A 110,716-nucleotide genomic window follows, 5' to 3' on the forward strand; every position below is an offset into this window, starting at 1 on the left:
TCGGAAACGGCGTATGTGTCGCGGCAACCCGGCCCAAGGAAGAGGGGCGTATCGCGATCGTCACGAACGCGGGCCGGGCGGCGGTGGACGCAAGTTGCATCGGCGCGAAAAGCTTCGCAGGGCGGGTAACCGTGAGCGAAGACCTCGCGCCAACGACAGGTGCGGTTCGCGTACGGCCAAATCGTGTCGTCCTGGCGCCCGGGGTCTGTGCGCCAAGTCTTGCGGTGATGTGTGTCGTCCAACCGGACGCGTGCATCAGCCATCCGCAACGGCGACGGGGGCAATAGTGCAACGCTCCCCGGGGAGAGCACGACATACGCCGTTCCAACCACTGCGCAGGGAAGGCCGGGATGCTCCGGTTGCCCTGTTACCCGCTGTGCATGAAGCATGCGCAAGCTGCTCTTGGCATGGCGGTCGATGGGAGCCAACCGGCTCCTGGTCTTCCCTGCACCCTCTTCCATTTGAGGGGCAAGGCGACGAAGCAAAGCTCGGGCGAAATGCGCCGCGAGGATGCGAAGGCGTGTCTATTGAGGCTCTCGTGCCCGGACGCAGCGCAGCGCTCCTTCAGCGGTGCGCTGCAGAGCCGGGGCCCATGCAGCAGCGGGTGCCGCGGCCTGCTGGGTCCCGGCTCTGCGGAGCGTCACTACGTGCCGCACCGCGTCCGGGACACGAGAGGGACGGACGCTGCCAGCCACACACTCCGTCATTGCGAGCGCAGCGAAGCAATCCAGAGTCTTTCCGCGGTGGCAGTCTGGATTGCTTCGCTGCGCTCGCAATGACGGTGTTGATGCAGGTGCGCGCGAATACTCCGCTCTCGTGCCCCGGACGCAGCGCAGCAGCGTAAGAACGCTGCAGCGCGTCCGGGACACGAGACCCCAATTAAACCGGCTTGCCCGTATACGGCATCGAGGCCGTGAGACCACCGTCCACCGGGAAAGCCTGGCCGTTGACATACGAGGCTTCGTCGCTCGCCAGAAACAGTCCCATCGCCGCGAGCTCGTGCGGCTGACCGGGGCGCTTGAGGGGATTGAGCTGGCCGATCTTGTCCTGGGTGCCGCGCTCCTTGGCGCGGTCGAAGATCGGCTTGGTCATGCCGGTTTCGATCAGGCCGGGGCACACCGCGTTGATGCGCACGCCGGTGCCGGTGAGCGAGTAGGCGGTGGTCTGCACCAGAGAGATGACGCCGGCCTTGCTCGCGGCATAGGGATGGCCGCTGGCGCCGGCCTTGAGGCCTGCGACGGACGCCGTGAGCACGATCGCGCCCGACTGCTGCTTCACCATGTGCGGCATCGCATGCTTCACCGCGAGGAACGGACCGATCAGATTGACGCGCAGCACCTCTTGCCAGTGCTCCACGGTTTGCTCGCCGAGCGGCACGAGCCCGCCGCTGACGCCGGCATTGGCCCAGATCACGTCGAGCTTTCCGTGCGTCTTCACCGCCTTGTCGATGACGGCGATCACGTCCTTCTCGGAACCCGCGTCAGCCACCATCGCTTCCGCGATGCCGCCGGCCTTCTTCACCTCGTCGACGGTCTCCTTCACCGCCTCGGTGCGGTCGACCGCGATCAGCTTCGCGCCCTCCCTGGTGAACAGCAGCGCAGCCGCGCGGCCGATGCCGCTGCCGGCGCCGGTGATGATGACGGATTTGCCTTGCAGGCGGCCCATGCGTTTCTCCCTTTGGCTCGTGCGCGGCGCTTGCCGCGCGACGGAATTTCAAACAAGATTTCAAACGGTAAAGTGTCTTGAGACACGTTCACACCTGACGTACAGCGACATCACACGGGATGGAAGGGTTTCGATGGCAGGCGCAGACAAGCCGAATGTGGTCACGACACGGTGGTGGTGGGTCCGTCACGCCCCGGTGCGCAATGACGGCGGCAACATCTACGGGCAGAGCGATATCGCCTGCGACACCAGCGACACCTATGTGTTCAATGCTGTTGCCAAGGTGCTGCCACGCAAGGCGGTCTGGTATTCGAGCAATCTGATGCGGACGCATCAAACCGCCGAAGCGATCTGGGCAGCCGGCTTCCCGCGGCCCGCATCCATGACATGGGAAGCGGACCTTGCCGAGCAGAATCTCGGACGCTGGCAGGGCATGAACCGCGCCCAGTTCATCGCCAGCCGTCCCGTCGGCACGAGCTGGTTCGCCGACATCAACGAGCCCGCGCCCGGCGGCGAGAGTTTTATGGATCTCTACAACCGCGCGCGCAGCGTCATCGATCGGATCAATGTCGAGGCGGCGGGGCGGGACGTGATCGCGGTCGCGCATGGCGGCACCATCAAGGCGGCGCTCGGGCTCGCGCTCGACGGCCAGGTGGAGAAGGCGCTGTCGTTCGACATCGACAATTGCTCGATCACGCGGCTCGATCATTTTGCAAGCCCCGAGCGCACGGTCTGGCGCCTGCCGATGGTCAATCAGCAGCCGTGGATCGCGGATGATGCGCACGCGGCGATGCATCAGCTGGCGGGACCCGAAGTCAAGAAGCTCGCCTGAGCAATCGTCGGGTCGCGCGGACTCGGCATAAGCTTCAGGTCAATTCAAATCATAGTCTGGGAGAGAAACATGACCTTGTTCGACATGAAGGGGAAAGTCGCCGTCATCACCGGCTCGACGCGCGGCATCGGGCTTGCGATCGCCGAGCGCATGGCCGAGCACGGCGCCAAGGTCGTGATCTCCTCGCGCAAGGCCGACGTCTGCGACCAGGTGGCCAAGGGCATCAACGACAAGTTCGGCAAGGGGACTGCGGTCGCGATCGCCGCCAACATCTCTTCGAAGGAAAATCTGCAAAACCTGATCGACGAGAGCAATCGCGCATTCGGCAAGATCGACGTGCTGGTGTGCAACGCCGCATCGAACCCGTATTACGGTCCGCTCGCCGGCATCTCCGACGATCAGTTCCGCAAGATTCTCGACAACAACATCGTCGCCAACAACTGGCTGATCTCGATGGTGGTGCCGCAGATGATCGAGCGCAAGGACGGCTCGATCATCATTGTGTCCTCGATCGGCGGCCTCAAAGGCTCGACCATCCTCGGTGCCTACGCGATCTCGAAAGCCGCCGACATGCAGCTCGCGCGCAATCTCGCCTGCGAATACGGCAAGCACAACATCCGCGTGAACTGCATCGCGCCCGGCCTGATCAAGACCGACTTTGCGAAAGCGCTGTGGGACAATCCGGAGAACCTGAAGGCCTCGACCTCCCGCTCGCCGCTCTTGCGCATCGGCATCCCCGACGAGATCGCGGGCGCGGCGGTGTTCCTGGGATCGAAGGCCGGCGACTTCATGACCGGCCAGACCATGGTGATCGACGGCGGCGCGACGATCAGCTGAGGCGTTGCTGTTGTGTCCCGGACGCGGTGCAGCGTGTAACGCTGCTCCGCAGAGCCGGGACCCAGAACGCCAAGAGCGAGATTGGGGAGGCATGGGCCCCGGCTCTGCGCGGCAACGCGAAGAGCGTTGCAGCGCGTCCGGGGCACGCGACCTCACTCCACCGCCGCGTAAACCAAGTTCCGCACCAAGGTTCGCGTAAAATCGCGCTGTCCCGGGCCCTGGCTCATGAACACGACGAACAGGTCCTCCTTCGGGTCGATCCAGAAGAACGTCCCTGCAATGCCGCTCCAGAAATACTGGCCGACACTGCCGGGGAAGGGCGCGATGCCGGCTTGCGTGCGCACCGCGAAGCCGAGACCGAAGCCATGGCCGGGCGAGAGCAGGGTGCCGTTGGTCTTCACCTCGGGCCCGAGGTGGTCGGAGGCCATCAGCTCCAGCGTCTTGCGGCCGATGATCCTGTTGCCGTCGAGCGTGCCGCCATTGCGCAGCATCAGCGCGAAGCGCGCATAGTCCATCGTGGTGGAGACGAGGCCGCCGCCGCCGGATTCCATCACCGGCTGTTCCAGCATGTTGAAGAGAGCGACCTTGTCGCCGGTCCAGGGATCGGCCGCGAACGGCTCGGCCAGCCTGATGGCATTGGCCTCGGCGGTCGCAAAGCCGGTCTCGGCCATCTGGAGCGGGGCCAGGACGCGCTCGGCGAGGTACGCTCCGAGCGACTTGCCGCTGACGATTTCGATGATGCGGCCGAGGATGTCGGTGGAGCGGCTGTAGTTGAACTCCTCGCCGGGATGGCAGACGAGGGGGAAGCTCGCCACCAGCGCCGCGTGCTCGGCATTGCTGATCTTGCGGCTGCGCACCCGCGAGTCCTGGTAGATCTTGTGCACGGGGCCGTCGCCCTGGTGCTCGTAGGTCAGGCCGGAGGTGTGGCGGAGCAGGTCCTGCACCGTCATCGGCCGCCTCGGTGGAACCAGCTCCAGCCTGCCGCCGCTGACGATCCCGACCTTCTGGTCGGCAAACTCCGGAATGAACTTGGCGACGGGATCGCCGAGCAGGAGGTGGCCGTCCTCGACCAGCGCCATGACCGCGACCGAGACGATCGGCTTGGTCATCGAGAAGATCCGGAAGATCGAATCAAGCGCCATCGGGGCAGATCCGGCCGGGCTCTGGCGGCCCAGTGCCTCGAACCAGCCGACCTGGCCACGGCGGGCCACCAGCACGGTCACCCCGGGCACTGTTCCCTTGTCGATCTCGCGCCTGAAGGCGTCCGACATCGCCTGGAGGCGCGGCCGCGACAGGCCCAGCGTCTCCGGGCGGGTTTCCGGCAAAGGTGGCGTCTGCGGCGCGGAGGCGGCCGTTGGGGCGGCTTGGGCGTTCATGAGGGCTCCCGGGTTGTTCTTGTCGTTCGGGACGAACTGTGGCCCAGAAGTCGCGCTGTGAACAAGCCGCCCCTGTGCGCTTCTCCCTTGCAATCCGGCCGTCCCCTGTGCTTGAAAGCGCCCGTGATCCTAAGGCGACGCAGGGTCCGTAGGAGTGTAGCTCAATTGGTAGAGCACCGGTCTCCAAAACCGGGGGTCGCAGGTTCGAGCCCTGCCACTCCTGCCAGCGAAATCAATCACTTAGACTGAATATTGGCCGGGGTGGGAGACAACAATGTGTCCGCCAGACACCCGCGGTCGGCCGGCTCGCTTGAAGCCTCGGCTAGGACTAGCGTGCCGAGGTCCGTCCGGCGTCAGCCGGAACCTGATCGAGATCGACATCCCGGATGGGAACGCGGCGGAGGAGCGAGACGATGGTCCCGACGAGCTCGAAATAGGTGCGGGTCCGCAGCGCACGCGATGACCCCTTCAGCTCCGCGTTCAGGCTCACGGGGACCTGGACGTGGCTGAGGCCGAGCTGGAGCAGCGAGATCAACGCACAGATCTGGTAGCCGTAGCCGTCGGCCTTGACCGCGATCTGGCGCAGCCATTTCACGGGGTAGACGATCATGCTGTGGTAGTCGGACAGCCAGAACCCGAACAGGCAGTTCAGGATGAAACGCAGCGAATGCGACTGGATCGAGCGGTTGACGGAGCGGTCCGACTGGTTGTCGCGATAGGTGATGACGAGGTCGGCGGCGCCCGCCGCCTTGAACATCCTGGCGATGCCCTCGTTCTGGAAGGCGTGATCGCCGGGAATGAGGGTGATGGCATCGAATTTCGCGCGCGCGAGGGCGTATTCGAAGCCGGCGCCGACGCCCCGCCGCTCGGCGTTGTGATGCACGATGATCCGCGGCTCCCTGGCCGCGAACTCGTCCATGATCGCGCCGGTGGCATCGGTGCTGCCGTCGTCGATCAGGAAAATCTCGAAATCGTCCAGCAATTCGCGCGCGAGCGGCAGCACGCCGTCGATGGTATCGGCGATCTTGTCCTGCTCGTTCAGCGCAGGGATGACGATCGTAAGCCTTTTTGCCGCCTTGGAAGGTGTCATCGCATACCGCCGTGTCGGCCACTCTGTACTGTTGGAACCCCAGCCACAACTCTAGGTGATCAGGGTGCGGCCAACAATATCCGTCCCACAGGTCAGGTCAACGCAACTGCGTTGCATTCGGGCAACTAGTCACCAAAATCGTAGAGCCCGGTATCGCCAATCCCGAAGGCATGGCGCAGCCGGCCGATCCGTTTTGCCATGATTCGTCCTGCCGCCGTCGGGGCAAAGCGCGAGTCGCGTTGTTCCACGAGGTCGCCGTCGATCAAGATCTTGATCCGTCCCTGGAATAGATCTGGAACCTGCCGTTCGACGACATCCGACAGTGGAGCCTTCCCGTCGGGCCGGTCGACAAGACCAAGCAGAACCTCCAGCGAGACCGATTTGTAGACTGCGCCGAACGCGAAAACGTAAGCCATGACGCCGAAGCCGAAGATCGATGCGGCGTCCCAATAGCGGAATTGCGGGAGGGTCAACACGCCGAGCAGCACGCCAAGAATATGCGAAACGACCGCGGCGATTGCGAGCAGGATCACCGGCGCAAGCGACCAGGTCCGAGCACGCGCGATGAACTGCATGGCAGGCGCCAGCAGGGCAAATACGACGGCAGCGATGAGACCGACAGCGAATGACATCGTGGCCGTTATCCAAGACCCGTCGAGAAACGAATGAGTTTGACGAGGTGCGCCACCGCGCGCCCCTTGGTCGTGGGAGCCAATTTACCGTCGGCCGTCATCACCATTCCCGAACCGATCAGGAGCTTCAATCGATTGTGCGCGAAGGTACCGAGATCTCCGCCCTGCATGTAGGCGGCAGCCCATTGCTCAGAGGTGAGGGGACGTCCGGCCTGGACGAGCGCCGTGAGCAGCGTCAGCGTGAAACCCCAGGCCAGCAGGCTGTACAGGACGTAGCAAAGCATCATCGCCGTCGTCAGCAGCACGAGGCCGCTGACCAAATCGTCGAGATGACGTGGACCCGGAATTGCTATGCAGGTGATCGCGAAAAGTACGGTCACGCTGAGACAGCCCAGCCGAAAGCGCCGGCCGGCTCCGCGAATGGCTGCGATACGTGCATAGCACAGCAACAGCAGCGGAAGCGCGACACTGAGACAAATCGCAGTGGTCTGCGCCGGGCCCGGTAGGAAGTTCATCGCGGAAAATCGCCTTGGACGCCTCGGTACCGCCCAGTCTGTGGGGGTGTCTATAGGAGGTCGCATTTTGGGGGTCAATGACCAATTGGGAGCCCGTCGTCCGGCTCTTGCGGCGGCCAGGTAGGCATGCGAATTCTTGCCGTCGATGCCATCTCCTTCCCGTCTCAGTACGTCCGCAATGCTGCGCGCGACAGTCGTTCTGTTGGCGCTGCTGCTGTTTGCGCATGCGCCGATGCTCCTGAACGACGGCCTCTTCATGGACGACTGGCTGGTGCTCAAGCCACGTCCAGACTTCATGATCGACATCGATTTTCTCCTGAGCGGTGCAGGCCATCCGATCTTTTTCAGCTACGACACCTTCGCCAACTGGACTGGCGCGCCGGTCGCCGTGATGATCTTGCTGGCGTTCGCCGGAATTTTCTTCGGCGCGATGTGCCTGGCGCTGACAGCAACGCGTCTCGGTCTGCTCGACCGTGCGGAGGCGGTCGGCTTCGTACTGATCGTCTGGACCTATCCCGGCTATCAGCTGTGGGCGGGCAAGGCGAACGCGGTCTACGTGTTCAGCTTCGGACTGCTGTTCATCGGTGCGTGGCTGTTGACGCTCGCCTTCAGTGCTCGCGGCCTGCGACGTGTTCTGCTTCGTGTCGCCGGCGCGTTCGTGTTCCTTCTGAGCTTCGCACTCAACTCGACGATCGTGCTCTATGCCTTCGTGCTGCTCGGCCTCTTCGTCGCGGTATGGCTGTGCGGGGATGCGGCGCACGGCTTCGTTCGCCGCACGTGGCTAGCGGCCTGCCGCTGCATCCTCGGCTATCCGGAATTAATGGTGCTTCCTCTGGTCTATTGGGGCACGCTCAATATTTGGTTCAAGCGGATCGGCGTGTACGCGCAGCACTATGGCGCTCATTTTCCGACGCTCGGCGAACTGGCGGACGGATGGCGGGCATTCCTCATCACCAGCTACAGGGACGTCATTGCCCACGCAATCCGGGCGGCGATCGACGTTCCCGCACTCTTCGTCGTGGCCGCGATCCTCGTCGGCATCGTCTTGCTGCTCCTGCGTCCCGACACGGAGCCGACTGCGTCCAGAAGAGCGAACGCCGTGCCGCTCGTTCTCGCCGTGGTCTTGTTCCTCGGATTGTCGGCTCCCTATCTGATCGCCGGCTTGCGGCCTTCCTCCACGCATTTCTACGAGAGCCGTCATCTCCTGATGTTCGGCCTGCCGCCGGCGCTGATGCTTCTCGCATTCAAGCGACAGGCCGAACGTTTGATCGGTCCCGGTGCCGCCTTTGCGGTCGTGTTCGGATTGGGGACGATCGTGTCGATCGGCACGCTGTGGAACGACTACGTCTTCATGCAGGCGAGAACGCTGAAGCAGGAGGCCTTGACGCGCGACCTCGCCGGCCGCGTCCAGCCCGCGGCGACGGTTTACGCGCTCGATGACGGCTTCGTCGATTACCCGTCACGGCACGTTCCATTCGGCCTGGCCGAGGTCACCGGCATGCTCCGCCTTGCCTGGGGCAATCAGCCCTTCTTCGGATTTGCTCTGCGTGCCGAGCGGCCGACCATCCTTCAGGAAATGGAAGTGGCGCGGACGGCGCCGGGAAGTGCGTTCCATCATCTCGATCCGTCGGGGCCGCAGGCGACGATCTCATTCCAGCCGGGCCCTGGGGCCGCGACGAACTACGTCTTGGCGCGGAAGTACTACGCATGCCGCCTGTTGGCGCGCTGCGATGTTGCAGAGTTTCTGGCTCAACTTGGGCAGGTCACGATCAAGGTGGGCCCGATCGCCGGCGTCACGCCGCTCGACAGCGCGAGGAAGGCTGCCGCGCCTAGCCGCTAGCCCACTGTTTCCACACCGTCTCCGCAAGCGCGATGTCGGTTACTGAGTCCTCGCCGGAGGCCAGGGGCCTCCTTCGTTCGATGATGTCGGAGACGAAGCCGTCGGCCTGGCGACGAAATGCCCAGCTCTTTTCACCTGCCAGCCGCGTGCTCTGACCATCGTGATCGAGAATGACCTGCGCCTCCTGCTCGGCAAAGGGCGGGGGCAGTTCGATGGTCAATGCGCCCCGCTCGAATTCGATCGTCAGTCCCTCGTGCCACGCTCCTTCGGACCCGTTCGCGAGTTGCAGCGCGCAGGCAACGCCATCGAAGTCGAGCGTCACCGTCGCAGCACCAGAGGTCTCGACGGAGCTTTCGGTGACTGCCGGCGACGGTCCGAGCACATAGCGCGCGAGATTGATGATATGGCTGAACACGTTCAGAAAATTGTCGTAGCCGGGCCGCATCGCGCCCGGCATCCAGTCGGGGCCATCCTGCCAGAGCTCGAGCCCGTCCGGCCGGTTTTCGCCGGTCATGACGAAATTGTCGTGCGATCGGCCGGTGTCGCCGCCGAAACACCAGCCTCTTGCCACGACAGCGCGTCCGAGCGAACCGTCTGTGCGCAAGCGCGCCAGCTCGGCCAGTGCGCGCGCCACGCCGGCGTCGTGACGCTTCATGTAGCCGATGCTGTAGACGAGGTGCTGTCGACGCGCAGCTTCGGCCAGTGATGCGGCCTGAACTGTCGTGTAGGCCATCGGCTTCTCCGACAGCACGTGCCGGCCGCTGTTCAACGCATCCAGCACGATCGGGCCGGTGGCGCGACGCTTCGTCACGACGACGACGGCGGATACGTCACTGTCCGCGAGCAGCTCCCGGTGCGTGCCGTAGACCCGCGGGACGTCGAACTTCTGCGCCACGGCGGTCGCCAGGTCAGGCCGGAGATCGGCGATCGCAACGACGCGGCAGGCGGGATTGGCGGCGAAATTGGCGAGGTGGCACATCTGGCCGACCATGCCCGTTCCGATGATGCCAATGCCTGGCCTCACTTGCTACGACCCCTCGAAGCGCTTCCGGACGACGAGGAAATGCGCCGGCTGCCCCCAGGTGCCGATGAATGCCGGATCCGACTGGGTGAGGGCGGTGACCGCGGACGCATCCCGTCGCCCGATCGCGCCGAAGATGCGATGGAAACTGTCGAGCGTTGCAGTGATGGCTTCGATGTTGGAAGCATCGTCGGCGAGAATGTTCGCCGTCAGGATCGTCTCGCGTAACGAGGCGAGGCTTGCGATCACGCGGGGCAGGCTGTCGCCCAAGGGCTGGTCGATCATTCTGTCCACATCGAGCACCAGCGCTTCGATCGAAGCCGAGATGGCGCTCACCGCGTCGGCCTTGCCGACCAGATAAAGCTTCCGCCCCCCGAGGAAGCTCAGGCGGCTGCGGTCCAGATGGCGTGTGGCGCGACGCAACCTCTCGTCCGCCGACAGGACCTTCTTGTGCCAGTAGACGTCCAGGCTGTCGCGATAGGCGGGCCATGCCGAATGGATGTCGAATCCCTGCTCGTGCGCCGCCGTACAGAGGGCCTCCGCATCGAGGAAGTAGCGGTACCGGACGAACGGATTCTCGAGCACGTCCATCAGCCAGGATTCGAAGCTGCGGGTGTGTGGAATGCTGTTCCACTTCGGCTCGAACAGCAGCTTTGCCGTCTCCAGCGCGGGGCGGCCTGTCAGGGCCTTGCCGGCGGCATGGATCGCCTTCAGCGCAAGCTCGAAGAAGCCGCCATAACGTTCGTAGTAGGAAACGACGGCGTAACCGTCCGGATTGAGCAGCCGGTGGAAGATGCCGAGCCATTTTTCGCTCGGCTGCACCGTGTAGATGAATCCTTCGGCATCGATGATGTCGAAACGGCGATCGCTGCGAAATCCTTCGACATCGGCCAATGCGAGTTCGCGAAGACGTTCCGCCCGGCCGAAATGCGCGAAGTAGGCCTCAATTTTCGGATGCGCATGCCGGTTCGGTTCGGCGAGGGTCATGTTCGCGCCCCAGCCGGCAAACACCAGGGCGTTTTCGCCGGAATCAGGACCGAATTCGACGACCTCGGCATCGCGGAACAGCCGCGGAGGCAGCACGAGCTTGTCCGAAAAAAGCTCGCGCCGCTGGTCGGCGTAGGCAGCGAGTTCGGCGGAGGATTTGAAATTTCCGAACGTCGGCAGGACGTCCTGACGTTCGTAGTAGTTGAAGAGCTTGTCCTCAGCCATGCGGCGACCCTGCGGCCGCCTCGAGGCGATCGAGCTCGCTCCAGATATCGGACGGCGCGAAAATGGAGACGATGTGCAGCGGGCGTTTCACGTTCTCGCGCAACCGGCTGCTGACCTTGGCTTCGTTCTCCTCATTCACGGCAAGAAGGCAGACGAGCGCATTCGACTTGCCGGCGAGTTCCTCCGGCGAACGGATCGGGATCCCCGTGCCAGGCAGGAACAGCCCCTGGCGCTCCTTCTGGTCGTCGACCGAGAGGTCGATGAGATCCGCCAGTTCGTGGGCATTGGTGAAGGTGCAAGCGCGGCAGCCTGCGCCGTAGATGGCGATCTCGGTGCCGTTGGCGCGGGCCTTGGCGAGGATCGGGCGTAGGCGTGCGCCATACTCCCTGGCGCGCTGACCGAATCTCTCGCCGACACCGGCCGGCGCGGGCGGCACCGTCACGGGGCCTGCGGCACGGCGGGCGGCGATGGCTAGGCTGCCGCCGCTGAAATTGTATTTCTTCACGGACACCGTTTCGAAGCCGTGGCGCGCGAGCAGCGCGATCAGCGTCGGCTCGGTGAAGTAACTGACGTGCTCCTCCCAGAGGACGGAGAGGTCGCCCGCGGTCGAGCCGGGCGCGAAATCAGGTACGTCGATGAACAGCAACCCGTCCTCCTTCAGCGCGATCTTCACGCAGGCGAAGAAGTTCTCGAAGTCGACGATGTGCTCGAGCACCTGGCGCGATATGACGAGGTCGAATTTGCCGGACTGAGCGACCGCGTCATGGGCCATCTCCGGGCTGAGCATGTCGGCATAGACCTTGATGCCACGCTCACGGGCGATCTTGCCCGACACCGGATTGGGCTCGACGCCGACCATGACCTTGGTGCCGCGCTCGCGCAGCTTGTCCATGAACAGGCCGTCGTTGCAGCCGATCTCGAACACGGATTGATGCTTCGAGAATTTCGCGATGGTGTCGAGCTCGTCGACCTGGTGCGGCTCGGGCTTCCAGCTGCTGAAGTTGTAATTGAACTGGCGATACAGGATGTCGGGATCGATCGGCTTGACGATCTGCGGCAGACCACAATCGCCGCAGGCGAGCACCTCGAACGGGTATCGCTCCTCCTGCTCGTCTCGGCTGTGCCGAAGCCGATGTGCAATCGGCATCTGTCCGAGGTCGATGACCGGTCGCAGGTTGGTCGAATGGCAGAGGCGGCAATGATCGGTCACGGTGAGACTCTTATCCAGGGAATGCGAGGGAACTCTTGCGACCAGGCAAACGCGCCGCAGTTAGGGCTATATAATGCCAGAGACCGCGCTACAATTCTTTAGTTGCTGGCCGGGGCGGGTGTCCATGTGTGTGCTCTTACTGAACTCCTGGTGGCGATTCGTCGCAAGCCGGTGAAGGCAGAGCCAGCAGCCAAGCCGCTCCCCGGACGCCAGCTCGCCGGCATGGGGGCCGATACTCGGCTCTCGCCAAGGGGATCGGCTCGCCGTCATTCAACTGCATAAGCTCACCGCGGCCTTCGCTAGCCGAAGGGGAGTCCTTGAGGACTGCCTTCAGGAGTTCGAATAGGCCGATGTCACCGAGCGACGGAAATCCCGGCACAGCACGATAACGCCAAGTCTCCAGGCGTGGCGGGCAGGGAAAGGACTCGAGATAGGAAATCGAACAACTTCCCCTCGAGACCGCGCCAGGGGTAGTGAAATCCCCACAATAGTCGGTGTAGACGAACGATCGCGCTCGATTTGCGTCACGCAGCGTCGCTTGTGCGACATTCATGTCGTTGGCTCCAAGGCACCGCGCGCGGAACGTGATGATGTGACTGTCCGGAACCTGAAGCTTTACGACCTTGGGTTCGGGATCCGCGAGCAGGGCCGCACGAACTTGTCGCTCCATGTCGCCGGTAACCAGCCCGTCATACAGCAGCCATTTGGAATCATGCACCATTGAGAGCGCGAAGATTGTGATCACGCCACCAGCGGCCGCTGCACGTAGAGGCCGTGTCGGAACCAGATGAACGAAGGCAGCCATGAGTATCAGGATGCCGAATTGCGATGGAAAGAGCAGCCTAGATTCACCCCGCGTCACATCCCCATAGGTCCCGGCAAGCGCGTAAGGCACGGCGCCAAGAACGGCCATCGCGGATCCCAACAGGAACAATAGCGCAAGGCTGCTGATCGACGCGTGGCTTTTGAGCGTCCAAGCCGTTGACGATGTGCCCAAAGAGAGAAGAGCCAACACAGCCATGACGGCCAATATCAGCGCGCGCGAAAGGAAAGGGCCAAGAAGCGCAAGGCCGTGAGAGTAAGCGTAGTCGAAGCCGTACGGGAAGGCCATCAGATGAGCGGCCAATGCAGTCTTTATGACGGCAATGTTAGGTGTGAAATCATACTGTCCGGCGTAGTGACCGCTCTTTCCCAGAATCGTCAGCCGCAACACGACGGCGGTCGCGACGGCTAGCCAGAACGGCACAAGCCGCGCGAGCGTCCGCGTCCAACGTTCGCCGGCAGATCGCGCCAGCACTACGCGAAGTGGCTCGAGGGCGATCAATGTCTCCAGCGACAACGAGAAAAGCAGACAGATCGGTGCGGCCCATCGAAGCGCGCGCACCTTTGAGTGGGTCAACGCGTAGGACAACAAATAGAAAAGCAAGAAGAAGTCATAGACGGCATTCTGCGTCAGGCGAATTGCATAGAACGGGCTGAGCAAGAAGAGAGCCGTAAAGAGTGCGGCGATCCGTCTCGTTTGCGATGATGTGAGAAGGATGGAGTAGAGCAATATGCCGTTCATAAGGTGGCAAGCCAGCGCCGCCAACCGTGCGGCGACATCGGGCATATCGGGTAACAGGGCGACGAACAGCGTCATGGGAATCGCGAAACCGGCATGGGCTGATTCCCACAGCACGCGGGCAAGGCCGGCTGCGCCTTCAGTCCAGTAAATGTAGTAAACTGTCCAGTCGTCGCCGAAGACCTGGCGCGCCAACAGTGCGGGCAGACTCGCAACAAGAGCGAGAACAGCACCCACCCAGACATATCCAATGCCCAATCGGGCCAGCCACGGGGAATTCGCGGCGTTCAGGCCGGGCTTCAAACGAGGATGATCGGAACTGAAAGAGTCGTTCACAGCCCTAATCCATGCTTCGCCCGGCCAGATGCTCCGCGGCGAGAGCGGCAGTCTTTGTGACATAGTCCTGGACCGCGGCGGCATCGCTGCCGTCCGGTGCCCAGTCGGGAAATGCCGTACGGGAGGGGTCGAACGGGCCGGCGGTGGTTTCGTGAAACACCAGCCATTCCGAGGTGATCAGGATCGAGTGGTAGACCTGTTCGGGCATCCGGTAGTAGCAGCGCTTGCCCTGGCCGTAGGGGGCCATCTCGAGCACGTCGCGAAAACTGCCGTCGTCCTCGAAGATCACGACCTGCGCCGTGCCCTCGATCACGTGAAACGATTCTGGTTTGCCAAAATGCTTGTGGGGCCGCACATAGGCCTCGCGATGGTGCACGATCAGCATCTCGTGCAGGCCGGACGAGGGATCGGGATGCGTGCACAGCCGGCTGCGCAGGCGCGGATTGCCGGCGGCGATGCGCTTCAGCTCCGCGATCGTGGCATCGTCCGCCGTGACGATGGCATCGTCCGAATAATACACTTCCGGATTCTGCGCACGCAGCGAAATCGGCCGGCTGAGGCCGGCCGTCTCATTCGAAGAAGATGAACCCATGGTCGCCCCGGTACCCGCATTTGTCGTAGATCCAGGCCCATGTGTGCGGACCGTGGAAGCTGAGGCAAGTGAGTTGCCAGTAGAGGAGGTTGGCCTTCTCGCGCTCGTTGCGAAACGATTCCACCATCAGGTATTTCGAAGCGCCGCGTCCGACGCGCTCGATCTCCGACACTGCGCGGAAGACGTCCTCGAGTGGAAGGTTGTGCAGCACGCCGAGCGACACCACGAGATCGAAGCTGTGATCAGGGTAGGGCAGCGCGACGGCGCTGCCGACCTCCAGGTGTGGCCGCACCTCATCCTTGGCGTTGGCGATGCCATAGTCGGAGATGTCGATGCCGGCGATCGTGAGGCCGGGCACGAGCTGGGTGAATTCGTAGAGCAGATAGCCCTTGCCGCAGCCCACATCGAGCACGCTCATGCCGGGCTTGATGCCGTAGCGGTCGATCAGGGTCTGGGCGAGCGGGCGCCACCGTCCGTCATAGCGATAGCCGCCATAGCCGTAACGTCGGTCGCCGTCCCAGTAGTCGCGCCCCCATTGCCGCGCCACGGTAGCGGACTCGGCCTTGTCGTGCTCGACCACGCGCTGAACGTAGTTCCGCTTGGTTGATGCGTGCATCGGCTGGAGCAGGTTGATCTCGGTCATGATCGTCAGCCGGTCCGCGGCATCGTCACAGGATCGTCGCGAATTTATTGACTAGCAGGATGTCCTCGACGGCCTGGATGTCTTTCTGCGACGACAGCGTGATCTCCTCGACGGCTGCATGGAGGTCGCAGCCCTCGCGCAGCACGCGGTCGTAGATCTGTCGCCGCCGTGCCTCGTCGGGCGGCAGCATGAAGATGCTGTAGAGGATCAGGCCATTCAGGCGGGGCAACTCGTCCAGGATGTCCTCGAGCACCATGTAGCTGCCGGGCATGATGTGCTCGACGGCGCTGAGCAGAAATTGCAGGTTCTTGCGCCGCGCGTAGTCGCGGATCACGATGTTCTGGACGTGTTGCGGGGTGCGGCTGCCGTTCAGCGGCCGCGCGCCAATATAGCCGCGATGGCCGGCTCGTTCAGCCATGGAAGCCTCCCGGCAGCTTGTATTGCATGCCGACCCGCGTCGCCGGACGCAGCAGGATCGGCTCGAAGAACTCGCCGAAACGCTTGTCCGCGTAGGGCGACATGATGCTCTTGAAGCGGCAGTTCATGCTCCAGCGCGTGCCGGGTTCCTCGTTGACGCGATTGCCGTGCATCAGGGTCTGGTTGAACAGCATCACGTGACCGTAGGGGATCTCGATGAAGGTCGCGTGCGGCTTGATCGTCTTGTACAGTTCCTCGGCGCTGCGCAGGCTCGCCATCCGGTCCTGCATGTCGCCGTTCAGGGACGGCGGCAGCAGATACATCGCCTTGGTATGGTGGACGTCCACCAGCGGCACCCACACCACGACCTCGAACGGCGAGTCGCCCGACCAGACGTCGGAATGGGTGGCGAGCAGCGAGGAATCGTCGCCCGGCATCTGGATGCTGAGATTGACGCGGCGCTGCATGCAGAGCTCGTTGCCGACGATGGTCTCGATCGTCGAGCGCGCCAGACGGAAATAGGTCGGCCGGAACCAGGGCTCGGCGTTGAGGCCGTTGAAGACGTGCAGCCGCAGGCCGTTGAGATCGTCCACGCTCACCCGGGTGTGGATGCTGTCGAGCATCGCATAGGGATCGTTGCTGTGCGGCAGCTTGAGATAATCGGCAGCCAGCTCCGCGGCGCGCCGCTGGATCCGGTCGAGGCCTGCACGATCGTCGGCCGGTGTGGTGACGAAACCGTTGTCGATGAAACGCTGCGCCAGCGCCTGCTCATCGGCCTGAAGGAAGTCGGTATCCGTCATGCAAAATACTCCCGGGCGGTCGCGCAAATATAGCTGATATCGGCGGCCGAGAGGAACTGGTTGATGGGAAGCGTGAGGATCTGGTCCGCCTGCCGTTCCGTCACCGGGAACGCGCCGCGGCCTTGACCCAGATGCGCCGCCGCCGGCTGCAGGTGGATCGGCACCGGATAGTGGATCGCGGTCTCGATGCCCTTGTCCGCCAGATATTTCTGGAAGTCGTTGCGGCGGTCGGTCTGCACCACGAAGGTGTGGAACGTATTGAACTCGATGTTGCGGCAGGGCGGAATGAACAAGGGCAGGCCTGCGAGCTCGGCGCGGTATTGCGCGGCGTTGCGCCGCCGGCGTTCGATCACCGACGGCAAATGGCGCAGGCGGATTCGCAGCACTTCCGCCTGGAGCGTGTCCAGCCGCGATACGATGCCCCACTCCTGAACGTCGCTGCGGTTGATCAGGCCGTGATTGCGCAGGCGACGAATGCGTGCGGCGAGCTCGGCATCGGCGGTGACGAGGAAGCCGGCATCGCCCGCGGCATTGAGATTCTTCAGCGGATGGGCAGAGAAGCAGCCGAACGTTCCGATGGTGCCGCTCATGCGCCCGTCGTAGGTCGAGCCCACCGCCTGGGCACTGTCCTCGATCACCGCGAGGCTGTGCTTGCTCGCGATCGCCATCAGCGGGTTCATGTCGGCCATGCGCCCGGTCAGGTGGACCGGCATGATCGCCTTGGTCCGCGGCGTGACGGCGGCCTCGACCGCGGCCGGATCGATGTTCTGGTCCGGCAGCACATCCGCAAAGACCGGCGTGGCGCCGACCGCGACGATCGCGGCGGTCGATGCCACGAACGAATTCGGCGGGGTGATGACCTCGTCGCCGGGGCCGATGTCGAGCGCCCTCATCGCGAGGATCAGCGCATCGGTGCCGGAGTTCAGCGTCACGACATGCGGCGAGCCGAGATAGGCGGACAATTCCTCCTCTAACTTTCCGACCGCCGCCCCGCCGATGAAATCGCCACGCTGGAATACGCCTTCGACCGCCTGCATGATGTCGGTGCGCTCTTCCTCGAATTGTGCGGGAAGATTGACGTAACCGATGCGGCGGCGGCCGGTGTCAGCGTCCATGGCAGAACTTCCCGACAGTCTCGATGACGCGATCCTGCTGTGCGCGCGTCAGGTGCTGGTCCACGGGGAAGCTGATGACTTCCTTGGCATGGCGGTCGGTGACCGGGAACGTTCCCGGGGCGTAACCGAGATGCTTGAGGCCTTCCTGTTGATACAGCGGGATCGGGTAGTGGATCTTGGCTTCGATGCCGTTGTCCAGGCAGTACTGATAGAGCTCGTCGCGACGCTCGGCGAACACCATGTAGAGGTGATAGACGTGCTTCACGTTGGGCCGGCGCGGCGGGACGCGCAGGCCGGGCAGGCCGGCAAGTCCCGCGTCATAATAGGCCGCGTTCTCGATCCGTCGCCGCGTGATCTCGCCGGTCTGGCCGATCAGCCAGTTGCCGACCACCGCCTGGAGGGAATCGAGCCGCGAATTGCAGCCGAGGATCGCGATCTCGTCGCGGTTCTTCATGCCGTGGTTGCGGATGAGCCGGAGCCGTTCGTTCATCCCGTCGTCATTGGTGACGACGACGCCGGCGTCGCCCCAGACGTTCAGGTTCTTGAGCGGGTGCAGGGAAAAGCCGGCCGCGATGCCGTGGGTGCCGGAGCGCTTTCCCGCGAACTCGGAGAGGATGCCCTGGCAGGCGTCCTCGACGACGGGCAGGTTGTGGCGCTGGGCGATCGCCATCAGCCTGCCCATGTCGGTGACTTCGCCGGTCAGCTGAACCGGCATGATCGCCTTGGTCTTCTTGGTAATGGCTGCTTCGACGTAGTCGACGTTCATGCAGAATGAATCGTCGCAGTCGACCAGCACGGGCGTCGCCCCGGTCTCGGCGATGGCGCCGACGGTAGCGATGAACGTATTGGCGGCGGTGATGACTTCATCGCCATGGCCAATACCGAGCGCCTTGAGCGGCAGCTTGAGCGCGTCGGTGCCCGATCCCACGCCGATGGCGTGGCGCACGCCGATCAGCTCGGCAAAGCGCTTCTCGAATTCGGCAACCGGCTTGCCGAGGGTGAAGTCACCGGTCGCAACCAGCCGGCCGATCTCGGCCAGGATGGGGGCTGGATCTGAGAATTGCTCGAGCAGATAGGAATATCGAACGTCGTACATGTGGCCCGTCAGGTGGAATGGAGTTGAGGGGAGGAGGTGTGCGAGGCGGCAAGCGCGTGCTCGATCGAGGTGGCAATGGCGCCGGCGGAAAGCCCGTGCTTCTTCAGCAGCGAGTCCTGCGAGCCGTAATTGTGCATGAAGCGGTCCGGCAGCGACAGCCGCAGCATCGCGGGCAGGCCGGAGCCGAGCTTGTCGATCAGCGCCTCGGCGACTGCGCTGCCGAGGCCGCCGGAGGGCACGTGCTCCTCGAGCGTCACCAGCAGGCGGGTCGCACGCGCCGCCTGCAGCAGCGCCTCGGTGTCGAGCGGCTTGACCGTATGCATGTGGAGGATGCCGGCGCGAATGCCTTGCGCGGCCAGCAGGTCGGCCGCAGCAAGTGCCCGCTGGAGCATGATGCCGGTGGTGACCATGACGACGTCACCGGGCGGCCGCATCACGATGGCCTTGCCGATCTCGAAGCCGTGCTCCGCCTTGGAGACGATCGCGTCGCCACCCTTGCCCAGCCGGACGTAGATCGGGCCCTGCCAGTCCAGCGTCTGCTCCATCATGCGTGTCGCCTCGTCGGCATCGCACGGGCAAATCACCGTCATGTTAGGCAGCGCCCGCATGATGGCGATGTCCTCGATCGCCTGGTGGGTGGGGCCGAGCGGCGCATAGACGAGCCCGCCGCCATTGGCGATCAGCCGCACCGGCAGATTGTGCAGGCAGAGGTCGACAGCCACCTGCTCGTAGCAGCGGCGGGTGAGGAATGTCGCGATGGTGTTGACGTAGGGCACGAAGCCCTCCATCGCGAGGCCGGCCGACATGCCGATGATGTGCGCTTCCGAGATGCCTTCGATCAGATGGCGCTTCGGAAACTCCTTGCTCATCGCACGCAAGGTGCCCGCGCCGGGATCGGAGCCGATGTAGAGCACACGCTCGTCGCGCGTGGCGAGCTTGTGGACCATGTTCATGGCGGTGTTGCGCATGGGGTGCCGATCAAAAATCGCCGACGGCGACGCGAATGGCGTCGAGCTCGCTGTCGGTCAGCTTGTTCTTGTGATGCCAATCGGCGTTGGATTCTGCGGCCGGCAGACCCTTGCCCTTGACGGTATGGCAGATGATCGCGGTGGGTTTCCCCGCAACGGGTGGGACCTGCTTCAGGACAGTGCGCAGGGTGCCGACGTCGTGGCCGTTGAGCTCCTGCACGGCAAAGCCGAAGCTGCGCCACTTGTCCGCAAGCGGCTCCAGCGGCAGGACGTAGTCGGTGGGCCCGTAGCTCTGGAGCTTGTTGTAGTCGATCAGCGCAACCAGATTGTCGAGCCCGTGCTTGGCCGCGCCCATGGCGGCCTCCCACACCGATCCCTCGTTGATCTCGCCGTCGCCGAGCAGGACGAAGGTACGGTAGCTGCGCTCGCGCATGCGTGCGGCGAGCGCAAGGCCGACACCGATCGACAGGCCGTGTCCGAGCGCGCCGGTCGAGGCCTCGACCCCCGGCACCATTCCGTATTCGGGATGTCCGCCCAGAATACTGTCCGGGCCGCAAAAGCCGTCCAGCTCCGAGAGGGGGAAGAATCCGCGGTCGGCCAACAGCGCATAGAGCGCCAGACAACCGTGTCCCTTGCTGAGGATCGCGCGGTCGCGGTCCGGATCGCGCGGGTTGTTCGGATCGATCCGCAGCACATCGTCGTAGAGCACGCGGACCATCTCGATCAGCGACAGGGCCGGACCGACATGTCCGCGTCCCGCCGAGCGGACAGAACCGAGCACCAGGCGGCGCAAGTAAAGGCTGCGCTCGTCGAGCGTGCAGGTGAGGGCGGCTTCAGCGTGGGGTGAGATCTGGATCACGTTGGCAAATCGTTTGATGGAGCCGGCGGGCTTTGTCGAGCTGACCGGCGAGGCGGACCGTCAGGTCGCCACCTTGCGCAGCCAAGGCGCGCCGGGAGCGGCTTTCCGGCAAATAGGCATTCAGGACAATCAGGCACCAAATCGCCCCAAACACAGGATACAGTACGTCAAGGCGGATCGCAAACGCGTCATCCCTAGCCGCGAAAGCTTGCGTGAGGCGTTCGATCAACCGATTTGCTTTGGCTTCGGGCAGATCGCTACCGGGGTGGATCGCGGTGTCGGAGACCAGCTTGACCGGATCGTCCCAGCCGAAATATTCGAAGTCGATGAAGCGCAGCCGGCCGTCCGCGGCGCGCAGTGCGTTGTGCAGTCCGAAATCGGAGGGACTCAACGCGCGATGCACCGGCGCGATGTCCGCTGCGGGATCCCAGCCGAGTTCCGCATAGCGCCGGCGGAGCTGCCGGATCGCGATGGTCGTGCTGGGAACCAGGCTGTCGTCCATGAAGGCGCGCAGGTCCGGATGATCATCCGAGGCGCGCCTCAGTCCATCCAGGCGCTGCTCGTACTGGGCAATGGCTTCCTCGGGCGAAAAGATACTGGCTGACGCGTTCCGCAGAGTCCGGGAGCCCTCGGCGTCTCGCAGCTTTTGCAGCGCGATCAGGAAATCGGCCAGTTGATCGGCATCGTCGCCTCGGGGGCGCAGGACCGCCGCCTCGCCGTCGAACCATTCATACAGTGCGCAGAACGCATCCGCGTCCTTCGCGATCGGCCGCGGCGTCGACGTGATGCCGTGGCGCGACAGAAACGAGAGCGCCTCATATTCCTGGCCCAGGCGATCGCGCCCGTCGGACGGATAATGCTTGAGGGCGAGCGGCGGTCCCACCGCCATCTCCAGCCGAAACACCCTGTTGTTGCCGCTGGCCCGCGCCGGCAGGGCGGCCGCGACCTGCGCCCCGGCCAGACGGCTGCCGATCGCCATTGCATCCGGCGCGCTGATGTCGGGCTCGCTCATTCCGCAAACACCTCGTGGCGGATGCCGGCCCATGTCGCGATAGGCTTGCAGTGTTCGGGGTGGGGAGGCTGCGAACGCGTGAACAGGATCGATCGCGTCGCCTTCGGAAAATGCGGTTGCTCGAAGACCTCGACGAGATCGTCGATGAAGACGTCGAGCTCCAGGCTGGCAAGTCTTTCGACCTTAGCGGCCAGCGTGTCCTCGAAATAGACGTCGCCGACGGCCAGCGCCGCATCCGCAGCGTCGATCAGGCCAGCCCCCCGCAGCCAGTTGCGTGCGGCATCACGCAGATCGGTGTGGTCGGGGTCCTGGTGACCGAACCGGGTCTTGTGGCTGACGATGCAGACCTTCGCGCCGGCCCGCCTGCACGCCGCCAGGAATTCCCGCACCCCCGGATAGATTTCGGCGCCGCCAATGCCCTTGCCGTAGACGAAGCCCTGCAGCCCCTGCCAGGCCAGCTCGCCGCCGGCGCGGGACCGCAGATGATCCCGCACTTCGGTCTTCAGCCCCTCCCAGCCCTCGGGCACCAGCCCACGCTGACGCGCGACGGCGGCAAAGACCTTGTCGTAACAGATGATCGTGTTGTCGAAATCGATGCCGATCCGCACGCCGCTCACTTCAGGCTGATGTTCTGCATCATCTTGATGTTGAAGTACCTGGGGTCGTTGAGCGAGTTCGGCAGGCGGCCGGCCTTGAAGGCGTCGACGAGGCCAGACACGGCCTGCTCGATGGTGTGCGTCGGCGCAAAGCCGAGTTCGCGACGGATCTTCTCCGAAGAGACGTGGTACGAGCGCAGATCGTCGGTCGGCTCGACGACCACGTCGACATTGCTGCCGACCACCGACTTGACGATGTCGGCGATCTTCATCAGCGAATGGTTTTCGTAGCCGATATTGTAGGTCTTTCCGTCGATCTTCGCGTCGTCCTGTTGAAGCAGGAACAGATAGGCCGCGGACATGTCCTCGATGTGCAGGTTGGGCCGGCGCTGCGTTCCACCGAACACGCGGATGCGGCCGGTGTTGACCGCAAGATTGGTCAGGATGTTGACGACGACGTCGAGCCGCTGCCGCGGTGCGTAGCCGCAGACGGTCGCGGGACGAACGGTGCAGGCGACGAAACCGGGCGCAGCCTCTTCGGCGAGGTCGGTCTCGCACATCGCCTTGAACTTCGAGTAGTCCGTGAGCGGCTCGCAGGACAGCTCCTCGGTCACTTCGGCCTCGTCCTTGATGCCGTAGACGCTCGAGGAGGAGGCATAGATGAAGCGCTTGATGCCGGCCTTCTTCGCGGCGCGCACCATCGGCCGGAAGCAGTCATAGTTGATGGATTTTCCGAGCGTCGGATCCAGCTCGAACGAGGGGTCGTTGGAGATGCAGGCGAGGTGGATCACCGCGTTGTTGCCGCGCAGCGCCTCGTTGATCGCGGCCTCATCGCGGATGTCGCCCTTGATCAGGCGAAGGTTCGGATTGTTCCGAACCGCGTCGAAGACGGATTCGCCATACATGAACAGGTCGAGCACGGTGACCTTGTGGCCTGCGGCCAGCAATTGGGGAACCAGTACGCTGCCGACATAGCCGGCGCCACCGGTGACCATCACATTCCATTTCTGATCAATCACTGTCGTTCTCCAGAATTCTTCCTGTGCGCTATTTCAGCAACGCGGTGACAAACTTGACCAGGGGGGCCTTTTCGACCGAGTTGCGGTGACCGACGATGCCGACCTTGATCGCGCCGGCGGCGTTGCCGATGAAGGCGACGTCCTCGATATTGCCGCCTGCGGCAACCAGCGGCGCCGTGATCGTCAGGAAGGCATCGCCTGCGCCGACGGTGTCGACGACGGTCTTGGTGAAAGCGGGGACGCGCGCGACGCCGGTCTTCGACGAAAAGGGGTAGCAGCCGAACGAACCGTGCGTGATGATCATGTTGTCGCAGTCGATCTTGCCGTGCAGGCCGTTCTCGATCACCGATGCGATGTCGCTGAACTTGTCCGTGGCCGCCAGGCGCGCTTCCGGCGCGTCGATGCAGACGTAGTCGGCGCGCGGATACTTCGTGATCAGATTGTAGCCGTGGTTTCCGCTGTTGCTCTGGGCGTTGACCGCCAGGAACTTGGAGTTCGCGATCAGCGTGTCGATCGTGCTGGATGCGATCATGCCGTGACCGAAATCGGTGACGATCACCACATCCCCGCCGCGAACGCGATCGGCGGTGATGCGGTCGATCTCCTTGCGCTCGGCCTCGTCGAGCGGCGTGTCGTCCATGGTGTAGACTTCGAAGAGCTTGTGCAGATAGCCCAGCTCGACGTACCGCAATTTGCGAGTCGTCGGGCGACCCTGAATGCGGATCGGCGTGAGCGTGACATTCGGGCGGACATGCGCGCGGATGAACTCTTCAGGGTAGTCGTTGCCACCGAGCGTCGTGACGATCTCCACCGACTTGCAGAAGCTCGCCACATGATTGGCCGCGGCAATGACGCCGCCGGCAAATTGCTCGCCATTCTTGAGCAGGGTGGCGACGATGTTCTCCTTCGAGGCCTTTCCGAGCGCCGTGACGTACTGGTATTCGTCGATGATGGTGTCGCCGACCAGCACGACATGCATGTCCTGGATCTTGTCGATCAGCTTCAGCAGGCGTTCGGCGCCACCGCTTTCGCGCACCTTCTGGAGGTAGTCGCGCAGAGGAGGGTCGTAGATGTCGAAGTAGCGGTTCATCAGCGACGACGAGCTGAAGGTCACGTCGCGCGTGAAGACGATGCGGCCGCCATGGCGTTCGACGGCCTCTCGCTCGGTGGCGATCTTGCCGGTGACGTCATCCTCGGGATTTTCGTAGTCCGAGCCCTTCACGTAGATGTCGGGGCGCACGGTATCGAGGACCGGCTCGGCGCTCGAGGTCTGGTTGATGCCGACCCAGTCGACCGTGCCGAGCGCGGCCAGCATCTCGGCGCGCATGTTCTCCGGGAAGATCGGCCGTCCCGGCCCCTTGTTGACGAAACGGTCGGCCGTGACGGTCACGATGACCACGTCGGCCTCGTTGCGCGCCGCCAGGATATGCCGGACGTGGCCAAGATGCACCAGATCGAACACGCCGTGGCAGAGCGCAACCGTGCGGCCCTCGGCCTGCGCGGCCCGCGCGATCGCACCGAGTTCCTCGACCGTCTTGATCTTCTCGTGCGGTGCCGGATGGACGGTCGGCTTGTCAGTTGAAGTATTACCCATGTGTATAACCCAAAGCGCCGGCCGGCCTCAGCTGGCCGGTCCGGAATTGATCGACTCGCGGCAACGATATCTGGCGAACCTGTTCAGTGGCTTGCCTTCTGCGGCGCGCCGGACGCCGCGTCGTCCTCGTCACCGAGATATTTGAACCAGCCCTTGGTGGCGTCGGCGATCTTGTCCACCGTCCACAGGGGCGCGTCCTTGTACTGGTCCATCGACTTCAGCATCGTCGCGACGCCGTCCTCGAATTTCACCTTGGGCGCCCATTTCAGGACCCGCTTGATCTTGGTGATGTCGGCGTAGGTGCAGTCGGGCTCGCCGGGACGCTTGGGAATGTGGACCTTGTCGCCGCCGAGAAGCTCGACCAGCCTGTTGACGCTGTAGGTGTTGTCGGAGCCAACGTTGAATATTTCGTGCGAGACGTCGGAGCGCGCGGCGGTCACGAAGGCATCGGCGACATCGCTGACGAAGGTAAAATCGCGGGTCTGTTCACCGTCGCCGACCACCGTGAAGGGCTTGCCGGCGAGCTTCTGCGCCATGAAGACGCCGAACACGGCGCCGTAGGTGCCCGTGGTGCGATGGCGCGGTCCGAACACGTTGAACAGGCGGAGCGCCACGGCCGGAAGCTTGTAGACCTGGCACCAGTGCATGACGCACTGCTCGCCGAGATTCTTGGTGAGGGCGTAGGGATACATCGGCCGGATCTCGGCACTCTCCGGCGTCGGGTAGACGTCGGGAATGCCGTAGCACGACGATGACGCCGCATACACGAAGCGGCTGACCCCCGCCTGCCGCGCAGCCTCGAGCACGTTGACCGTGCCGTCGACATTGGCGCGATGATACGGGATCGGGGACTCGATCGAGGGGACGATGTCGGCCAGCGCCGCGAGATGGAAAACCCAGTCGATGCCGTCGAAATGCGGCCTGATCGAATCAAGCTCGGTGACGTCGGCCCGCACGATCTTCAGCCGACCGGAACCAGCGTGCGACGACAGGTTTTCGGAACGTCCAATGACGAAATTGTCGAGCGCAATCACCTCATGACCGTCGTCAAGGAGGCGATCGACGAGGTGACTGCCGATGAAACCGGCGCCGCCAGTAACGATGCATTTCATAGGGAACATCCGTAACGCGAATGCCCTGCGGGCGTCGCCAATGTTGAGTGAAACCCTGAAGGCGACTAACAGCCGCTCGCAAACTTTGCAAGTATTATACCTTTGCAATCCCTAGTAATAGTCGGTATCACGGCGGCATGTTGCAATCGAGCCGCCAGCATATGCCAGCCGAGTCCGTCGATCCCGATCCCAAGGCCTTCCTCGACGATTACGTGGGGCGCCTCCATCGCGCGACGGCGGTCGACGACGATGTTGTTGCCAAGATCTCTGCCACCCGGGCGATCTGGTTGCGCGCGCGCGAGCAGGGCGGTCGCGTCATCTTCATCGGCAATGGCGGCTCGGCCGGCATCGCCTCGCATCTGGCGATCGATCTGGCGAAGAACGCATCGGTGCCTGCGCTGTGCTTCAGCGATGCAAGCATGATGTCGTGCCTCGCCAACGACTACGGTTTCGAGGACTGGATCGCGCACGCCGTGCGGCTGAGCGCCCGCGCCGGCGACTGCCTCGTCGCGATCAGCTCGTCGGGGCGCTCGAAGAACATTCTCAATGCGGTCGCGCAGGCGCGGGCGATGAAGCTCGACGTGATCACGCTGTCGGGGATGAATGCGGAGAATCCCCTGCGCAATCTCGGCGACGTCAATTTCTGGGTGGACAGCCGCAGCTACAACATTGTCGAGACCACGCACCAGTTCTGGATGATGGCCGCGATCGACCTCGTCATTGGTCGCGCGGAATACCCGGCATCCTGAGGCGGGCATCGGATGCAGTCGCGGTTTAAACAGGCGGCCCTGTTTTCGGTGAAGCTGCTGCTGTCGATCGCCGTGCTGATCTACATCGCGCGCGGTCTCGATCTGGGACGCTTGCGGGATCATCTCGTTTCCGTCGATCCCCTCCTGTTCGTTCTCGCGCTGGCGCTGATCTTCTTTCAGACCTTCGTGCTCAACGGTCGGTGGGAACTGATCATGCGCGCGCTTGGCGTGTCGCTGGATTGGCTGGCCGGCTGGCGGATTCTCATGATCAGCCTCTGGTTCAACCAGGTGCTGCCGTCGTCGGTCGGCGGCGATGCGGTGCGGATGTGGCTGCTCCGGCAGCGTGGCGTGCAGTGGCCGGAGGCGGTCAAGGGGGTTGCGGCAGACCGGTTTACGGCGTTGATCGGGCTGATCGTGCTGATGGTGGCCGGATTGCCGTTCCTGATGTTGCGGGTGTCGAATCAGGCCGCGATTCTGGCCATCGGCGGGCTGACGCTGGCGGGCGTCGCCGGTACGCTGGTCCTGTTGACCCTCGATCGTCTGCCGAAGCGCCTCATCGCGCTTCCCGCGATCGCGAGCTTCGTTCGATTCGGAACGCTCGTCAGGTTCCTTCTCCTGCAGTCGGAGCGCCGCGGTCTGCTGTTCGGATCGGCGCTCCTCATCCATCTCGTGACGGCGGCAGCCTGCTATGCTCTGGCGCGCGGCGTCGGAGCGCAGCTCTCCGTGCTGGACGCAGGCATCCTGATTCCGCCGGTGGTGCTGTTGACGGCTGTTCCGATCTCCATCAGCGGCTGGGGCGTTCGCGAGGGGGCCATGGTCGCCTGCCTTGGCCTTGCCGGTGTTCCGTCCGAGGAGGCGCTGTCGGTGTCGCTCCTGCTGGGTGCCGTCAGTGTGATCATCGGTCTGGCAGGCGGCGTGATCTGGCTGGCAAGCCCGGAACGCGGCTCGTATGCCGCTGACAAGGCGGAGAAGGCTACGGAAGAGTCGGGCTATGGGCTGGCAACGGCCGAGGAGGTATCGAGCCACCCTTGACCCGCTTGAATCATTGCTGTCGATCTGATCTTCACAGGGTGGGATTGCCTCACCCGCGCGCATGTCTCCGTTTTCCGGTTCCACGATGAAAAATCTGTTCTACGTCCGCCACACCTGCCGCCTCTGCCATTCGGACAAGCAAGAGCTGGTCGTCCCGATGGCAGGCATGCCCATCGGCACACCGAACTTCCAGGTGCCGGACGCCAGCGTGGATGATCCGGTCTTCCGCGCTGCGGTGCCGATGGCGTTGCATCTGTGCAGGGATTGCGGCCACCTCCAGATTCTCCATGTCGGCAATCCGGAGATCCAGTACCGCAACTACGTCTACACCACCTCGCTCTCGCTCGGCCTGCGGGAGCATTTCGCAGGCTATGCCAACGACGTCGTCAGCCGGTTCGGAATCGCGCCGGGCTCGCTGGTCGTCGAGCTCGGCAGCAACGACGGATCGCTGCTCGGCTTCTTCAAGGAGCGTGGCATGCGGGTGCTGGGTGTTGATCCCGCCGTCGACATTGCGCGGCGCGCGACCGAGTCAGGCATCGAAACCATCGGCGATTTCTTTACCGACGCTGTCGGGCACCGCATCCTCGAGAGCCACGGTGCGGCGAGCGTCGTGATCGCCAACAACATGATCGCGAATGTCGACAATCTCGATCCGCTGGTGATCGGGGTTCGCGACGTGCTTGCGGCGGACGGGCTGTTCGTCTTCGAGACGCAATACGGCGTCGACGTCACCGAGAAGAACCTGCTCGACACCGTCTATCACGAGCATCTGTCGTATTTTAACATCAAGCCGCTGACGCGCTTCTTCGCCAGGCTCGGGATGGAAGTGATCGACGTCCAGCACATCTCGACCAAGGGCGGCTCGATCCGCGTGACCGTGCAGCGTGCGGGCGGCGCGAAGAAGCCGTCGGTGGAGGTCGCCCGGTTCATCGCCGAGGAGGACCGGCTCGGCGTCGACCAGCCGGCCTATTACGCGCCCTATGTAAAGAGGATCGCCGCCATTCGCGACGAGCTGGTCGCGATGGCCGATGCCGCCCACGCGCGCGGTCAACTCGTCGCCGGCTATGGCGTCTCCGTCGGAACCACGACCCTCCTGCCGCAGTTCGGCCTGGAGAACAAGATCGACTTCCTGGTGGATGACGACCCCAAAAAGGGGAACGTGATGGCCGGCCCGGGTTACGACATCCCGATCCTGCCGCCCGCCGCCCTTTACGAGCGCAAGCCGGCGTTCGTCGTCGTGTTCGCGTGGCGCTACGTCGACCCGATCCGGGCCAAGCATGCCCGTTATTTCGCTGACGGCGGAAAGTTCGTGGTGCCGTTGCCGGGCATTTCCATGGTCGAGCGGGCCGACTGACGGTCGTCCGGGGCGTCCGTCAGCGCGAGGAGGGCGGTCAGGCCGGTTCGAGCGCCAGAAGGCGGTGTGACCTGGCCCCGTAAACCGTTGATTCGCATGGGCTCTGCCATGGGCCTCCCGGGGGAGAAGGGGTGCTTGGCGAGCGTGCCGCTACCTTGACCTTTGGCCGTATCCGCAGTATCTACCCCGCACTCGCAGCCGGCCCGTTAGACGCGGATCTCCGGCGCGGCTTTGAAATCCCCGAACAATCGAGCCCGGTTTCCGGCTCATCCTTCGAGACAGAGGGCTGGGCCAACGGCGGCTGTTCGGATCCCTGAAATTCATTCGCGTCTGTCGACGGACGTTGGACATCAAACGATGGCAGTCAGCCCGTTCAAGTTCTTGCAGGAAGTGCGCTCGGAGACCGCCAAGGTCACCTGGCCGACCCGTCGCGAGACCACGATCACCACCATCATGGTGTTCGTGATGGTCGCCGTGGCGTCGATCTTCTTCTTCGCCGCCGACCAGATCATCCGCTACCTCATCACCTTCCTCTTGGGCATTCACTGATGGCTACAGCAACCGCTCAATTGTCCGACAAGCGCTGGTACATCGTCCACGCCTATTCGAACTTCGAGAAGAAGGTCGCCGAATCGATCCGCGAGCAGGCCAAGCAGCGCGGGCTCGAGGAATTGTTCGAGCTGGTGCTGGTTCCGACCGAGAAGGTCACGGAAGTGCGCCGCGGCCGCAAGATCGACGCCGAGCGCAAGTTCTTCCCGGGCTACGTGCTGGTGAAGATGAAGCTGACCGACGAGGCGTTTCATCTGATCAAGAACACGCCGAAGGTCACGGGCTTCCTCGGTGCCGAAAACAAGCCGATGCCGATCTCGGAGGCCGAGGCCATGCGCATCCTGCACCAGGTGCAGGAGGGCGTGGAGCGGCCGAAGGCGTCGGTGTCGTTCGAGATCGGCGAGAACGTGCGCGTGGCCGACGGCCCGTTCGCCTCGTTCTCGGGTGTGGTCGAGGAAATCGACGAGGCGCGCTCGCGCGTGAAGGTCGCGGTCTCGATCTTCGGCCGCGCCACGCCGGTCGAACTGGAATTCGGTCAGGTCGAGAAGGTCTGATCGGACCAGGCGTGAGGCTTCGGTCTCGCGCCAGCAAGAGGCCGTGGGAGGAAGAGGGCGGTTGCCAGCCGCGCTCGATCCCAACCACGGAACCTGAAACCGCCGGCACAGCCGGCACAACAGGAGTGATACATGGCAAAGAAAGTGACCGGATACCTGAAGCTTCAGGTCCCGGCCGGTGCGGCGAATCCCTCGCCCCCGATCGGTCCCGCGCTCGGTCAGCGCGGTCTCAACATCATGGAGTTCTGCAAGGCGTTCAACGCCCAGACCCAGAAGGAAGAGAAGAACACCCCGATTCCCGTCGTGATCACGATCTACGCCGATCGTTCGTTCACGTTCGAGATGAAGACCCCTCCGATGTCGTTCTTCCTCAAGCAGGCTGCCAAGATCCAGTCCGGCTCGAAGGCGCCGGGCCGCGACAAGGCCGGCAAGGTGACCAAGGCGCAGGTGCGCGAGATCGCCGAGAAGAAGATGAAGGATCTCAATTGCGACACCATCGAATCGGCCATGAAGATGGTCGAGGGCTCTGCCCGCTCGATGGGTCTGGAAGTGGCGGGGTAAGGGCTCATGGCAATCGGAAAGCGTTTGAACAAAGCCCGCGAAGGTGTTGACCGCGAAAAGCTTTACCCGCTCGCGGACGCCATCAAGATGGTCAAGGAACGCGCGAAAGCGAAGTTCGACGAGACCATCGAGGTCGCGATCAATCTCGGCGTCGATCCGCGTCACGCCGACCAGATGGTTCGCGGCGTCGTGACCCTGCCGAACGGCACCGGCCGTACGCTCCGCGTCGGCGTGTTCGCCCGCGGCGCCAAGGCTGACGAGGCCAAGGCTGCGGGTGCCGACGTCGTCGGCGCCGAAGACCTGGTCGAGAAGGTGCAGAACGGCACGATCGATTTCGATCGTTGTATTGCGACCCCCGACATGATGCCGCTGGTCGGCCGTCTCGGTAAGGTGCTGGGCCCGCGCGGCCTGATGCCGAACCCGAAGATCGGCACCGTGACCATGGACGTCACCGGTGCGGTGAAGGGTGCCAAGGGCGGCTCGGTCGAGTTCCGCGTCGAGAAGGCCGGCATCCTGCAGGCCGGCGTCGGCAAGGCCTCGTTCTCCGAGGAGAAGCTGGTCGAGAACATCAAGGCTTTGGCTGACGCGGTCTCCAAGGCGAAGCCGGCCGGTTCCAAGGGCACCTACATCCAGCGCGTTGCGGTGTCCTCGACGATGGGCCCGGGCGTGAAGGTCGAGCCGGGCACCATTCTCGGCTAAGGTTCAAGAATTGCATGAGGCGAGGGGCGGAATTGGGCAACCGATTCCGCCCCTTTCGTTTGTCTGCGGCATTCATCGGAAACAAGAACAATGGCTGACAAGGTCCTGATCTATTCGCGCTTTCCCAAGACGATGATGGCGCGCTTCGCCGAGCGGTTCGATCTGCTCGACACCGGCGGCAAGCCCGCGAGCGAGGTGTTTCCGGCGGAGGAGCTCGGCGGCATTCGCGCGATGCTCGCCCAGGGCGGCAGCCCCCTGGGCGCGGAGGCGATGGATCTGTTTCCGAAGCTTGGCGCCATCGTCTGCTATGGCACCGGCTATGACGGCGTTGACCTGAAGGCGGCGGCCGCCCGCAACATCGCAGTCGGCCACAGCCCGGGCGCCAATGCCGCCTCCGTCGCCGACATCGCGATGACCCTGATGCTTGCGACGACGCGGCGGATCCTGGTCGCCGACCAGTATGTCCGCAGCGGCGATTGGGCCGCCTCAAAGCAATCGCCGATGATGCGGCCGCAGGCGGGCATGCCCGGCCGCCGCATCGGCGTCTACGGCATGGGCGAGATTGGCCGCAAGATCGCCGCCCGCTGCGCCGCCTTCGAGAGCGAGATCGGCTATTTCAGCCGCACCAGATACGATCTGCCCTATCAATATTTTCCGACCCTGGAGGCGCTGGCCGACTGGTGCAGCGTGCTGATGATCGCGGTCCGGGCAGGGGCCGAGACCCAGCACATGGTCAACGCCGACATCCTCAAGCGCCTCGGCGCGGACGGCTATGTCGTCAACATCTCCCGCGGCTCGGTCATCGACGAGAAGGCCCTGGTCGCGGCGCTCACCGACAAGACCATCGCCGGCGCCGGCCTCGACGTGTTCGACAAGGAACCGCACGCCCCCGACGCGCTGACCGCGCTCCCCAACGTCGTGGTCGCCCCCCATATCGGCGGCCACACCCTCGAATCGCACGTGGCCATGCAGAACTGCGTGCTGGCGAACCTGACCGCGTTTTTCGAGGGCAAGCTGCTGCCTTACGGGGTCAAACCCTAACTGGCGCGATCGAGGCGGAATTTGTCCTGCAACTCGCGCCGGAGCTTGTCGTCTTTCACCAAGCCAATGCGCGCAGCCGCGCGTTCGCGGAGCATCCGGGTCATGGGCGTCAGGGCCGGAGAGGGACTGCTCCAGCCGGCCGCCTGCAGGAAGCGCTCGAGCCGTGCATCGGGGACGCGATCGAGCTGCGACGCAAGAAATTCACGCTCCTCGTCATTGCGGATGAGGTAGACCCGTTTGAACGCCAGCACGCGGCTGACGAATGCATCGCTGGCGTCATCCCGTATCAAACGAAATCGCTGGCGCTGCTCGTCCATATATTGATCCGATTGGTAGGCAGTCTTATTGGCGAGCCGCAGCGCCAGCTCGTATTCCCAAGTCTTGAGGTCGCGCCGTTCCGCGAAGACGCGCAGAGCCTGATCCGCAATGCCGGGGAATTTCTCGGCATCCCAGTGAAACGGGAACGTTGCCTCATTGTAATCGAAGCCAATGCTCGGGTCCTGCATGCGCATCACGATCAGGTCGATGAACTTGCGCTGCCGGTCGGGATCGAGCTTGAACCAGAATTTCTGGATCGAATCGCGAGTGTTGCTGGAGAAGCTCGACAGTTCGATGAAGGAGGCCATCACGCCGAGCAGGTCGTCATCGACGACGCCCTTGGCCTGGATCGTCAGAGCGATGTCGAGCGCGGCAGTGCGGGTCGGGCCCTTGGAAATCTCGACCGCGCGGCGGATCAACTCGGGAATGCTGACATCAGGCGCCTTCGGTGGTGCGGTCCAGTCGACGCCGTAGGCTGCGGCCGCGATGTTCACCGGTGAAGGTGGGGCCTCCGATCCAGACCATCTGCGATGGGCCGCCGGAGAATCCCGCCCACAGTGACAGTGTCGGGTCCGGCGCGTTGGGCATTCCGAACAGCGGCGCGTAGCTGAGCACGACCCGTCGCCCGGAGTTCCAGGTCGCCGCGACGCGTTCCTCGCCATTCTGCCGGACATTGAGCGTGCCGACTGTGCAGCAGCCGACCATGGGGTAGTAGGGGCTGACCTTCATTCGGACCACGAGGCCGTCGGGGATGCTGTCGATTGTCGTCGTCTTCAGGCATTCGTCGAGACGCCCTGCGCGCAGCAATAGCTCCGAGTTGCGCAGCTCGTCCGCGGTGCAGTCCTTGGCCGCCGCAAGCTCGGTCATCCGGATCGGTCCGATCTGGCCTTTCTCGTCCTCGGCGGCGTGGACGTAGCGGTCGATCAGGCCGTTGGCGAGCAGCGAGACCTGGCCGCAGCAACCCCGGACTCCGTTGGTCACCAGGGTGACGGTCCGGATGGACTTCAACTCGGCCGGGATCGCGCGGACGGCGAGGGAGGGATCGGTTGTTGCCTCGACCTGGTGGCGGCTCCAGACCGAGGCGCCGAACCAGATTGCGAAGAACAGCGGTGGTGCGGCGATTAGGCCGGGGTGTTTCCGGATCGCGCCGAACAGCATCATGCCAATGACGACCGTCATCCAGACGACGTTGAAGCCGCCCGCGATGATGTGCATGAGAAAGGCGAGGGCCGGCACCGGGAACGACCTGGTTCCCAGCAAGCAATAGACTGCGGCCAGGATCGCCAGACCGAGGACCAGGGTGACGATATGCCGGATCATGTGTCGATCCCTGTCGACTCGCCGCCGGGGAGGTAGGCGGGCGCGACTCAACCCATAGCTGAGAAATCTTGCCCGATCCGTAAGGTGTGCATTTCGATGGGCCGTGGTGCAAAAAGGGTTCGCTAACCTTCGGTGGGATCGCTGCTTTCGCCCAAGGTCAAGCCCCGCCGCCAATCGATTGGAACTGGTGTGAATTTTGCTCTTGGCAAGCAGGCAGAGAGCGGTTAAAGAACCGCCTCCGGACGTGCCGGCCTCGGCTGGCGCGTTCGTGCACGCATTCCGAAAACCCGACAAGACAGGAGATCATTCCTTTTCAGGACGTCCGTGAGGATTTGCCGGAAAAGGAAGGAAAACCCGTCGGTTGGTGGGGTGCGGGCAGAGGTCGGGCGGTTCGCCGGCTGACCTTGTCCTGTCCAAGACTGCAGGCGCTCGCGGGAAGTTTCGATTTCCCAACGGCTTAATCGCATGGCCTGCATAGACGGGTGAAGACCGGATTTCACTTCGCCTGCCACCTTAACGGTGGTTGCGAAACGGGTCTGGTTCGGACCTCGACACACCGTGGGCCTTAGCGGGCTCCCGGAGGGCAGGCTTTGAATTGTCGTCTCGCCCGGCGCGTGTCCTGGGGGCTTTGGCCCCGAGGTTCAGGTTTTGGGTGGGACGATGGGTGCAACCCGGCGGTCCCGCTTTTGCGATGACCGCCAACCGGAAAGAGCTTGCTGTGGAACGAGCGGCAAAAAAGGAAGCGGTCGAACAGCTCAATGGGGTCTTCAAGACCACGAGCGTCGCGGTCGTTGCCCAATATTCCGGCCTGACCGTTGCCCAGATGCAGAAGCTGCGTACGCAGATGAAGCAGGCTGGCGCCTCGGTGAAGGTCTCGAAGAACCGTCTCGCCAAAATTGCTCTTGAAGGCACTGACGTCGTTGCCATCGGTCCCATGCTGAAGGGACCGACCGTGATCGCCACTTCGAACGATCCGGTAGCGGCGCCGAAGGTCGCCATCGAATTCGCCAAGGCGAACGAAAAGTTCGTCATCATCGGCGGCTCGATGGGGAAGACCGTCCTGAATGTCGACGGCGTGAAGGCGCTTGCCTCGCTGCCGTCGCTTGACGAACTGCGCGCAAAGATCGTCGGCCTGCTTGTGGCCCCGGCGACCAAGATCGCTCAGCTCGCCAACGCGCCCGCGGGCAAGCTCGCGCGCGTCATCCAGGCTCATGCCTCAAAGGGCGAAGCGGCCTGACGCCCTTCGCAAAACTCAAACCCGAACCAGACATATACGTAAGGAAACTGAACAATGGCTGACCTGCAGAAGATCGTTGACGACCTCTCGAGCCTCACCGTGCTCGAAGCTGCCGAACTCGCGAAGCTCCTCGAAGAGAAGTGGGGCGTTTCGGCTGCCGCGGCTGTCGCCGTGGCCGGCCCGGCTGGTGGTGGCGCTGCTGCCGCTCCGGCTGAAGAGAAGACCGAGTTCACGGTCGTTCTCGCCGCCGCCGGCGACAAGAAGATCGAAGTCATCAAGGAAGTCCGCGCCATCACCGGCCTGGGCCTGAAGGAAGCAAAGGACCTCGTCGAGGGCGCGCCGAAGCCTGTCAAGGAAGGCGTGAACAAGGACGAAGCCGAGAAGATCAAGGTCCAGCTCGAGAAGGCTGGCGCGAAGGTCGAACTCAAGTAAGCGCAAGCTTGCTGGTACGAGGTCCCGGGTGCGCATCAAGCGGCGCCCGGGATCTTGGCTCCCCTCAAGAGGGCGGGCCAGATGCAAAAGGCGTGCGACGGAACGTCCCGACGCGAGCCGAACACGAAAAAGTGTGGGGATTAGAGGGTTTACCCCTCGAATCTGCACTATTGTCGCCCCATATCGGTTCGACAGCACGAAAGCGCGGTGGGCAGGGGTGATTTCCCTGTAAGCCGTTGGGAGAGCAGGCTATTTCGGGCTTTTGCAGTCCGTGAAGACGATCGTTGTGACGGGCGGGCGTGCCTATGCGCCCCGCGCGTCGTTTTGCGTTTTGAAGGTCTGAAGAACAGATTCAGGACATGACGGCCTGAAACTGGATTTTCGGTTCCTCAAGACGGGTTCGAAAAATTCAACCCGGGGAGCGGCGGCAGCTGCGTCCTGGACGGCGCGCCCAGTGCGGGCGACGAAATGAGAGGCCACGATGGCGCAGCAGACATTCACCGGTCGCAAACGCGTTCGCAAGTTCTTCGGACACATCAAGGAAGTCGCCGAGATGCCGAACCTCATCGAGGTTCAGAAGGCGTCCTATGACCAGTTCCTGATGGTCGACGAACCCCAGGGTGGTCGTCTCGACGAGGGTCTGCAGGCGGTGTTCCGCTCGGTGTTCCCGATCTCCGACTTCTCGGGTACCTCGATGCTGGAATTCGTCCGCTACGAGTTCGAGCAGCCGAAATATGACGTCGACGAGTGCCGCCAGCGCGGCATGACCTTCGCGGCACCCCTCAAGGTGACGCTGCGCCTCATCGTGTTCGATATCGACGAGGAAACCGGTGCGAAATCGGTCAAGGACATCAAGGAGCAGGACGTCTACATGGGCGACATCCCGCTCATGACGATGAACGGCACCTTCATCGTTAACGGCACCGAGCGCGTCATCGTCTCGCAGATGCATCGGTCGCCCGGCGTGTTCTTCGATCACGACAAGGGCAAGACCCATTCCTCGGGCAAGCTGCTGTTCGCCGCCCGCGTGATCCCGTATCGCGGCTCCTGGCTCGACATCGAGTTCGACGCCAAGGACATCGTTTATGCGCGTATCGACCGTCGCCGCAAGATTCCGGTGACGTCGCTGATGTTCGCGCTCGGCCTCGATGGCGAAGCGATCCTGTCCACGTTCTACAAGAAGATCCTCTACAAGCGGACCAAGGAAGGCTGGCGCGTTCCGTTCGACGCCAACCGTTTCCGCGGCTACTCGACCGTCAACGACCTGATCGACGCCGACACCGGCAAGGTCGTGCTCGAGGCCGGCAAGAAGCTCACCGTCCGTGCCGCCCGCCAGCTCCAGGAGAAGGGGCTGAAAGCGCTGCGCCTGTCGGATGAGGAGCTCGTCGGCAACTACCTCGCCGAGGACCTCGTCAATCCCAAGACCGGCGAGATCCATGCCGAAGCCGGTGAAGAGATCACCGACAAGTCCATGAAGGCCCTCAACGAGCACGGCTACAAGGAGCTGCCGCTGCTCGACATCGACCACGTCAATGTCGGCCCCTACATCCGCAACACGCTCTCGGCCGACAAGAACATGACGCGCGAGGACGCGCTGTTCGACATCTACCGCGTGATGCGTCCGGGCGAGCCGCCGACGCTGGATTCGGCGCAGGCGATGTTCCAGTCGCTGTTCTTCGACGCCGAGCGCTACGACCTCTCCGCGGTCGGCCGCGTCAAGATGAACATGCGCCTCGACCTCGATGCGCCCGACACCCAGCGCACGCTGCGCAAGGAAGACATCCTCTGCGTCATCAAGACGCTGGTGGACCTTCGCGACGGCAAGGGCGACATCGACGACATCGACCATCTCGGCAACCGCCGGGTGCGTTCGGTCGGCGAGCTCATGGAGAACCAGTACCGCATCGGTCTGCTCCGCATGGAGCGCGCGATCAAGGAGCGCATGTCCTCGGTCGACATCGACACGGTCATGCCGCAGGACCTGATCAACGCCAAGCCGGCGGCTGCCGCGGTGCGCGAGTTCTTCGGCTCCTCGCAGCTCTCGCAGTTCATGGACCAGACCAACCCGCTGTCGGAGATCACCCACAAGCGCCGCCTGTCGGCGCTTGGACCGGGCGGTTTGACCCGCGAGCGCGCCGGCTTCGAGGTGCGCGACGTGCATCCGACGCATTACGGCCGCATCTGCCCGATCGAGACGCCGGAAGGTCCGAACATCGGCCTCATCAACTCGCTCGCGACCTTCGCGCGCGTGAACAAGTACGGCTTCGTCGAGACGCCTTATCGTAAGGTGAAGGACGGCCGCGTCACCGACGAGGTCGTGTACCTCTCGGCGATGGAGGAAGGCCGCTATTCGGTCGCTCAGGCCAACGTGCCGATCGACGCCAAGGGCCGCTTTACCGAAGACTTGGTGGTCTGCCGCGCGAGCGGCACCCGCGACGTCGTGCCGATGACGCCGGACAAGGTCGACTACATGGACGTGTCGCCGAAGCAGCTCGTTTCGGTTGCCGCGGCCCTGATCCCGTTCCTCGAGAACGACGACGCCAACCGCGCGCTGATGGGCTCGAACATGCAGCGCCAGGCGGTGCCGCTGGTTCGCGCCGAGGCTCCGTTCGTCGGCACCGGCATGGAAGGCGTGGTTGCGCGTGACTCGGGTGCTGCGATCGCGGCGCGCCGTTCGGGCGTGATCGACCAGATCGACGCGACCCGCGTCGTCATCCGCGCCACGGAAGATCTCGATCCGACCAAGTCGGGCGTCGATATCTACCGTCTGATGAAGTACCAGCGCTCCAACCAGTCGACCTGCATCAACCAGCGTCCGCTGGTGAAGGTCGGCGACATCGTCAAGAAGGGCGACATCATCGCCGACGGTCCGTCGACCGATCTCGGCGAGCTCGCGCTCGGCCGTAACGTGCTCGTCGCGTTCATGCCGTGGAACGGCTACAACTTCGAAGACTCGATCCTGCTCTCCGAGCGGATCGTGAAGGAAGACGTCTTCACCTCGATCCACATCGAGGAGTTCGAGGTGATGGCCCGCGACACCAAGCTCGGGCCTGAGGAAATCACCCGCGACATTCCGAACGTCTCGGAAGAAGCGCTGAAGAACCTCGACGAAGCCGGTATCGTCTACATCGGCGCGGAAGTGCGCGCCGGCGACATCCTGGTCGGCAAGATCACGCCGAAGGGCGAAAGCCCGATGACGCCGGAAGAAAAGCTCCTGCGCGCCATCTTCGGCGAGAAGGCCTCCGACGTTCGCGACACCTCGCTGCGCGTTCCCCCGGGCGTGCAGGGCACGATCGTGGAAGTCCGCGTGTTCAACCGTCACGGCGTCGACAAGGACGAGCGTGCGCTGGCGATCGAGCGGGAAGAGATCGAGCGTCTGGCCAAGGACCGCGACGACGAGCAGGCGATCCTGGACCGCAACGTCTACAACCGACTTGCCGAGCTGCTCGAAGGGCGGCAGGGCATTGCCGGTCCGAAGGGCTTCAAGAAGGACACCAAGATCACCCGTGCGGTGCTCGAGGAGTACCCGAAGTCGCAGTGGTGGCTGTTCGCTTCGCCGAACGACAAGCTGATGGCCGAGATCGAGGCCATGCGGAAGCAGTACGACGAGTCGAAGAAGGGCCTTGAACAGCGCTTCCTCGACAAGGTCGAGAAGCTTCAGCGCGGTGACGAATTGCCGCCCGGCGTGATGAAGATGGTCAAGGTCTTCGTCGCGGTGAAGCGCAAGATCCAGCCCGGCGACAAGATGGCCGGCCGCCACGGCAACAAGGGCGTGGTGTCGAAGATCGTGCCGATCGAGGACATGCCGTTCCTCGAAGACGGTACGCACGCCGACATCGTGCTCAATCCGCTGGGCGTGCCCTCGCGCATGAACGTCGGACAGATCCTCGAGACTCATCTCGGTTGGGCTTGCGCCGGCCTCGGCAAGCGCATCGGCCAGACGGTCGATGCCTACCTGTCGAAGCAGGACATCAAGCCGCTGAAGGAAACCTTGAAGAAGGTCTACGGCGAGGACGAGACGATCAAGTCGCTCAACGACAACGAATTGATCGAGCTCGGCCACAATCTGAGCCGCGGCGTGCCGATCGCGACGCCGGTGTTCGACGGCGCCAAGGAAGCCGACATCGAGGAGATGCTCAAGCTTGCCGGTCTCGACGCTTCGGGTCAGTCGACCGTCTATGACGGCCGCACCGGCGATCCGTTCGATCGCAAGGTGACGGTGGGCTACATCTACATGCTCAAGCTGCACCATCTGGTCGACGACAAGATTCACGCGCGTTCGATCGGTCCGTACTCGCTCGTCACCCAGCAGCCGCTGGGCGGCAAGGCGCAGTTCGGCGGCCAGCGCTTCGGCGAAATGGAGGTGTGGGCGCTCGAGGCCTACGGTGCGGCGTACACGCTCCAGGAGATGCTGACGGTGAAGTCGGACGACGTCGCCGGCCGCACCAAGGTGTACGAGGCGATCGTGCGCGGCGACGACACGTTCGAGGCCGGTATTCCGGAATCGTTCAACGTGCTGGTCAAGGAAATGCGCTCGCTCGGCCTCAACGTCGACCTGCACAACTCCAAGATGGGACCGGCGCCGACGTCGGAAGCGGCCGAGTAATTCGACCTTTCATGCCCGGCCTTCACGGCCGGGCATCGGCGCCCCTCCTGAGGCCTTGAGGGCAGGGCGCCCCGCTCGAGTGATTTTCGAATTTGCCGCCGGAGGCGACCGGCGCGCGAGGAGAAGACGATGAACCAAGAAATTATGAATCTCTTCAATCCGACGACTCCGGCTCAGGTCTTCGACCAGATCCGGATCTCGATCGCGTCTCCAGAGAAGATTCTGTCCTGGTCCTACGGCGAGATCAAGAAGCCGGAGACCATCAACTACCGCACCTTCAAGCCCGAGCGCGACGGCCTGTTCTGCGCCCGCATCTTCGGGCCGATCAAGGACTACGAGTGCTTGTGCGGCAAGTACAAGCGCATGAAGTACAAGGGCATCATCTGCGAGAAGTGCTCGGTCGAGGTCACGCTGTCGCGCGTCCGGCGCGAGCGCATGGGCCATATCGAGCTTGCAGCCCCCGTCGCCCACATCTGGTTCCTGAAGTCGCTGCCTTCGCGCATCGGCCTCCTGCTCGACATGACGCTGAAGGATCTCGAGCGGATCCTCTACTTCGAATACTACGTCGTGCTCGAGCCGGGCCTCACCGCGCTGAAGGACCGTCAGCTGCTGTCGGAAGACGAGTATCTGAAGGCGCAGGACGAGTACGGCCAGGATTCCTTCACCGCCATGATCGGCGCCGAAGCGATCCGCGAGCTGCTCAAGGGCATGGACCTCGAGAAGCTCGAGGCCTCCTTGCGCATCGAGATGCAGGAGACCGACTCCGACATCAAGCACAAGAAGCTCGCCAAGCGCCTGAAGATCGTCGAGGCGTTCCGCCACTCCGGCAACAAGCCGGAATGGATGATCATGACCGTGGTCCCGGTGATTCCGCCGGATCTGCGTCCGCTGGTGCCGCTGGACGGCGGCCGCTTCGCGACCTCTGATCTCAACGACCTCTACCGCCGCGTCATCAACCGCAACAACCGCTTGAAGCGGCTGATGGAGCTGCGCGCGCCCGACATCATCATCCGCAACGAGAAGCGCATGCTTCAGGAAGCGGTCGATGCTCTGTTCGACAACGGCCGCCGCGGCCGCGTCATCACGGGCGCCAACAAGCGCCCGCTGAAGTCGCTCGCCGACATGCTCAAGGGCAAGCAGGGTCGCTTCCGCCAGAACCTGCTCGGCAAGCGCGTCGACTATTCGGGCCGTTCGGTGATCGTGGTCGGTCCCGAGCTGCGCCTGCATCAGTGCGGCCTGCCGAAGAAGATGGCGCTCGAGCTGTTCAAGCCGTTCATCTATTCGCGGCTTGACGCCAAGGGCCTGTCCACCACGGTGAAGCAGGCCAAGAAGCTGGTCGAGAAGGAGCGGCCCGAGGTCTGGGACATCCTGGACGAGGTCATCCGCGAGCATCCGGTGCTGCTCAACCGCGCGCCGACGCTGCATCGCCTGGGCATCCAGGCGTTCGAGCCGGTGCTGATCGAGGGCAAGGCGATCCAGCTTCACCCGCTGGTCTGCTCGGCGTTCAACGCCGACTTCGACGGCGACCAGATGGCGGTGCACGTTCCGCTGTCGCTCGAAGCGCAGCTGGAAGCGCGCGTCCTGATGATGTCGACCAACAACATCCTGCATCCGGCGAACGGCCAGCCGATCATCGTGCCGTCGCAGGACATCGTGCTCGGCCTCTACTACGTCTCGATCATGCGCGAAGGTCTGCCCGGCGAGGGCAAGATCTTCGGCGACATGGCCGAGCTCGAGCACGCGCTGCACGCGAAGGTCATCCACCTCCACACCAAGATCAAGTACCGGTGGCAGGGCATGGATGAGACCGGCAAGGTCTCGACGCGCTGGATCGAGACCACCGCCGGCCGCGTCATGCTCGGCAATCTGCTGCCGAAGAACCCGCGGATTTCGTACGAGATCATCAACAAGCTGATGACCAAGCGCGAAATCTCGGGCGTCATCGACCAAGTCTACCGTCACTGCGGTCAGAAGGAGACGGTGATCTTCTGCGACCGCATCATGGCACTCGGTTTCTACAACGCGTTCAAGGCAGGCATCTCGTTCGGCAAGGACGACATGGTCGTGCCGCACGGCAAATGGAAGATCGTCGACACCACCCGTACGCTGGCGAAGGATTTCGAGCAGCAGTACAACGACGGTCTGATCACCCATGGCGAGAAGTACAACAAGGTCGTCGACGCCTGGTCGAAGGCCACGGAAGAAATCGCCAAGGCGATGATGAAGGAGATCTCCTCGACCAAGAAGACGGCGAGCGGGGCCGATGCCGACATCAACTCGATCTACATGATGGCCCACTCCGGTGCCCGCGGTTCGCCGGCCCAGATGCGCCAGCTCGCCGGCATGCGCGGCCTGATGGCCAAGCCGTCGGGTGAGATCATCGAGACGCCGATCATCTCGAACTTCAAGGAAGGCCTCTCGGTGCTCGAGTACTTCAACTCGACCCACGGCGCCCGCAAGGGCCTCGCGGACACCGCGTTGAAGACCGCGAACTCGGGCTACCTGACCCGTCGTCTCGTCGACGTCGCGCAGGACTGCATCATCACGCAGAGCGACTGCGGCACCAAGCTCGGCATCAAGATGCGCGCCATCGTCGATGCCGGCACCGTGGTTGCTTCGCTCGGCTCGCGCATCCTCGGACGCACGGCCTGCGAAGACATCCGTGACAGCTCCGGCAAGGTGATCATCAAGCGCGATACGCTGATGGAAGAGAGCCATCTGGACGCCATCCAGCAGGGTGGCGTGCAGGAGGTGAAGATCCGCTCGGCGCTGACCTGCGAGCTCGTCAACGGCATCTGCGGCAAGTGCTACGGCCGCGACCTCGCTCGCGGCACGCCGGTCAACCACGGTGAAGCCGTCGGCGTCATCGCGGCGCAGTCGATCGGTGAGCCGGGCACCCAGCTCACCATGCGTACCTTCCACATCGGTGGTGCGGCGCAGCTCAACGAGCAGTCCTTCGTCGAAGCCAACTTCGACGGCAAGATCGTGATCCGGAACAAGGCCATCGCCCGCAACAGCGAAGGTCACCTGATCGCGATGGTGCGCAACATGGTGGTGGCGATCGTCGATGCCGACGGCACCGAGCGTGCGACGCACCGCGTCCAGTACGGATCGCGCCTGCACGTCGACGAAGGCGACATGGTCAAGCGTGGCCAGCGCATCGTCGAGTGGGATCCCTACACCCGTCCGCTGCTCACCGAAGTCGAAGGTACCATCGGCTTCGAGGATCTGGTCGAAGGGCAGTCGATCTCGGAAACGCTCGACGAGGCCACCGGTATCGCCAAGCGCGTGGTCATCGACTGGCGCTCGACCCGCGGCGGCTCGGACCTGCGTCCGGCCATCGTGGTCAAGGGCAAGGACGGCAAGGTGCTCAAGCTCGCCCGTGGCGGCGATGCCCGCTACATGCTGTCGGTCGACGCCATTCTCTCGGTCGACGTCGGAGCCAAGGTCAATCCGGGCGACATTCTCGCCCGTGTCTCGACTGAAAGCGCCAAGACGCGTGACATCACCGGCGGTCTGCCGCGGGTGGCGGAACTGTTCGAGGCGCGGCGCCCGAAGGATGCGGCGATCATCGCCGAAATCGCGGGCACCATCCGGTTCGGGCGCGACTACAAGAACAAGCGTCGCATCTCGATCGAGCCGATGGACAAGACCGACGAGCCGCGCGAGTACCTGATCCCGAAGGGCAAGCACATCCACCTTCAGGACGGCGACGTTGTCGAAAAGGGCGACTTCATCGTGGAAGGCAACCCGGCGCCGCACGACATTCTGGCGGTCAAGGGCATCGAGGAACTCGCGGCCTATCTGGTCAACGAGATCCAGGAGGTCTACCGGCTCCAGGGCGTGCTCATCAACGACAAGCACATCGAGGTGATTGTCCGTCAGATGCTCCAGAAGGTGGAAGTCACCGACCAGGGCGACACGGACATGATCTCCGGCGAGCAGGTCGACAAGATCGAGTTCGACGCGCTGAACGAGAAGGCCAAGGAAGAGGGCAAGAAGATCGCCACGGGAACGCCGGTTCTGCTCGGCATCACCAAGGCGAGCCTCCAGACCCGCTCCTTCTTCTCGGCGGCCTCGTTCCAGGAGACCACCCGCGTCCTCACGGAAGCGGCGGTCAACGGCAAGGTCGATCCGCTCGAAGGCCTCAAGGAGAACGTCATCGTCGGCCGGCTGATCCCGGCGGGCACCGGCGCCTCGATGGCCAAGATCCGCGAAGTCGCCATGAAGCGCGACAAGCTGATCCTCGACGAGCGCGAGAAGCAGGCGGCCGTCGTGTCGCCGGCGCCGGAAGCGGAGCTTCCCGCGCTGCCGCCTGCGGAATGATCGTTCATCCGTAGGAATACCGAGGACAATGAAAAGGCCGGCGAAAGCCGGCCTTTTTGCTGCTTTCTTTGCTTGCTGCGATGCGGGATCAACCTTTGTTCATCTTTCCTTCAGGCGTAAAAGCGCTTTTGCTAGGAGAGTTTAGACCGGTGGTCCCGTGACGGGGGCAGGGCCGGAGACCACGGAACTCATATGCTTGATCTCGCAATCGTAGGCGGCGGCCCCGGCGGGCTGATGAGCGCCTGGTATCTGAAGCGTAAGCTCGGCGACCTCTGCCGCGTCACCATCTATGAGGCGTCCGACCGACTCGGTGGCAAGATCGTCACCCGCAAATTCGATTCCGCGCCCGCGATGTACGAAGCCGGCGTTGCCGAGATCTACGACTACTCGATGACGGGGCCGGATCCGCTGCGCGAGCTGATCCAGCATTTCGGGCTCCAGACGATTCCGATGGATGCCGAGCAGGTGCAGTTCGGCGGCGAACTGCTCAACGACGTCGCAGGCATGCGCCGCAAATATGGTGCGAAGACCGCGGCCGCGATCGAGGCGTTCCGCGCGCACTGCGCCGAGGTGATGTCGCCGGTGGAGTATTACGAAGGCGTCGGCGCGCACGACAACGAGAATCCCTGGGCCTACAAGACCGCCGAGCAGGTGCTCGACGAGGAGGTCGAGGACGAGACCGCAAAGCGCTTCTTCAAGGTGATGGCGCGTTCCGACATCGCGACCGAGAGCCACAACACCAACGGCCTCAACGCACTCAAGAACTACCTGATGGACGTCGACGGCTATATCGGCCTCTATTCGATCCAGAACGGCAACGAGCAGCTGATCGAGTGCCTCCAGTCGGAGGTCAATGCCGACATCCAGCTCAATCACCGCGTGCTCACCGTCGGCAAGGCGCCGACCGGCCGCTACCAGCTCAAGATGATGAACGGCAAGGGACCGGAGACGCGTGACTTCGATCTCGTGCTGGTCTGCCTGCCGCATTCCTGGCTCGCCACGGTCGGCTGGGAAGGCGAGCAGTTGCGCAAGTCGATGGTCAAGCACGTGTCGTATTTCGATCGTCCCGCGCATTACCTGCGCGTCTCGATCCTGTTCGATACGCCGTTCTGGGGCGACAAGATTGCCGGCGCCTGGTTCATGTCGGAAGCCTTCGGCGGCTGCTGCGTCTACAACGAGGGCGCGCGCCACGACGTCGGCAAGCACGGCGTGTTGAACTGGCTCATTCCCGGCTCCGACGCGCTTGCCTTCGCCAATCTGTCGGACCAGGAGCTGATCGCCGCTGCGCTGAAATCGCTGCCGGCTTCCCTCGGTGATGCGCGCGCGCATTTCATGGAAGGCAAGATTCACCGCTGGCTGTCGTCGGTAAACGCGATTCCCGGCGGTCTGCCCGTGCGCGACGTCATGACCAACCACCGGCCCGAGCCGAAGGAGCATCCCGGCATCGTCGTGGTCGGCGACTATCTGTTCGATTCGACGCTGAACGGCCTGCTCGATTCCTCGGACGCTGCGACCGACATCATCCTCACCGAGATGATGCGCCTGCGCCGCGAACGTGCGCAGGACGACAAACCGCTCTCCGACAAGATCGATCGCGATTATTTCGAGAATTATCGCGGCCTCGGCCCCTATCGCGAGGCATGGCGTCACTTCACCGATCCCGACTATCTCAGCAAGCTGATCGGCATCGTCTGGAGCAAGCCCAAGGGCGCCAAGCTCTTGGTCGCGGGCTCGGCCAGCGGCGAATTGGTCGGCGCGCTGCGCGACCGCGGCATCGATGCCTACGGCATCGAGAACAACCGCGCCATCCATGCCAAAACGCCGAAGGCACTGAAGAAGTACAACAAGCTCGGCTCGATCACCGACATGCCGTTCAAGGACGGCACCTTCGACTTCGTGTTCGAGACCAGCCTCTGCCACGTTTCCCCGAAGCAGGTGGTCCGCGCGATCCGCGAGCTCAATCGCGTGGTCAAGACCGGCGTCGTGTTCGGCTCGATCACCTCGGACATGGCCTCGGCCGTGATCGACCGCTACGACCTCTTGCGCGGGGTCAAAAAACTCGGCACCTGGTGGGAATGGTCCGAACTGTTCTTCGGCAATGGCTTCGATCTGTCGATGCACCGCAAGGACTGCACCGATGCGCTCTGGGAAGCGACGCTCGCCGCCAACAAGGGCCCGAGCCAGTGGTACGCCGACGCCGACAGTCTGCGCTATTCCTTCTTCGACAAGGTCGAAGACGAGGACGACGAGTAGCCGCAGGGACCGGACCGGATTCGCCAATTGCTTTGCCGAATTCATTCTGATCGCATAGAATCAGGGCAATAGCGGTTGCCGCTATTCCCTGCTTTCTCTGCGGTCATGCCGGCCGTCAGCATTCGTTGGTTTCATGGCGTCCAAGCCTCCCCCTCCCGACAAACAGAAGCTCGCCGCGGAAGAGGCGGCCGAGCTCGACAAGCTTACCCCCGCCGCCAAGCCGGACCTCGAAGACGACGAGGACGACGAAGGCGAGGAGGATGACGAGCTGGAGCTCGATGACGACGATGAGGACGAGGATCTCGTCGTCTTTACCGCGCGCGAGGCCGCCGGCGCGCTCGCGACCATCGTGGGTTTCGTCAAGCCCTATCTGGCCAACTACAAGCGGATGCTGTCGTTCGTGGCGTTCGGCGTCTTCGTCGAGACGCTGTTCAACGTCATCATGCCGCTCAGCCTCAAGTTCCTGATCGACGACGCGCTCGGTGAGGAGGATTTTCAGGCGCTGTACAAGATCCTCGGCGTGCTCGCGGTCGCCGGCATCTTCACCTCGATCGTTGCGGTCTGGTACGAGCGCTGGGACGCACGGTTGGCCGCCTGCATCATCTCCGACGTCCGCAAGCACCTGTTCGAGCACGTCCAGGATCTGCCGGCGGCCTATTTCGGTCGCACCAAGCGCGGCGAGATCCTGTCGCGTTTTTCCGTCGACCTTGCGGCCTTTGAGGGCGCCGTCAAGACCTTCGCCAATAGCGCGGCGCTGCCGTTCCTCGAGTTGATCGCGGGCATCATCCTGATGGTGTTCCTGAACTGGCAGCTCGCGGTGGTTGCGCTCCTGGTGTTTCCGATCACGCTGATCGGTCCGCGCATGCTGACGCCGAAGGCGGTGCAGGCCAACTACGAGCAGAAGCTCAACGAATCCACGCTGCTCGGCATGGTGCAGGAGAACGTGGCGGCGCAGGCCGTGATCAAGGCGTTCAGCCTGCAACGCAAGATGTTCGGCTTCTTCACCTTCCGCAACGACGAGACCCGCAACAGGATCGCCTCAGCCACGTTCCTGTCGACCATGGTGGAGCGGACGGTCACCATCTCGGTGCTGCTCCTGCATCTCGTGGTGCTCGCGATCGGTGCGTATCTGGCGACCAAGGGCCAGATCACCATCGGGACCTTCGTCACCTTCGAGAGCGCGTTCTGGGAGGTCTCCTACAACATCGCCCATGTGATGCATTTCATCCCGGTGTCGATCTCCTCGGCCGCCGCGATCCGGCACATCCAGGAACTGCTCGACGAGCCGACGCGCGGGGCCGATCGGACCGGCGCGCCCGATCTGCCGCGCATCACCCACGACATCACCTTCGATCGCGTCACCTTCCAGTACGAGGGCAGCCAGACGCCGGTGCTCGACAATCTCAGCCTCAAGCTCGATGTCGGTAAGCGCATCGCCATCGTCGGCCCCTCGGGCTCCGGCAAGAGCACGCTGCTCAACCTGATCCTGCGGCTCTACGTGCCCGACGAGGGCCGCGTCACCATCGACGGTGTCGACGTCCGCAAGGTGACGCTGGATTCGCTGCGCCGGAGCATGGCGGTGGTGTTTCAGGAGAACATGCTGTTCAACATGTCGATCCGCGAGAACATCCGGCTCGGCAAGGAGGGGGCGACCGATGTGGAGGTGGAGGAGGCGGCCAAGAAGGCCGAGATCCATCGCTACATCATGAGCCTGCCGCAACGCTACGACACGCCGGTTGGTGAGCGCGGCGATACCTTGTCGGGCGGCCAGCGCCAGCGCATCGCGATCGCGCGCGCGATCATCCGCAACCCGTCGGTGCTGCTGCTGGACGAAGCCACCTCGGCGCTGGACCAGACCACGGAGGCCGCGATCAACCGGACGCTGCTGAAGGTCGCCAAGGGCCGCACCATGATCTGGTCGACCCACCGCCTGACCTCGGTGGTCGAGATGGACGAGATCATCGTGATTTCAGGGGGCAGGGCGATCGAGCGCGGGTCGCACGCGGAGCTGCTCGCCAAAAACGGCACCTACCGCAAGCTCTGGAACGACCAGATCCACCAGCCGCATGGCGCTGTGGCTCAGGCCGACGACGACAGCGAGGATGAAGAAGATCTCGAGGATGACGAGGACGAGGACGACGAGGAGGAGTGACCGAGGAAGTTCGGCTCCAGATGGAAGGTGCCACCAAGCGGTCGCAACAAGCCTTGGGCCGACCAGGCGATGAAGCGCGCCCAGCGCTGCGCCGTCCAGTAGGGGCTCGTCGCGATCGAGACTGAGCGGAAGTCGAACGCCTTGGCTGCGGACCACGCGTCGCAGGCCTGCTTGACCGGATCAGCGTAGAAGCCTGCGATCTTGGCCGCATTCATCCCGTCGGAGGAAAGCCACTGCGGGATGTAGACGTTGCAGAGCCGTTCGACGTCGGTGAAGACCTTGTCGCAGCCGGTGCCGGCGGCGGGGCAGGAGGTTGCGAACGCGTCGCCGACCAGCACGATTCCGGGCTGGCCGCGGGGGTCGTTCACGTAGAGATCGACCGGACGGACCTTCATCTCGCCGGGGATGTCGAAGGCGCCGGTGATGCGTTTGAGACGCGGCAGCGCGGCATCCAGCGTCTCAGCTGGAGCGCGGCGCAGCTCGCGCAGCCAGGGATCGTCGAAGCCGCGATAGACGAACAGATTGGCGCGCATCCGCGTGCCGATCGGAAACAGCGTGATGTAGGGGATGCGGTCGCTCGGCCGCTCCGAGAAATAGGTCAGCGCCGGGAAGTCGAACGAATTTCGCCCGGCCGGCACCACGTCGAACCCGATCGAGATCGAATGGCAGGTGCTGACGACCCTTCGCGCGATGCCGAGCTGATGGCGCAGGCCGACATTCAGGCCGTTGGCGAGCACCACCAGGCGGGCCGAGACTGTTTCGTCGCTGGAGAGCGTGATTCTCTGCCGCTCGGGGCTCGTCTCGACCGCGATCGCCTTGGCGCAGATACGCTCGACGGCCGCGGGGATTTCGTCGCGGACGGCATTGACCAGGGAATCGTAGAGAATGTTGAACTGCCGGCTCGGTGCCTTGTCGAGCAGGCGGCCGAAGCGGGCGATCCAGTTCTCGCCGGCAAAGGTCGCGCGGCGCAGCACTGATTCTGCGATTCCGGTCTTCAAGAATCGCTCGACCTGGACGTGGCCGCTGAGTTTTTCGACTCGAAAGTCCGCCGGATAGCTCTCATGCGGATCGATCAGCACCGTCGAAATGCCGGCGCGGCCGAGCATTGCGGCGGCGGTCGAGCCGGACAATCCCCCGCCGATAATGGCAATGTCGGTGTACCGCATGGCGCTAATCTCCGCCGAAGGCGGCAGTTTGACGCATCAACAGGAAAAAAAGCCTTAGCGGGGGTTATAAAAGTATATTTCACCCGGATATAATTAGGTCTAGGGCTAGCGGAACGGACACTTCGTTCCCACATGGTGGAAGCGCGGTGAGGGCGGCAAACAGGCGAATTCCATAGGCGCGAGAAGCGCTTTCTGACTGTCGTTTCGCCTTGACTTGATCGATTCCCACTTATAGAAAGCGCCTCACTTAACGACAGGCGGTGAGCATCGCCAACGTCGGTACGGAGCACCTGTCTGGCCTTTTAGGTCGTTTGGCAGGCACCAACCTCGACGAATGCCGCTCAAACGCTGTCGATCATAGCTAGGCAATGCCAGTGCGATTTTAGTTCTCTTGAGCACGTTCTCTTGAGATCGAACTCGGATGCATGACCTCAGTGCGCGGGCTGCGGCGACAAGCTGACCGGTCCGACTACTGCGGTCCTCTGTGGCGTCGAAGCGCTTTCCGCTCGTTGATGGAGCGGTTGGCGCAATTTCGCTTTGTGCGGATTGTTCCGCGGAAGGCGGCCCCGTCGGGCGGGTAGCTCGAAACGAATTGCGGTTCCGGCAACGGGCCGCGGCAAGACAGCGGACCCGAAGGGGGCCGCGGCAGAACAAAGGGTAAGGCCAGGATGCCGACGATCAACCAGCTGATCGCTCAACCGCGTGAAGTGCAGAAGTCGCGCAAGAAGGTGCCGGCGCTGCAGCAGTCGCCGCAGAAGCGTGGTGTTTGCACCCGCGTCTACACCACGACCCCGAAGAAGCCGAACTCGGCGCTTCGTAAGGTTGCCAAGGTGCGCCTGACCAACGGCTTCGAGGTGATCGGCTACATTCCCGGCGAGGGCCATAACCTCCAGGAGCACTCGGTGGTCATGATCCGCGGCGGCCGCGTCAAGGACTTGCCCGGCGTGCGCTACCACATCCTCCGCGGCGTTCTGGATACCCAGGGCGTCAAGAACCGTAAGCAGCGTCGTTCGAAGTACGGCGCCAAGCGTCCGAAGTAAGCGGGAACCAGTCCTATGTCTCGTCGCCATTCAGCGGAAAAGCGCGAAGTTCTCCCGGATCCGAAGTTCGGGAACATCATCGTCACGAAGTTCATGAACTCGGTGATGTACGCCGGCAAGAAGTCGGTCGCCGAAGGCATCGTCTACGGTGCGTTCGGTATCATCGAAGCCAAGACCAAGCAGAGCCCGCTCGGCGTGTTCGAGCAGGCGCTCGAGAACGTCATGCCGACGATCGAAGTGCGCTCCCGTCGCGTCGGTGGTGCGACCTACCAGGTTCCGGTCGAAGTTCGTTCGACCCGCCGTCAGGCGCTGGGCATCCGCTGGCTGATCTCGGCCGCGCGCGAGCGCAACGAGAAGACGATGACCGAGCGGCTCTCGGCTGAGCTCCTGGACGCCTCGAACAACCGCGGCAACGCCGTCAAGAAGCGCGAAGACGTGCACCGGATGGCGGAAGCCAACCGCGCCTTCTCGCACTATCGCTGGTAACGGCGACACACGGAATCTAAGGAACAGCCCATGCCTCGCGTTCATGCCATAGAGAACTACCGCAATTTCGGTATCATGGCGCATATCGATGCCGGCAAGACCACGACGACCGAGCGCATCCTCTATTACACCGGCAAGAGCCACAAGATCGGCGAAGTGCACGAAGGTGCCGCGACGATGGACTGGATGGAGCAGGAGCAGGAGCGTGGCATCACGATCACCTCGGCTGCGACCACCGCCTTCTGGGCCGGCAAGCGCCTGAACATCATCGACACCCCCGGCCACGTCGACTTCACCATCGAAGTCGAGCGTTCGCTGCGCGTGCTCGACGGCGCCGTCTGCGTGCTCGACTCGAACCAGGGCGTCGAGCCCCAGACCGAGACCGTCTGGCGCCAGGGCGACAAGTACAAGGTTCCGCGCATCGTCTTCGCCAACAAGATGGACAAGACCGGCGCCGACTTCTTCAAGTGTCTGGCCGACATCGTCGACCGCCTCGGCGCCAAGCCGATCGCGATCCAGCTTCCGATCGGCGCCGAGAACAACTTCAAGGGTCTCGTCGACCTCGTGAAGATGCAGGGCATCATCTGGAACGACGAGTCGCTCGGCGCGAAGTTCGACTATGTCGACATCCCGGAAGATATGGTCGAGCAGGCCAAGGAATACCGCGAGAAGATGGTGGAAGCCGCCGTCGAGCTCGACGACGATGCTCTGGCTGCCTTCCTCGACGGCAACGAGCCGGACGAAGCGACCCTGAAGCGCCTGATCCGCAAGGCGGTGCTGACCGGCGCGTTCTATCCCGTGCTGTGCGGTTCGGCCTTCAAGAACAAGGGCGTGCAGCCGCTGCTCGACGCCGTCGTCGACTATCTGCCGTCGCCGATCGACGTGCCCGCGATCAAGGGCACCGACGACCGCGGCAACGAGGTCGTGCGCAAGGCCGACGACAAGGAGCCGCTCGCGCTGCTCGCGTTCAAGATCATGGACGACCCGTTCGTCGGCACCATCACCTTCTGCCGCATCTACTCCGGCGTTCTGCAGAGCGGCACCGGCGTCGTGAACTCGACCCGCGAGAAGAAGGAGCGCATCGGGCGCATGCTGCTGATGCATGCGAACAACCGCGAAGACATCAAGGAAGCCTATGCCGGCGACATCGTCGCGCTGGCCGGCCTGAAGGAAGCGCGCACCGGCGACACGCTGTGCGATCCCGACAAGCAGGTGATCCTGGAGAAGATGGAATTCCCCGAGCCGGTCATCGAGATCGCGATCGAGCCGAAGTCCAAGGCCGACCAGGAGAAGCTGGGCGTGGCGCTGGCCAAGCTCGCTGCGGAGGATCCGTCCTTCCGCGTGTCGACCGACCAGGAGTCCGGCCAGACCATCCTCAAGGGCATGGGCGAGCTCCATCTCGACATCAAGGTCGACATCCTCAAGCGCACCTACAAGGTCGACGCCAACATCGGCGCGCCGCAGGTTGCGTTCCGTGAGCGCGTCACCAAGAAGGCCGAGGTCAAGTACACCCACAAGAAGCAGACCGGCGGTACCGGTCAGTTCGCGGAAGTGTCGATCGTGGTCGAGCCGAATGAGCCCGGCAAGGGTTACGAGTTCGAGTCCAAGATCGTCGGCGGTGCGGTTCCGAAGGAATACATCCCCGGCGTGGAAAAGGGCCTCAACAGCGTGATGAGCTCTGGCGTGGTCGCGGGCTTCCCCGTGGTCGACGTGAAGGTTCAGCTCGTCGACGGCAAGTACCACGACGTCGACTCGTCGGCGCTCGCCTTCGAAATCGCATCGCGCGCGGCATTCCGCGAAGCCTTGCAGAAGGGCAAGTCCGTCCTGCTCGAGCCGATCATGAAGGTCGAAGTGGTGACCCCGGAAGACTATACCGGCTCGGTCATCGGCGACCTGAATTCCCGGCGCGGTCAGATCCAGGGTCAGGACATGCGCGGCAACGCCAACGTCATCAACGCGATGGTGCCGCTCATGAACATGTTCGGTTACGTGAATAACCTGCGCTCGATGAGCCAGGGTCGCGCAACCTTCACCATGCAGTTCGATCACTACGCAGAAGCGCCGGCCAACGTGTCGGCAGAAGTCCAAAAGAAGTTTGCCTGATTGTCGTCGGTCTCAAGCTGACGATTGAACGGAGAGTCAAATGGCCAAAGCAAAGTTTGAACGTAACAAGCCGCACTGCAACATCGGCACCATCGGTCACGTCGACCATGGCAAGACGTCGCTGACCGCGGCGATCACCAAGGTTCTCGCCGAAGCCGGCGGTGCGACGTTCACCGCGTACGATCAGATCGACAAGGCGCCGGAAGAGAAGGCGCGCGGCATCACCATCTCGACCGCGCACGTCGAGTACGAGACGCCGAACCGCCACTACGCCCACGTCGACTGCCCCGGCCACGCCGACTACGTGAAGAACATGATCACCGGCGCCGCCCAGATGGACGGTGCGATCCTGGTCGTGTCGGCCGCCGACGGCCCGATGCCGCAGACCCGCGAGCACATCCTGCTCGCCCGCCAGGTCGGCGTGCCCGCGCTCGTCGTGTTCCTCAACAAGTGCGACATGGTCGACGATCCGGAGCTGCTCGAGCTCGTCGAGCTCGAAGTCCGCGAGCTGCTCTCGAAGTACGACTTCCCGGGCGACAAGATCCCGATCATCAAGGGCTCGGCGCTCGCCGCTCTCGAAGATTCCGACAAGAAGCTCGGCCACGACGCCATCCTCGAACTGATGAAGAACGTCGACGAGTACATTCCGCAGCCGGAGCGTCCGATCGACCAGCCGTTCCTGATGCCGGTTGAAGACGTGTTCTCGATCTCGGGCCGCGGCACCGTCGTGACCGGCCGTGTCGAGCGCGGCATCGTCAAGGTCGGCGAGGAAATCGAGATCGTCGGTCTGCGCGCGACCCAGAAGACCACCGTCACCGGCGTCGAAATGTTCCGCAAGCTGCTCGATCAGGGCCAGGCCGGCGACAACATCGGTGCGCTGCTTCGCGGCACCAAGCGCGAGGACGTCGAGCGCGGCCAGGTGCTGTGCAAGCCGGGTTCGGTCAAGCCGCACACCAAGTTCAAGGCCGAGGCTTACATCCTCACCAAGGAAGAGGGCGGTCGTCACACTCCGTTCTTCACCAACTACCGTCCGCAGTTCTACTTCCGCACCACCGACGTGACCGGTGTCGTGCATCTGCCGGAAGGCACCGAGATGGTGATGCCGGGCGACAACATCGCGATGGAAGTGCACCTGATCGTGCCGATCGCGATGGAAGAGAAGCTCCGCTTCGCGATCCGCGAAGGTGGCCGCACCGTCGGCGCCGGCGTCGTCGCCTCGATCATCGAGTAACAAGCGAATAGGGAATGGTGAGTGGCGAATAGGGAGTTCTATTCGCTACTCGCTACTCGCCACTCACTAGAGAAAGCACGGCAATGAACGGCCAAAACATTCGTATCCGTCTCAAGGCGTTCGACCATCGTATCCTCGATACGTCGACCCGCGAGATCGTGAACACGGCGAAGCGCACCGGCGCGCAGGTCCGCGGACCCATTCCGCTGCCTACCCGCATCGAGAAGTTCACCGTCAACCGTTCGCCCCACGTCGACAAGAAGAGCCGCGAACAGTTCGAGATGCGCACCCACAAGCGTCTGCTCGACATCGTCGATCCGACCCCGCAGACCGTCGATGCTTTGATGAAGCTCGACCTGGCCGCCGGTGTCGACGTCGAGATCAAGCTCTAAGATTTTTGGATCCCGTTCGCTCAAAGCGGACAGAAAGAACAGGAAGCAAGCCGATGCGCTCCGGAGTGATCGCACAAAAGGTCGGGATGACGCGGGTCTTTACGGAGGCCGGCGAACATATCCCCGTGACCGTGCTGAAGCTCGGCAATTGCCAGGTCGTAGGCCACCGCACCGAAGAGAAGAACGGTTACGTCGCGCTCCAGCTTGGTTCTGGCAGCCGCAAGACCGTTTACATGCCCAAGGCGGAGCGCGGCCAGTTCGCGGTCGCCAAGGTCGAGCCGAAGCGCCGGGTCGAGGAATTCCGCGTCACCGCGGATGCCATGATCCCGGTCGGCGCCGAGATCCAGGCCGATCACTTCGTCGTCGGCCAGTTCGTCGACGTCACCGGCACCTCGGTCGGTAAGGGCTTCGCCGGCGGCATGAAGCGCTGGAACTTCGGCGGTCTGCGCGCCACGCACGGTGTGTCGATCTCGCACCGCTCGATCGGTTCGACCGGTGGCCGTCAGGATCCCGGCAAGACCTGGAAGAACAAGAAGATGCCCGGCCACATGGGTGTCGACCGCATCACCACGCTCAACCTGCGAGTCGTTCAGCTCGATGTCGAGCGCGGCCTGATCCTCGTCGAAGGCGCCGTTCCCGGCTCCAAGGGCGGCTGGATCCGCGTGCGCGACGCCGTCAAGAAGCCGCTGCCGAAGGAAGCTCCGAAGCCCGGCAAGTTCAAGGTTGCTGGCGACGCGGAAGCCGCCCCGGCTGCGCAGGAGGCGTGAGATGGAATTGAAGGTCACGACCCTCGAAGGTAAGGAAGCCGGCTCGGTCCAGCTTTCCGACGCCATTTTCGGCCTCGAGCCGCGCCAGGACATCATTGCGCGTTGCGTGCAGTGGCAGCTCAACAAGCGTCAGGCCGGCACCCATAAGGCCAAGGGCCGCGCCGAGATCTGGCGCACCGGCAAGAAGATGTACAAGCAGAAGGGCACCGGCGGTGCTCGTCACGGCTCGGCCCGCGTGCCGCAGTTCCGCGGCGGCGGTCGTGCCTTCGGTCCGGTGGTGCGTTCGCACGCCACCGACCTGCCGAAGAAGGTCCGTGCGCTGGCGCTGAAGCATGCGCTGTCGGCCAAGGCCAAGGACGGCGACCTGCTGGTGATCGACAAGGCCGCGCTGGAAGCCGCCAAGACCAAGGCGCTGCTCGGTCACTTCTCGGGCCTGGGGCTCACCAACGCGCTGATCATCGACGGCGCCGAGCTCAACAACGGTTTTGCCGCTGCGGCCCGCAACATTCCGAACATGGACGTGCTGCCGATCCAGGGCATCAACGTCTATGACATCCTGCGCCGTCAGAAGCTCGTTCTGACCAAGGCCGCCATCGATGCGCTGGAGGCGCGCTTCAAATGACGAAGAACATTGAGCCTCGCCACTACGACGTGATCGTCGCTCCGGTCGTCACCGAAAAGGCGACGCTGGCGTCCGAGCACAACAAGGTCCTGTTCAAGGTGGCTGCGAAGGCGACCAAGCCGCAGATCAAGGAAGCGATCGAGAAGCTGTTCGACGTCAAGGTCAAGAGCGTCAACACGCTGGTCCGTAAAGGCAAGACCAAGGTCTTCCGCGGCAATCTCGGTTCGCAGTCGAACACCAAGCGCGCGATCGTGACCCTCGAAGAGGGCCACCGGATCGACGTCACCACCGGTCTGTAAGGTCGTACGACGATGGCACTGAAGACATTCAATCCCACGACGCCAGGCCAGCGCCAACTGGTCATGGTCGATCGTTCGGCCCTGTACAAGGGCAAGCCGGTCAAGGCGCTCACCGAGGGCAAGCACTCCTCGGGCGGTCGCAACAACACCGGTCGCATCACCGTGCGCTTCCGCGGCGGCGGTCACAAGCAGACGCTGCGCATCGTCGACTTCAAGCGCGACAAGGTTGATGCGCCCGCGACGGTCGAGCGGCTGGAGTACGATCCGAACCGCACCGCGTTCATCGCGCTGGTGAAGTATGAGGACGGCACCCAGGCCTATATTCTGGCGCCGCAGCGCCTGGCCGTGGGTGACACCATCGTCGCCGGCAACTATGTCGACGTGAAGCCGGGCAACGTCATGCCGCTCGGCAACATGCCGGTCGGTACGATCATCCACAACATCGAGGTCAAGATCGGGAAGGGCGGCCAGCTCGCCCGTTCCGCGGGCACCTACGCCCAGCTCGTCGGTCGCGACCAGGACTACGTGATCATCCGCCTGAATTCGGGTGAGCAGCGTCTGGTGCACGGCCGTTGCCGCGGCACGATCGGCGCGGTGTCGAACCCCGATCACATGAACACGTCGATCGGCAAGGCCGGCCGCAACCGTTGGCTGGGCCGCAAGCCGCATAACCGCGGTGTCTCGATGAACCCGATCGACCATCCGCACGGCGGTGGTGAAGGTCGTACCTCGGGCGGCCGTCACCCGGTCACCCCGTGGGGCAAGCCGACCAAGGGCAAGAAGACCCGCTCCAACAAGTCGACCAACAAATTCATTCTCCTAAGCCGCCACAAGCGGAAGAAGTAAGGAACGCCGGACATGGTTCGTTCAGTCTGGAAAGGCCCGTTCGTCGAGGGTTCTCTGCTCAAGAAGGCAGATGCCGCGCGCGCGTCCGGCCGTCACGACGTCATCAAGATCTGGAGCCGTCGCTCGACGATCCTGCCGCAATTCGTCGGCCTGACCTTCGGCGTCTACAACGGTCAGAAGCACGTGCCGGTGGCCGTCAACGAGGAAATGGTCGGTCACAAGTTCGGCGAGTTCTCGCCGACCCGGACCTTCCATGGCCACTCCGGCGACAAGAAAGCCAAGAAGGCTTGAGGATTAAACGATGAGCAAACCTAAGCGCGAACGGAGCCTCGCCGAGAACGAGGCCAAGGCGGTCGCCCGGATGCTGCGGGTGAGCCCGCAGAAGCTCAACCTGGTCGCCCAGCTCATTCGCGGCCGGAAGGCGGCTGCTGCGCTCGCCGACCTGCAGTTTTCGCGCAAGCGGATCGCGGTCGACGTGAAGAAGTGCCTGGAATCGGCTATCGCCAATGCCGAGAACAACCACGACCTCGACGTCGATGATCTCGTCGTGGCGCAGGCTTTCGTCGGCAACGGCCTCGTGATGAAGCGCTTTGCCGCCCGCGGCCGAGGCCGTTCGGGCCGCGTCTACAAACCATTTTCGCAGCTGACGATCATCGTTCGTCAGGTCGAAGCCGAAGCAGCCGCTTAAGGGCGCAGGAGAACACGATGGGTCAAAAGATCAATCCGATCGGTCTGCGTCTCGGCATCAACCGTACCTGGGATTCCCGCTGGTTCGCCGGCAAGCAGGAATACGGCAAGCTGCTGCACGAGGACGTCAAGATCCGCGAGATCCTGCACAAGGAGCTCAAGCAGGCGGCCGTCGCCCGCATCGTGATCGAGCGTCCGCACAAGAAGTGCCGCGTCACCATCCACTCGGCTCGTCCGGGCGTGGTGATCGGCAAGAAGGGCGCCGACATCGACAAGCTGCGCAAGCGGGTCGCGGACATCACCTCGTCCGACGTCGTCATCAACATCGTCGAGATCCGCAAGCCGGAGCTCGATGCGACGCTGGTGGCAGAGTCGATCGCGCAGCAGCTGGAGCGCCGCGTGGCGTTCCGCCGCGCCATGAAGCGCGCCGTGCAGTCGGCGATGCGTCTCGGCGCGGAAGGCATCCGTATCAACTGCTCGGGACGTCTGGGCGGTGCGGAAATCGCGCGTATGGAGTGGTACCGCGAAGGTCGCGTGCCGCTGCACACGCTGCGCGCGGACATCGACTACGGCGTTGCGACCGCGTTCACGACCTTCGGCACCTGCGGCGTCAAGGTCTGGATCTTCAAGGGCGAGATCCTCGAGCACGATCCGATGGCCCAGGACAAGAGAATGGCCGAAGGCGAGACCAGCGGCGGTGGTGATCGTGGTGGCCGTGGGCGCCGCGACAGCGCTGCGGCCTGAGCCAGCACAGGGATTTGAGGGCTTAAAGCCATGATGCAACCTAAGAAAACGAAGTTCCGGAAGGCGCATAAGGGCCGCATCCACGGCGTTGCGTCTTCGGGCGCGACGTTGGCGTTCGGCCAGTTCGGCCTGAAGGCGACCGAGCCGGAGCGCGTCACTGCGCGCCAGATCGAAGCCGCCCGCCGCGCGCTGACCCGTCACATGAAGCGCGCCGGCCGCGTCTGGATCCGCGTGTTCCCCGACGTTCCGGTGTCGAAGAAGCCGGCCGAAGTCCGCATGGGCTCCGGCAAGGGTTCGCCGGAATTGTGGGTCGCGCGCGTCAAGCCGGGCCGGGTGCTGTTCGAGATCGACGGCGTCAACACCCAGACGGCGCGTGAAGCGCTGACCCTGGCGGCCGCCAAGCTGCCGATCAAGACGCGCTTCGTCGAGCGCATTGCGGAGTAATGGCCATGGCCCAGATGAAGATCGAAGACATCCGCGCGATGAGCCCTGATCAGCAGGATGACGCCATCCTGAACCTGAAGAAGGAGCGCTTCAATCTGCGCTTCCAGCGCGCCACCGGGCAGCTCGAGAACACCTCGCGCCTGCGCGAGGCTCGCCGTGACATCGCCCGCATCAAGACCGTCGCCGCGCAGAAGCGCGCGAAAGAGAAGTAAGGGGCTTACGAATATGCCGAAACGTACTTTGCAGGGCGTGGTCGTCAGCGACAAGACTGCCAAGACCGTCGTGGTGCGCGTCGATCGCCGCTTCACCCACCCGATCTACAAGAAGACGATCCGCCGTTCGAAGAACTACCACGCGCACGACGAGGACAACCAGTTCAAGCCGGGCGACATGGTGTGGATCGAGGAATCGAAGCCGATTTCGAAGTTGAAGCGCTGGATCGTGATCCGGGGCGAACACAAGAAAAGCGCCTGATCTGTTGGCTTTAGCCGACTGACATCAGGGAAATGTTGAGCGCCGGCTGGGCTGGCGCAAGAGAGAAGAGGACGAGGTGCATCAATGATTCAGATGCAGACCAACCTCGACGTGGCCGACAATTCTGGCGCACGCCGTGTCATGTGTATCAAGGTGCTCGGGGGCTCCAAGCGCCGCTACGCCACGATCGGCGACATCATCGTCGTCTCGATCAAGGAAGCGATTCCGCGTGGCAAGGTGAAGAAGGGCGACGTGATGAAGGCCGTCGTGGTGCGCGTCCGCAAGGACATCCGCCGCGCCGACGGTTCGGTCATCCGCTTCGACCGCAACGCCGCCGTGCTGATCAACAACCAGTCCGAGCCGGTCGGCACCCGTATCTTCGGGCCCGTGCCGCGCGAGCTGCGCGCCAAGAACCACATGAAGATCATCTCGCTCGCGCCGGAGGTGCTGTGATGGCTGCGAAGATCCGCAAGGGCGACAAGGTCGTCGTGCTGACCGGTCGCGACAAGGGGCGCACCGGTGAAGTGTTCGAAGTTCGCCCCGACGCCGGCACGGCGCTGGTGCGCGGCATCAACATGGTCAAGCGTCACCAGAAGCAGACGCAGGCCCAGGAGGGCGGCATCATCTCGAAGGAGTCGCCGATCCAACTGTCCAACATCGCGTATGTCGGCAAGGACGGAAAGCCGACCCGCGTCGGATTCAAGATTCTGGCGGACGGCAAGAAGGTCCGCATCGCCAAGAGCTCGGGAGCTGAGATCGATGGCTGAGGCCGCTTACACGCCGCGCCTGCGCGCGGAATACGATGCGAAGATCCGCACGGCGATGACCGAGAAGTTCGGTTACGAGAACGTCATGCAGGTTCCGCGCCTGGACAAGGTCGTGCTGAACATGGGCGTTGGCGATTCCGTCAACGACCGCAAGAAGGCCGAGACCGCCGCTGCCGAGCTGACCCAGATTGCCGGCCAGAAGGCGATCGTGACCTATTCGCGTATCGCGATCGCGACCTTCAAGCTGCGTGAAAACCAGCCGATCGGCTGCAAGGTCACGCTGCGCAAGGCCCGCATGTACGAGTTCATCGATCGCCTGGTGACGGTCGCGCTGCCGCGCGTCCGCGACTTCCGCGGCCTGAACCCGAAGAGCTTTGACGGCCGCGGCAACTACTCGCTCGGCATCAAGGAACACATCATTTTCCCCGAGATCGACTTCGACAAGGTCACGGAAGCCCGCGGTATGGACATCACCGTCTGCACCACGGCCAAGACCGACGAAGAGGCGAGGGCCTTGTTGACCGCTTTCAATTTCCCGTTCCGGCAGTGAGACGCTGAGCTAAAGCCTCTCAAACGCGGATACCCAGGAGCCAAGCATGGCAAAGAAGAGTTCAATCGAGAAGAACAACCGGCGCAAGCGGATGGCGAAGAACGCCGCCCCGAAGCGTGCGCGGTTGAAGGCGATCATCGCCGACAAGACGCTGCCGATGGAGGAGCGGTTCGCCGCCACCCTGAAGCTTGCGGAAATGCCGCGCAACTCGTCGGCGACCCGCATCCGTCTGCGTTGCGAGCTGTCGGGCCGTCCGCGCTCGAACTACCGCAAGAACAAGCTGTCCCGTATCGCGCTGCGCGACCTTGGCTCCAAGGGCATGGTCCCGGGCCTCGTGAAGTCGAGCTGGTAAGGAGGGTCGTTTAGATGTCTACGCACGATCCAATCAGCGATCTGATCACCCGCATCCGCAACGCTCAGATGCGCTCCAAGAGCAAGGTCTCCACGCCTGGCTCGAAGATGCGCGAGAACGTGCTCGAGGTGCTGAAGTCCGAGGGCTACATCCGCGGCTATGCCACGGTCGAGCATTCCTCGGGCCGCAGCGAGATCGAGATCGAGCTGAAGTATTTCGACGGCGAGCCCGTCATCCGCGAGATCGAGCGAGTCTCCAAGCCCGGGCGCCGTGTCTACGCCTCGGTGAAGGCTCTGCCGCGGGTCAATAACGGACTCGGTATTTCGGTGTTGTCGACGCCGAAGGGGATCATGGCCGACCACAGTGCGCGCGAAGCGAACGTGGGCGGTGAAGTCCTCTTCACGGTGTTCTGAGAAGGATTTTTGATCCATGTCACGAGTTGGCAAAAGGCCTGTTGCGGTTCCGTCCGGTGTGACCGCGACCGTCGATGGGCAGACCGTCAAGATGAAGGGGCCGAAGGGCCAGCTTCAGTTCGTCGTCCATGACGACGTCGAGGTGAAGCTCGAGAACGGCCAGGTCAAGGTGAACCCGCGGGTCGAGACCAATCGCGCGCGGGCTCTGTACGGTACCGCTCGCGCCCAGGTCGCGAATCTGGTCGAAGGCGTCACCAAGGGCTTCGAGAAGAAGCTCGAGATCACCGGCGTCGGTTACCGCGCCGCGATGCAGGGCAAGAACCTGCAGCTCGCGCTCGGCTACAGCCACGACGTGGTCTATGCGATCCCGGAAGGGATCACGATCACCGTGCCGAAGCCGACCGAGATCACGGTGGCGGGCAGCGACATTCAGCGCGTCGGCCAGGTCGCGGCCGAAATTCGCTCCTATCGTCCGCCGGAGCCCTACAAGGGCAAGGGCGTGAAGTATGTGGGCGAATTCATCTTCCGCAAGGAAGGCAAGAAGAAGTAACGGAGCCGGTCATGTCGAAAGCCAAGGTTACGAATGCCCGGCGCAAGCGGAGTGTGCGGCTGAAGCTGCGCCGCTCCGGTGGTGGCCGTCCGCGCCTGTCGGTGTTCCGCTCGTCCAAGCACATCTACGCCCAGGTCATCGATGACCTGAAGGGCGAGACGCTGGCCTCTGCCTCCTCGCTCGAGAAGTCGATGCGCGACGGCGGCAAGACCGGTGCCGACATCGATGCGGCGAAGGCGGTCGGCAAGCTGCTGGCCGAGCGCGCCGCCGAGAAGGGTGTCAAGGAAGTCGTGTTCGATCGCGGCAGCTACCTCTATCACGGGCGCGTCAAGGCTCTTGCCGACGCGGCGCGTGAGAGCGGGCTGAGCTTCTAACAGAATTTGAGGATTGAGGCGTAAGCCTCCGAAGGATTGGAAAAATGGCAGAACGCGAACAACGTGGTGGACGCGATCAACGCGGCGGACGTGACCGCAAGGAGCGCGAGGAGCGCGACAGCGAGTTCGTCGACAAGCTGGTCCACATCAACCGCGTGGCCAAGGTCGTCAAGGGCGGCAAGCGCTTCGGTTTCGCTGCGCTGGTCGTGATCGGCGACCAGAAGGGCCGCGCAGGTTTCGGTCACGGCAAGGCGCGCGAAGTGCCCGAGGCGATTCGCAAGGCCACTGAATCGGCCAAGCGCAACCTGACCCGCGTCTCGCTGCGCGAGGGCCGTACGCTCCATCACGACATCGCCGGCCGTCATGGCGCGGGCCGTGTCTATCTGCGTGCAGCTCCGGCCGGTACGGGCATCATAGCCGGCGGTCCGATGCGCGCCGTGTTCGAGACGCTCGGCGTCCAGGACGTGGTGGCGAAGTCGATCGGCTCGTCGAACCCGTACAACATGGTGCGCGCGACTTTCGACGCGCTGAAGCACCAGGATTCGCCGCGTTCGGTCGCAGCCCGCCGCAACATCAAGGTGTCCACCCTCCAGTCCCGCCGTATCGGCGGTGATGCCGAGGCGGCTGCCGACTAACGGAAGCTTTTCGGAGTAGACCACGATGGCCAAGGCCGCAAAGACGATCAAGCTCGAGCAGACCGGCAGCGCGATCCGCCGCCATCACTCGCAGCGTTCGACGCTGATCGGGCTCAAGCTCAACAAGATCGGCCGCACCAGCGAACTGCCGGACACCCCGGCCGTGCGCGGCATGATCGAGAAGGTTCACCATCTCGTCCGCATCGTCGACGAGAAGTAAGCAAGGGCGCATGATCCCGAAAGCGGGCACCCGTTTTCGGTGAAGATCATGCGCAAGAAACAAGGAGAAGGGCGATGAAGCTCAGCGATATCGCCGACAACGCCGGCTCGCGCAAGAAGCGTATGCGCGTCGGCCGCGGCATCGGTTCGGGCAAGGGCAAGCAGTCCGGCCGCGGCGGCAAGGGCCAGACCGCGCGTTCGGGCGTGCGCATCAAGGGTTTCGAAGGCGGCCAGATGCCGATGCATCGCCGTCTGCCCAAGCGCGGCTTCAACAACATCTTCCGCGTCGAGTTCGCCGAGATCAATCTCGACCGGCTCCAGGAAGCGGTCGATGCCAAGAAGATCGATACCGGCAGCGTCGTGAATGTCGAGGCCCTGGTGAAGGGCGGCGTGCTGCGCCGCGCCAAGGCCGGCCTGCGGCTGCTCGGCCGCGGCGAGCTCAAGTCCAAGCTCAACATCGAAGTGCACGGCGCCACCAAGACCGCGATCGAGGCGGTCGAGAAGGCCGGCGGCTCGGTGAAGATCCTCGCCCCTGCCAAGGAAGAAGGCGAGGCGGCGTAACAACTGCGTCATTGGCCCGCGGATCGCGGGCCTTTACGCATGAGGGACGTGGACTTATCGAAGCCGAGCCCCAGATAATGTCCGGCGTCCGCTAAAACTAGCCCGGCCGCGGGCATGACGGCGCAACAGGCGGCGGGAGAAAGTCCAAGATGGTCTCTGCAGCGGAACAACTGGCAGCCAATCTCAATTTCGGCGCGTTTGCCAAGGCCGACGAACTGAAGAAGCGCATCTGGTTCACCCTGGGTGCGCTGCTCGTTTATCGGCTCGGGACCTACATCCCGCTGCCTGGCATCGATCCCAACATCTGGGAGCAGGTGTTCAAGTCGCAGGCGGGCGGCATCCTCGGCATGTTCAACATGTTTGCCGGCGGCGGCATCCACCGCATGGCGATCTTCGCGCTGAACATCATGCCGTACATCTCGGCCTCGATCATCATCCAGCTCCTGACCACCGTCTCGCCGCAGCTCGAGGCGCTGAAGAAGGAAGGCGAGGCCGGCCGCAAGACACTGAACCAGTACACCCGCTATCTGACCGTCATCCTGGCCGCGTTCCAGTCCTACGGTATCGCGGTGGGCCTCGAAGGCGCCGGCAACGTCGTCAGCGACCCTGGCCTGTTCTTCCGCCTGTCCACGGCGATCACGCTGACCGGCGGCACCATGTTCCTGATGTGGCTGGGCGAGCAGATTACCTCGCGCGGCATCGGCAACGGCATCTCGCTGATCATTCTCTCCGGCATCGTCGCCGAGTTGCCCGCGGCGCTCGCCAACATGCTCGAGCTCGGCCGTCAGGGCGCGATGTCGACCGGCCTGATCCTGGTCGTCATCATCATGGCGGTCGCCGTGATCGCCTTCATCGTGTTCATGGAGCGCGCGCAGCGCCGCCTGCTGATCCAGTATCCGAAGCGCCAGGTCGGCAACAAGATGTTCGAGGGCCAGTCCTCGCATCTGCCGCTCAAGCTCAACACTTCGGGCGTGATCCCGCCGATCTTCGCGTCCTCACTGTTGCTGCTGCCGACCACGGTTGCGAACTTCAATGCGGGCAGCGGGCCGGAATGGTTCCAGTGGATCACGACCCAGCTCGGCCACGGCCGTCCGCTGTTCCTGATCATGTATCTCGCGCTGATCGTGTTCTTCGCCTTCTTCTACACCGCGATCGTGTTCAACCCGACCGAGACCGCGGACAATCTGAAGAAGCACGGCGGCTTCATTCCGGGCATCCGTCCGGGCGAGCGCACCGCCGAATACATCGACTATGTGCTGTCACGCATCACCGTGCTCGGCGCGATTTATCTCGCGATCGTCTGCTTGATCCCCGAAATCCTGATCTCCTACGCCTCGGTGCCGTTCTACTTCGGCGGCACCTCGCTGCTGATCGTCGTCAGCGTCACCATGGATACGGTGGCGCAGGTGCAGGGCTATCTCCTGGCGCACCAGTACGAAGGTTTGATCCGGAAGTCGAAGCTGCGGGGACGCCGCCGCTAGGCGCGACGTCCTCCCAAGGCGGCGCGCCCCCGCGCCGCCGATTCGCTGCGCGAGCAACGCGCGGCGCGCCGCGGAGGCGGCCGGCCGGCCATTCGGTCGCATCGGCAGCGCTGCTCTCACCGCGTCGCAATCCCTGATTTCAAAGGCCTTCTTGGCGGCCGGGCATTCGCTCCCCTATGATATGGGTAGCGGTGCGGCGCCGATTATGGTTTGCACTGTTCTTGAACTTCAAACACGGGTGCGCGACGTATCGCTCACCAATCCGGGGGGCGTACGCCGATGAGAATTATACTTCTGGGACCGCCGGGGTCGGGCAAGGGGACCCAGGCGCAACTGCTGGTGCAACGCTATGGCATCGTCCAGCTCTCGACCGGCGAGATGCTGCGCGCGGCCGTTGCGGCCGGGACGCCGGTCGGGCTGAAGGCCAAGGAGATCATGGCCAGCGGCGGCCTCGTCCCCGACGAGATCGTGGTCGGAATCATCTCCGACCGGATCGACCAGCCGGACGCCAGGAACGGTTTCATTCTCGACGGCTTCCCGCGCACCGTGCCGCAGGCCGAGGCGCTGGATGAGCTGCTCAAGCACAAGCATCTCAAGCTCGACGCGGTGATAGAGCTCCGCGTCAACGAGAGCGCGCTTTTGAGCCGCGTCGAGACCCGTGTCGCCCAGATGCGGGAGCGCGGCGAGGAGGTCCGACTCGACGACACCCCTGAAGTCCTGACCAAGCGGTTAGCCAGTTACCGCAGCCAGACGGAACCGCTGATTCACTACTATTCCGAGCGGCGGAAGCTCTCGACCATTGACGGCATGATGGCCATCGACGAGGTCACCCGCGCGATTCACCGCCAGCTTCTGGCCCTGGGCGCGGCCGAGCCCAAGACGCACGCCAAGGGGACGGCTAAGGGAACTAGCAAGAGTGCGGCCAAGGCAGCGCCGGCCAAGAAGGGGGCGGCCAAGGCCAAAACAGCCAAGAAGTCGGCGAAAACGGCCAGAAAACCTGCCAAATCTGCTAAAAAGGCGGCCAAGAAGGCCGTAAAGGGCGCCAAGAAGGCGGCCAAGACAACCGCCGGGAAGACGGTCAAGAAGGCAGCCAAAAAGACCGCCAAGAAGGTCGTCAAAAAGGGTGCCAAGAAGGCCGCAAAAAAGGTCACGAAAAGGCGAGCTAAGCGCTAGCAGCGGTTGACGAAAGCCCCCGGAATCCCTTAATAAGCCCCGCATCCAAGTCGGATAGTTTCAGACGATGCCGGGCCCCAGGAAGACCGGGGGTGGGCGTCGTGTTCGCGTTTGTGAACACCTGCCCGAGAACACAAGCACTTAAAGCCTGGTCCTGACGAGGACCGGCAACAGGAGAGAAGGCCGTGGCCCGTATTGCCGGCGTGAACATTCCCACCAACAAGCGCGTGCTGATCGCGCTTCAGTACATCCATGGCATCGGTCAGAAGATCGCCGGTGAAATTCTGGAGAAGGTGAAGATCCCGGTGGATCGTCGCGTCAATCAGCTCAGCGACGCCGAAGTGCTCCAGATCCGCGAAGTCATCGACCGCGACTATCTCGTCGAGGGTGACCTGCGTCGCGAGGTCGGCATCAACATCAAGCGTCTGATGGACCTCGGCTGCTATCGCGGCCTGCGTCATCGTCGCGGTCTGCCGGTGCGCGGCCAGCGTACCCACACCAATGCGCGCACGCGCAAGGGCCCGGCCAAGGCCATCGCCGGCAAGAAGAAGTAAACTCGCGAATAGGGAGTGGCGAATGGCGAGTAGGGAGATCCCCTATTCGCCATTCGCTACTCACCATTCGCTTCCACAGGTGTAGCCGCTGGCATTACGGCGGCGTTTGAGATCTCCAGGAAAGGTACTCAATGGGCAAGGAAGCCACCCGCGTTCGCCGTCGTGAACGCAAGAACATCGCCTCCGGCGTTGCGCACGTGAACTCGTCGTTCAACAACACGACCATCACCATCACCGACGCGCAGGGCAACACGATTGCCTGGTCTTCCGCCGGCACGATGGGCTTCAAGGGCTCGCGCAAGTCGACCCCGTACGCGGCGCAGGTTGCCGCCGAGGACGTGTCGAAGAAGGCGCAGGAGCACGGCATGCGCACGCTGGAAGTCGAAGTCGCCGGTCCCGGTTCGGGCCGCGAGTCGGCGCTCCGCGCGCTCCAGGCCGCAGGCTTCACCGTCACCTCGATCCGCGACGTGACCACGATCCCGCATAACGGTTGCCGTCCCCGCAAGCGTCGGCGCGTTTGATACCAGGTTGCGGGCGCATCGGCGCCCGCAATGACTTTTCTAAGAAGCCGTGGGAATGATCCGCGGCCTTTCTCCAACGCCAGTGTCTGCAACGGCAGTTCGACTGGCCTGTATGGGTGAAACAGTGACGATCCAGAAAAATTGGCAAGAACTGATTCGGCCGAACAAGCTCCAGGTACAGCCCGGCAGCGATCCGGCCCGTTTTGCGACCATTGTCGCCGAGCCGCTCGAGCGTGGCTTCGGCCAGACCCTCGGCAACGCGCTGCGCCGCATCCTGCTCTCCTCGCTCCAGGGCGCGGCGGTGCAGTCGGTGCACATCGACGGCGTGCTGCACGAGTTCTCCTCGATCGCGGGCGTCCGTGAGGACGTCACCGACATCGTGCTCAACATCAAGGACATCTCGATCAAGATGCAGGGCGAAGGCCCCAAGCGCATGGTCGTGAAGAAGCAGGGCCCGGGCGTCGTCACCGCCGGCGACATCCAGACCGTGGGTGACGTGGTCGTGCTCAACCCGGACCTCCAGATCTGCACGCTCGACGAGGGTGCCGAGATCCGCATGGAGTTCACTGTCGCGACCGGCAAGGGCTACGTGCCCGCCGAGCGCAATCGTCCCGAGGACGCGCCGATCGGCCTGATCCCGGTCGACAGCCTGTACTCGCCGGTCCGCAAGGTCTCCTACAAGGTCGAGAACACCCGAGAGGGCCAGATCCTCGACTACGACAAGCTGACCATGACGATCGAAACCAACGGCGCGCTGACGCCGGATGATTCCGTGGCCTATGCCGCGCGCATCCTCCAGGACCAGCTCAACGTGTTCGTCAACTTCGAAGAGCCGCGCAAGGAAGTTGCCCAGGAGATCATCCCGGACCTCGCCTTCAACCCGGCCTTCCTCAAGAAGGTGGACGAGCTCGAGCTGTCGGTGCGTTCGGCCAACTGCTTGAAGAACGACAATATCGTCTATATCGGCGACCTCGTGCAGAAGAGCGAAGCGGAAATGCTCCGCACTCCGAACTTCGGCCGCAAGTCGCTGAACGAGATCAAGGAAGTGCTGGCCCAGATGGGGCTGCATCTCGGCATGGAAGTGCCGGGCTGGCCGCCGGAGAACATCGACGAGCTGGCGAAGCGCTTCGAGGATCACTACTAGGCGAATAGGGAGTGGCGAATGGCGAATGGAAACAATTCGCTACTCGCCATTCGCTACTCACCACCACGGGCGAACGCAGGCAGCCCACCTGAGCAACATGTCCGACGAACCGTCGCGGCAGTTTTAACGTAAGGAATAGTTACATGCGTCACGGCAAGGTTCATCGGAAGCTCAATCGCACGGCCGAGCATCGCAGGGCGATGTTCGCCAACATGGCGGCCGCACTGATCAAGCACGAGCAGATCGTCACCACGCTGCCGAAGGCCAAGGAGCTCCGTCCGATCGTCGAGAAGCTCGTGACCCTCGGCAAGAAGGGCGGGCTGGCGATGCGCCGCCAGGCGATCTCCGAGATGCGCGACAAGGACCAGGTCCGGAAGCTGTTCGACGTGCTCGCGACCCGCTACAAGGACCGCCAGGGCGGCTACACCCGCATCATCAAGGCCGGCTTCCGCTACGGCGACAACGCCGCGATGGCCGTGATCGAGTTCGTCGATCGCGACGTCGATGCCAAGGGCCAGGACTCCGGCCCGGTGCAGGAGAAGGAAGCCGAGGCGGCGTAAGCGGTTTCAGCAGATACGGAATTGAAAGCGGCGCCCTCGGGCGCCGCTTTTGTTTTGGGGTCGGCGAACGTCCGCGGGACTATTCTTCCTTGATCCCCGCCTTTTGGGCGATCTCCTTCATCTCGGCGGTCTCCTTGCCGATGGCTGCCTGCCAATCGCTGTAGCGCATGAAGCCGGGTTCGAAGCCGACCTTGCTGAAGCGCTCGATGACGGAAGGGCTGTTGATGATCTCCTCCAGCGTCGCCGACAGCTTGTCGCGAACGGCCGGCGACAGCCCCTTGGGCGCGACCACCGCGCCCCAGGACGCGAAGTCGATGTTGCCATAGCCGAGCTCGGCGAGCGTCGGTACGTCGGGTAGGAACGGCGTGCGCTTGCCCGAGAACACGGCGAGCACCTTGACGGTGCCGGCCTCGATCTGCGGCTTGACGGCGATCACGGTATCGACGTGGTACTGGATGTGCTTGCCGATCAGGTCGTTCATGGCCGGTGCGCTGCCCTTGTAGGGCAGGTGAACCATCTTGACGCCGGTGGCCGATTTGAACAGCTCGCCGGCGAAATGCGAAACGGTCGCCACACCGAAGGATGCCAGCGATAGCTTGTCGGGATTGGCCTTCGCTTCGGCGACGAGCGAAGCGACGTCGTTGACCGGATTGTCCTTGTAGGTGACCAGCGCCAGCGTGATCTTGCCGGTCTGTCCAATCGGTTCGAAATCCTTGGCGGCGTCGTAGGGCACGCTCTCCTTGACGGCTGCCGGCAGCGTGAAGCTCGAGTTCGAGCTGAAGAACAGGGTATAGCCGTCGGGCGCCGCGCGCGCGACTTCCTTGGCCGCGATCGTGGTGCCGCCTCCAGGGCGGTTCATGATGATCGCGGGCTTGCCGAGCCGCGTCTCCAGTTCGCCGCCGATGATGCGCGCGACCACGTCGGAGGCGCCGCCCGGCGGGAACGGCACGATCAATTGCAGCGATTTTTCCGGATAGACCGTTTGAGCCGGCGCGAGCGAAATATCGCCGATCAGGCCGACCAGTCCGAGGATAATCGTGAGTGCCGTACGCTTCATCGCATAGTTCTTCCGTGTTCACATGAGATGTCGTCGGGCTTAGCAATAATCGTTCCAGCCGCACTTCAGGCGGAGCGCTACGTTGTCGCAGGAAAGTGCTCGGCGTCTCACTGATTGGTGAGCGCCGATTGCGGCGCGGATCGCCACGCCCGATATCTCCATCAACCGATCTGAGGAGATATCACATGAACATCGACCTTTCCGGAAAGACCGCCCTCGTCACCGGCTCGACGGCCGGCATCGGCCATGCCATCGCGAGGGGGCTTGCCGGCTCGGGTGCGAGCGTCGTGATCAACGGCCGCGGCCAGGACAAGGTCGATGCGGCCGTGCGCAAGCTGGAAGCGGCGGGGACTAAGGTCCGCGGCATCGCCGCCGATGTCTCGACCGCTTCGGGATGCAAGGCGCTGGTCGCGGCGCTGCCGGAGGTCGACATCCTCATCAACAATGCCGGCATCTTCGAGCCGAAAGACTTTTTCGACATTCCGGACGAGGACTGGACGCGCTTCTTCGAGGTCAACGTCATGAGCGGCGTGCGGCTCTCGCGCGCGTACATGAAGGGCATGCTCAAGCGCAATTGGGGCCGCATCGTCTTCATCTCCTCGGAATCCGGCCTCAACATTCCAGTCGAGATGATCCACTACGGCATGAGCAAGACGGCCCAGCTCTCGGTCGCGCGGGGCCTCGCGCAGCTCACCCGCGGCACTGGCGTCACCGTCAATTCCGTGCTTCCGGGCCCGACCATGTCGGAGGGCGTCGAGACCTTCGTGAAGGATCTCGCGAAACAAAACGGGCAGTCGGTCGATGAGGCCGCCGCCAATTTCGTCAAGCAGCATCGCCCGAGCTCGCTGATCCAGCGCTTCGCCAGCGTCGAGGAGATCGCCAACATGGTGGTCTATGTTGCGTCGAAGGAAGCGTCCGCGACCAACGGCGCGGCGTTGCGCGCGGAAGGCGGCATCGTCAACACGATTGCCTGAGGCCACGCCTATGTCAGCCTATGTGATCTCGGAGGTCGAGGTGCGCGACAAGAACGCGATGGAGGCCTATCGCGCGCTTGCGGCTCAAACCATCGCGCAATATGGCGGCCGCTACCTCGCGCGCGGCGGCGCCGTCGAGGTGGTGGAGGGCGGGCCGCCGCCGAAAACCATCATCATCGTGGAGTTCGCATCGATGGCGCGGGCGCAGGAATGGTACGCGTCGGCCGAATATGCCGAGGCGCTCAAGTTGCGGCAGACGGCACTGGAGCGGCGGCTGTTGTTCGTGGAGGGCGTGGCGCCCGCGTAGATTGGGTGGGTTAGCGAAGCGTAACCCACCACTGTTCGTATCCGCAGAGACAGAAGAGGTGGGTTACGCCCAGCGAATCGCGCTTCGCGCAGTCGCAGGGCTAATCCACCCTACTCACTGGCGTTGTGGCTGCTACCACCCCTCCAGCACGATCTTGCCGCGTGACTTGCCGCTCTCTAGCAGCGCATGTGCGCGCTTGAGATTGGCCGCGTTGATCGTGCCGAAGGTCTGGTCGAGCGTTGTGCGCAGCACGCCCTTGTCGATGAGGTCGGCGACGTCATTGAGCAGATGATGCTGCGCGATCATGTCAGGCGTCTGGAACGAGGAGCGCGTGAACATCGATTCCCAGTGCACCGAGATCGCCTTGCCCTTGAATGCGCTCACCGCGAACTCCGGCGGATCGTCGATCAGGCCGAACTTGCCCTGCGGCGCCATGAAGTCCGCGATCGCCTTGTAGTGCTGATCGGTGAAGGTGAGGCTCGCCACCAGCGCCACCGGCGGCAGCTTGAGCTTCTCGATCTGCTCCTTCATCGGTTGGCCGTGGTCGATCACCGCATGCGCGCCGAGATCGAGGCACCATTTTTGCGACTCCGGCCGTGTCGCGGTCGCGAGCACCGTCAGCCCGGTCAGGCGACGGGCGAGCTGGATCAGGATCGAGCCGACGCCGCCGGCGCCACCCGTGATCAGCAGCGTGCGCGGATCGACGCTCTTGCCGGGCACGGCGCCGAGCCGGTCGAACAGCAGCTCCCAGGCGGTGATCGAGGTGAGGGGAAGGGCGGTGGCTTGCGCGAACGACAGGCTCTTCGGCTTGTTGCCGACGATGCGCTCGTCGACCAGGTGGAATTCGGAATTGGTGCCCGGGCGCTGGATCGAGCCGGCGTAAAACACCTCGTCGCCCGGATTGAACAGCGTGACGTCGGGGCCGACGGCGTCGACCACGCCGGCCGCGTCATAGCCGAGGATCTTCGTCTCGCCTTCGGGCGGGGCGGCGCGCTTGCGCATCTTGTAGTCGACCGGATTGGCCGAGATCGCCTTCACGGCGACGCGGATGTCGCGTCCCTTGGGCTCGGGTTTTGCGGTTTCGAAATCGATCAGTGAATTCGCATCGTCGATCGGAAGCGACTTCTTGTAGCCGATGGCCTTCATGGCTTGTCTTCTCCATCAGTTGGCGCACAGCTTGTGATGTGCGCCCCGCCGCTGTAACTGTCCCGCTAACGCCCATTTGGCAAGTACTGTAAATTCGGGGATATAGTCCCTGTTTTGATACTATTGGGAAAACACGCATGAAACGGCGCAATTTTGCCCGTCGTCCCGGCTGCTCGGTCGAGGCGACCCTGGATCTGATCGACGGCAAGTGGAAGGGCGTGATCCTTTACCACCTCCAGGACGGCACCCAGCGCTTCGGCGAATTGCGCCGCCGGATGCCCGGCATCACCCAGCGCATGCTGACCAAGCAGCTTCGCGCGCTGGAGGAGGACAAGCTCGTCATCCGCAAGGTCTATGCGGAAGTGCCGCCGCGGGTGGAATATTGCCTTTCCGAGCTCGGCGAGAGCCTGCGGCCGGTGATCGATATCCTGAAGGCCTGGGGCGAGAGTCATCAGCAGCGGCTCTCCTGCGCGCCGCCGCCGGTCGTGGTGAAGAAGCCGAAGCGGGCCGCGTGAGCGTCCGGGAGCGGGTCGTGCCGCGCTCCCGGAAGAGATTGCCTCAGAACGCGAACTGCGTGCGCATCGCGATGGCGTCGTACTTCGAGCCGACATCGGCGGTCGAGACCGGCGAGGCCTGTTTCGATACCGTGCCGTGCAGATAGTCGAGCATGAAGCGGACGTTGCCGTTGACGTACCAGTTGAGCGCCAGCGTGTAGACGGTCTGCCGGCCGCCGGCGATGCCGTTGGCGGTCGCCAGCTGGTTGTTGAGGTCGATCGTCGAGAAGCGCCCCGCGATCTCCCACGCGCCCCAGCCGCCGCCGTCGAGCGAGAACGGATGCGCCGGCTTGACGCCGTTATAGGCCGCGTTCGCCGCATTGTAGCTCCGGCCTTCGCCGGTCAGCACGTAGCCAGCCTGCGCATAACCGCCCTGGAATTTCAGGCTCGATGCGCCGACCAGCGGCACGCTGGTGTTGGCGGTGCGGTCGATGTTGTACCAGAAGTATTCGCCCTGAACGATGAACGGTCCATAGGTCGCCGCCGCTTCGACGCTGTAGACCTGCGCGCCCGAGACGTTGGGAATCGCGCCGGTCGAGATCAGCGCCGTAGGGTCGAGACGCAATTCCGGACGATCGCTGAGCGTCAGCGTCTGGGTGTTGGCGATCAGATTACGCGGCGGCTGGATCAGCCATTCCGCGTCGGCGCCGATATGCACCGAGTAGTCCTTGCCGCTGATCGGGTTGCCGGCGATACGCGCCACCGCACCATATTGCTCGCTCGTGCCCGCTGGCGCGGCGCTCGAAGCGGAGTGGATCGCGCCGGTCGACGGACCCGTGACGTAGCCGCCGATCCAGAGCTGGTCGTTGAACCAGCGCGTGCCGGCGGCGGAGCGGAAGTCGCCGGCGGCGATATTGGTGGCGACGATGCCGGCCGAGGCGCGCTCCATGAACATGGTGTCGTTGGAGCTCGTGGCCTCGTCCATGGTGTAGGGCAGGTCCATGATGCCGGCCTCGATCGCCATGCGTCCGCCGAACGGTTTTAGACCGGTGTAGCTGAGATAGGCATTCTCGATGCCGGACACGGCGCCACCCGGCAGCGAACCGGGCGCTGCGCCGCCAAACCCATCGGAGGAGCCGCCGAAATCGTAGACCAGCGCGAAGTTCCAGTCGTTGAAGAACTTGCCGGCAACGCCGATCCGCGCGCGGCGGACGTTCTGGCCGCTGTCGAGCTTCTGCGGCACGGTGCCGGCAGTGTTCGGGCGGTAGTCGTAGCCGCCGACGTCCCAATGCACGCGGCCGGTGAGGGCGACGCAATTGGCCTGGTCGGCGGTGCAGATGGTCGGCCGGTTGTTCGGCATCGTCACGACGACGCCGGAGGCGGGGGCAGGTCCCTTCAGCGGGATTGCCGCATTCGCGTTGGCGACCACCGCCTTCGCTTCCGAGCGCGCCTCGGCCTTTGCTTCGGCCTTGGCCTTTGCGGTCGCCGCGGTGTTTGCCGCGGTCTGGCTCTGCAGCTTGTCGAGCTTCTGTTCCAGCAACTTCAGCTGTTGCTTCAGCAGTGCGATCTCCTGCTCGCTATTGCTTGCCGTTTGGGCCTGGGCCTGCGAGGCCGCCAGCACGCCGGCGAGACCAATCGCCGTGGCTGCAAGTCTTGTTTTGATCACGTCATGCCTCCATCGTTTGACGAACTTCCCCAAGTCGCAACGGGAGAGCCTAAGAGTGATCGATGACTGCCCCGCGACGCCGCGCCCGGTTGCGCGGTTCCCACTGATGCCAATTCGCCGCAACCGAATCCGCCTCGCACCACCATGCAAGATGACGTGCATCATGCCAATCCAGCGCTGAGGCAATTTGCCGATTCGCACGCCGAGCTTGCAGGCCGGACACACCGGAAAAGGGGCCGAATATTGCCGCCTGGCGCCCTTCTATTGGCGGCCGAACGCGCCTATATTCCGGCGTCTTTTCCAAGAGGTAGGAATGTTTCGATCGACCTGGACCGCCGTCGTCACGGCATTGTGCATAGGCTTTTCGGCGAACTTCAATCCGGCTGCGGCGCAGGACCGCCGCGTCCCGTCATCGCCGGCCGAACTGCGGCTGTCCTATGCGCCGATCGTGCAGCGGGTGCAGCCGGCGGTCGTCAACGTCTATGCCGCCAAGGTGGTGCAGAACCGCAATCCGCTGCTCGACGACCCGATCTTCCGCCGCTTCTTCGGCGTACCCGGCCAGCAGCCCGAGCAGATGCAGCGCTCGCTCGGCTCCGGCGTCATCGTCGATACGTCGGGCCTCGTCGTGACCAACGTCCATGTCATCGAGGGCGCGGACCAGGTCAAGGTGTCGCTGTCGGACAAGCGGGAGTTCGAGGCCGAGATCCTGCTGAAGGATCCGCGCACCGATCTTGCGGTCCTGCGCCTGAAGGACACCAAGGAGAAATTCCCGACGCTCGACTTCACCAATTCCGACGAGCTGCTGGTCGGCGACGTCGTACTTGCGATCGGCAATCCCTTCGGCGTCGGCCAGACCGTCACCCACGGCATCATCTCGGCGCTCGCGCGCACGCAGGTCGGCATCACCGACTACCAGTTCTTCATCCAGACCGATGCGGCGATCAATCCCGGCAATTCCGGCGGTGCGCTGGTGGACATGAGCGGCAAGCTCGCCGGCATCAACACCGCGATCTATTCGCGCTCGGGCGGCTCGCAAGGCATCGGCTTTGCGATTCCTTCCAACATGGTGCGCGTCGTCGTCGCTTCCGCCAAGAGCGGCGGCAAGGCGGTGAAGCGTCCGTGGCTAGGGGCGAAATTGCAGGCGGTGACGCCGGAGATCGCCGAGAGCCTCGGCCTGCGCTCGCCGACCGGTGCGCTGGTCGCGAGCGTGGTCTCGAGCAGTCCTGCGGCGAAGGCCGGCCTCAAATCCTCCGATCTCATAATCGGGATCGACGGCCAGACCGTGGATGATCCCAACGCCTTCGACTACCGTTTCGCGACCCGTCCGCTCGGCGGCACCGCACAGATCGACGTGCAGCGCGGCGGCAAGCCGCTCAAGCTGGCGATCGCGCTGGAGACCGCGCCCGACACCGGCCGCAACGAACTCGTCATCACGGCGCGTTCGCCGTTCCAGGGCGCGAAGGTCTCGACCATCACGCCGGCGGTTGCCGACGAGCTGCATCTGGACGCCGATACGGAAGGCGTCGTGATCGCCGATCTCGGCGGCGACAGCGCGGCTGCGAATGTCGGCTTCCAGAAGGGCGACATCATCCTGGCCGTCAACAACCAGAAGATCAGCAAGACCGGCGACCTCGAGAAGGCTGCGGGCGAGCGCCCGCGGATCTGGCGCATCACGCTGGTGCGCGGCGGTCAGCAGATCAACGTTACGCTGGGCGGATGAGTCCGAAGCGACCACAGGAGACGCCAACTCTCTTTGCCGCGGCGGGGCTGGACCACGAGGCTCCGCATCCGCTGCCGGACCGGCTGCGCCCGCGCGCGCTGTCGGAGGTGGTCGGCCAGGATCACATCCTCGGTCCTGATGGTGCGCTGACGCGCATGCTGGAGACGCGAACGCTCGGCTCGCTGGTGTTCTGGGGCCCGCCCGGCACCGGCAAGACCACGGTGGCGCGGCTGCTGGCCGATGCGACCGACCTGCATTTCGAGCAGATTTCCGCGGTGTTCTCCGGCGTCGCCGACCTGAAGAAGGCGTTCGACGCCGCGCGCGCCCGCCGCGAGATGGGCAAGGGCACGCTCTTGTTCGTCGACGAGGTGCATCGCTTCAACCGCGCCCAGCAGGATTCGTTTCTCCCGGTGATGGAGGACGGCACGGTGGTGATGGTCGGCGCCACCACCGAAAACCCGTCCTTCGAGCTCAACGCGGCGCTTCTGTCGCGCGCCCGCGTGCTGGTGTTTCGCTCGCTCGATGCCGCTGCGATCGAGAAGCTGTTCGCGCATGCCGAGGCGGTCGAGGGCAAGAAGCTGCCGCTCGATGCGGAGGCGCGCGCTGTGCTGGTGCGGATGGCCGACGGCGATGGTCGCGCTTCGCTGACGCTGGCCGAAGAGGTCTGGCGCTCGGCCCGCGCTGACGAGATTTTCAACGCCGCGCAGTTGCAAGACATCCTGCAACGGCGCGCGCCGATCTACGACAAGTCGGCCGACGGTCATTACAACCTGATCTCGGCGCTGCATAAATCGGTGCGCGGCTCCGATCCCGACGCCGCGCTGTATTATCTCTGCCGCATGTTGGACGCCGGCGAGGATCCGCTGTTCCTGGCGCGCCGCGTCGTGCGCATGGCTGTCGAGGACATCGGCCTGGCCGATCCGCAGGCGCTCGTCATCGCCAATGCCGCCAAGGATGCGTTCGACTTCCTCGGCCATCCCGAAGGCGAGCTCGCGATCGCGCAGGCCGTGGTCTATCTCGCCACCGCGCCGAAATCGAACGCGGTCTACACCGCCTTCAAGGCCGCCATGCAGGCGGCAAAGCAGGCCGGCTCGCTGCTGCCGCCCAAGCATATCCTCAATTCCCCGACCAAGCTCATGAAGTCGGAGGGCTACGGCGCGGCCTACGAATACGACCACGACACCCCCGACGCCTTTTCCGGCCAGGACTATTTTCCAGAGGCCCTGGGCCGCCAGACCTTCTACGACCCGCCCGAACGCGGTTTCGAGCGGGAGATCAGGAAGCGGCTGGATTACTGGGCCAAGCTGCGCAAGGAGCGGGGCGGGCAATAGGGCTTCTAAGGCCGGCAGCGTGAGTGCATTTACGGTTTACGTAACCCGTAAATCTTGCTACTCGGCTGATGAAATCCCATGCCCAAGACACCCACACATCCCGGCGAGCATCTTGCCGAAGAGCTGCGAGAGCTAGGCATCACTGCCGCGGAGCTGTCGCGTCAGATCGACGTGCCGGTCAATCGCATTACCGGCATTATCAACGGGCAGCGCGGCATCACCGCTGACACTGCTCTGCGTCTGGGTCACTGGTTCGGTACGAGCCCGCAATTCTGGATGAACCTGCAACAGCAATATGAGCTGCGGCTCGCGGAAAAAGAGGTAGGGGCGCAGGTTGCGTCGCTGCCGCGACGGTCCGCGCTGCAGTCGACACGAAAGCTTGGAAAAACCGCATGAGCCGCCGCATCAAGAGAATGAACCCGAAGCCTCGCGAGCGTGACGAGCGCAAGGAGGCACGTCCGTTCAAGGCGCGTGGCGCGAAGAAGGCCGGACCGCGGCCGGGCGGCAAGCTCGGCGGCAGCAAGCCGCCGCGCTTTGCGGGCGAACGTGCCGAGCGGCGTCCGCCAAAAGCGGAGCTGGAAAGGCCTGCGCCGGAAAAGCCCGTCGAGGCGCTGCTGCCGACCAAGGTGCAGACCGTCAAGGTAACGGCCGACGAGAACAACATGCGCGTCGATCGCTTCCTGGAAGCGCGCTTTCCCGGCCTGTCGTTCTCCCACATCCAGCGCGTCGTGCGCAAAGGCGAGCTGCGCGTCGACGGCAAGCGCGTCGACAGCAAGGACCGCCTGGAGGAGGGCCAGAGCGTCCGTATTCCGCCGCTGAAGCTCGACACGCCGAAGGCTGTCGGCGAGCTGTCGGAAGGTGCCCAGAAGACGCTTCAGGCGCTGAAGGAAATGACGATCTACGAGGACGACGACGTTCTCGTGCTGAACAAGCCGGCCGGCCTTGCCGTGCAGGGCGGCTCGGGCATGACGCGGCACATCGACCAGATGCTGGAGGTGATGCGCGATGCCAAGGGTCAGAAGCCGCGCCTCGTGCACCGCATCGATCGCGAGACGTCAGGCTGCCTCCTGATCGCCAAGACGCGCTTTGCCGCTTCGCATCTGACCGGAGCCTTCCGCTCGCGGTCGGCGCGCAAGACCTATTGGGCGCTGGTGCCGGGCCTGCCGAAGCCCAAGCAGGGCCGGATCTCGACCTTCCTTGCGAAAGAGGAGAGCGAGGACGACACCATCATGCGCATCGCCCAGCATGGCGACGAGGGCGCGAGCCACGCGGTGACCTATTATGCGGTGGTGGAGACCGCCGGCAACAAGCTGACCTGGGTGTCGCTCAAGCCCGTGACGGGGCGCACCCACCAGCTGCGCGCGCACATGGAGCATATCGGCCATCCCATCGTGGGCGATCCCAAATATTTCAACATCGAGAACTGGCAGCTGCCGGGCGGCCTGCAGAACCGGCTGCATCTGCTCGCGCGCCGCATCGTCATTCCGCATCCGCGCGGCGGCGTGATCGACGCAACCGCCCCGCTGCCGCCGCACATGCAGCAGTCGTGGAATCTGCTCGGGCTGGACGCAAGCCGGTTCGATCCGATCGAGAACGCGCCGGAAGAGTAGGTGTTTCCGCGACGTCGTCCCGGCGAAGGCCGGGACCCATACAGCGGAATCTATCTGGAGCGTGCGGTGCTCGTACCGGCGAACGAATCCAACTGCTGGCCTTCGCCAAAGCTCTGCTGCGGAGTATGGGTCCCGGCCTTCGCCGGGACGACGACGGATGTTTGGCGAGCGGTTTGTCCCCTTAATTCCGAAACTGCTCCAGAAACATCCGCAAGCTGTCGTGCGGGGTCTCGACGTCGGTGATCAGCCAGCCTTCCGGACCGTCGACCAGGATGAAGTTCAGCGTCACCCGGCGGCCGTGATTGTCGAAATTCGCCGCGACATAGGTCTTGTCGTATTGCCTGCGGACGACCGCGATCGCGACCGGGCCGAGCTTCCAGCTCGGGCTCTGCACCAGGAAATCGTAGGGCTCCACCCTCGGCGCGGACCATACCTTGCGTAACGAGGCGTCGAAGAATTGCCGGGCGGCGGCGGCATCGCGTGGCAGGCCCTTTGACAGCTCCGGGGCGCCCTTGCCGTAATAGGCGTAGACGTTGCGCACCAGCGATTCCGGGGTGCGAAAACCGGCGTTCGCCGCGGCCAGTCCGAAGCCGGCGAACAGGGCCATAATGCCCGCAAGTTCCCTCATTCCTGCCGCTCGCTTTATCGGGCGCCGGTCTTGTCGTACAAGCCTAGCACTGAGCGAGCAGGGCCGAAAACTGACATGCGCGAATTGTTCGACGAAGCTGCGGGGCAACCCCCGCGCGATCCCCGCGAGGCGGCGCGCCAGTCCGCGCGCACGCCGCAGCGCAAGCGCTTCTACAGGGAGGCCGGCATCGCCGAGGCCGAGGGCGGCTTCGCCATCACGCTCGACGGCAAGCCGATCCGTACGCCCTCCGGCCGCCAGGTGATCATCCCCTCGCGCGCGCTGGCCGATGCGGTGGCGGCCGAATGGGCCGTCCAGGGCGAGACCATCGACCCCGTCACCATGCCGCTGACGCGGATCGCCAACAGCGTGGTCGAGGGCGTCGTTGATCGTGTCGAGCTCGTCAGCGACGATCTCGCGAAATATTTCGAGGCCGATCTGCTGTTCTATCGCGCCGGCCACCCCGAGGGGCTGGTCGCCCGCGAGGCCGCGCATTGGGACCCCGTGCTGTTCTGGGCAGCGGAGACGCTGGGCGCGCATTTCATCCTCTCCGAGGGTGTCATGCATGTGAAGCAGCCGGACGAGGCGGTGAGAGCCGCCCGGGCGGCGCTGCCCGGGGATGCCTGGTCGGTCGCGGCGCTGCACGTCGTGACGACCTTGACCGGCTCGGCGCTGCTGGCGCTGGCGCTCGCCCATGGCGTGCGCGATGCCGGCCAGGTCTGGGCCGCCGCCCATGTCGACGAGGACTGGAACATCGAGAAATGGGGCGTGGACGAGGAGGCGGCCGCCCGCCGCGCCGCCCGCCTGAAGGATTTTCAGGCCGCCATGGCGGTTTTGGCGGCCGTGAAGTCGCCCGCGGCCAAAGGTCCTTAACGAGAGGTTTACGAGGGCGGCCTTAGGGTGGGGACCAGCGTTCCCAGGGCCCCTTGAGATGCCGACGCCGATAAGCTCGATCGTTCCCGTCAGTGCTGCCAGCCCCGCGGCTGATGCGGCGACGCCCGATCTCGTGCTGCAGGCCGGCAGCGTCGTCGATGCCAGGGTCGTCAGCGTGATGGCCGACAATCTGGTGCGGATCGCGATCGCCAATCTGTCGATGGACGTGATGTCCGAGGTGTCGCTGACACCGGGGCAAAATCTCCAGCTTGCGGTGTCGCAGAACGACGGCACCATCCGGCTCGCCGTCATGAACGGGGCAGGTGAAGCGACCGCCGACCAGATCACGCTGACGCCGCGCGCGGCCTCGCTCGTCGACAGCCCGTCGCTTGCGCCGTCCGCGAGTGCGACCCGCAATCTCCTGACACCGTCCGAGCAGGTCGCCGTCACCGTCGCCTCGGCCGAAGCCGCGACCAAACAGGGCAGCCAGGCGCCGCTGTTCGCCAATCTGGCCTCCGTCGTCACCGGCAGCGATCTGCCGGCGGGGCTGAAGCAGGCGGTGCTGGAGGTGTTGGCGCAACAGACGCCGCTCAACACCGCGCTCGATGGCGGTGACATCGAAGCCGCATTCCAGAAGTCCGGGCTGTTTCTCGAAGCCTCGTTGGCCGCAGGCACAACGCCATCGTCGGGCGCCGTGCCGGATCTGAAAGCGGCGCTGCTGGTGCTGCGTCAGACGCTGACCACGCTCGAGACCGCCGTGCCGCAAGCACCGGTGCAAGGCGCTGCGCCGCCGACGGGCGCCGCAGCCACGCCGCAGGCCGCAGCATCCGCACCACAGGCGGCGGGCGAGGCCGCGCAGGCGGCATTGCCGTCGCCCGGTACTGATCTCGCCCAGCCGGCGCAACTGCCACGCGGCGCCGCGCTCGCAGCCGCCGTGCTGGCCGACATGGCGGGCGACACGCCGCAAGCGGCGATGCCGCGAACCATGTCCGCCGGCCTTGCCGCGAGCCTCTTGCAGGAGGTCACGCAAAACCTGCCGCGCATGCTCGGCAATTTGCCGGGCTCGAACAAGGCCGTGCCCGATGGCCACATCTTCGAGGCCGCTGCGCGTGCGACGCCGCCGCCGTTCCGCGGCGCGTCGCCGTCGCCGCAGTCCGTCGCCTCGCCGTCGCTCGCGCCGGATACGCCGCTCGCCGCGACGGTGCACCGTCTGCTCGACGACACCGATGCGGCGATCGCGCGGCAGACCTTGCTCCAGGTCGCCTCGCTCCCGGATCGGACCGATGCCAGCGGCCACCGCATCGATCCGGCCGTGCCGCAATGGAATTTCGAGATTCCGTTCGCGACCCCGCAGGGCACCGCAATGGCGCAATTCGAGATCTCGCGCGACGGCGGCAACGAGTCCGCCGATCCCGCCAAACGCGCCTGGCGCGCGCGTTTCTCGCTCAATGTCGAGCCGGCCGGCCCCGTCCATGCGCTGATCACGCTGAACGGCGACAAGACCTTCGTGCGGATGTGGGCGGAGCGGCCGGCGACCGCACAGCAGCTGCGTGCCGGGATCGGCGAGCTCAGCCAGGCGATGACCAGGGCCGAGCTCACGCCCGGCGACATCGTGGTGCGCGATGGCATTCCGCCGCAGCCGGCGCCGGCCCGTGCCGGCCACTTCCTGGATCGCGCCACATGAGCGATCCATCCAAGCTCGCGATTGCGCTGCATTACGAGAAGGGCACCAACGCGCCTGTGGTCGTCGCCAAGGGCAGGGGCACGATCGGCGAGAAGATCGTCGAGATCGCCAAGGCTAACGACATCCCGATCGAGGAGAACGAGATCCTGGCCGGTGCGCTCTCCAAGGTCGAGCTCGGCGAGGAGATTCCGCCCGATCTCTACAAGGCCGTCGCCGAAGTGCTGGTATTCGTGCTGCGGCTGTCGGGCCGGGGGCGGTAGCTGTCATCGTTTGACCATGTAGCGGCTGCATGGTCGCACGCTTTCTCAATTCAACGGATACTGCCCTTGCTGACCCGCCGTTCCACCCTCGGCCTTCTCGCCGCAACCGCGATCCTGCCGCAGCGGGCGCTCGCCCATGTCGCGCCGCCGCGCAATGAGATCCGCGACAGCCTGGCAAAGCGCTTCACCGATCTCGGCACATCAGGCACCTTCGTCGGCTACAAGGTCGAGGATTATCTGATCGTCGCCAGCGACAAGGAGCGCTCCGGCGAAGCGAAGCTGCCGGCCTCGACCTTCAAGATCCCGAACTCGCTGATCGCGCTGGAGACCGGAGTGGTCACCGATCCCGACAAGGACGTTTTTCCCTGGGACGGTGTGAAGCGCGGAATCGAGGCGTGGAACAAGGACCACACGCTGCGCAGTGCCATCGCGGTCAGTGCGGTGCCGGTCTATCAGGAGATCGCGCGCCGTATCGGGCCGGAGCGCATGCAGAAATACGTCGATCTGTTCGACTACGGCAATCGCGACATCGGCGGCGGCATCGACCAGTTCTGGCTCACCGGCGCCTTGCGCATCGATCCGGTCGAGCAGATCGATTTCGTCGACCGGCTGCGCCGCCGCGCGCTGCCGATTTCGAAGCGCAGCCAGGATCTCGTCGCCGACATCCTGCCGGTCACCAAGGTCGGCGACAGCATCATCCGCGCCAAGTCCGGGTTGCTGGGCGCCGAGCGCGGCGAACCGTCGCTGGGCTGGATGGTCGGCTGGGCCGAGAAGGGCGAGGCGCACACCGTGTTCGCGCTCAACATGGATTGCACCGAGCCGCGCCTCGTCGGCGAGCGCATGCCGCTGACGCAAGCCTGCCTTGCCGAGATCGGTGCGGTCTAGCTGGCGCGCGCGAACCCGCTCGATTAGCATCCTCCGACCAAGCAAAGAAAAAAGGTCGGGAGGACAACAATGAACTCAACACCGCTCTGGCTGTCGTCGCTCATGTTCGCCGCCGCCGGCGGCTGGCTCGCCGCCACGATGTTCGCAGCACCCGCCACCGGCAAGGAGCCGCGCTTTCCGCAGCTCACCATGGACCAGCTCGACGCCAAGCAGAAGCCTCTCGGCGAGCAGATCATGAAGGTGTCGAGCGTCGGCATCGGCGGACCCTACAATCCCATGATCCGCAGCCCCGTGCTCGGCCAGCGCCTGTTCGACCTGTTCTACTATCTGCGCTGGGAGACCTCGGTCCCCACAAAACTCAACGAATTTGCGATCCTGATCATCGGGCGGCAGTGGCGCTCCCAGGTGGAATGGTTCGCGCACGCGCCGCTCGCGGCCAAGGCGGGATTGTCAGCCGACATCATCGCCGAGCTGAAGGCCAACAAGCGGCCGTCGAAGATGGCCGAGGACGAAGCGGTGGTCTACGACTTCGTCACCGAGATCACCACGACCAAGAAGGTCTCCGACGAGACCTATGCGCGCGCGAAGAAGGTGTTCAACGACCAGCAGATCGTCGACCTCACCGCGGTCGCCGGCAACTATGTGATGGTCGCGATGCTGCTCGCCATGGCCGAGGAGACGGTGCCGCCGGACAAGCAGGAGCCGTTTAGGCCGGGCGAGCCGTAGGGCTCGTTAGTGCGAGGAGTTCGCGACAAAATTGCGATACCGTAGGGTGGGCAAAGGCGCGCAGCGCAGTGCCCACCATCTCTCGACACGGTGGCTTTGCAATTTGGTGGGCACGCTTCCGCCTTCGCTCTTCGAGCTACGGCGGACAAGTCGCTTTGCCCACCCTACGGCATCGGTGCGAGTTGCGCAGCCTCACCCCAGCTTGAACAGCACCTGCAGAAACTCCTCAACCGCCTTGCGCGACTCTGCAGCCGTCGTCGGATTGCCGCCGACATGCGGATTGAGCTCGACGCAGGAATCCTTGTAGGTGAAGGGCGCTTGCGTGCTGGCGTTCATCAGCACGCCGCCGTCGCCTTCCCTGATCTGGCAATTGCGCACGGTCTGCGCGTTGGCGGAGACGGCCACAGTGTTGACGCCGAGCAGGCCGCTGTCGAAGCCGTGCGCGCTGTCGGGGTATTCGGTCAGCACGACATCACGCCCGGCAGTCTTGAGCCGTTCGACAAAAGCCTTGCAGCTCCTCACGGGATTGTAGTCGTCGGGCGTGCCGTGGAAGATGCGGATCGGCCGTGGTGCGACCTCGCTGTCGCCAACGTAGCTGGTCGAGCAGTCCGGATAGAACGGGATGTAGGCAGCAAACTGGATGCCGGACTTGTTCCAGAGCTTGTTGAAGCGGTCGAGGCTCGCATAGAGGGTGGCCTGACCGCCGCGCGAAAAACCCATCAGCACGATGCGGTCGGGGTCGACGCGCGGGTGCTTCGCCAAAATCTCGAGCGACCGGTAGATGTCGACGATCAGGTTGAGCCGGCCGAGCAGGGCCTGGTTCGGCCCGACCACCGTCAGTCCGCGACCGGTAAAGCCGTCGATCACGAAGGTCGAGATGCCCATGGCGTTGAAGGCGTGCACCCAGGCCTCCGTGGTCGCGCCGACGCCGCTCGAGCCGTGCATCAGCACCACGACGGGAAGTTTTCCGCTGCCCTGCGCGACACGGAATTCGCCCGCGACCGTCACCGGCCTGCCGGCGGCCGCATCGCCGCTGAGGAATTGCTGATCGGACAGGGTGAGCGAGGAGATCGGGAAGATCTCGGTCCTGATAGCGGCGTCCTTGGGCAGGGATTGCGCGCTGGCGAGCACGGTTGAAACGCCGAGCGCGATGAACGCGGCAGCGATGCGGAATGCCGTCGGCATCGGATCCTCCCCTGTGATTTTGAGGGAGTAGAACAACGTGCACACGCGCTGTCAATTTGTCGCGCCACGATCGGCTCCACCGCGTCATGGCCGGGCTTGTCCCGGCCATCCACGATCTTCTTCATCGGTCGCCAAAGAACGTGGATGCCCGGGACAAGCCCGGGCATGACGACTTCGAATACCTCAGGCCCTGTCGGCTGCCTTCTTCACCGTCAGCGCCTGGTCGATGGCAAAGCCGCCGATCTCGCTCATCGCCTGCGAGATCACGTCGCCGTTTCTGGCAAAGCCGCTGGAGAGATAATCGAACTGCGTCCGCGCCAGCCGCAGCACCTCGATCGGCACAGAGACGACGGTTTCGTTGAAGCTGTCCACGGAGGCGCGCAAGCCGTCGAGCTCGGTGGTGAGCTTGCCGATATGGCTCTCGGCATCCTGCATCAGGCCGAGCAGCTTGCCGCGCTCGGCATTGAACGCCGCGCGCTCGGCCGCGGCGGCCGCAGTGACTTCGGCAAGTTGCGTCCGCAGCGTCTCGATCTGGCCGACCATCGCGTCTGAGGCGAGCTCGGCGGCCTCGCGCAGCTCGGTGCTGCGCGTGCTCTCTTCCTGCTGCTGGTGATAGAGCCGCTCCGCCGTCATCGCCCGCTGCGCCAGCGACTCGATCAGGCTTGCGGCACGCTGCAGCATCTCGCCGTTCCGCCCCGACACCATGCTGGCCATGCGCCGCAGGAAGTCGACGGTTTCGGACGACGAGTTCGGCGGCAGGGGGACGACCGTCGCGGACATGAGGGTGATGCTTGCAGCCAGACGTGAGGACCGCCGCCGTACCGACTGGGCTCACGCAACATTCGGCGCCTGATCGTAAGCTCCGAGCAAGCCTGAATCGGCGGGCCGGGTCAACCGACCAGCACGGACAAATCGACCATCCCGCAGCCCACCCGGGTGGGATCAGGCGTCCTTCCGCCGGCCAATCCGCCCCAGATGAGTGAAGCCGAACCCGGCGGAATATTTCAGGCCATAGCCGAGCGCCCGGTCGATGCCGATATGGGCCAGCCAGATCAAGGCGATGGACAAAGTGAGCGGCGAGGCAAGGCCGAAGCCCAGCGTCAGCAGCGCCACCGGCGCCATGTAGCTGTGGGCGGCGTTGTAGACCAGGGCGCCGAATTTGGCGTCGGAGAGGTATGCCAGGAAGCTCAGATCGGGGACGAAGAACAGCAGGGCGAAGACTGCCCAAGAGCCGTCCCAGGCCCAGTAGAGCATCACCATGCCCAGGAACAGGGTCAGGCCCTCCAGCCGCAGCAGGATGTTGACGCCGCCGGTTGCCGCGCCGGTCTCGGCCGTTGCTTGGTCCATCATCGCCTCCCAGGCAAAACTTTGTAATTCCTTGCGCTTTCCCGCTGCGGCAGGGCAGCCCTGCGAGCCCGAAAGCCGCTTCCCGGCCCGCAAAATGCCGTGTTAGAACCCCCGGCAATCGCATTTAGGCTAAGAACTGGCGGGAGCAAATGAAGAACATCCTGGACGCCCTTGAAGATCGTCGTGCCGGCGCAAAGCTCGGCGGCGGGGAGAAGCGCATTGAGGCGCAGCACGCCCGCGGCAAGCTGACCGCGCGCGAGCGCATCGAGCTCTTGCTCGACAAGGGATCGTTCGAGGAGTTCGACATGTTCGTCGAGCACCGTTCCACCGAGTTCGGCATGGAGAAGAACAAGATCCCCGGCGACGGCGTCGTCACCGGCTGGGGCACCGTCAATGGCCGCAAGACGTTTGTGTTCGCCAAGGATTTCACCGTGTTCGGCGGCTCGCTGTCCGAGACCCACGCCCTGAAGATCACCAAATTGCAGGACATGGCGATGAAGGCGCGGGCGCCCATCATCGGCCTCTACGACGCGGGCGGCGCCCGCATCCAGGAAGGCGTCGCCGCGCTCGCCGGCTATTCCTACGTGTTCCGCCGCAACGTGCTCGCCTCGGGCGTGATCCCGCAGATCTCCGTCATCATGGGCCCCTGCGCCGGCGGCGACGTCTATTCGCCGGCGATGACCGACTTCATCTTCATGGTGAAGAACACCAGCTACATGTTCGTCACCGGCCCCGACGTGGTGAAGACCGTGACCAACGAAGTGGTCACCGCCGAAGAGCTCGGCGGCGCTAGCGTGCACGCCACGCGCTCCTCGATCGCGGACGGCGCCTTCGAGAACGACGTCGAGACGCTCTTGCAGATGCGGCGCCTGATCGACTTCCTGCCGTCCAACAACACCGACGGCGTGCCGGAATGGCCGAGCTTCGACGACATCGGCCGCGTCGACATGTCCTTGGACACGCTGATCCCCGACAATCCGAACAAGCCCTACGACATGAAGGAACTGATCCTCAAGGTCGTGGACGAGGGCGATTTCTTCGAGATCGCGGAGAGCTTCGCCAAGAATATCGTCACCGGCTTCGGCCGCATCGCGGGCCGCACCGTCGGCTTCGTCGCCAACCAGCCGATGGTGCTGGCCGGCGTGCTCGACTCGGATGCCTCGCGGAAAGCGGCGCGCTTCGTCCGCTTTTGCGACGCCTTCAACATCCCGATCGTCACCTTCGTCGACGTGCCGGGCTTCCTGCCCGGAACTGCGCAGGAATATGGCGGCCTGATCAAGCACGGCGCCAAGCTGCTGTTCGCCTATTCGCAGTGCACCGTGCCGCTGGTCACCATCATCACCCGCAAGGCCTATGGCGGCGCCTTCGACGTCATGGCCTCCAAGGAAATCGGCGCCGACATGAACTACGCCTGGCCGACCGCCCAGATCGCGGTGATGGGCGCCAAGGGCGCGGTCGAGATCATCTTCCGCAGTGACATCGGCGATCCCGACAAGATCGCCGCGCGCACCAAGGAATACGAAGACCGCTTCCTGTCCCCCTTCATCGCCGCCGAGCGCGGCTATATCGACGACGTCATCATGCCGCATTCGACAAGGAAGCGGATCGCAAGGGCGCTGGCGATGCTGAAGGACAAGAAGGTGGAAGCGCCGGCGAAGAAGCACGACAATCTGCCGTTGTGAGGTGGAAGCTCAGTCCAAACAATAAAATGGCATGGAATGGCCGAGGCGATTCGATTATATTGATCCAATGACTGACTCTCTCAAGAAGCTCATCGAAGCTGCCAAGGCCGCCAATCCATCTCCGGAACACCGGGAGGAACAGCGGCGCAGCTTCGTGTACGGCAACACCCATTTCGAAAACGCGCTTATTACGCGCGAAATGGTCGATCGTGAGGCCGAGAAATTGGCCAAGGAAAAGAAGTGACAAGCGAAGAGCGTGAACGGCGCGATAGCCGCGCGCTCGAGCCTGAGTTGATTACAGATCCACAGCAGAAGGCAGCGGCGGAAGCGCGGAATGGGTTCCGTCAGTACGACGCGGCTGTTGGTGCGATCCATACTGCCCTCGAGCGAGGGGCGTTCAAGCTCCGTCACCGAAAACCCTATTTCGATGCTCTGGATGCGGCCGATTTGGCCTTCCGGAACGACGGCCGGATCGATGTGTCAAAAATGGAAGAGCTGTTGGCTTCTCTTTTGGCAAATCAGCTCGCCGAATTCTATAAATCAGTTGGAGGCAAGCTACCTGGCTGAGCGAGGACTTTGCCCGGTAGCTTTGTTCGCGACGCTGCTTTCTCAGTCCTAAGCTCTGATGACCGAAGACGATTCCGCGGACGAAATTTCACAGATCGAAGCTCGGATCGAGGCGCTGGCCGAGATCGCCGAGCGTTGCCGGAAGTACATTCTGGCGTCCAAGATCGCCATCGGCGGCGGTGCCACGCTGCTGCTGATCACGATCCTCGGCCTGTTGGGGATGGGTCAGACCGCCGCGCTCGGATCGATCGCGCTGGTGCTCGGCGGGATCGTCTCGCTCGGCTCGAATGTCAGCACGTTGCGGCAGACGGAAGAGGCAATCGGCGCTGCGGAGGCGCGCCGCGCGGCGTTGATTGGAGCGATCGACCTGCGCTTGGTCGCGGATGCGCCGCTGAAGCTGGTGTGACGAGTCGCGGTAAGTCGCACCCTCGACGTCAGCACCATCAGATCCGCATCATCCTCGCCAGACGTTCGGCGCGGCACCCCGGTTGCTTAGCGGCACGCCGGATAGCCGAACCGCCTGATGATGTCGCTTCCTGAAATCGAATGAAAGGCGAGGGTGTCCATGAAATGGTTGTCGGTGACGTACTTGCGCAGCGCGCCGTTGTAGGTGTTGAGCATCTTTTGCGTGGTCGCGGGGTTGATGATTCCCGTCTTCATGGAGCCGCCGGCGTGAAACAACAACGTCGCGTCGGGCGTGACGCAGACATTGCGGATCGAAAGGAACATGGTGCAGGCGGATTGACAGTGGCCGTCGATGCGAAAGCGCTCGCCGGACGCGTTGTACTGCTGGATCACGTTCAGGAACTGCCCAAACACGTATGCATTGGGGGCGCCATAGCCCATACGCAGCGACGAAACCGAACCATCGGCATATACCGGCTGTTCCGGGACGCCGCAGAGGGTGGCGAGAATTCCAAGCGCTCCGAAGACACGCGCCAATCGCTGCCATCTGTTCAAAGCACTCTCCCAAATCGATTGGATGGAAGTTGATGTCGTGCAAAAGCAACAATACTGGACTGGCGCAGCTCAAGTGGTCAGTTGCGCGGCAATTGAGTCTGTATCAATATCAATTGTCCGCAAGGGCGTGTGACCTGCCAGCTTGCACCGCAGCGCCGGGCGGCAGCGCCTGCAATTCCGTGCGGCATTTGGCAGCGAAAGCCTGAAGCCGCTGTGCGGTCTGCTCGTCGAGGATGGCCTTTGCCAGGCGCTCGGCGCGGGCAAGTTGGTCTTTCAGATAGCCGATGCGGACCATGTGTCACCTTCCGCTTGAATATATACGACAAATTGCTTCGTCAGTGGTGGTGACTGTACGGCCAGCCCCGGGACAGTTATGTGCGGCAGATCACGTCCCGCGCACCTGATCCGCCGCAGCGAAATGCGCCATCTGGTCTGCGCGGGCCTTGGCGAAGGCCGGGCGGGCGGTGGCGCGCGCGATGTAGGCCTGGCAGGCCGGGTGTTCCGCCAGCCCGTCGAAGCGGTCGACGAGCCGGAGCACGTCGGACATCAATATGTCGGCGACGGAGAAGGTGCCCGCCAGCCACTCGCGGCTGGCGAGCACAGGCTCGACATGCTTGAGGCGGAGTTTCAGGAAATCGTCGACGAACTTTACGGCAGGCGATCCGTCGTCATGGCCCATGAATTTGAAGAGGCCCCATGGCAGGCTCGCCATCTCCACCGAATTGAGTGCGGCGAACACCCACTCCGTCGCCTCGTTACGGCCGCGCGGATCCGATGGCATCAGCTTCGCGCTGCGCTGGCCCAGATGCAGCAGGATCGCGCCGCTCTCGAAGATCGAGATGTCGCCGTCGGTGAGCCATGGCACCTGGCCGAAGGGCTGGTGCGCCAGATGCGCGGTGCGATCGCCGAACGGCACGCTGGTGACACGATAGGGCAGGGTGGCTTCTTCGAGCGCCCAGCGCACGCGAAGGTCGCGGACGAACCCGCGCGGCATCTCGGGAACCCAGTCGAAGGTGGTGAGGGTGAGGTCGGACATGCGGTGTCTCCGTGCTGTCTTACGTATAGGACGGATGACGGGCGCCCGTTCCGACATCGGTGCCAACTCATTTTGTCACCGGCGACTTGAGTGGTTAGTCTCGCCCCAAACAACAGGAGGAAATCCGATGCCCGCCGCATTCTTCGTCGTCCGCGCCACCGTCACCGATGCCAGCAGGCGCGCCGCCTTCGACAGATGGTACGAGACGGAACACGTGCCCGATGCGGTGAAGGCGTTCGGCGTCAACAAAGCGTGGCGGTTCTGGAGCCTGGACGATCCCTCGTTGCACCAGGCCATGTATCAGTTCGATGACGAAGCCAAGCTGGCTGCGATGCTGAAGGGCGACGCCCTGACCAAGCTCGTCGCCGATTTCATCCGCGACTGGCCCGACGTGAAACGCACGCGCGAGACGCTGGTGCTGGCGCAGGAGTTTGCGAAGTAGCCGCGGTCTTGTAGCCCGGATGGAGCACAGCGTAATCCGGGATTTTCGCGTGACGCATCGTCGGCCCCGGATTGCGCTTCGCTCCATCCGGGCTACGGACCCTTCCTGTCACCCTTGCAATGAATCTGAACGCGCGATTCAGCCGCAGTTCATCTCGTGGGCCCGACACTTGCTCCGCATCATCAACGCGTGCCCGAGAGGACGATGTCATGGAACGCCGCAATTTTCTGAAACTCGCATTCGGTGTCGCGGCGGGAGCCGCCGCATTCACCGCCGCCGCACAGGCCGCGCCGCTGGCGCCGCAGCCGCTCGGTGATCCCCGCATGCCGCAAGGCAACCCGGACGCTCGTCCCGCCGTCACCACCAGCGATGAAGCCGCGCAGCTCAAGCCCGAGCAGGTGCACTGGCATGGCCGCCACCGCGGCTGGGGCCGCCGGCATTGGGGATGGCGCCGCCGGCGCTGGCATCGCCGCCACTGGTAACCGCTAGGCCGTCGGAGCCTGGACGGGGATCGCGGTTCGCGGTCCCCGTTTTGATTCGCCGCGCCTGCAATCCGATGTGTTGGAGGGCGCCTAAAAGAAAATGGCCGCGCAGGCTTGCGCCGCGCGGCCATTTCGCAATGCGAAAAGAAGAGATCAGAACGGACGGCAGCGCCCGGCGTACCAGCGGAAGCCATAGGGGCACACGCGCGGACGCACCACAACGACCGGCGCGGGGCGGGGCGCAACCACGACGACCGGGGGACGGCCGCCCATCGGACGGCAATTGCCATAGCGGCCACGATACCAGCCGGGACCACAGCCCTCCGCGGCGCTGGCCGCCTCGCTGAAACCGACGACCGCGCTGGCGAGCATCACGGCGGCAAACAGGTATTTCATCTGATCTTCCTTCTCGTCCTTGGGACAGATTCTTGGGCAGAATCTTGGGGCAGGGCGCTTGCGGCGCACAATGAATCAAAAGACACGATTCGACACGTTAAATTTGGAGAAGAAACGTGCCGACACGTCGCGATCCAAACCTGCCAACCATGACCTGAATGCGGCATGAACACCCGCCGCATGCTGCCTGAGGCGACACGCAGGCGTCGCTACCGGCCGAGAAAGCCCAGCAGCAGCTCCCTGTACTTCTCCGGCGCTTCCAGGAAGACGAGATGGCCGGTGTCGGGGATCACCTCGGCCCGCGCATTCGGCATCTTCGCCGCCAGCGCCTTCGCGAGCTCGGCGTTCTGGCCCATCTTGGCGCGCAGCGCCTCCGGTGCGTTCGGCCGGCCCGGCGCGTTGTGGTCGTCGGCGCCCATAATGAACAGCGTCGGCAGCGTGATCAGCGGGACCTCGTGCGCCACCGGCTCACGGTAGATCATCTGGCCGGAGCTGACGAAGGCACGCAGCCAGCGCGGATAGTCCGGGCTGCCCTTGATGTTGAAGCGGGCGTCGATGAAGGGCGTGATCTGATCCGGCGGCAGCTTGATCGCATAGTTGGTCTGGAGCTGCTTGCGATAGCCCTCGGCGGTGAGCTTGTCCTCGCTCTCGACGATCTTCTCGGTCGGTGTCGGCGGCACGTAGAGGCGGTAGTCCTCCAGCCCAATTGGGGCCGTCAGAACAAGGTGGGCGACGCGGTCCGGATAGGCGCGGGCGATCCGCACCCCGAGCATGCCGCCGAGGGAATGGGCGACCACCTCCGCCTTGTCGATCTTGAGGTGATCGAGCAGCGCGACGGTGTTGCGCGCCAGCGTGTCGAAATGCAGTTCGCCCACTGGTTTGGAGGATTTGCCGAAGCCGATCTGGTCGGGCACCACGACGCGGAAGCCGGCCTCGCTCAGCATCTTGATGACGGGCGCCCAATAGCTCGACGGAAAATTGCGGCCGTGCAGCAGCACCACGCTGCGGCCGTTCGGCTGCGCTGGCGCGACGTCCATATAGGCCATGCCGAGCTGCTCGCCATCATTGACGACAGGCAGCAGGTGCACGGGATAGGGATAGGCAAAGCCTTCGAGCGCGATGCCGTAGGGCTCGCGTGGTGTGGTGTCGGCGGCGCGGGCGGCGAGCGGAAGTGCGAGGAGGACGGCGGCGAGTGCGGCCGGGAGAATGCGGTGCATTGAAGGCTCTGAGTCATGTTGGCGCTGGGAGACAAGGTCTCCGTCATGCCCGGGCAAGAGCGCGAAGCGCGTCTTCGCGCAGACGTCCCGGGCATCCACGTACCAGCCGCAATAAAGACGTGGATGGCCGGGTCAAGCCCGGCCATGACGGCGACAAGCGTTCACACGCAAACGTGCGATCTCACGCATCTGGCGTGATCAGTCCTTCGCATCGCCGAACAGCGCGGCAAACTGCTTCTCGCCGGTGCGGGTGAAATTCACCACGCGGCTGCCGGGCGTGGCGTCGCGCGCGGCCCATTTCAGTTCGGTGAAGCGCTGCATCATGGTGGCGCCCAGCGTGCCGGCGAGATGGTGGCGCCGCTCGCTCCAGTCGAGGCAGGCCTTGCACACCGGGCGGCGCGGATGGGCGAGCATGTCCGGCGAGATCTGCAAATGTTTGGCGAGGAAGCGCTCGCCTTCGGCCGTCAGCTCGATGTCCTGCTTCTTCTGCCTGACCAGTTGCCGCTCGCGCAAGGAATCGAGCATCTGCACGCCGAGATCGCCGGCGAGATGATCGTAGCAGATCCGCGCGCGCCGCAGCGCCGGATCCTTCGGCCCGGTGCGCACGCGCATGTGGCCGGTGCGCGCGGCCAGGCCCGCAAGCCCTTCGAGCACGCCGGCGACGTCGTCGTCGGTGAGGCGGTAATAGCGGTGGCGGCCCTGCTTCTCCGGCTCGACCAGCCCGCCGGCCTCGAGCTTGGACAGGTGCGAGCTCGCAGTCTGCGGCGTGATGCCGGCTTCCTGCGCGAGCTCGCTCGCGGTCAGCGCACGTCCGTTCATCAGCGCCGTGAGCATGTTGGCGCGGGCGGGGTCGCCGACCAGCGCGGCCACCATGGCAATGTCGGGTCCTGATTTCATGCTTCGATGATAGACGAAGCATTGTGGTCGGACAAGCGCGTAGCGTGTTTCAGCAAACACGTCATCGCGAGCAAAGCAATCCGGCGCCGTAGGGTGGGCAAAGGAGCGTAGCGACGTGCCCACCAATCGTCGTTGTGGACAAAGGTCGTGGGCACGCTTCGCTTTGCCCACCCTACGAGACCTGCGCTCGCAATGACGATGTTGGAAACACAGGAGCCCATCATGCCCGTCACCGTCTTCATCCGCTACCAGCTCGATCCGTTCAAGCGCGCGCAGTTCGAGGAGTACTCGAAACGCTGGCTCACCATCATCCCGAAATGCGGCGGTGACCTGATCGGCTATTTCATGCCGCACGAGGGCACCAACAACATCGCCTTCGCGCTGATCACCTTCGAGAGCCTCGCCGCCTACGAGGCCTATCGTGCGCGGCTGCGGCAGGATGCGGAAGGCATGGCGAACTTCCATTTCGCCGAGGAACACAAGTTCATCCTGGCCGAAGAGCGCACCTTCCTGCGCAAGGTGATATTGTAGGCCACGACACCGTCAGCAGGAGATGCCCATGATCGCCGTGATCTTCGAGGTCTGGCCCAGGCCCGAACACCGTCAGGACTATTTCGACCTCGCAGCCGATCTGAAGCCGATCCTGCAAACCATCGACGGCTTCATCTCGGTCGAGCGTTTCGAGAGCCTGACCGAGAAAGGCAAGATCCTGTCGGTGTCGTTCTGGCGGGACGAGGCAGCAGTCCAGGCCTGGCGCAACACGATGGAGCATCGCCGCACCCAGGCCAGGGGCAGGGCGCAGATCTTTGCAGATTATCGCCTGCGCATTGCCAGCGTCGTCAGAGACTACGGCATGAATGATCGCGACGAGGCGCCGAAGGACAGCCGCGCCGTGCACGATGCGCACTAGCGCGTGCGTGACCTCGTGCCTATGTCTGCGCGGCCAACAAGGGAGAGAAACATGCACGTGACGACCGCGGACAAGCGCGCGACCTTCAGGAAGATGCACGAGAGCGGCTGCTTCATCCTGCCCAATCCGGTCGACGTCGGCAGCGCGAAAGCGTTGCAGCATCTCGGTTTCAAGGCGATTGCGTCATCGAGCGCGGGCTTTGCATGGACCATCGGCAAGGCCGACAATCACGTTACCGTCGAGGATGTCTGTCAGCATCTGGCAGCATTGAGCTCGGCGGTCGACATTCCCGTGAATGCGGATTTCGAGGGCGGCTTTGCGGTCGAGCCGGACAAGGTCGCGGACCATGTCGAGCGCTGCGTGCGCACCGGCGTCGCCGGGCTGTCGATCGAGGATTCCACCGGCGACAAGGACCGGCCGCTCTACGACCGCGCGCTCGCGGTCGAGCGCATCAAGGCCTCGCGCAAGGCGATTGGCGACAGCAATGCGCTGCTGGTCGGCCGCTGCGAGGCATATCTCTGGGGCGTGACCGACCTCAAGCTGGTGATCGACCGGCTGACCGCCTACGCGGATGCCGGCGCCGATTGCCTCTATGCGCCGGGCCTGAAGACCCGCGAGGACATCGCCGCGGTGGTCAAGGCGGTGCATCCAAAGCCGTTCAACCTCTTGATCGGCGGCTCCGGCCTGTCGTTGCAGGAGGCCGAAGATCTCGGCGTCCGCCGCATCAGCGTCGGCGGCTCGCTCGCCCGCGCCGCCTGGGGCGGCTTCATGCGCGCGGCAAAGGAGATGGCCGAGAAGGGGACGTTCACCGAGCTCGGCAGCGGCTATCCCGGCGGCGAGCTCAACAAGATGTTCAGCTGAACGAAAAGCGGCGGGACCTTCGTCCCGCCGCTCTCACGTCTCATTGCAGTCTGCTACTTCGCGCCGTCAGACGGAGCCTGCGTGTCCGGCGCCGGCTTGCTCGGCGCAGCACCCGTGGTCACGCCCGGCGCGGCGTTGTTGCGCGGCGTCACGTCGCGCATGCCGGGAGGCGCCGCCGGGTTGGTAGCCGGAGCCTGCTGCGCAGTCTGCGTCGCCGGCTCATTGCTTGCCTGGTTGCCCGTGGTCGTGTTGTTCAGGCCATAGAACACGGCGCCCAGCACCAGGGCGACAGCCACGGCAAACAGCGCGACCTTGCCGCTGGAGGCGGGGCCTTCGCCCAGCTCGGGGTCGGCCTGAAGGTCGGCATCCCGTCGCGCCGTGCGGAGATACTCATCATCGGCGAGATTCGGGCGATACGGATCGTTGGGAAAACGGTCGTCAGCCATCGATTGGGTCTCCTCGATTATTGCGGCTGGACAACCCGGAGATGTGAGATTCTGTTCCGCCCCTCTGATGCTTTCGTCGCATGTTGCTCCCGCGCCGGGAATCGGGAACCAGTTCATCCCGGATGAACCCTTGTTCATCCTGGAACCCGACGTGAGTTCCACGGCGGGAATGAGAGCGCAAGCCGATGTGGAGCCTGCCGCCAAGTGATAGCGTGCTGCATCTTCTGGCCCTGGTCGCCCTGACGGCGCAGGGCATGACGGCGGCGCTGGCGGCGGGGCGGCGCAGCATGGACTATGTCGGCGTCTGCATGCTCGGCAGCATCACCGCGCTCGGCGGCGGCACGCTACGCGATTTGTTTCTCGGTCACTATCCGCTGGCCTGGGTCGCGAACCCGATCTATCTCGTGCTCCCCGGCGCTGCAGCGCTGCTGACCATTCTGGTCGCGCGCCTCGTGCACCGGCTTCAGCTCGCCTTCATCGTGCTCGATGCCATCGGCCTCGTCGTCTTCACCATGACCGGTTGCGATATCGCCTGGCAGATGGATGTCTCGCTGCCGATCGTCATCGTCTCGGGCATGGTGACCGGCTGCGCCGGCGGTGTCTTGCGCGACGTGCTCTGCAACGACGTGCCGCTGTTGTTCCGCTCCGAGCTCTACGCCAGCGTTTCCGTGGTGACGGGGCTGTTTTATGCCACCGCCTTCGGCCTCAATCTCAACGCCGAGCTCTGGACGATTCTGACCTTTGTGCTCGGCATCAGCTTCCGCCTGCTGGCGGTGCGCTACAAATGGGAGATGCCGAAATTCGTGTTCACGGGGGATGAGGAGCGGTGAGCGCTGTCGCGCGCGAATGGCGAATAGCGAATGGTTCTGGGCCATTCGCCACTCGCTATTCCCCATTCGCCTCTCCCTTCCTTGCCTTCGCCACCTGCGCCGGCGTCACCAGCGGGCCGGCATTGCCCCAGGAATTGCGGATGTAGTTCGTCACCGCCGCGATCTCGTCGTCGGACAATTGCGTGGCATAGGCCGGCATCTCGCCGGGATTGGGGGCGCGCGGCGTCGTCACGGTGTGGGCGCCGTCGAGGATGATGCGCAAGGTCGAGGACGGATTGACCGATTGCAGCAGCGCGTTGGCGGGCAGCGGCGGATAGATGCGCGGGCTGCCTGTGCCGTCGGCTTCGTGGCAGGCGATGCAGAGCTTTGCATAGACCGCCTGGCCGGCCTTCATCTCGGCATCGTCAGGCGGCGCCACGATCGTCTCGCGCCGCGCCGGCGGCAGGCTCTTCAGGTAGACCGCGATGGCGCGCACATCGGCATCGCTCATCTTCGAGGTCGAGTTGGCGACCACCTCGGCCATCAATCCGCCGGCGTGGCTCTTGGCGTTGCGCCCGCTTTGCAGATATTCTGTGATGTCCTCGACACTCCACGACCTCAGGCCGGCGCGGGGCGCGCCGTCGAGCCTGGGCGCGTACCAGCCGCCGACCTCGTTGCCGGACAAGGCCTGCGCCTGCTTGTCGGCGCCAAAATAGGTCTTCGGCGTATGGCAGGCGCCGCAATGGCCGAGCCCGGTGACCAGATAGCCACCGCGATTCCACGTCGCGCTCTGGCTCTGGTCCGGCTCGAACAGGCCGGGCTTGAAATACATCGCGTTCCAGATCCGCATCAGGCCGCGATAGCCGAACGGCCAGCGCAGCTCCGGCGGCTTGTTGCGGCTCACGACGGGCGCCAGCGTGCCGAGATAGGCCCGGATCGCCAGCGTGTCGTCCTTGGTCATTTTGGTGAAATAGGGGTAGGGGAAGGCCGGGTAGTAGTTCGAGCCGTCGGGCGCGACGCCGGTGCGCAGGGCGCGCGTGAAATCGGCATCCAGCCATGCACCGATTCCGGTTGCGCGGTCCGGTGTCAGGTTCGGCGTAAAGATCGCGCCGAAGGGCGTGTCGATGCGCTTTCCGCCCGCGAAGGGCTTTGCCGGATCGGCGGTGTGGCAGCCCGCGCAGTCGCCGGCCTCGACCAGGGACTTGCCGTAGGCGATCAGCTCCGGCGACGGATCGGCTGCGAGGGCTACGTTCGTAGTCAAGCTCGCAAACGCACTGCACAACGCGAGACCGGCCAGAATCGTCCGCATCGAAAGCCTCTCCTGCGACCAATCGACGTCGTCCCGCATGGGGGGAAACGTCCATTCATTGCGCGACAGCGGGGGTATGGTGACACAAATTGAAAATACCCAGCGTGCATCAGGCCACTAAATTGCGATTTTTACCCGGCGCCGCCTCAGGTCCAGATTTGTGATGCGGAGCGTGAAATATCCGACATAGAGTGGCGAAGGTGGTCGGCGCGCCCTAGCTAAAAACAACGGGCAGGCAACGGCTTAAGCGACGCAAAGTGACAAAGACCTGAACAGGGCGGCAAAGAGGACAACATGGGCATCAACCAGGGTCCGATCAGTCTCGATCAGAAATATACCCAAGAGACGGGACACGTCTTCACCACGGGCATCCAGGCGCTGGTTCGCCTGCCCATGGCCCAGATCCGCCGTGACCGTGCCGCGGGCCTCAACACCGCCGGCTTCATCTCCGGCTATCGCGGCTCGCCGCTCGGCGGCTACGATCAGCAGCTCTTCGCCGCGCGAAAGCATCTCGAGCAGTACAACATCAAGTTCCAGCCCGGCGTGAACGAGGATCTGGCGGCGACCGCCGTCTGGGGCTCGCAGCAGCTCAACCTCTCGCCCGGCGCCAAGTATGACGGCGTGGTCGGAATCTGGTACGGCAAGGGCCCCGGCGTCGACCGCTGCGGTGACGTGTTCCGCCACGGCAATGCTGCCGGCTCGGCCAAGAACGGCGGCGTGCTGTGCCTGGCCGGCGACGACCACGGCGCCAAGTCCTCCACCGTTCCGCATCAGTCCGACCATGCCTTCATGTCGGCGCTGATGCCCTATCTCTACCCCTCCAGCATCCACGAGATGATCGAGATGGGCCTGCTCGGCATTGCCATGTCGCGCTATTCGGGCTGCTGGGTCGGCATGAAGGTGATCACGGAGACGGTGGAGACCACTGCCGAGATCGACCTCACCGACGAGATGAAGCCCTTCATCATCCCCGCCGATTTCGAGCTGCCGCCGGGCGGCCTCAATCTGCGCTGGCCCGACGACCGCTTCGAGCAGGACCGCCGCCTCCAGGACTACAAGGGCTTCGCCGCGATCGCCTTTGCGCGCGCCAACAAGGTCAACCGCGTCACCATGGACTCCCCGAACGCCCGCTTCGGCATCATGGCGTCGGGCAAGAGCTATGAGGACGTGCGCCAGGCCCTGCGCGAGCTCGGCATCACCGAGGAGGTCGCCGCGAAGATCGGCCTGCGCCTCTACAAGATCGGCATGCCCTGGCCGCTGGAGCCGGAAGGCGTACGCAACTTCGCCGTCGGCCTCGAGGAAATCTTCATCGTCGAGGAACGCCGCGAGATCGTCGAGAACCAGGTCAAGCAGGAGCTGTTCAACTGGCGCGACGACGTCCGCCCGCGCATCGTCGGCAAGATGGACGAGCACGACAAGCGCTTCCTGACCTTCGCCGCCGAGCTCAGCGTCGCTTCGCTTGCGACCTCGCTCACCGAACGGCTTCTCAGGCTTAATCTCAACCCCGAGATCGCGGAGATGCTCCGCGTCAAGGCCGACTGGTTCAACGGCCGTCAGGCCACCCAGATGCAGGCGACCGCGCCTGTCTCCCGCACCCCGTATTTCTGCTCGGGCTGCCCCCACAACACCTCCACGAAAGTCCCCGAAGGCAGCCGCGCCATGGCCGGCATCGGCTGTCACTTCATGGCGCTGTGGATGGACCGCTCGACCGAGACGTTTACGCATATGGGCGGCGAGGGCGTGCCGTGGGTCGGCATCGCCCCCTTCACCAACGAGAACCACATTTTTGCGAATCTCGGCGACGGCACCTATTTCCACTCCGGCATTCTCGCCATCCGCCAGGCGATCGCCTCCAAGACCAACATCACCTACAAGATCCTCTACAACGATGCGGTGGCCATGACCGGCGGCCAGCGCCATGACGGCGATCTCTCGCCGCAGCAGATCACCTACCAGCTCCATGCCGAGGGCATTCGCGAGATCTATCTGGTCTCGGAAACCCCCGACGCTTATCCGGCCGACACCATCGCGCCCGGCGTGAAGAAGTATCACCGAGACGAACTCGACAGCGTCATGAAGATGTGCCGCGAGTACAAGGGCACCTCGGCCATCGTCTTCGTGCAGACCTGTGCGGCCGAGAAGCGCCGCCGCCGCAAGCGCGGCCTGATGGAGGATCCGGCGCGCCGCGTCATGATCAACCCGGCCGTCTGCGAAGGCTGCGGCGACTGCTCGGTGCAGTCGAACTGCATCTCGGTCGAGCCGCTGGAGACCGAGTTCGGCCGCAAGCGTGCCATCAACCAGTCGTCCTGCAACAAGGACTATTCCTGCGTGAAGGGTTTTTGCCCGTCCTTCGTCACCGTCGACGGCGGCAAGCCGCGCCACCGTGCACCGGCCGAGCTCGCGGACATCGGCGCGCTGCCGGAGCCGGCCTCGCGCCCGACGCTCGACAAGCCCTACAACATCGCGGTCGGCGGCGTCGGCGGCACTGGGGTGCTCACCATCGGCGCGCTGCTCGGCATGGCCGCCCATATCGAGGGCAAGGCCTCGATGATCCTGGACATGTCGGGCCTCGCGCAGAAAGGTGGCGCGGTGCTGAGCCACGTTCGCCTGTCGGATCATCCGGCGGAAGTGACCTGTTCGCGCATCGTCACCGGCACGGCCGATCTCGTGCTTGCCGCCGACGAGGTGGTCGCCGTCGCCAAGGACACGATCTCGCTCTGCGACACCACCCGCACCCGCGGCATCATCAACAGCCACGTCATTCCCACCGCCGACTTCGTCCTCAACCGCGACTTCAATTTCCAGACCCGCAAGCTGAACGGGCTGTTGGAAACGGCGCTGCACAAGGACTCCGTCTTCTTCGATTTCACCAAGCCGGCCGAGCAGCTGCTCGGCGACAGCATCGCCACCAACATGATGATGATGGGCTACGCCTATCAGAAGGGGCTGTTTCCGCTGTCGGCGGAAGCGATCGAGCAGGCGATCGAGGTCAACGGCGTCTCGATCAAGATGAACAAGGAAGCCTTCCGCCTCGGCCGCCTCGCGGTCGCCGATCCCAAGCGGCTTGCCGACATGCTGAAGGGGACGGACGAGGTTGTAGCGCCCAAGACCCTGGATGCGATGACGCTGGACGAGGTCATCGAACATCGCGTCAGGCACCTGACCGCCTATCAGAACGGCCGCCTGGCAAAGCGCTATCGCAAGCTGGTCGACCAGGTCCGCGATGCCGCGAGGCAGGGCGGCTACGACGATGCGCTGCCGCGCGCGGTCGCGGTGAACTACGCCAAGCTGCTGGCCTACAAGGACGAATACGAAGTCGCGCGCCTGTTCACCGACGGCGCCTTCGCGCAGCAGCTCCGCGACCAGTTCGAGGGCGATTTCAAGTTCAGCTTCAACCTCGCGCCGCCGATCCTGGCGTCCGGCGTCGACGCACTCGGCCGCCCGAAGAAGCGCGCCTTCGGCCCGTGGATGCTGAACGTCTTCCGCGTGCTGGCGAAATTCAAGTTCCTGCGCGGCACGCCGTTCGACGTCTTCGGCCGCAGCGCCGACCGCAAGCTCGAGCGCGATCTGATCACCGGCTACGAGCAGGACGTCTCCACCGTGCTCGGCCTGTTGTCGCCGCTCACGATCGACACCGCAGTCGAGCTGCTCTCGCTCCCCGACCGCATCCGCGGCTATGGTCCGGTGAAAGAGAAGGCGGTCGCCGACGCCAAGGCCCGCTACGCCCAGCTCGCCGCGGATTTGGCGAGCCCGCCGCCGGCGCCGAGGCAGATCGCGGCGGAGTAGGACTCCCTGATGAGCGAGTGGCTGGCTCTCCACTGGACTACCTTGGCTGGAGCAGGTGGTTCTACGGCAATGACGAGTTCGAATGTCTTCAACTCGTCTACCCCGATCGCGACGGGCATTGTCCTTGGGCCGCGGACGCATTGGCCGAAGCCCGCGCGACACAGCCCGACCTGACGGAGGGCAACTGGCAGGGACGACGCAAGGTCTCGTAGGTGAGCAAAGGCGCGAAGCGCCATGGATGGTAAGATGAAGCTACCCTACGAAGAAGGCTCCGTATTCGTGCTGCCACTTTGTAACGAAGGATTTGCTCGTGGTGTGGTGGCGCGATCGGCCCGGCGGGGGAGAGTCCTTGTCGGATACTTCTTTGGTCCGCCTCTTGAAGAGGCGGCGTCCGCAACAATCGATGGGCTTCATCCTGATCGTGCAGTCGCCAGATTGCGCTTCGGAGATCTCGGTTTGATTGAGGGACGCTGGACGGTCATTGGCAAAATGCCGCTCTGGCGCCGAGCAGATTGGCCCACCCCCGACTTTGTCAGGCGAGATCCGATATCAAAAAGAGCTTGGTTGGTTCGGTACTCGGACAGTGATCCGGTAGATAGCGTGTCGGAGCCCCTTTCGGACTACGACGACCTACAAGGATTGGAGGGCGATGGCTTATTTGGTGCCAGAGCGGCCGAGATCAGAATTTCTAAACTGCTGGCTCGTTCTGGAGACTGAGACATCACAGCTGGCTCGCGGATCGACGGCACCATCCCTTGTGTTGCCCGACGGGCAAAACACCCACGCTATGGGTCAACCCGTCCCCGTGAAAACATTCCGCTTTACCGAAATTCGGAATTGTCGTATCTGTCCGTCACCTCATCCCTCTCAGAGGGGCGTATCGCGATCGTCACGAAACGCGGGGTGAGCGGCGGTGGACGCGGGCTGCGTCGCACGAGCGCTTGTCGCGCGTGCACGACGGGCGCGGTCTCGCGTACGGCAAAATCGTGTGGTCCTGACGCCCGGGGTCTGTGCGTCAAGTCTTGCGGGTAGCTCGCAAGGCGACGGGGGCAATAGTGCAACGCTCCCCGGGGAGAGCACGACATAAGCCGTAAAGCCACTGCGCAGGGAAGGCCGGATGTCTGGCCACACCTGTATGCCGCTGTGCAGCCTCTTGTAGCGCAACTTTCGCACAGTGGACCGTGGGTGCCCGGCCGGCACCCGGTCTTCCCTGCGCCCTCTGTTCCGACAGGGGAGCAAGACGGAAGCAAGGCTCGGGCGTGAAGCGCCGCGAGGATGCGAGGGTGTGTCTGCAGTCGAGATGTGAATTAGAATAGCGACGTCGTTGCCCACGAACTCCGTCATTGCGAGCGCAGCGAAGCAATCCAGAAATGCATCCGCGGAAAGACTCTGGATTGCTTCGCTGCGCTCGCAATGACGATGGAGAGGTAGATGGGCACTCCATAACCGTCATCCTGAGGCGCTCGCCTCTTCGGCGAGCCTCGAAGGGCGACGGCCCGCCTGTCGCGGCGCGGCTGTCGAGATAGCCGGGCCGTGCATCCTTCGAGGCTCCCGGCGCGATGCGTTGCATCACGCCACTCGCGCCTCAGGATGACGGAACAGGGAGTTGCGCCAACCCGCTGCCCTCTCGCAGGGCGGAATATTTCCGCGCTTGCCAATCAGCCCACCGCGGTTCAGAAAAAAGAGCCAAGAAGAAACGCGAGCGGAGACCTCTGTTTTGACCATCAAGGGCAAGGCCTACATTGCCGGGATCTACGAACACCCGACCCGGCATGCGCCGGACAAATCCACCGCCCAGCTTCACGCCGAGGTCGCCAAGGGCGCGATCGAGGATGCCGGGATCAGCAAGGACGATGTCGACGGCTATTTCTGCGCGGGCGATGCGCCCGGTGGCGCCTGGCCGATGGTCGATTATCTCGGCCTCAACACCAAAAAGCTCCGTCACGTCGATTCCACGGAGACCGGCGGCTGCTCCTACATCATTCATCTCGGCCATGCCGCTGAAGCCATCGCCGCGGGCAAATGCTCGATCGCGCTGATCACGCTCGCCGGCAAGCCGCGCACCGGCGTGATGCCGCCGCGCGCGGCCGGTGCGGAAGCCGATTTCGAGTCCGCTTACGGCGCGACCACGCACAATGCCTATGGCATGTGTGCCATGCGCCATATGCACGACTATGGCACCACCTCCGAGCAGCTCGCCTGGATCAAGGTCGCGGCCTCGCATCACGCGCAGTACAATCCCCATGCGATGCTCAAGGACGTCGTCACCGTCGAGGACGTGCTGAACTCGCCGATGATCTCCGATCCCCTGCATCGCATGGATTGCTGTGTCGTCTCCGACGGCGGCGGCGCGCTGATCGTGACGACCCCCGAGATTGCCAGGAGCTTGAAGAAGCCGCTGGTCAAGCTGATCGGCCATGGCGAGGCGATGAAGGGCCCGCGCGGCGGCAAGGATCTCGATCTCACTTACTCCGCCGGAATCTGGTCCGGCCCGCGCGCGTTCGAGGAAGCCGGCATCACGCCGAAGGACATCAAATACGCCTCGATCTATGACAGCTTCACCATCACCGTGCTGATGCAGCTCGAGGATCTCGGCTTCTGCAAAAAGGGCGAGGGCGGCAAGTTCGTCGCCGACGGCAATCTGATCTCGGGCGTCGGCAAGCTGCCGTTCAACACCGATGGTGGCGGCCTGTGCAGCAACCATCCGGTCAACCGCGGTGGCATGACCAAGATCCTCGAGGCCGTCAGGCAACTGCGCGGCGAGGCGCATCCGAAGGTGCAGGTCAAGAACTGCGATCTCGCCATCGCCCACGGCACCGGCGGCCTTCTGGGCGTTCGCCACGCCGCCTCGACCGCCATTCTGGAGCGCGTGTGATGAGCGAAGCGAAAAAATATCCCGCCCCGGTGACGAACCCCGAAACCGCCGCGTTTTGGGACGCCGCGAAGCAAGGCAAGTTCATGATCAAGCGCTGCACCGCCTGCGGCGAAGCGCACTACTTCCCGCGCTCGATCTGCCCGTTCTGCTACTCCGACAAGACGGTGTGGGAGGAAGCTTCGGGCGAGGGCACGATCTATACCTGGAGCCTGATGCGGAAGTCGCCGACCGGTCCCTACGCGATCGGCTACGTCACGCTGAAGGAAGGCCCGTCGCTGCAAACCAATTTCGTCGATTGCGATCTCGAAAAGCTGAAGATCGGCCAGAAGGTGAAGGTGGTGTTCAAGCCGACCGACGGCGCCCCGCTGCCGTTCTTCACGGTGGCCTGACGCAAAGCGAGATGTAACCCTCTCCCCTTGTGGGAGAGGGTGGCAGCCGAAGGCTGCCGGGTGAGGGGTCTCTCTCCACACGCAAAGTGTCACTGCGGAGCCAACCCCTCACCTGAGTGAGTTTGTTGCAAGAGCGGCGCAGCCCTCTCCCACATGGGGAGAGGGCGCATTGACGGGCGCCGCTGCTCGCTGAGACGAATGCCGGGAGGAAACAAACAAAATGTCCGCCAGATACGAAGAACTCAAGGGCCTGAAAAACATTGGCCAGAAATACGCCTATGGCGATCGCGAGGTGATGCTCTACGCCTACGGCATCGGCCTCGGCGCCGATCCCATGGACGAGAACGAGCTCGCCTTCGTCAACGAGGGCACCCTGACGCCGCGGCCGCTGAAAGTGGTGCCGACCTTTGCGTCCGTTGCGGCGTGGGGCTCGGGGCCTGGCGAGATGAATCTCAACCGTGTGATGGTGGTCGACGGCGAGCGCGACATCACCTTCCACCGGCCGCTGCCGGTCGCAGCCAACATCACCGCCGATTCCTCGGTGCTCGAGGTCTACGACAAGGGCAAGGACAAGGGCGTCGTGATCAGCCACCAGACCGTGCTGAAGAACGAGATGGGCGAGAAGCTGGCAACGCTGGTCGCTTCGCGCTTTGCCCGCGGCGACGGCGGCTTTGGCGGGCCGAACCTGACCCAGCCCGATCCGCACAAGATCCCCACGCGCAGTCCCGACAAGACCATCGACATCGTCACGCGCCCCGACCAGGCGCTGGTCTATCGCCTCTGCGGTGACCGCAACCCGCTGCACAGCGATCCCGAGTTTGCGAAGAAAGCCGGCTTCCCGCGTCCGATCCTTCACGGCATGTGCACCTACGGCATCACCTGCCGCGGCGTGCTCCAGACCTATGCCGATTATGATGCGAGCGCCTTCCGCCAGCACGTCGCGCGGTTCTCCTCGCCGGTCTATCCCGGCGAGACCGTGACCATGGACCTCTGGAAGGACGGCAACGTGATCTCGTTCGAAGCCAAGGTGAAGTCGCGCGGCGTGACCGTGATCAAGAATGGGAAGACGGTGCTGGGTTAGGGCGGGCCGCCTGCGCTGCTCTGAGTTATTTTCGTCATGCCCGGGCTTGTCCCGGGCATCCACGTTCTTTCGTTGTAGTCGGTGACCAAGTTCGTGGATGGCCGGGACAAGCCCGGCCATGACGGAGCAAGAAACAAAAACCAGGGAGAAGCCACCATGGGACTGCTCGACGGCAAGGTTGCGCTGATCACCGGCGCGGGCGGCGGGCTCGGTGAGGCCTACGCAAGACTGTTCGCGCGCGAAGGGGCCTCGGTCGTCGTCAACGATCTCGGCGGCCCACGCGACGGCTCCGGCGCCGACAAGTCCATGGCGCAGCAGGTCGTGGACGCGATCAAGGCCGAGGGCGGCAAGGCGGTCGCCAACGGCGCCGACATCTCCACCATGGAAGGCGGCCAGTCGGTGTTCGACGACGCCATCAAGCACTTTGGTCGCGCCGACATCCTGGTCAACAATGCCGGCATCTTGCGCGACCAGACCTTCGCCAAGGCCTCCGAGGCCGACTGGGACAAGGTCATCAAGGTGCATCTGAAGGGTACCTTTTGTTGCACCATGCCGGTGTTTCGCTGGATGCGGGAAAACGGCGGCGGCGTCATCGTCAACACCTCCTCGACATCAGGGCTGATCGGCAATTTCGGCCAGACCAATTACGGCGCGGCCAAGGGCGGCATCTGGGGCCTGTCCAACGTGCTCGCGATCGAGGGCCGCAAGTACAACATCCGGATCTGGACGCTGGCCCCGGGTGCCTTGACCCGCATGACCGCAGACCTGCCCCGCTATAAGGAGAACCCCTCGGCGGCCCTGGGGCCGGACGGCATCGCGCCGGCCGTGCTATACATGGTCAGCGACTTGTCGGGCGACCAGACCGGCAAGGTGCTGGGCGTGTCCGGGCCCCGCGGCGTGCGCGAGATGCGGATGATGGAAATGGACGGCTGGAAACCGCCGCACACGGGCTGGAAGGCCCAGGACATCGCCGATCATGCCAAGGAGATCTTCTTCTCCGAGGAGCAGATCAAGATGGGTGCGCGGAGGTTTTAGCCATCGACAGAGAGAAACAAGGAAGACGATGAAACTGACCGCCGACGCCAAGGGCACCTTCGCAATCGCGCCGACGCCGTTCCATGATGACGGCCGGATCGACGAGCGCTCGATCGACCGTCTGACCGATTTCTACGAGGAGGTCGGCTGCGACGGCGTCACGGTGCTGGGCATCCTTGGTGAGGCGCCGAAGCTCGATGCCGCCGAGGCCGAGCAGGTGGCGGTTCGCTTCGTCAAGCGCGCCAAGAAGATGCAGGTGATCGTCGGCGTCTCAGCGCCGGGCTTTGCCACCATGCGTTCGCTGGCGAAGGCCTCGATGGACGCAGGTGCCGCCGGCGTGATGATCGCGCCGCCGCCCTCGCTGCGCACCGACGACCAGATCATCGGCTATTTCAAGCAGGCGGCCGAGGCGATCGGCCCGGATGTTCCGTGGGTGCTCCAGGACTATCCTCTGACCTTGCAGGTGGTGTTCACGCCGGCCGTGATCCGCAAGATCGTCACGGACAATTCGAACTGCGTGATGCTCAAGCACGAGGACTGGCCGGGCCTCGAGAAGATCACGACCCTGCGCGGCTTCCAGAAGGACGGCTCGCTGCGTCCGCTCTCGATCCTCTGCGGCAATGGCGGCACGTTCCTGGACTTCGAGATGGAGCGCGGCGCCGACGGCGCCATGACCGGCTACGCCTTCCCCGAGTTGTTGATCGACGTCGTGAACCTCTCCAAGGCCGGCAAGCGCGATGCCGCGCATGATCTGTTCGACGCGCATCTGCCGCTGATCCGTTACGAACAGCAGCCGGGCGCCGGCCTTGCCGTGCGCAAATGGGTGCTCCAGAAGCGCGGCATCATCGCCTCCAGCGCGCAGCGCAAGCCCGGTGCGACGATCACGGCGACAGCGAAGGCGGAGGTCGAGTATCTGCTGTCGCGTGTTGCTCGCGTCGACAAGCGCGCCAATCTTGGCCCGCAATCCAGCGCCGCAGGTTAGTTGCATGGCCGAGACATCAGCATCACGCCCGGCGTCGACAATCCTCCTGCTCCGTGACGGCGCAAAGGTCGACGGCAAGAGCCGCGACGAAGTCGAAGTCTTCATGATGGTCCGCCATCATCAGATCGAGTTCAACTCGGGCGCGCTGGTGTTTCCCGGTGGCAGTGTCGATGCCGGCGACAAGGAGATTGTCGTCCGGTCCGACCTCTATTCGGGCGGCGAGGGCTTGAGTGAATCGGATCGCGGTTTTCGTATCGCCGCGATCCGTGAGACCTTTGAGGAGAGCGGCATCCTGCTGGCGCGCGTGAAGGGCTCGGGCACGCCTGTTGATGCCAAGCGCGCCGGCGAGCTCGCCGACAAGCATCGCGTCCCACTC

At 63.9% G+C, this 110,716-nt stretch carries 119 protein-coding genes and 1 tRNA gene (1 of these 120 cut by a window edge); 80 read left to right on the forward strand and 40 right to left on the reverse strand.

The features are described from left to right. Positions 1-879: 879 nt before the first annotated feature. Positions 880-1,665: an SDR family NAD(P)-dependent oxidoreductase gene (locus tag AC1RUR_RS00005; protein WP_492840127.1), complete on the reverse strand. Its 786-nt coding sequence runs from the start codon at positions 1,663-1,665 to the stop codon at positions 880-882. Between the two features lie 133 nt (positions 1,666-1,798). Here AC1RUR_RS00005 and AC1RUR_RS00010 point away from each other — a divergent pair, with 133 nt between their 5' ends. Both AC1RUR_RS00010 and AC1RUR_RS00015 read left to right on the forward strand, forming a co-directional pair. Further along, positions 1,799-2,497 (forward strand): histidine phosphatase family protein, encoded by a 699-nt coding sequence (locus tag AC1RUR_RS00010; protein WP_492840129.1) that lies wholly within the window; start codon positions 1,799-1,801, stop codon positions 2,495-2,497. A gap of 69 nt (positions 2,498-2,566) precedes the next feature. After that, positions 2,567-3,334 (forward strand): SDR family NAD(P)-dependent oxidoreductase, encoded by a 768-nt coding sequence (locus AC1RUR_RS00015; RefSeq protein WP_014494484.1) that lies wholly within the window; start codon positions 2,567-2,569, stop codon positions 3,332-3,334. A gap of 152 nt (positions 3,335-3,486) precedes the next feature. Here the strand turns inward: AC1RUR_RS00015 and AC1RUR_RS00020 are convergent, their stop codons facing one another. Continuing rightward, a complete protein-coding gene (locus tag AC1RUR_RS00020; protein WP_492840131.1) occupies positions 3,487-4,710 on the reverse strand; it encodes a serine hydrolase domain-containing protein in 1,224 nt (407 codons plus the stop codon). A 150-nt stretch (positions 4,711-4,860) separates the two neighbouring features. Between AC1RUR_RS00020 and AC1RUR_RS00025 the strand changes: the two genes are divergently transcribed. Beyond that, positions 4,861-4,936 (forward strand) — tRNA-Trp (locus AC1RUR_RS00025). A 102-nt stretch (positions 4,937-5,038) separates the two neighbouring features. Here the strand turns inward: AC1RUR_RS00025 and AC1RUR_RS00030 are convergent. The 3 genes from AC1RUR_RS00030 to AC1RUR_RS00040 all read right to left on the reverse strand — a co-directional run bounded on the left by AC1RUR_RS00030 (position 5,039) and on the right by AC1RUR_RS00040 (position 6,947). After that, a complete protein-coding gene (locus AC1RUR_RS00030) occupies positions 5,039-5,800 on the reverse strand; it encodes a glycosyltransferase family 2 protein (RefSeq protein ID WP_492840133.1) in 762 nt (253 codons plus the stop codon). Positions 5,801-5,925: 125 nt separating this feature from the next. Continuing rightward, positions 5,926-6,432, reverse strand: coding sequence for a hypothetical protein (locus AC1RUR_RS00035; protein WP_492840135.1), 507 nt, complete (start codon positions 6,430-6,432; stop codon positions 5,926-5,928). Positions 6,433-6,440: 8 nt separating this feature from the next. Further along, entirely contained in the window at positions 6,441-6,947 is a 507-nt protein-coding gene (locus tag AC1RUR_RS00040; protein ID WP_492840137.1) for a hypothetical protein, read from the reverse strand. Positions 6,948-7,125: 178 nt separating this feature from the next. Here AC1RUR_RS00040 and AC1RUR_RS00045 point away from each other — a divergent pair, with 178 nt between their 5' ends. Continuing rightward, on the forward strand, positions 7,126-8,787 hold the full coding sequence (locus AC1RUR_RS00045; protein ID WP_492840139.1) for a hypothetical protein: 1,662 nt from the start codon (positions 7,126-7,128) through the stop codon (positions 8,785-8,787). On the opposite strand, the gene AC1RUR_RS00050 is transcribed toward AC1RUR_RS00045, so the two are convergent. From AC1RUR_RS00050 to AC1RUR_RS00130, 17 genes are all read right to left on the reverse strand, one after another. Further along, the gene (locus AC1RUR_RS00050; protein ID WP_492840141.1) at positions 8,777-9,811 is read right to left on the reverse strand and encodes a Gfo/Idh/MocA family protein; all 1,035 of its coding nucleotides are present in this window, start codon (positions 9,809-9,811) and stop codon (positions 8,777-8,779) included. The two genes, AC1RUR_RS00045 and AC1RUR_RS00050, sit on opposite strands and share 11 nt — an antisense overlap. 3 nt (positions 9,812-9,814) lie before the next feature. After that, complete coding sequence (locus AC1RUR_RS00055) at positions 9,815-11,020, reverse strand: class I SAM-dependent methyltransferase (protein WP_492840143.1); 1,206 nt, start codon at positions 11,018-11,020, stop codon at positions 9,815-9,817. After that, entirely contained in the window at positions 11,013-12,230 is a 1,218-nt protein-coding gene (locus AC1RUR_RS00060; RefSeq protein WP_492840145.1) for a class I SAM-dependent methyltransferase, read from the reverse strand. Before AC1RUR_RS00060 ends, AC1RUR_RS00055 begins: the two co-directional genes overlap by 8 nt. A gap of 136 nt (positions 12,231-12,366) precedes the next feature. After that, positions 12,367-14,127, reverse strand: a complete 1,761-nt coding sequence (locus AC1RUR_RS00065; RefSeq protein ID WP_492840147.1) for a hypothetical protein — start codon at positions 14,125-14,127, stop codon at positions 12,367-12,369. A gap of 4 nt (positions 14,128-14,131) precedes the next feature. Beyond that, entirely contained in the window at positions 14,132-14,719 is a 588-nt protein-coding gene (locus tag AC1RUR_RS00070) for a WbuC family cupin fold metalloprotein (protein WP_492840148.1), read from the reverse strand. Further along, positions 14,697-15,362 carry a class I SAM-dependent methyltransferase gene (locus AC1RUR_RS00075; protein ID WP_492840150.1) on the reverse strand — a complete coding sequence of 222 codons (666 nt, stop codon included), beginning with the start codon at positions 15,360-15,362 and terminating at the stop codon, positions 14,697-14,699. The genes AC1RUR_RS00070 and AC1RUR_RS00075 overlap by 23 nt, the downstream gene beginning before the upstream one ends. 25 nt (positions 15,363-15,387) lie before the next feature. Continuing rightward, a complete protein-coding gene (locus AC1RUR_RS00080) occupies positions 15,388-15,780 on the reverse strand; it encodes an LIC12192 family sporadic carbohydrate cluster protein (protein WP_492840152.1) in 393 nt (130 codons plus the stop codon). Then, positions 15,773-16,579, reverse strand: coding sequence for a sporadic carbohydrate cluster 2OG-Fe(II) oxygenase (locus AC1RUR_RS00085; RefSeq protein WP_018322239.1), 807 nt, complete (start codon positions 16,577-16,579; stop codon positions 15,773-15,775). Before AC1RUR_RS00085 ends, AC1RUR_RS00080 begins: the two co-directional genes overlap by 8 nt. Next, positions 16,576-17,694 (reverse strand): DegT/DnrJ/EryC1/StrS family aminotransferase, encoded by a 1,119-nt coding sequence (locus AC1RUR_RS00090; RefSeq protein ID WP_492840154.1) that lies wholly within the window; start codon positions 17,692-17,694, stop codon positions 16,576-16,578. Before AC1RUR_RS00090 ends, AC1RUR_RS00085 begins: the two co-directional genes overlap by 4 nt. After that, the gene (locus AC1RUR_RS00095) at positions 17,684-18,790 is read right to left on the reverse strand and encodes a DegT/DnrJ/EryC1/StrS family aminotransferase (RefSeq protein ID WP_492840156.1); all 1,107 of its coding nucleotides are present in this window, start codon (positions 18,788-18,790) and stop codon (positions 17,684-17,686) included. Before AC1RUR_RS00095 ends, AC1RUR_RS00090 begins: the two co-directional genes overlap by 11 nt. Positions 18,791-18,798: 8 nt before the next feature. Then, positions 18,799-19,758, reverse strand: coding sequence for a transketolase family protein (locus AC1RUR_RS00100; protein ID WP_492840158.1), 960 nt, complete (start codon positions 19,756-19,758; stop codon positions 18,799-18,801). 10 nt (positions 19,759-19,768) lie between these two features. Beyond that, entirely contained in the window at positions 19,769-20,617 is an 849-nt protein-coding gene (locus tag AC1RUR_RS00105) for a transketolase (protein WP_492840160.1), read from the reverse strand. After that, entirely contained in the window at positions 20,592-21,629 is a 1,038-nt protein-coding gene (locus AC1RUR_RS00110) for a phosphotransferase (RefSeq protein ID WP_492840162.1), read from the reverse strand. Before AC1RUR_RS00110 ends, AC1RUR_RS00105 begins: the two co-directional genes overlap by 26 nt. Continuing rightward, positions 21,626-22,237: an HAD family hydrolase gene (locus AC1RUR_RS00115; RefSeq protein WP_492840164.1), complete on the reverse strand. Its 612-nt coding sequence runs from the start codon at positions 22,235-22,237 to the stop codon at positions 21,626-21,628. The genes AC1RUR_RS00110 and AC1RUR_RS00115 overlap by 4 nt, the downstream gene beginning before the upstream one ends. A 5-nt stretch (positions 22,238-22,242) precedes the next feature. Then, positions 22,243-23,244: an NAD-dependent epimerase/dehydratase family protein gene (locus AC1RUR_RS00120; protein ID WP_492840166.1), complete on the reverse strand. Its 1,002-nt coding sequence runs from the start codon at positions 23,242-23,244 to the stop codon at positions 22,243-22,245. A 28-nt stretch (positions 23,245-23,272) separates the two neighbouring features. Further along, on the reverse strand, positions 23,273-24,838 hold the full coding sequence (locus AC1RUR_RS00125) for a PfkB family carbohydrate kinase (RefSeq protein ID WP_492840168.1): 1,566 nt from the start codon (positions 24,836-24,838) through the stop codon (positions 23,273-23,275). Between the two features lie 83 nt (positions 24,839-24,921). Next, a complete protein-coding gene (locus AC1RUR_RS00130; RefSeq protein WP_492840170.1) occupies positions 24,922-25,950 on the reverse strand; it encodes an SDR family oxidoreductase in 1,029 nt (342 codons plus the stop codon). 161 nt (positions 25,951-26,111) lie between these two features. Here AC1RUR_RS00130 and AC1RUR_RS00135 point away from each other — a divergent pair, with 161 nt between their 5' ends. The 8 genes from AC1RUR_RS00135 to AC1RUR_RS00170 all read left to right on the forward strand — a co-directional run bounded on the left by AC1RUR_RS00135 (position 26,112) and on the right by AC1RUR_RS00170 (position 32,489). Beyond that, positions 26,112-26,699: an SIS domain-containing protein gene (locus AC1RUR_RS00135; RefSeq protein WP_492840172.1), complete on the forward strand. Its 588-nt coding sequence runs from the start codon at positions 26,112-26,114 to the stop codon at positions 26,697-26,699. A 12-nt stretch (positions 26,700-26,711) separates the two neighbouring features. Then, positions 26,712-27,731, forward strand: a complete 1,020-nt coding sequence (locus tag AC1RUR_RS00140) for a lysylphosphatidylglycerol synthase transmembrane domain-containing protein (protein WP_492840174.1) — start codon at positions 26,712-26,714, stop codon at positions 27,729-27,731. An 85-nt stretch (positions 27,732-27,816) separates the two neighbouring features. After that, positions 27,817-29,085, forward strand: a complete 1,269-nt coding sequence (locus tag AC1RUR_RS00145; protein ID WP_492840176.1) for a methyltransferase domain-containing protein — start codon at positions 27,817-27,819, stop codon at positions 29,083-29,085. Positions 29,086-29,442: 357 nt separating this feature from the next. Further along, positions 29,443-29,634 carry a preprotein translocase subunit SecE gene (gene secE / locus AC1RUR_RS00150; protein WP_007611620.1) on the forward strand — a complete coding sequence of 64 codons (192 nt, stop codon included), beginning with the start codon at positions 29,443-29,445 and terminating at the stop codon, positions 29,632-29,634. Then, the gene (nusG, locus tag AC1RUR_RS00155; protein ID WP_007602985.1) at positions 29,634-30,188 is read left to right on the forward strand and encodes a transcription termination/antitermination protein NusG; all 555 of its coding nucleotides are present in this window, start codon (positions 29,634-29,636) and stop codon (positions 30,186-30,188) included. The genes secE and nusG overlap by 1 nt, the downstream gene beginning before the upstream one ends. Before the next feature lie 132 nt (positions 30,189-30,320). Then, positions 30,321-30,749, forward strand: coding sequence for a 50S ribosomal protein L11 (rplK, locus tag AC1RUR_RS00160; protein ID WP_008136439.1), 429 nt, complete (start codon positions 30,321-30,323; stop codon positions 30,747-30,749). 6 nt (positions 30,750-30,755) lie between these two features. Then, entirely contained in the window at positions 30,756-31,448 is a 693-nt protein-coding gene (gene rplA, locus AC1RUR_RS00165; protein WP_492825166.1) for a 50S ribosomal protein L1, read from the forward strand. Between the two features lie 90 nt (positions 31,449-31,538). Continuing rightward, complete coding sequence (locus AC1RUR_RS00170; RefSeq protein ID WP_492840179.1) at positions 31,539-32,489, forward strand: 2-hydroxyacid dehydrogenase; 951 nt, start codon at positions 31,539-31,541, stop codon at positions 32,487-32,489. Here AC1RUR_RS00170 and AC1RUR_RS00175 read toward each other — a convergent pair. Continuing rightward, positions 32,486-33,301, reverse strand: coding sequence for a hypothetical protein (locus AC1RUR_RS00175; protein WP_492840181.1), 816 nt, complete (start codon positions 33,299-33,301; stop codon positions 32,486-32,488). The two genes, AC1RUR_RS00170 and AC1RUR_RS00175, sit on opposite strands and share 4 nt — an antisense overlap. Beyond that, on the reverse strand, positions 33,243-34,127 hold the full coding sequence (locus AC1RUR_RS00180) for a hypothetical protein (RefSeq protein WP_492840183.1): 885 nt from the start codon (positions 34,125-34,127) through the stop codon (positions 33,243-33,245). The genes AC1RUR_RS00175 and AC1RUR_RS00180 overlap by 59 nt, the downstream gene beginning before the upstream one ends. 718 nt (positions 34,128-34,845) lie before the next feature. Here AC1RUR_RS00180 and rplJ point away from each other — a divergent pair. From rplJ to AC1RUR_RS00210, 6 genes are all read left to right on the forward strand, one after another. Next, entirely contained in the window at positions 34,846-35,364 is a 519-nt protein-coding gene (rplJ, locus tag AC1RUR_RS00185) for a 50S ribosomal protein L10 (RefSeq protein WP_246916917.1), read from the forward strand. Positions 35,365-35,418: 54 nt separating this feature from the next. Next, positions 35,419-35,796: a 50S ribosomal protein L7/L12 gene (gene rplL / locus AC1RUR_RS00190; RefSeq protein WP_028152883.1), complete on the forward strand. Its 378-nt coding sequence runs from the start codon at positions 35,419-35,421 to the stop codon at positions 35,794-35,796. A gap of 481 nt (positions 35,797-36,277) precedes the next feature. Beyond that, complete coding sequence (rpoB, locus tag AC1RUR_RS00195; protein ID WP_492840185.1) at positions 36,278-40,402, forward strand: DNA-directed RNA polymerase subunit beta; 4,125 nt, start codon at positions 36,278-36,280, stop codon at positions 40,400-40,402. A 129-nt stretch (positions 40,403-40,531) separates the two neighbouring features. Next, complete coding sequence (gene rpoC / locus AC1RUR_RS00200) at positions 40,532-44,728, forward strand: DNA-directed RNA polymerase subunit beta' (protein ID WP_492840187.1); 4,197 nt, start codon at positions 40,532-40,534, stop codon at positions 44,726-44,728. Positions 44,729-44,920: 192 nt separating this feature from the next. Next, complete coding sequence (locus tag AC1RUR_RS00205; RefSeq protein ID WP_492840189.1) at positions 44,921-46,981, forward strand: FAD-dependent oxidoreductase; 2,061 nt, start codon at positions 44,921-44,923, stop codon at positions 46,979-46,981. A 133-nt stretch (positions 46,982-47,114) separates the two neighbouring features. Then, entirely contained in the window at positions 47,115-49,133 is a 2,019-nt protein-coding gene (locus AC1RUR_RS00210; RefSeq protein ID WP_492840191.1) for an ABC transporter ATP-binding protein, read from the forward strand. On the opposite strand, the gene AC1RUR_RS00215 is transcribed toward AC1RUR_RS00210, so the two are convergent. Then, on the reverse strand, positions 49,061-50,299 hold the full coding sequence (locus AC1RUR_RS00215; RefSeq protein WP_492840193.1) for an FAD-dependent oxidoreductase: 1,239 nt from the start codon (positions 50,297-50,299) through the stop codon (positions 49,061-49,063). The genes AC1RUR_RS00210 and AC1RUR_RS00215 overlap by 73 nt on opposite strands. A 668-nt stretch (positions 50,300-50,967) precedes the next feature. On the opposite strand from AC1RUR_RS00215, the gene rpsL reads away from it, so the two are divergent. The 31 genes from rpsL to rplQ all read left to right on the forward strand — a co-directional run bounded on the left by rpsL (position 50,968) and on the right by rplQ (position 70,288). Continuing rightward, entirely contained in the window at positions 50,968-51,339 is a 372-nt protein-coding gene (gene rpsL / locus AC1RUR_RS00220; protein ID WP_007603006.1) for a 30S ribosomal protein S12, read from the forward strand. A 15-nt stretch (positions 51,340-51,354) separates the two neighbouring features. Then, positions 51,355-51,825, forward strand: coding sequence for a 30S ribosomal protein S7 (rpsG, locus tag AC1RUR_RS00225; protein ID WP_028152987.1), 471 nt, complete (start codon positions 51,355-51,357; stop codon positions 51,823-51,825). A 30-nt stretch (positions 51,826-51,855) separates the two neighbouring features. Next, complete coding sequence (fusA, locus tag AC1RUR_RS00230) at positions 51,856-53,928, forward strand: elongation factor G (RefSeq protein ID WP_027549195.1); 2,073 nt, start codon at positions 51,856-51,858, stop codon at positions 53,926-53,928. 40 nt (positions 53,929-53,968) lie between these two features. After that, positions 53,969-55,159: an elongation factor Tu gene (gene tuf, locus AC1RUR_RS00235; protein WP_008136415.1), complete on the forward strand. Its 1,191-nt coding sequence runs from the start codon at positions 53,969-53,971 to the stop codon at positions 55,157-55,159. Between the two features lie 83 nt (positions 55,160-55,242). Next, a complete protein-coding gene (gene rpsJ, locus AC1RUR_RS00240; RefSeq protein ID WP_002712302.1) occupies positions 55,243-55,551 on the forward strand; it encodes a 30S ribosomal protein S10 in 309 nt (102 codons plus the stop codon). A 53-nt stretch (positions 55,552-55,604) separates the two neighbouring features. Beyond that, positions 55,605-56,318, forward strand: a complete 714-nt coding sequence (gene rplC, locus AC1RUR_RS00245) for a 50S ribosomal protein L3 (protein WP_492840196.1) — start codon at positions 55,605-55,607, stop codon at positions 56,316-56,318. Position 56,319: 1 nt separating this feature from the next. Further along, positions 56,320-56,940: a 50S ribosomal protein L4 gene (rplD, locus tag AC1RUR_RS00250; RefSeq protein WP_011088150.1), complete on the forward strand. Its 621-nt coding sequence runs from the start codon at positions 56,320-56,322 to the stop codon at positions 56,938-56,940. Then, positions 56,937-57,239 carry a 50S ribosomal protein L23 gene (locus tag AC1RUR_RS00255; protein WP_011088149.1) on the forward strand — a complete coding sequence of 101 codons (303 nt, stop codon included), beginning with the start codon at positions 56,937-56,939 and terminating at the stop codon, positions 57,237-57,239. The genes rplD and AC1RUR_RS00255 overlap by 4 nt, the downstream gene beginning before the upstream one ends. Positions 57,240-57,251: 12 nt before the next feature. Then, positions 57,252-58,085 (forward strand): 50S ribosomal protein L2, encoded by an 834-nt coding sequence (gene rplB / locus AC1RUR_RS00260; protein WP_492840199.1) that lies wholly within the window; start codon positions 57,252-57,254, stop codon positions 58,083-58,085. Positions 58,086-58,097: 12 nt separating this feature from the next. Then, positions 58,098-58,376 (forward strand): 30S ribosomal protein S19, encoded by a 279-nt coding sequence (rpsS, locus tag AC1RUR_RS00265; protein WP_008136357.1) that lies wholly within the window; start codon positions 58,098-58,100, stop codon positions 58,374-58,376. Between the two features lie 10 nt (positions 58,377-58,386). Next, the gene (rplV, locus tag AC1RUR_RS00270) at positions 58,387-58,773 is read left to right on the forward strand and encodes a 50S ribosomal protein L22 (RefSeq protein WP_008136353.1); all 387 of its coding nucleotides are present in this window, start codon (positions 58,387-58,389) and stop codon (positions 58,771-58,773) included. Between the two features lie 17 nt (positions 58,774-58,790). After that, a complete protein-coding gene (rpsC, locus tag AC1RUR_RS00275; RefSeq protein ID WP_492840201.1) occupies positions 58,791-59,516 on the forward strand; it encodes a 30S ribosomal protein S3 in 726 nt (241 codons plus the stop codon). Positions 59,517-59,546: 30 nt separating this feature from the next. Continuing rightward, positions 59,547-59,960 carry a 50S ribosomal protein L16 gene (rplP, locus tag AC1RUR_RS00280; RefSeq protein WP_008136349.1) on the forward strand — a complete coding sequence of 138 codons (414 nt, stop codon included), beginning with the start codon at positions 59,547-59,549 and terminating at the stop codon, positions 59,958-59,960. A gap of 5 nt (positions 59,961-59,965) precedes the next feature. Next, the gene (gene rpmC, locus AC1RUR_RS00285; protein ID WP_008136348.1) at positions 59,966-60,172 is read left to right on the forward strand and encodes a 50S ribosomal protein L29; all 207 of its coding nucleotides are present in this window, start codon (positions 59,966-59,968) and stop codon (positions 60,170-60,172) included. Between the two features lie 13 nt (positions 60,173-60,185). Beyond that, positions 60,186-60,434, forward strand: coding sequence for a 30S ribosomal protein S17 (gene rpsQ / locus AC1RUR_RS00290; protein ID WP_071912842.1), 249 nt, complete (start codon positions 60,186-60,188; stop codon positions 60,432-60,434). Positions 60,435-60,518: 84 nt separating this feature from the next. Further along, on the forward strand, positions 60,519-60,887 hold the full coding sequence (gene rplN / locus AC1RUR_RS00295) for a 50S ribosomal protein L14 (protein WP_007603030.1): 369 nt from the start codon (positions 60,519-60,521) through the stop codon (positions 60,885-60,887). Further along, positions 60,887-61,201 carry a 50S ribosomal protein L24 gene (gene rplX / locus AC1RUR_RS00300; protein ID WP_007603031.1) on the forward strand — a complete coding sequence of 105 codons (315 nt, stop codon included), beginning with the start codon at positions 60,887-60,889 and terminating at the stop codon, positions 61,199-61,201. The genes rplN and rplX overlap by 1 nt, the downstream gene beginning before the upstream one ends. Next, positions 61,194-61,751 (forward strand): 50S ribosomal protein L5, encoded by a 558-nt coding sequence (gene rplE, locus AC1RUR_RS00305; RefSeq protein WP_011088141.1) that lies wholly within the window; start codon positions 61,194-61,196, stop codon positions 61,749-61,751. The genes rplX and rplE overlap by 8 nt, the downstream gene beginning before the upstream one ends. Positions 61,752-61,797: 46 nt before the next feature. Beyond that, positions 61,798-62,103: a 30S ribosomal protein S14 gene (gene rpsN, locus AC1RUR_RS00310; protein ID WP_492825178.1), complete on the forward strand. Its 306-nt coding sequence runs from the start codon at positions 61,798-61,800 to the stop codon at positions 62,101-62,103. 14 nt (positions 62,104-62,117) lie between these two features. Continuing rightward, entirely contained in the window at positions 62,118-62,516 is a 399-nt protein-coding gene (gene rpsH, locus AC1RUR_RS00315) for a 30S ribosomal protein S8 (protein ID WP_492840204.1), read from the forward strand. 16 nt (positions 62,517-62,532) lie between these two features. Continuing rightward, on the forward strand, positions 62,533-63,066 hold the full coding sequence (rplF, locus tag AC1RUR_RS00320) for a 50S ribosomal protein L6 (protein ID WP_492840206.1): 534 nt from the start codon (positions 62,533-62,535) through the stop codon (positions 63,064-63,066). 11 nt (positions 63,067-63,077) lie between these two features. After that, complete coding sequence (rplR, locus tag AC1RUR_RS00325; protein WP_007603036.1) at positions 63,078-63,440, forward strand: 50S ribosomal protein L18; 363 nt, start codon at positions 63,078-63,080, stop codon at positions 63,438-63,440. A 44-nt stretch (positions 63,441-63,484) separates the two neighbouring features. Continuing rightward, a complete protein-coding gene (rpsE, locus tag AC1RUR_RS00330) occupies positions 63,485-64,075 on the forward strand; it encodes a 30S ribosomal protein S5 (RefSeq protein ID WP_492840209.1) in 591 nt (196 codons plus the stop codon). 25 nt (positions 64,076-64,100) lie between these two features. Then, positions 64,101-64,295, forward strand: a complete 195-nt coding sequence (gene rpmD / locus AC1RUR_RS00335; RefSeq protein WP_011088137.1) for a 50S ribosomal protein L30 — start codon at positions 64,101-64,103, stop codon at positions 64,293-64,295. A 74-nt stretch (positions 64,296-64,369) separates the two neighbouring features. Next, positions 64,370-64,855, forward strand: coding sequence for a 50S ribosomal protein L15 (gene rplO, locus AC1RUR_RS00340; protein WP_492840211.1), 486 nt, complete (start codon positions 64,370-64,372; stop codon positions 64,853-64,855). 149 nt (positions 64,856-65,004) lie between these two features. Continuing rightward, positions 65,005-66,336 carry a preprotein translocase subunit SecY gene (secY, locus tag AC1RUR_RS00345; protein ID WP_492840213.1) on the forward strand — a complete coding sequence of 444 codons (1,332 nt, stop codon included), beginning with the start codon at positions 65,005-65,007 and terminating at the stop codon, positions 66,334-66,336. Between the two features lie 279 nt (positions 66,337-66,615). Further along, on the forward strand, positions 66,616-67,509 hold the full coding sequence (locus AC1RUR_RS00350) for an adenylate kinase (RefSeq protein ID WP_492840215.1): 894 nt from the start codon (positions 66,616-66,618) through the stop codon (positions 67,507-67,509). Between the two features lie 185 nt (positions 67,510-67,694). Further along, complete coding sequence (gene rpsM / locus AC1RUR_RS00355) at positions 67,695-68,063, forward strand: 30S ribosomal protein S13 (protein WP_008549231.1); 369 nt, start codon at positions 67,695-67,697, stop codon at positions 68,061-68,063. 131 nt (positions 68,064-68,194) lie between these two features. Continuing rightward, on the forward strand, positions 68,195-68,584 hold the full coding sequence (gene rpsK / locus AC1RUR_RS00360) for a 30S ribosomal protein S11 (protein ID WP_007603045.1): 390 nt from the start codon (positions 68,195-68,197) through the stop codon (positions 68,582-68,584). Between the two features lie 112 nt (positions 68,585-68,696). After that, on the forward strand, positions 68,697-69,728 hold the full coding sequence (locus AC1RUR_RS00365; protein ID WP_492825182.1) for a DNA-directed RNA polymerase subunit alpha: 1,032 nt from the start codon (positions 68,697-68,699) through the stop codon (positions 69,726-69,728). Between the two features lie 143 nt (positions 69,729-69,871). Continuing rightward, entirely contained in the window at positions 69,872-70,288 is a 417-nt protein-coding gene (gene rplQ, locus AC1RUR_RS00370; RefSeq protein ID WP_492840218.1) for a 50S ribosomal protein L17, read from the forward strand. A gap of 79 nt (positions 70,289-70,367) precedes the next feature. Here the strand turns inward: rplQ and AC1RUR_RS00375 are convergent, their stop codons facing one another. Then, positions 70,368-71,345, reverse strand: a complete 978-nt coding sequence (locus tag AC1RUR_RS00375; protein ID WP_492840220.1) for a Bug family tripartite tricarboxylate transporter substrate binding protein — start codon at positions 71,343-71,345, stop codon at positions 70,368-70,370. A gap of 185 nt (positions 71,346-71,530) precedes the next feature. Between AC1RUR_RS00375 and AC1RUR_RS00380 the strand changes: the two genes are divergently transcribed. Together AC1RUR_RS00380 and AC1RUR_RS00385 are read left to right on the forward strand one after the other, a co-directional pair. After that, the gene (locus tag AC1RUR_RS00380; RefSeq protein ID WP_492840222.1) at positions 71,531-72,319 is read left to right on the forward strand and encodes an SDR family NAD(P)-dependent oxidoreductase; all 789 of its coding nucleotides are present in this window, start codon (positions 71,531-71,533) and stop codon (positions 72,317-72,319) included. Between the two features lie 10 nt (positions 72,320-72,329). Beyond that, complete coding sequence (locus AC1RUR_RS00385) at positions 72,330-72,626, forward strand: DUF1330 domain-containing protein (RefSeq protein ID WP_492840224.1); 297 nt, start codon at positions 72,330-72,332, stop codon at positions 72,624-72,626. A 132-nt stretch (positions 72,627-72,758) separates the two neighbouring features. Here AC1RUR_RS00385 and AC1RUR_RS00390 read toward each other — a convergent pair whose 3' ends face one another. After that, the gene (locus AC1RUR_RS00390; protein ID WP_492840226.1) at positions 72,759-73,772 is read right to left on the reverse strand and encodes a zinc-binding alcohol dehydrogenase family protein; all 1,014 of its coding nucleotides are present in this window, start codon (positions 73,770-73,772) and stop codon (positions 72,759-72,761) included. Between the two features lie 137 nt (positions 73,773-73,909). Here AC1RUR_RS00390 and AC1RUR_RS00395 point away from each other — a divergent pair, with 137 nt between their 5' ends. Further along, the gene (locus AC1RUR_RS00395) at positions 73,910-74,287 is read left to right on the forward strand and encodes a winged helix-turn-helix transcriptional regulator (protein WP_492840228.1); all 378 of its coding nucleotides are present in this window, start codon (positions 73,910-73,912) and stop codon (positions 74,285-74,287) included. Positions 74,288-74,330: 43 nt separating this feature from the next. Here the strand turns inward: AC1RUR_RS00395 and AC1RUR_RS00400 are convergent, their stop codons facing one another. Beyond that, positions 74,331-75,932: an OprO/OprP family phosphate-selective porin gene (locus tag AC1RUR_RS00400; RefSeq protein WP_492840230.1), complete on the reverse strand. Its 1,602-nt coding sequence runs from the start codon at positions 75,930-75,932 to the stop codon at positions 74,331-74,333. A gap of 313 nt (positions 75,933-76,245) precedes the next feature. Here AC1RUR_RS00400 and AC1RUR_RS00405 point away from each other — a divergent pair, with 313 nt between their 5' ends. The 4 genes from AC1RUR_RS00405 (at position 76,246) to AC1RUR_RS00420 (ending at position 80,593) form a co-directional block, all read left to right on the forward strand. Continuing rightward, positions 76,246-77,652 carry a DegQ family serine endoprotease gene (locus AC1RUR_RS00405; protein ID WP_492840232.1) on the forward strand — a complete coding sequence of 469 codons (1,407 nt, stop codon included), beginning with the start codon at positions 76,246-76,248 and terminating at the stop codon, positions 77,650-77,652. After that, positions 77,649-78,983, forward strand: coding sequence for a replication-associated recombination protein A (locus AC1RUR_RS00410; RefSeq protein ID WP_492840234.1), 1,335 nt, complete (start codon positions 77,649-77,651; stop codon positions 78,981-78,983). Before AC1RUR_RS00405 ends, AC1RUR_RS00410 begins: the two co-directional genes overlap by 4 nt. 78 nt (positions 78,984-79,061) lie before the next feature. Then, positions 79,062-79,379, forward strand: coding sequence for a HigA family addiction module antitoxin (locus AC1RUR_RS00415; protein WP_492840236.1), 318 nt, complete (start codon positions 79,062-79,064; stop codon positions 79,377-79,379). Then, the gene (locus AC1RUR_RS00420) at positions 79,376-80,593 is read left to right on the forward strand and encodes an RluA family pseudouridine synthase (protein ID WP_492840238.1); all 1,218 of its coding nucleotides are present in this window, start codon (positions 79,376-79,378) and stop codon (positions 80,591-80,593) included. The genes AC1RUR_RS00415 and AC1RUR_RS00420 overlap by 4 nt, the downstream gene beginning before the upstream one ends. A 181-nt stretch (positions 80,594-80,774) precedes the next feature. On the opposite strand, the gene AC1RUR_RS00425 is transcribed toward AC1RUR_RS00420, so the two are convergent. Beyond that, a complete protein-coding gene (locus AC1RUR_RS00425) occupies positions 80,775-81,221 on the reverse strand; it encodes a hypothetical protein (protein ID WP_492840240.1) in 447 nt (148 codons plus the stop codon). A 75-nt stretch (positions 81,222-81,296) separates the two neighbouring features. Here AC1RUR_RS00425 and AC1RUR_RS00430 point away from each other — a divergent pair, with 75 nt between their 5' ends. From AC1RUR_RS00430 to AC1RUR_RS00450, 5 genes are all read left to right on the forward strand, one after another. Further along, complete coding sequence (locus tag AC1RUR_RS00430) at positions 81,297-82,091, forward strand: ATP12 family chaperone protein (protein ID WP_492840242.1); 795 nt, start codon at positions 81,297-81,299, stop codon at positions 82,089-82,091. 58 nt (positions 82,092-82,149) lie between these two features. Beyond that, positions 82,150-83,775, forward strand: coding sequence for a flagellar hook-length control protein FliK (gene fliK, locus AC1RUR_RS00435; protein WP_492840243.1), 1,626 nt, complete (start codon positions 82,150-82,152; stop codon positions 83,773-83,775). Next, entirely contained in the window at positions 83,772-84,035 is a 264-nt protein-coding gene (locus AC1RUR_RS00440; RefSeq protein ID WP_130369886.1) for an EscU/YscU/HrcU family type III secretion system export apparatus switch protein, read from the forward strand. The genes fliK and AC1RUR_RS00440 overlap by 4 nt, the downstream gene beginning before the upstream one ends. Positions 84,036-84,101: 66 nt before the next feature. Further along, the gene (blaOXA, locus tag AC1RUR_RS00445; protein WP_492840246.1) at positions 84,102-84,920 is read left to right on the forward strand and encodes a class D beta-lactamase; all 819 of its coding nucleotides are present in this window, start codon (positions 84,102-84,104) and stop codon (positions 84,918-84,920) included. 69 nt (positions 84,921-84,989) lie between these two features. Beyond that, positions 84,990-85,646: a carboxymuconolactone decarboxylase family protein gene (locus tag AC1RUR_RS00450; protein WP_492840248.1), complete on the forward strand. Its 657-nt coding sequence runs from the start codon at positions 84,990-84,992 to the stop codon at positions 85,644-85,646. A 192-nt stretch (positions 85,647-85,838) separates the two neighbouring features. Here the strand turns inward: AC1RUR_RS00450 and AC1RUR_RS00455 are convergent, their stop codons facing one another. The 3 genes from AC1RUR_RS00455 to AC1RUR_RS00465 form a co-directional block, all read right to left on the reverse strand. Then, a complete protein-coding gene (locus tag AC1RUR_RS00455; RefSeq protein WP_492840250.1) occupies positions 85,839-86,831 on the reverse strand; it encodes a dienelactone hydrolase family protein in 993 nt (330 codons plus the stop codon). A gap of 183 nt (positions 86,832-87,014) precedes the next feature. Beyond that, positions 87,015-87,611, reverse strand: coding sequence for a hypothetical protein (locus tag AC1RUR_RS00460; protein WP_492840252.1), 597 nt, complete (start codon positions 87,609-87,611; stop codon positions 87,015-87,017). 162 nt (positions 87,612-87,773) lie between these two features. Continuing rightward, the gene (locus AC1RUR_RS00465) at positions 87,774-88,178 is read right to left on the reverse strand and encodes a DUF4260 domain-containing protein (protein ID WP_492840254.1); all 405 of its coding nucleotides are present in this window, start codon (positions 88,176-88,178) and stop codon (positions 87,774-87,776) included. 149 nt (positions 88,179-88,327) lie between these two features. On the opposite strand from AC1RUR_RS00465, the gene AC1RUR_RS00470 reads away from it, so the two are divergent. The 4 genes from AC1RUR_RS00470 to AC1RUR_RS00485 all read left to right on the forward strand — a co-directional run bounded on the left by AC1RUR_RS00470 (position 88,328) and on the right by AC1RUR_RS00485 (position 90,833). Continuing rightward, a complete protein-coding gene (locus AC1RUR_RS00470; protein WP_492840256.1) occupies positions 88,328-89,860 on the forward strand; it encodes an acyl-CoA carboxylase subunit beta in 1,533 nt (510 codons plus the stop codon). 67 nt (positions 89,861-89,927) lie between these two features. Continuing rightward, on the forward strand, positions 89,928-90,104 hold the full coding sequence (locus AC1RUR_RS00475; RefSeq protein WP_492840258.1) for a hypothetical protein: 177 nt from the start codon (positions 89,928-89,930) through the stop codon (positions 90,102-90,104). Beyond that, positions 90,101-90,427 (forward strand): hypothetical protein, encoded by a 327-nt coding sequence (locus AC1RUR_RS00480; RefSeq protein ID WP_492840260.1) that lies wholly within the window; start codon positions 90,101-90,103, stop codon positions 90,425-90,427. Before AC1RUR_RS00475 ends, AC1RUR_RS00480 begins: the two co-directional genes overlap by 4 nt. Positions 90,428-90,485: 58 nt before the next feature. Next, positions 90,486-90,833, forward strand: coding sequence for a hypothetical protein (locus tag AC1RUR_RS00485; protein ID WP_492840262.1), 348 nt, complete (start codon positions 90,486-90,488; stop codon positions 90,831-90,833). A gap of 86 nt (positions 90,834-90,919) precedes the next feature. Here the strand turns inward: AC1RUR_RS00485 and AC1RUR_RS00490 are convergent, their stop codons facing one another. The 3 genes from AC1RUR_RS00490 to AC1RUR_RS00500 all read right to left on the reverse strand — a co-directional run bounded on the left by AC1RUR_RS00490 (position 90,920) and on the right by AC1RUR_RS00500 (position 92,423). Further along, positions 90,920-91,387 (reverse strand): hypothetical protein, encoded by a 468-nt coding sequence (locus AC1RUR_RS00490; protein WP_492840264.1) that lies wholly within the window; start codon positions 91,385-91,387, stop codon positions 90,920-90,922. Between the two features lie 109 nt (positions 91,388-91,496). Further along, positions 91,497-91,682, reverse strand: coding sequence for a hypothetical protein (locus AC1RUR_RS00495; RefSeq protein ID WP_492840266.1), 186 nt, complete (start codon positions 91,680-91,682; stop codon positions 91,497-91,499). 90 nt (positions 91,683-91,772) lie between these two features. After that, a complete protein-coding gene (locus tag AC1RUR_RS00500; protein WP_492840268.1) occupies positions 91,773-92,423 on the reverse strand; it encodes a glutathione S-transferase family protein in 651 nt (216 codons plus the stop codon). 127 nt (positions 92,424-92,550) lie between these two features. On the opposite strand from AC1RUR_RS00500, the gene AC1RUR_RS00505 reads away from it, so the two are divergent. Together AC1RUR_RS00505 and AC1RUR_RS00510 are read left to right on the forward strand one after the other, a co-directional pair. Further along, positions 92,551-92,865, forward strand: a complete 315-nt coding sequence (locus tag AC1RUR_RS00505) for a hypothetical protein (RefSeq protein WP_492840270.1) — start codon at positions 92,551-92,553, stop codon at positions 92,863-92,865. Positions 92,866-93,074: 209 nt separating this feature from the next. Then, positions 93,075-93,347, forward strand: coding sequence for a twin-arginine translocation signal domain-containing protein (locus tag AC1RUR_RS00510; protein ID WP_492840272.1), 273 nt, complete (start codon positions 93,075-93,077; stop codon positions 93,345-93,347). A 153-nt stretch (positions 93,348-93,500) separates the two neighbouring features. On the opposite strand, the gene AC1RUR_RS00515 is transcribed toward AC1RUR_RS00510, so the two are convergent. From AC1RUR_RS00515 to AC1RUR_RS00525, 3 genes are all read right to left on the reverse strand, one after another. Beyond that, positions 93,501-93,743 (reverse strand): GCG_CRPN prefix-to-repeats domain-containing protein, encoded by a 243-nt coding sequence (locus AC1RUR_RS00515; RefSeq protein ID WP_492840274.1) that lies wholly within the window; start codon positions 93,741-93,743, stop codon positions 93,501-93,503. A gap of 209 nt (positions 93,744-93,952) precedes the next feature. Then, complete coding sequence (locus tag AC1RUR_RS00520; protein WP_492840276.1) at positions 93,953-94,960, reverse strand: alpha/beta fold hydrolase; 1,008 nt, start codon at positions 94,958-94,960, stop codon at positions 93,953-93,955. Positions 94,961-95,158: 198 nt separating this feature from the next. Then, positions 95,159-95,857, reverse strand: coding sequence for an ArsR/SmtB family transcription factor (locus AC1RUR_RS00525; protein ID WP_492840278.1), 699 nt, complete (start codon positions 95,855-95,857; stop codon positions 95,159-95,161). Between the two features lie 222 nt (positions 95,858-96,079). On the opposite strand from AC1RUR_RS00525, the gene AC1RUR_RS00530 reads away from it, so the two are divergent. Genes AC1RUR_RS00530 through AC1RUR_RS00540 form a run of 3 tightly spaced genes read left to right on the forward strand, consistent with a single transcriptional unit; the run spans position 96,080 to position 97,628 of the window. Further along, the gene (locus AC1RUR_RS00530) at positions 96,080-96,388 is read left to right on the forward strand and encodes an NIPSNAP family protein (RefSeq protein WP_492840280.1); all 309 of its coding nucleotides are present in this window, start codon (positions 96,080-96,082) and stop codon (positions 96,386-96,388) included. A 28-nt stretch (positions 96,389-96,416) separates the two neighbouring features. After that, complete coding sequence (locus AC1RUR_RS00535; protein ID WP_492840282.1) at positions 96,417-96,767, forward strand: antibiotic biosynthesis monooxygenase family protein; 351 nt, start codon at positions 96,417-96,419, stop codon at positions 96,765-96,767. 51 nt (positions 96,768-96,818) lie between these two features. Then, a complete protein-coding gene (locus AC1RUR_RS00540) occupies positions 96,819-97,628 on the forward strand; it encodes an isocitrate lyase/PEP mutase family protein (protein WP_492840284.1) in 810 nt (269 codons plus the stop codon). 53 nt (positions 97,629-97,681) lie between these two features. On the opposite strand, the gene AC1RUR_RS00545 is transcribed toward AC1RUR_RS00540, so the two are convergent. Further along, positions 97,682-98,074 carry a hypothetical protein gene (locus AC1RUR_RS00545; RefSeq protein WP_492840286.1) on the reverse strand — a complete coding sequence of 131 codons (393 nt, stop codon included), beginning with the start codon at positions 98,072-98,074 and terminating at the stop codon, positions 97,682-97,684. 185 nt (positions 98,075-98,259) lie between these two features. On the opposite strand from AC1RUR_RS00545, the gene AC1RUR_RS00550 reads away from it, so the two are divergent. Further along, positions 98,260-98,904 carry a trimeric intracellular cation channel family protein gene (locus AC1RUR_RS00550; protein WP_492840288.1) on the forward strand — a complete coding sequence of 215 codons (645 nt, stop codon included), beginning with the start codon at positions 98,260-98,262 and terminating at the stop codon, positions 98,902-98,904. 55 nt (positions 98,905-98,959) lie between these two features. Here AC1RUR_RS00550 and AC1RUR_RS00555 read toward each other — a convergent pair whose 3' ends face one another. Beyond that, a complete protein-coding gene (locus tag AC1RUR_RS00555) occupies positions 98,960-100,192 on the reverse strand; it encodes a c-type cytochrome (RefSeq protein WP_492840290.1) in 1,233 nt (410 codons plus the stop codon). 294 nt (positions 100,193-100,486) lie between these two features. Here AC1RUR_RS00555 and AC1RUR_RS00560 point away from each other — a divergent pair, with 294 nt between their 5' ends. The 9 genes from AC1RUR_RS00560 to AC1RUR_RS00600 all read left to right on the forward strand — a co-directional run. Further along, positions 100,487-103,978, forward strand: a complete 3,492-nt coding sequence (locus tag AC1RUR_RS00560) for an indolepyruvate ferredoxin oxidoreductase family protein (RefSeq protein WP_492840292.1) — start codon at positions 100,487-100,489, stop codon at positions 103,976-103,978. A gap of 17 nt (positions 103,979-103,995) precedes the next feature. After that, positions 103,996-104,190, forward strand: coding sequence for a DUF4262 domain-containing protein (locus tag AC1RUR_RS00565; protein ID WP_492840294.1), 195 nt, complete (start codon positions 103,996-103,998; stop codon positions 104,188-104,190). Between the two features lie 34 nt (positions 104,191-104,224). Further along, on the forward strand, positions 104,225-104,695 hold the full coding sequence (locus AC1RUR_RS00570; protein WP_492840296.1) for an Imm26 family immunity protein: 471 nt from the start codon (positions 104,225-104,227) through the stop codon (positions 104,693-104,695). Between the two features lie 1,000 nt (positions 104,696-105,695). Further along, on the forward strand, positions 105,696-106,853 hold the full coding sequence (locus AC1RUR_RS00575) for a thiolase family protein (RefSeq protein ID WP_492840298.1): 1,158 nt from the start codon (positions 105,696-105,698) through the stop codon (positions 106,851-106,853). Further along, positions 106,853-107,242: a Zn-ribbon domain-containing OB-fold protein gene (locus AC1RUR_RS00580; protein ID WP_492840300.1), complete on the forward strand. Its 390-nt coding sequence runs from the start codon at positions 106,853-106,855 to the stop codon at positions 107,240-107,242. The genes AC1RUR_RS00575 and AC1RUR_RS00580 overlap by 1 nt, the downstream gene beginning before the upstream one ends. A 220-nt stretch (positions 107,243-107,462) precedes the next feature. Then, on the forward strand, positions 107,463-108,323 hold the full coding sequence (locus AC1RUR_RS00585; RefSeq protein ID WP_492840302.1) for a MaoC family dehydratase: 861 nt from the start codon (positions 107,463-107,465) through the stop codon (positions 108,321-108,323). Between the two features lie 156 nt (positions 108,324-108,479). Next, positions 108,480-109,358: an SDR family oxidoreductase gene (locus tag AC1RUR_RS00590; protein ID WP_492840304.1), complete on the forward strand. Its 879-nt coding sequence runs from the start codon at positions 108,480-108,482 to the stop codon at positions 109,356-109,358. 28 nt (positions 109,359-109,386) lie between these two features. Beyond that, complete coding sequence (locus AC1RUR_RS00595; protein ID WP_492840307.1) at positions 109,387-110,340, forward strand: dihydrodipicolinate synthase family protein; 954 nt, start codon at positions 109,387-109,389, stop codon at positions 110,338-110,340. Positions 110,341-110,344: 4 nt separating this feature from the next. Then, positions 110,345-110,716, forward strand: partial view of an NUDIX hydrolase gene (locus tag AC1RUR_RS00600; RefSeq protein ID WP_492840309.1) — the 5' portion only. The gene runs 444 nt beyond the window's last position; only the first 372 of its 816 coding nucleotides appear in the window; its start codon is at positions 110,345-110,347; its stop codon lies beyond the right edge, outside the window.

The organism is Bradyrhizobium sp. GW821-FHT12B03 (genome assembly GCF_058807535.1).

Coding starts and splice junctions, on each gene's coding strand:
- AC1RUR_RS00005 (WP_492840127.1), bottom strand. CDS start 1,665: ATGGGCCGCCTGCAAGGCAAATCCGTCATCATCACCGGCGCCGGCAGC.
- AC1RUR_RS00010 (WP_492840129.1), top strand. CDS start 1,799: ATGGCAGGCGCAGACAAGCCGAATGTGGTCACGACACGGTGGTGGTGG.
- AC1RUR_RS00015 (WP_014494484.1), top strand. CDS start 2,567: ATGACCTTGTTCGACATGAAGGGGAAAGTCGCCGTCATCACCGGCTCG.
- AC1RUR_RS00020 (WP_492840131.1), bottom strand. CDS start 4,710: ATGAACGCCCAAGCCGCCCCAACGGCCGCCTCCGCGCCGCAGACGCCA.
- AC1RUR_RS00030 (WP_492840133.1), bottom strand. CDS start 5,800: ATGACACCTTCCAAGGCGGCAAAAAGGCTTACGATCGTCATCCCTGCG.
- AC1RUR_RS00035 (WP_492840135.1), bottom strand. CDS start 6,432: ATGTCATTCGCTGTCGGTCTCATCGCTGCCGTCGTATTTGCCCTGCTG.
- AC1RUR_RS00040 (WP_492840137.1), bottom strand. CDS start 6,947: ATGAACTTCCTACCGGGCCCGGCGCAGACCACTGCGATTTGTCTCAGT.
- AC1RUR_RS00045 (WP_492840139.1), top strand. CDS start 7,126: ATGCTGCGCGCGACAGTCGTTCTGTTGGCGCTGCTGCTGTTTGCGCAT.
- AC1RUR_RS00055 (WP_492840143.1), bottom strand. CDS start 11,020: ATGGCTGAGGACAAGCTCTTCAACTACTACGAACGTCAGGACGTCCTG.
- AC1RUR_RS00070 (WP_492840148.1), bottom strand. CDS start 14,719: ATGGGTTCATCTTCTTCGAATGAGACGGCCGGCCTCAGCCGGCCGATT.
- AC1RUR_RS00075 (WP_492840150.1), bottom strand. CDS start 15,362: ATGACCGAGATCAACCTGCTCCAGCCGATGCACGCATCAACCAAGCGG.
- AC1RUR_RS00080 (WP_492840152.1), bottom strand. CDS start 15,780: ATGGCTGAACGAGCCGGCCATCGCGGCTATATTGGCGCGCGGCCGCTG.
- AC1RUR_RS00085 (WP_018322239.1), bottom strand. CDS start 16,579: ATGACGGATACCGACTTCCTTCAGGCCGATGAGCAGGCGCTGGCGCAG.
- AC1RUR_RS00090 (WP_492840154.1), bottom strand. CDS start 17,694: ATGGACGCTGACACCGGCCGCCGCCGCATCGGTTACGTCAATCTTCCC.
- AC1RUR_RS00095 (WP_492840156.1), bottom strand. CDS start 18,790: ATGTACGACGTTCGATATTCCTATCTGCTCGAGCAATTCTCAGATCCA.
- AC1RUR_RS00100 (WP_492840158.1), bottom strand. CDS start 19,758: ATGCGCAACACCGCCATGAACATGGTCCACAAGCTCGCCACGCGCGAC.
- AC1RUR_RS00110 (WP_492840162.1), bottom strand. CDS start 21,629: ATGAGCGAGCCCGACATCAGCGCGCCGGATGCAATGGCGATCGGCAGC.
- AC1RUR_RS00125 (WP_492840168.1), bottom strand. CDS start 24,838: ATGGGTAATACTTCAACTGACAAGCCGACCGTCCATCCGGCACCGCAC.
- AC1RUR_RS00130 (WP_492840170.1), bottom strand. CDS start 25,950: ATGAAATGCATCGTTACTGGCGGCGCCGGTTTCATCGGCAGTCACCTC.
- AC1RUR_RS00135 (WP_492840172.1), top strand. CDS start 26,112: ATGCCAGCCGAGTCCGTCGATCCCGATCCCAAGGCCTTCCTCGACGAT.
- AC1RUR_RS00140 (WP_492840174.1), top strand. CDS start 26,712: ATGCAGTCGCGGTTTAAACAGGCGGCCCTGTTTTCGGTGAAGCTGCTG.
- AC1RUR_RS00145 (WP_492840176.1), top strand. CDS start 27,817: ATGAAAAATCTGTTCTACGTCCGCCACACCTGCCGCCTCTGCCATTCG.
- secE (WP_007611620.1), top strand. CDS start 29,443: ATGGCAGTCAGCCCGTTCAAGTTCTTGCAGGAAGTGCGCTCGGAGACC.
- nusG (WP_007602985.1), top strand. CDS start 29,634: ATGGCTACAGCAACCGCTCAATTGTCCGACAAGCGCTGGTACATCGTC.
- rplK (WP_008136439.1), top strand. CDS start 30,321: ATGGCAAAGAAAGTGACCGGATACCTGAAGCTTCAGGTCCCGGCCGGT.
- rplA (WP_492825166.1), top strand. CDS start 30,756: ATGGCAATCGGAAAGCGTTTGAACAAAGCCCGCGAAGGTGTTGACCGC.
- AC1RUR_RS00170 (WP_492840179.1), top strand. CDS start 31,539: ATGGCTGACAAGGTCCTGATCTATTCGCGCTTTCCCAAGACGATGATG.
- AC1RUR_RS00180 (WP_492840183.1), bottom strand. CDS start 34,127: ATGATCCGGCATATCGTCACCCTGGTCCTCGGTCTGGCGATCCTGGCC.
- rplL (WP_028152883.1), top strand. CDS start 35,419: ATGGCTGACCTGCAGAAGATCGTTGACGACCTCTCGAGCCTCACCGTG.
- rpoB (WP_492840185.1), top strand. CDS start 36,278: ATGGCGCAGCAGACATTCACCGGTCGCAAACGCGTTCGCAAGTTCTTC.
- rpoC (WP_492840187.1), top strand. CDS start 40,532: ATGAACCAAGAAATTATGAATCTCTTCAATCCGACGACTCCGGCTCAG.
- AC1RUR_RS00205 (WP_492840189.1), top strand. CDS start 44,921: ATGCTTGATCTCGCAATCGTAGGCGGCGGCCCCGGCGGGCTGATGAGC.
- AC1RUR_RS00210 (WP_492840191.1), top strand. CDS start 47,115: ATGGCGTCCAAGCCTCCCCCTCCCGACAAACAGAAGCTCGCCGCGGAA.
- AC1RUR_RS00215 (WP_492840193.1), bottom strand. CDS start 50,299: ATGCGGTACACCGACATTGCCATTATCGGCGGGGGATTGTCCGGCTCG.
- rpsL (WP_007603006.1), top strand. CDS start 50,968: ATGCCGACGATCAACCAGCTGATCGCTCAACCGCGTGAAGTGCAGAAG.
- rpsG (WP_028152987.1), top strand. CDS start 51,355: ATGTCTCGTCGCCATTCAGCGGAAAAGCGCGAAGTTCTCCCGGATCCG.
- fusA (WP_027549195.1), top strand. CDS start 51,856: ATGCCTCGCGTTCATGCCATAGAGAACTACCGCAATTTCGGTATCATG.
- tuf (WP_008136415.1), top strand. CDS start 53,969: ATGGCCAAAGCAAAGTTTGAACGTAACAAGCCGCACTGCAACATCGGC.
- rpsJ (WP_002712302.1), top strand. CDS start 55,243: ATGAACGGCCAAAACATTCGTATCCGTCTCAAGGCGTTCGACCATCGT.
- rplC (WP_492840196.1), top strand. CDS start 55,605: ATGCGCTCCGGAGTGATCGCACAAAAGGTCGGGATGACGCGGGTCTTT.
- rplD (WP_011088150.1), top strand. CDS start 56,320: ATGGAATTGAAGGTCACGACCCTCGAAGGTAAGGAAGCCGGCTCGGTC.
- AC1RUR_RS00255 (WP_011088149.1), top strand. CDS start 56,937: ATGACGAAGAACATTGAGCCTCGCCACTACGACGTGATCGTCGCTCCG.
- rplB (WP_492840199.1), top strand. CDS start 57,252: ATGGCACTGAAGACATTCAATCCCACGACGCCAGGCCAGCGCCAACTG.
- rpsS (WP_008136357.1), top strand. CDS start 58,098: ATGGTTCGTTCAGTCTGGAAAGGCCCGTTCGTCGAGGGTTCTCTGCTC.
- rplV (WP_008136353.1), top strand. CDS start 58,387: ATGAGCAAACCTAAGCGCGAACGGAGCCTCGCCGAGAACGAGGCCAAG.
- rpsC (WP_492840201.1), top strand. CDS start 58,791: ATGGGTCAAAAGATCAATCCGATCGGTCTGCGTCTCGGCATCAACCGT.
- rplP (WP_008136349.1), top strand. CDS start 59,547: ATGATGCAACCTAAGAAAACGAAGTTCCGGAAGGCGCATAAGGGCCGC.
- rpmC (WP_008136348.1), top strand. CDS start 59,966: ATGGCCCAGATGAAGATCGAAGACATCCGCGCGATGAGCCCTGATCAG.
- rpsQ (WP_071912842.1), top strand. CDS start 60,186: ATGCCGAAACGTACTTTGCAGGGCGTGGTCGTCAGCGACAAGACTGCC.
- rplN (WP_007603030.1), top strand. CDS start 60,519: ATGATTCAGATGCAGACCAACCTCGACGTGGCCGACAATTCTGGCGCA.
- rplX (WP_007603031.1), top strand. CDS start 60,887: ATGGCTGCGAAGATCCGCAAGGGCGACAAGGTCGTCGTGCTGACCGGT.
- rplE (WP_011088141.1), top strand. CDS start 61,194: ATGGCTGAGGCCGCTTACACGCCGCGCCTGCGCGCGGAATACGATGCG.
- rpsN (WP_492825178.1), top strand. CDS start 61,798: ATGGCAAAGAAGAGTTCAATCGAGAAGAACAACCGGCGCAAGCGGATG.
- rpsH (WP_492840204.1), top strand. CDS start 62,118: ATGTCTACGCACGATCCAATCAGCGATCTGATCACCCGCATCCGCAAC.
- rplF (WP_492840206.1), top strand. CDS start 62,533: ATGTCACGAGTTGGCAAAAGGCCTGTTGCGGTTCCGTCCGGTGTGACC.
- rplR (WP_007603036.1), top strand. CDS start 63,078: ATGTCGAAAGCCAAGGTTACGAATGCCCGGCGCAAGCGGAGTGTGCGG.
- rpsE (WP_492840209.1), top strand. CDS start 63,485: ATGGCAGAACGCGAACAACGTGGTGGACGCGATCAACGCGGCGGACGT.
- rpmD (WP_011088137.1), top strand. CDS start 64,101: ATGGCCAAGGCCGCAAAGACGATCAAGCTCGAGCAGACCGGCAGCGCG.
- rplO (WP_492840211.1), top strand. CDS start 64,370: ATGAAGCTCAGCGATATCGCCGACAACGCCGGCTCGCGCAAGAAGCGT.
- secY (WP_492840213.1), top strand. CDS start 65,005: ATGGTCTCTGCAGCGGAACAACTGGCAGCCAATCTCAATTTCGGCGCG.
- AC1RUR_RS00350 (WP_492840215.1), top strand. CDS start 66,616: ATGAGAATTATACTTCTGGGACCGCCGGGGTCGGGCAAGGGGACCCAG.
- rpsK (WP_007603045.1), top strand. CDS start 68,195: ATGGGCAAGGAAGCCACCCGCGTTCGCCGTCGTGAACGCAAGAACATC.
- AC1RUR_RS00365 (WP_492825182.1), top strand. CDS start 68,697: ATGGGTGAAACAGTGACGATCCAGAAAAATTGGCAAGAACTGATTCGG.
- rplQ (WP_492840218.1), top strand. CDS start 69,872: ATGCGTCACGGCAAGGTTCATCGGAAGCTCAATCGCACGGCCGAGCAT.
- AC1RUR_RS00375 (WP_492840220.1), bottom strand. CDS start 71,345: ATGAAGCGTACGGCACTCACGATTATCCTCGGACTGGTCGGCCTGATC.
- AC1RUR_RS00380 (WP_492840222.1), top strand. CDS start 71,531: ATGAACATCGACCTTTCCGGAAAGACCGCCCTCGTCACCGGCTCGACG.
- AC1RUR_RS00385 (WP_492840224.1), top strand. CDS start 72,330: ATGTCAGCCTATGTGATCTCGGAGGTCGAGGTGCGCGACAAGAACGCG.
- AC1RUR_RS00390 (WP_492840226.1), bottom strand. CDS start 73,772: ATGAAGGCCATCGGCTACAAGAAGTCGCTTCCGATCGACGATGCGAAT.
- AC1RUR_RS00395 (WP_492840228.1), top strand. CDS start 73,910: ATGAAACGGCGCAATTTTGCCCGTCGTCCCGGCTGCTCGGTCGAGGCG.
- AC1RUR_RS00405 (WP_492840232.1), top strand. CDS start 76,246: ATGTTTCGATCGACCTGGACCGCCGTCGTCACGGCATTGTGCATAGGC.
- AC1RUR_RS00410 (WP_492840234.1), top strand. CDS start 77,649: ATGAGTCCGAAGCGACCACAGGAGACGCCAACTCTCTTTGCCGCGGCG.
- AC1RUR_RS00415 (WP_492840236.1), top strand. CDS start 79,062: ATGCCCAAGACACCCACACATCCCGGCGAGCATCTTGCCGAAGAGCTG.
- AC1RUR_RS00420 (WP_492840238.1), top strand. CDS start 79,376: ATGAGCCGCCGCATCAAGAGAATGAACCCGAAGCCTCGCGAGCGTGAC.
- AC1RUR_RS00425 (WP_492840240.1), bottom strand. CDS start 81,221: ATGAGGGAACTTGCGGGCATTATGGCCCTGTTCGCCGGCTTCGGACTG.
- AC1RUR_RS00430 (WP_492840242.1), top strand. CDS start 81,297: ATGCGCGAATTGTTCGACGAAGCTGCGGGGCAACCCCCGCGCGATCCC.
- fliK (WP_492840243.1), top strand. CDS start 82,150: ATGCCGACGCCGATAAGCTCGATCGTTCCCGTCAGTGCTGCCAGCCCC.
- AC1RUR_RS00440 (WP_130369886.1), top strand. CDS start 83,772: ATGAGCGATCCATCCAAGCTCGCGATTGCGCTGCATTACGAGAAGGGC.
- AC1RUR_RS00450 (WP_492840248.1), top strand. CDS start 84,990: ATGAACTCAACACCGCTCTGGCTGTCGTCGCTCATGTTCGCCGCCGCC.
- AC1RUR_RS00455 (WP_492840250.1), bottom strand. CDS start 86,831: ATGCCGACGGCATTCCGCATCGCTGCCGCGTTCATCGCGCTCGGCGTT.
- AC1RUR_RS00460 (WP_492840252.1), bottom strand. CDS start 87,611: ATGTCCGCGACGGTCGTCCCCCTGCCGCCGAACTCGTCGTCCGAAACC.
- AC1RUR_RS00465 (WP_492840254.1), bottom strand. CDS start 88,178: ATGGACCAAGCAACGGCCGAGACCGGCGCGGCAACCGGCGGCGTCAAC.
- AC1RUR_RS00470 (WP_492840256.1), top strand. CDS start 88,328: ATGAAGAACATCCTGGACGCCCTTGAAGATCGTCGTGCCGGCGCAAAG.
- AC1RUR_RS00475 (WP_492840258.1), top strand. CDS start 89,928: ATGACTGACTCTCTCAAGAAGCTCATCGAAGCTGCCAAGGCCGCCAAT.
- AC1RUR_RS00485 (WP_492840262.1), top strand. CDS start 90,486: ATGACCGAAGACGATTCCGCGGACGAAATTTCACAGATCGAAGCTCGG.
- AC1RUR_RS00495 (WP_492840266.1), bottom strand. CDS start 91,682: ATGGTCCGCATCGGCTATCTGAAAGACCAACTTGCCCGCGCCGAGCGC.
- AC1RUR_RS00500 (WP_492840268.1), bottom strand. CDS start 92,423: ATGTCCGACCTCACCCTCACCACCTTCGACTGGGTTCCCGAGATGCCG.
- AC1RUR_RS00505 (WP_492840270.1), top strand. CDS start 92,551: ATGCCCGCCGCATTCTTCGTCGTCCGCGCCACCGTCACCGATGCCAGC.
- AC1RUR_RS00510 (WP_492840272.1), top strand. CDS start 93,075: ATGGAACGCCGCAATTTTCTGAAACTCGCATTCGGTGTCGCGGCGGGA.
- AC1RUR_RS00515 (WP_492840274.1), bottom strand. CDS start 93,743: ATGAAATACCTGTTTGCCGCCGTGATGCTCGCCAGCGCGGTCGTCGGT.
- AC1RUR_RS00520 (WP_492840276.1), bottom strand. CDS start 94,960: ATGCACCGCATTCTCCCGGCCGCACTCGCCGCCGTCCTCCTCGCACTT.
- AC1RUR_RS00525 (WP_492840278.1), bottom strand. CDS start 95,857: ATGAAATCAGGACCCGACATTGCCATGGTGGCCGCGCTGGTCGGCGAC.
- AC1RUR_RS00530 (WP_492840280.1), top strand. CDS start 96,080: ATGCCCGTCACCGTCTTCATCCGCTACCAGCTCGATCCGTTCAAGCGC.
- AC1RUR_RS00535 (WP_492840282.1), top strand. CDS start 96,417: ATGATCGCCGTGATCTTCGAGGTCTGGCCCAGGCCCGAACACCGTCAG.
- AC1RUR_RS00540 (WP_492840284.1), top strand. CDS start 96,819: ATGCACGTGACGACCGCGGACAAGCGCGCGACCTTCAGGAAGATGCAC.
- AC1RUR_RS00545 (WP_492840286.1), bottom strand. CDS start 98,074: ATGGCTGACGACCGTTTTCCCAACGATCCGTATCGCCCGAATCTCGCC.
- AC1RUR_RS00550 (WP_492840288.1), top strand. CDS start 98,260: ATGTGGAGCCTGCCGCCAAGTGATAGCGTGCTGCATCTTCTGGCCCTG.
- AC1RUR_RS00555 (WP_492840290.1), bottom strand. CDS start 100,192: ATGCGGACGATTCTGGCCGGTCTCGCGTTGTGCAGTGCGTTTGCGAGC.
- AC1RUR_RS00560 (WP_492840292.1), top strand. CDS start 100,487: ATGGGCATCAACCAGGGTCCGATCAGTCTCGATCAGAAATATACCCAA.
- AC1RUR_RS00570 (WP_492840296.1), top strand. CDS start 104,225: ATGAAGCTACCCTACGAAGAAGGCTCCGTATTCGTGCTGCCACTTTGT.
- AC1RUR_RS00580 (WP_492840300.1), top strand. CDS start 106,853: ATGAGCGAAGCGAAAAAATATCCCGCCCCGGTGACGAACCCCGAAACC.
- AC1RUR_RS00585 (WP_492840302.1), top strand. CDS start 107,463: ATGTCCGCCAGATACGAAGAACTCAAGGGCCTGAAAAACATTGGCCAG.
- AC1RUR_RS00590 (WP_492840304.1), top strand. CDS start 108,480: ATGGGACTGCTCGACGGCAAGGTTGCGCTGATCACCGGCGCGGGCGGC.
- AC1RUR_RS00595 (WP_492840307.1), top strand. CDS start 109,387: ATGAAACTGACCGCCGACGCCAAGGGCACCTTCGCAATCGCGCCGACG.